The following is a 110,026-nucleotide window of genomic DNA, read 5'->3' on the forward strand; positions in this document are numbered from 1 at the left end:
GACGCAGCGACCAACGTAGCGGCCGCCAGCGGCCTTAGCCTGGGAGGTGCGCTGGGTCCGGCTTCGATCGGCGGCAATCTGTCCGTCAAAGGGTTCGGCAGTCTCGACAACGTCAGTTCGGACAATTCCGGAAACCCGGTTTCGGGTGCCGCCACCATTCGAGGGTCACTGACTATCGAAGCGAAGGGCAATCTGAACGTACATGCCTTGACCTCGGGCACGACGGCCCTTGCGATCGAGAAGAGCTTCTCATTGAGCCCTACCTCGGCCTTCGGCGTCTGGCTGCGCGCACCGAGTGCCACGCCTTTGATCACCGTCGGTGATGATGTTGCTCTCAACGGCAGTGTGCACGTCTACAATGATGGTGGCATGTCCACGGGAACGTATCGACTTCTCGGCTACGACGCGGGTGCGACCGTTTCCGGCTCCGGTTTGACCTTGGGCGATACGCCGTCCGTGGCGTGGAGTTACGCGCTGGATCAGGGTTCCGGCTACCTCGACCTTATCGTTTCCAGCGGGGCGAGCTTCTGGAACGGGACGACATCCGCGCCGGGCGGGACCGTCGCCGGGGGCGACGGGATTTGGGTTGCAGGTGGGACGAACTGGACGAGCTCGGACGGTTCGGCGCAGCTGACCGCTTCGGTTTCGGCGCCGGCTGTCTTCTCCGGGCATGCCGGGGAGGTCACGGTCGACACATCGGCCGGTGCCGTCGGCGCAACCGGCCTGTCTTTCCAGACGAGCGGTTACAGCCTGGTCGGCGGGGTTCTGACCCTGGCCAATGGCACCGCTACGCCGCGTGTGGAGGTGGGCGGTACCGCAACGAGCGCCACTATAGCCACGACCTTGGCCGGTACGCATGGTTTGGAAAAGATCGGCACGGGCACTTTGATCCTGACAGGGGAGAACACCTACACGGGCGGCACGACTGTCTCGGCCGGTACGTTGCAGATCGGTGATGGTGGGACGACGGGTTCGGTGACGGGCGACATTGTCAACAACGCCACGCTCGTCTTCGCGCGGTCGGACGCTTACGATTTCCCCGGCACGATCAGCGGCACGGGGGCAGTTGTTCTAAAGGGCGGCACGGTCAATTTTACGGGGGCGTCGGGCTATAGCGGCGAGATTGCCGTGCAGGACAGCGTGCTGACGCTGTCGCGGGGTTCGACCTCAACGGCGAAGTTCGCCGTCGGCAATGGGGGCACGATCGCCGGCACGGGTACCATTGGCGGTCTGATCGTGCGCTCCGGCGGCCGGGCTTCCCCCGGCTACTCGCCGGGCACGATCAGCGTGAACGGCGATGTGACCTTCGATGCAGGCTCCATCTATGTGGCCGAGCTGCGCGGCGCAGACCACGATCTGATCGCGGCCACGGGCACGGCCACCATTCATGGCGGGACGGTGCAAGCCGTGGGCCTGTTGACGAGTCCCGTGGTGAACCAGCCCTACCGCATCCTGTCGGCCGATGGCGGCGTGACGGGGCAGTTCACAACCGTGACCAGCAACTATGCCTTCGTGACACCGTCACTCAGCTACGATGCGAACGCAGTTTATCTTACCCTGCTGCAGGATGTGGCCGGTGAAAACCTGCCATCTGGTGCGGTGTTCAGCAAGGTCGGCATCACGCCCAACCAGATCGCCACTTCGGGTGCGCTGGAGCAGCTCGGCGTGAGCAACCCGATCGTGTCGGCGCTCACGCTGCAGTCGGCAGACACGGCGCGCGCAGCCTATGACGCGCTGTCGGGAGAGGTGCATGCCTCTGCCCGCACCATGCTCCTGGAAGACAGTCACTTCGTGCGAGATGCGACGGGCCAGCGCCTACGGGCGGACGCGCTCGACCTGCAGGCATCGGGCTGGGTGCAGACCTATGGGTCGACATCGAGCCGCGGGGGCGACGGCAATGCGGCTGGTTTCGACCGGGATATTGGCGGTCTCCTGGTGGGGAGCGACGGCTTCGTGGCCGATGCCTACCGGCTAGGTGTGGTCGGCAGCTACGGGCATTCGTCGCTGAAGCTCGATGCGGGCCGCGGTACGACAAGCGTGGATACGTTCGGGTTCGGCGTTTATGGCGGCCGCGAATGGGGCGCGCTGGGTGTCAGCGCGGGTGTGAACGTGGCCTGGCATGCTCTGTCGAGCGAGCGCAGCGTCGCCTTCCCGGGCTACACCGACAGCCTCACCGCCGATCACGATGCGCGCACGGTGCAAGCCTATGGGGAGGTCGGCTACGAGATCAGCCTCGGGCAGGCGACCGTCGAGCCCTTCGCTGGCCTCGCGCAAGTCTGGCTGCACACGTCCGGCTTCCAGGAGCAGGGACAGGCGGCAGCACTGACGGTGAACGGCGTTGATACGGATGTCAGCTTCAGCACAATTGGCGTGCGGGCGCGCACCCAGTTCACGCTGGGTGGCATGGCTTTCCAGGCAAACGGCATGGCTGGCTGGCGGCATGCCTTGAACGACGTGACGCCGACGAGCCTTGGGTCTTTCGCCGGCGGCCAGGCCTTTGGGGTGCAAGGTTTGCCCGTTGCGCAGGATGTGGGGATCGTGGAGGCCGGTGTCAGCGCAAAACTGAACCGGCGGACCACGCTCGGCCTCAGCTATACGGGGCAGTTCGGCTCCGGCGTATCGGACCACGGCGTGCGGGCGAACCTCTCCATCGCCTTCGACTAAGGCAGGGACTGCAATTCCAGCGACAAGTTTATGCAAGGCGGCCGGAGCGGGAACGTTCCGGCCGTTTTATGTTTGCCGGATGTGTCATTCCATACGGCTGGAGCACATGCCGTTAGGCATCTAATCATCGGGTGCGGCGGCATGCCTTTCCCCGGCAATTTATGCAGCTATGTTTAGCTGGCAACTTTCGTTCCCTTCAGGCCGGACAAGGCGGAGCCATTTACACTTGAAACCGCTTGCATCCGCCGATCTGCCTCCCAGCGACGCCACCATGCTGCATGCGCTGGATCTGGTCATACGCGGAAGTACGCCGGAAGAACTCGATCCTGCCCTTTCCGTCCTGGTGGAATTCGGTCTTCTCGACCGGTTCATTCTTCCTGACGCCTTCGGGGGCGGCTTCCGCTACGTGGCTGCCTGGGTAGATGTCCTGAAGCTGCTATCGGGCCTGGGCGGCGTCGATTTGAGTGTCGCACGGATCCTGGAGGGGCATTTGAATGCCCTGCAGCTTGTCGCCACCTATGGCCAACCGGACCAGCAGGCCATGGTGCTGCGCCATGCAGGCCGCGGTGATCTCCTGGGCGTCTGGGGCGCCGATGCGACCGAACCCGTCCGCATGCACGCTGACGGCCCCGGCAGTTGGCGCCTGACCGGCGCCAAGCGCTATGCGACAGCCGTCGGAACGGTGCAGCGTGCCGTCGTGCCCGTCACGGATGACAATGGTCAGATCCAGCTTCTCCTCCTCCCGGTTGCGGACGACCGGCGCGTCGATCTGGCATCATGGAACCACCGTGGAATGCGCCGATCGGCGTCCGGGACATTCCGGTTCGATGGCATGAGGATCGGGCCATCTGCCATTCTCGGAGCGCTCGACGATTACCGCCGGGAACCGCTCTTCGTCGGTGGCATATGGCGCTGCGCAGCCGCGCAGCTCGGCGCGATCGAGGCGGTCGTGGCAGGCATATGCAGGGAGCTGAGTGATACGGGGCGTGATGCCCATCCGTTGCAGATGGCCCGGATCGGGTCTGCCATCCTGGCAGCGCGGACGGCGCGCCTCTGGGTGGAGGATGCGGCCGCAAGGGTCGAGGCTTGCTCGCCGGATGCGCCCCGCGCCCATATCGAGCATGTGGTCGCACTGGCGGCCTATGCGCGTCTGGCGACGGAGAAGGCTGCGATGGAGGTTATCGATCTCGCCGAACGGGGTCTTGGCCTGGCATCCTTTGCCGCCGGTCACGCCGTCGAAGCGCTGACGCGCGACCTTGCCGTCTATATCCGCCAGGCCAATCCCGACGCCGTGCTTCTGCAGCATGGCCGGGTCCTGGCGCGCCGGCTCTCGGACGGCGTGACGGACGACAGCGTCTGACAGGCAGGCCCAAAGCGACACGTGTTCCGCAACGTTGTCTTGGCGAGCCCGGATGTCGATGATCGTGCCGTCCGGTCCGGGCCGTAGACCGCCCGCGGTTTGTGTAGAACACCCCCTCGATCCTTCTTCCGCCTGGAAGCCCATCTCCGTCTGGTGATCTCGAATGATGCGATCGATATCATCGCTCGCCCTTCGAATGCGGCTTGGCCTAGGGAGCGTTCGCAGCCTGCTGCAAGGTTCTGGACAGGCACGCGACCGTGCCCCAACGATCGGCTGCACTGCCCAATCCCAAACCATGCTGCTTTCAGCATGGACGGTTCTGGATGCGCAGAACACCCATCTCGAACCTTCGAGCGCTATGAACGCCTGTCTGCGTCCGGCGATCGAAAAGCTCCGGTGGCCCTTCTCCCTGTGTGGTCAGTTACGCGGTCCATGCGCTGATGCGCCAGCGAAACGTCTCTGTCCGTTGCGCCGCCAAGGTTGGGTCAACGTTCTCTGGCGTTGAACAATGCGGCGCCTGGAACGGCGCATGGCTTAAGCGAAACGCGTCGTCCACACGAAGCTTCGGTCAAACGCACCATTCGGCGTCAGCACGGAGCTCAAAAATTGCCCGTGTTTCCATCTCATGACGCGGGCAGGGCGTTCGACCCAGGTCCCCTTACGCGAGCGAGCCTGCGCTGTTCCGCGGGCCTATGGGGCTATCATCAATCGAGCCGGGTCAGAACGGCCGTATACGGCTCTTCCGGATTGTCGTCAGGAATGCAATCCATATGGATCGCATCCCCCTCGATGGCGCCTTCGAACAGGACGGTGTGGGGAACGCCGGTCGGTCCAAAACCGATCTCGTAGACGAGCGAAGCCTTGCCGAACAGCCGATCGTCAATGACTTCGAAACTGCCGGAAAAGAGCTGCCCTTCACTGGTGGCGAAGATGCGTCCATTGATCAGAACCGCAGATCCCTGGGCGTCTCGACGCTCCCTTGGGCCCGTCGTATACAGGAAGAGACCTTCACGCATTGCCGTTACCCTTCACATGGTCCGGCAAAAGCAATTAGAGGGCAGTGTCGGCAATTAAATAGAATTCGAAGCCTCCGACAATGTGCCGCATGCCAGCCAGCTGCTTGCGATGCAGGTTCTCGAAGACTTTGATGGATCGGACGTCGCAGGGCATCCCATGCCACTTATGGCCGGAACGGCGGAGCTGGACCGTACCCTTTTGAAGATGCCCGAGTGCCAATGACTCGCTTGCCGATAGTCTGTTCATAGAGCCGCCCAAACCTTTTCGTGGTGGTGCGCAGCCCCTTGTATACGATTATGTGGTAAAACTACGTTCTCCCTGCCGAAGTCATCCTTAGCCTGCGCAGGACCCGCGTGACGGAGCTGCTAAGCGACCTCCGGTGACAGGACGCGAACTGCCTTTTCCAGAAGCCGTGCCGCTTCTTCCCTAGCTGCAGCCTCGACGCGGGACCTACTCCCCTCGCAGGAAGAGATGGGCAACTGGACACTCATCGAAGCATAGCGCTTCTGCACGTCGAAACCCCGCAGATTGATGCTTGCCTCGTTGTTCATGACATCGATACGGACGTCTCTGACGACGAGTGTCACGCCATTCTTCTACTGCCGGAGCTATTCAACAAGGTACGTCTGACGGCCCAATTCCAGACCGCCAGTATCCAATGCTGACGTGATAGGTAGTGCGGCAAGTAACTAAAAGCTGTTTCGGTAGACGCCTTCGCAATTCCGGGTGCTTTTGCTACAGCGCAGGGCGTATCCCCGCGTGGCCGAGCGTGACCTATGCGTCGGCACCAGTGAGGATAGAGCGGAAGGGACCCCTAAAGCTCGCCGCCACTCTGGTCTGCCACCGCCTTCCACACAGTCGAGCGCAGCAGCGACACTGCGATGGCGTGTTCCATGGAAGCTGGAGGGGGAGGGTTTCCTGGTACGACGCCCGGAACAACTGTGTCCAATCGCATAAGGCCGCGAGCGTCTTCGAACAGATTGACGTAGCGAACCTCATGGCGCTAAACACCGCCTCACAAGGCTTTTGCTGCACGCGCAATTCGCTGCGGCAGGCGCATGGAAGCCTTGGAAGGGTGGCCGAGTGGTTTAAGGCAGCGGTCTTGAAATTCGGTTGCGGGCGTGTCGCTCTATACCTTCGGATGACCGCATAGCCCGATTTGCAGGGCCTTACACGCCAGTGCGTCCAGCTCTGTATGATGCTGTATCGTGCGCTGCTACCGAGTTGGGTAGCAAAATGGTAGCACGATGTTCTCTCCACGTTCTCCTTGGTCCGAGCGTCTGCGTTCGTCTCGACAGCTGGACGCATACGGACATGTTGATTGACGAACCAATCTCTACGCTGGCATTCTTGTCTCAAACGGGAGCGCCAAACTATGCCCAATATCCTTCGCAAACCATTGATTAAGCCGCTTCGTGAGATCCAGATTGGCGAGCTGTTTAAAATGCCGTTGCGTAACAGCTGGGCCCTATGCCTTTTGCTGGACGAAGCGGGCCCACGCCGACTTTTAGGGATCATATCTAGCCCGGAGGCCGGTCATCCCTTTTTCTTACGAGCTGAAAACGATATGATCGCCTGCGTCTCTTATGGCTCGGAGTGGGTGATCGATCCTGAAGCCGGGGAAGAGAGCTTCGTTCACCCGCACTTCTTCGAGGATGAGATCGGTACTATCCGGATAAGTGCCGACGACGCTTGGATGCGATTTGATCCGCCCCTTGGGGTCAATGATTTTGATATGGGGAACTTCAGCCTTCTTGGGCATGGAGAGTTTGATAGAAACACACAGGCAGTACCTTATCGCCAATGGTCGATCTGGCAGTCTGACGAAGAACGGAACTCTCGGCACGGTCAGCCGCTCGTACGGATAGTAGGTCGTAGCGCCAGACCGGACGTCCAACCCTAGCAAGGGTCAATCGCGTCAAGTTGAGGCGATTGAATGCAGCTAGGAACGGTCGAAGGCCAATTGTCTACAGGCATGTCAGCGGCTCGCTAGTCTGGGACGCGCCCCGAAGCCTTGTCGGAGGGCATTGTTCGTTTCAGTGCCGCGCGTGGAGAGCTTCTGAGCGACGGCCTTATCAAGAATGACCGACATGCTTCCGTCCGGCTGACGCTCCGTACGAGCATCCGCCTGCACACCAGTATTGTTCACGACGTTCAGGTTGATCTCCGGCGCGCCACCTGTTCGGACGACTGTAAGGCTAGGAGCCGACAGCGATGGCATAGCAACCGCACCACCGCCAGCGTAGCCTCTCCTGCCAAGCCGCATGCCTTCAACAGCGGCTACCCCGCCCGCCCTGGCAACATCGTCCTGCGACCAGACCACCTCTCCTTTGTGCACGATGCCGGCAGGCTGCCGAACGCCACCGGGACCTGTGTAGCCACCTGAAGAAAACAAGCCGCCGACACCTTTTGAGATGGCCGATGAAGCTAGGGGTGATCGACCGCCACCACCAAGGCCGCCGAACAGGCTTTGAAGCAGGCCATCGAAGGCCATATCCAGAAGCTTGTCGGCAATCCGGCCAAGAACATTCTCGAAGGCCTCGGCAGCCGACTTGCCTGCCAGAAGGTCCTGAGCAAAGCCCTTGAACGCGCCCTCCGCGAGGTCTGACAATATTGCCTGCGTTTCAGCTAGGCGCTGGCTGGCGACTTCCGCATCAGCCATGCCCTGCGCGAGGAGGGAAAGTTGCTCTCGCTGCTCGTCAGACAGCTCTATCCCGGCTTGCTGAGCCTGATTGAGCAAATCCTGCTCGTAGCGCTGCGCAGCGGCCTGCTCTGCGGTCAAGGTGCGTTGCTGCGCCTCTGTCTGAAGCTGGACGATGTATTCCGCGCCTGTGGCGAGGATCTGCCGATACGACTGATCTTGCTCTAGCGCAGCCTGCGTCACTTCACGACGACGCTCCAACTCGGCAGTAAGGCCTTCGGTCAATCCTTCACGCTCTGCGCCGGGGATTGAGCGGAAGCCTAGCACCCGATCGCGGTCGTAAGTCTGCGTGTTGACCCCGTTGGACTGGTTCCCGCCGAGAACTCGAACGTTGCCCTTTTCATCATAGCCTTCGAAGAAGCCGACATGACCCTGCGCAGCGTTGTTGCCCCTGGACAGAACCACAATATCGCCCCGGCGGGGGTCATTCGTGGCCTCGCCGTAGTTCATGAACGATCGCGCCGCGAGCGATCCCGTGCCGGGCAGGCCATTGGCCGCGAGGGCGGCGTTTACAAATGCCGCGCACCAGGCGGTCATGCGTGGATCGATGTTGACGTTTGCCTGCTTGAAGAAGCTGGAAAGAATGTTGGCATCTCGCCCTTCCGTGGCGCCAGTAAACCCACGAGCGGTCAGATACGGGGCAGAGGCCAAGCGCTCGCGCTTCTTCTTACCGGCCTCGCCTTCGACCTCGTAATCGTCGACCGACACCGCGTCGGCCGGAACTACGATCTTGCCGAGACGGACCTCGGCCTGTGGGATACCGCCGGGGCGAACCCTGCCGCCGCGATCCGATAAGCTGCCACCAAACCTGGCATTCATCGTGTCGGACGTGTCTTGTTCCTGCCGCTCGCGGCGCATCTGGGCGCTTTCGATATGAAGTATCGAATTCGGGGTCGTCAGCCAGTCCGGCAGCTTGCGGATGAGGCTGTCCACGACGCCGCCACTATCGTTGATCTCGGAGATCCGCAGAGCCCAGTCCTTCGCCGAGATGGATGCGTTATTGAAGGCGGTGACGATCCCCTCCAGGGCGCCCGTGATGCCTTCGAGCGTCTTGACCGCCTGGGCGACATCGATGCCGTTCAGGGTGTCGACTACCATGTCGACGACGGCTGACATAGCCCGCCCGGCTTCGGTGCTTTCGTTGAACCGGGTGGCGAGGTCGGTGAAGGCGTTATTGAGACGCGTCATCGATTGGCCGATCGTCGACGAACTGCCCTCAAGCTGCTTCGCCATGACCGGGGCGCCGACGTTGACCGCGTCAAAGAACGCTCGCGAGGACAGACGGCCATCGAGCATCAGCTTGCGCAACTGGGCGACCGATCCACCCGCTTCCTTAATGCCGATTGCGGCAGCCTGTGCGATGGTCGGCGCGCCTTCCAGTATTGAGTTGAACTCTTCCGCCCGCACCACACCGCCGCCAAGTGCCTGCGAAAGCTGGAGCAACGCGCCGCTGGCTTCCTCGGCGCTCGTGCCGCCGACGCGCAGGAGCGTTGCAACGCTGTCCGTGAAGGTCATGAGCTGGCCGGACGAAACGCCCAACTCCTTTTGCGAGCGGGCAACACGGCTATAGAGGGTGACGAGGGTTTCGAGCGGTGCGGCGTTGCGCTGCGCGGCGGCGTACAACTGCCCGTACACTTGCGTGAGCGCCTTGCCCTCCAGGCCGACAACCTTCAGGGCATTCTCAACCCGCGTCGCGCTGTCGATGAACTGGCCCGCAGTCCGGATTGTGAACGCGCCGGCAAGGCCGGCGGCAGCACCGCGCGCCATGTTCACAAAACGCTGGTTGACGTTGCGGGCCATGGTCCCCGCACGCTTTTCAATTGCACCGAGTTCTCGATCGGCCGTGTTGCGGCCTTTGCGCATCTCGCGTTCAAGCTGGTTAATGCGGGCTTCAACGTTGATGAGCAGACGTTCGGCTTCAACGGCCATTGTGTTCGTCCTCCTTCGAACTACAGACCGGTACGGCCGCTTTCAGGCATGCAACTGTAAACTCGCGCAAATCCTCGACGCGGCCCATGGCCACCGCCGCGGCTACTAATTCCCTGATGCAGAGCCGTGGATCGCAATCGTAAGTTCGCATAGCCGTTACTGTTCTTTCGACGATCCGGTAGGGAACGTCAGGCTTGTACAGGCGCTCAACCATGAGCGCAGAAATGTCTATCGCGTTGCTCATTCGGCTGCCTCGCATTGAAAAATGGACTTCCCGCCACTTCGTATGGCGCTGAAAAAGCACGACTTCGAGCAGAACGCGCTCTTGCTTTTGCGGTCTTTGCGAGGTCGGGGGACGAAGAGACCGCCGCAGTAGCCGCAGGCCTGCTCGTTCTTCCGCGCATGTTCAGCCCTCCGCCAGTCGTACCCGCATCGCGGTGTGCAAAACTCGACACGGGGCAGTCCCTGGAATGGCGTCTGACAGTGCTTGCATGGACGCACCTCCATCCGTGCCTTGTAGCGTGCAGCCTGCGCTCGGATTTTCTCCGGGTTGGCTCGCGACCACGCCTTGACGAGCGCGTTCATTTTGTCGCGGTTGTCGCGCTGCCATTCACGTTTGCGCGTGATGCTCGCGCATTCCTCGCAGCAATGAGTACCGCGGTGGAACTCTTCGAGGATGCCGCCGCATCCGGCGCAATGGCGATGACGCCACGATGTCGGATCAGGCTCGCGGTATTCCGGCTGCCCTTGGAGCCACGAAGGCCTTTTGGCACCAATTTTCCCCAGTGCGATACGAACTACTTCAAGGGCGTTGGCATCAGCGTCAGCCCATGTGAAGCCCCGGGAGATCAGCAATACCCGTACCGCATACCGGCATGTGCCCTCGAACTGGAACATGGTCGGCTGACCGATGCGAAGGATTGGAATGATCGTCTCGACCATTGCCGCGGTCTTCCTCTCGCCAAGTGCGCGCTTTTGCTCGGCAGCTCGGCGAATGGCCTTCGCTTGCTCTTTCTCCTCCAGCTTGATTTGGAAGTTACGGAGGTACCTCATGGTTTCGGGAGTCAACTGAAGCATCAGAACACCAGCAGCCCTTCTGGGCGCGCATCAGCATCAGCGTAAACGCTTCTGCCACTGTCACCCTCTGTGGCGCGAGCTACTGCCATCGCGGCAGCAACTGCGCCGTCAATCCGATCCTTGCTCTTGCCCTTGTGGAAGCTCTTGTTGCCGGCCTTGTCGATCTCGACCGCGACGTTGTCGAAGCACCACCGCAGGACCGGGTTGCCGTCATGCCGGAAGCGCCGACCAATAATGACGCGCTCCAGCTCAGCAATTGCCGGCGCCATAGTCCGCCACCCCTGGCGCATCTCGACGACCGGATAGCCATCCTCAGCGAGCGGTACGCTGATCTGTCGGGCATAGGCTGGATCGAAGGCTATTTCCCGAACCTCGAACCGGACGCACAATTCGCGGATGAATTGCTCGACAGCGCGATAGTCGATGACGTTGCCGGGCGTTGGAATGATGCGCCCCTCTTCTGCCCAGCGGGGATATGGAACACCATCACGATCGGCGCGGGCACGAAGGTTTTCCTCCGGCACAAAGAACCAGGCCATGACGCGGTGGCTGTCGTCGCCATCTGGAAAGCTCGCCACGATAGCAGTGAGATCCGTGGTCAATGAGGCGTCGACTGCGATCCAACACGGCTCATTCTCAAGATCGGCTTCGTCGATCGCCTCCGCGCCCTCGTCGTAGATCGCCATCTCGACGAATGGATCGGCAGAGTGATCGAGCCAGACATTCAAGTGCAGCTGGCGGAAAGCTTCGCGATCTGCAGGCTTGTTCTCAGCCTCACGGGCAAGTTGGCGGAGGCCTTCGATATCCGGGAAGCCGTTCGCAAGTCCGGGATTAACGCGGTGCCACACTTCCTCGTCGCGCCAATTGGCGTCAGCAGGCGTCTCGAATAGGATCGGCAGTGTCGCGGGGTCGTCGATCTCCCCGCGCGCTACCTTGCGGGCATAGTCGATCGTGTCGAATGCGATGTTCTCCTGGCCGCGTCCTGCCGTGGTAATGACGACAAGGAGCGAGCCCGGCACTTTCACGAGGCCAGTTCGGATGACATCCCACAGCTCGCGTTTCTTCCAGGCGTGCAACTCGTCAACCAGTGCGAAGGTCGGGGTGCGCCCGTGCTGTGTTCCAGCATCCGCCGATAGGGCTTCAAGCACCGCTCCCGACTTCGGATGCGAGAGCCGGTTTTTGTAGCTCTGGAAGCCCATCTTCGAGGCAATGCGTTTATCGGCCCGGACGATGCCGACCGCTTCCTCGTAAGCAATGCGAGCCTGCTTACGATCAGCGGCGGCAATGTTCGCCTGACCACCATTCAGACGCTCTGGACCGATAGTGTGGAGGAGACCAAGTGCCGCCCCCAGCGAGGTCTTCCGGTTTCCACGGGGCAAAAGGATGATGACGTTGCGTACGATCCGCCGACCGTTCGAATGGCATGGCCCGTAGATGCGCCTGACAATCCGCTCCTGCCATTCCGGCAGCTCGAATGCTCGCCCAGCCAGGCGGCTTTTTGGGTGACGCAAAATACGAAGAAAATCGACGGCACGCTGGCCATAACCGAAGGGGTCGTCGATCTCTGAGCCGTCAAAGATCCAGGTCGGCAAGCTCATCGTCTTCTCCCTCCTCTCGCATAGAGGGACGGGAGCGGCTGACTGGCGTCAGGCCCAGTTCAGATGCAAGCTGGCGGGCAGTCTGCATGGCCGCGTTCTGCATGCGGAACAGCGCTGGCGTGATTTCCTCGGCTTGGATAAGCCGCTCGATCTCACGAACACGACCGGTGCAGATGCAATAGTTCTCGACGCTTCCGAGATCAGCCGTCGTCAGGATGCGGCGCTTAACGAGAGCCGGCATGACCCGCTTCCATTCTTTTTTGGCGTCTGCAGTCAGGTGAGAAGGCGCTGCTGGCGTCCGATCAATGGCCGTATTGTCGATGACGAGACGGGGTTTGGTGCCTCTCATTTGCTGGCACCTCCAGATGAAAAACTGAATTCTTCCCGATCTCGCGCAATTGGGGGAGGGCGGTCCTGCGGCGACTGACGAAAGTCCGCGACCACCCCCGGTCCTGTGGGGCGTCGTCCGAAGCCACCTTCTTCACGGACTGCTTTTCGACTGTTGCAGCCTCGCGCCATCGGCTGCCAGTTTGATCGCGACCAAAAGAGCGACTGATCGCCTTTGTGAGCCTTCACGTGATCGACCACGTCAGCCGCTCGTCCACATCCGCAAGCGCATTGCCTGTTCTCTGGACGGGCGAGGAAAGCCTTGCTCTCTCGTTCCCACTTGCTGTTGTAACCACGGGCACGTGCGGAGGGCCTGCGAGCATCGGCTTCGGCAGCATTGCGGGATGCACAGGCTGGGCAGCCTCGACCGCGGTACGGTGGATGACCAGCGGGGCAGAGCTTGGGAGCGGACCAAGGCATAGTCAGACCCTCGCCGCTGTATGGAGTTCGATACCTTCGCGCCGGCCCAACTCTCGCACATCGTGGATGTTGTGCTCCCGGCCTTCGTACATCACGCGGTCGTCGGTCTTCACCTCAAGCCAGCGAATGCGAAACACGACGCGGCGCTCGTTCTGGACTGCGGACTGCGCGAAGAACTCCCGGCCACTCTCCTGCTTGACGTTCGCCCATACGGTTGCGACGGGAGCCCATCCACGGATCTCGTTTCCATATCCGTCGTCTCCGGTGATCTGCTCCCGCTCTATGACGATCTGCCTGTCGAGGTCTCCGGCGCGCATGGTCAGAAGCTCCACTTACGGTAGGGAGCGATCAGGTCCTCGTAGGCCTGCGGGGTTTCTGATAGCGAGATAGCCGAGGCGGTGACGCTCTCCCGGTGTTCATAGAGATGCGCGACGTGCATGGTGATGGCGGTGCGGATTGGCTCGGGCACATCGTCGGGGGCTTCGCCGAAGCCAGCCACAAATGTGACGACGCGTTCGCCAGCATGGTTTAGATACCAGGAGCCGGTCGACGCGGGCCGGATGACGGTGCCATCCAAGTCGCGGAGGCGATGCACCGTGTAATCCGCTGGGATCAAGCCGGTTATGGATGATACGGCGGAAACCGGGGCCAAGGGGATTTCGATTTCCCTCGACACACGATCCGTTGTGTAGGCCCATGTCTGCGTCAGGAGGCATCGACCGATCTTACCGTAGGGGCCATCGAGGCGCTGGGTGGCCGTCTTCATGAGACGTTCGATCAGTTCGTCTTCGGCAAACCCTGTCACGCGCAGGTGGGCCTTCACCTCGTCGAGGTCGACAGGCAGGCCACGGGGTGCGGTGACAAGGGAAAGCGACATTATGCGTGTCCTTCGCTACGGCAGGTAGCCGGCGCCCGGAGGCGCCAGCGCTTTGTCAGGCTTCGTCGATGGGCTCGGCAGCGTGATCGAAGCGGTGGACATCGCCATCACGGGTGCGGACGAAAGTTGCGCCACCTTCTTCCGTCACGGTCACACCACCCTTGGTTCTCCGCAGCTCCGTCACGAATGCGTCGACGGACTGGTCCGTGGTCTTCGCAGGTTTGCGGGCCATCAGGCGACACCGCGCAGGACTGCGATGGCTTCCGGCATGACCGCTGCTCCACCGACCCGGCGGCGGGCGCGGATCTTGACGATGCCATTGTCTGCCCCCGTGTAGTCGTCACGCATGGTCTGGATGCCGATGCGATCGACGATCTGGTAGCCAGTCTGGAAGTCACCGAAGGCAACCGGGAAGCTGCCGGTGGCGAGGTCCGGCATATCGACCATCTCGACGACGGGCCGACCAAGGAGGGAAGCCGGTGCTCCCTCGGTAAGACCGGGCTGCCAGATGAACGCGCCGTTCGTGTCCTTCAGCCCGCGGATGCTGGCGAGGGTCTTGCGGTTCAGCACCCAGGAGGCGCGCCGCGCATACTCGGTCGGCAGTGCGTAGAAGAGCGCCATTAGGGCATCTACGAAATTCGAGCCGTCAGCTTCGACATCCACCGCCTGATATTCGGCAGCATCTGCAAGGAAGCCCAGCGGCTTGCCGTTCCCATCGCCATTGACGAAGGCTGCGGCCTCCATCTTGGCAAACTCGCGGGCGATGTGGTTTCGCAGGAAGGCCTCTAGGTCGACGAAGCTGTCTTCGAGGAGCTGCTGCGAGACCGGGACGATCACCGCCTGCTCGTGAACCTTGATCGTCTGCTGATCGAAGGTCGGCTCCGAGACCGGGCGCGGGCCGGTCTCCGTCACCCAGCCCGGCTGAACGTTAGACGCCAGCTTCGGGATCACCACCTCGGTCGTGCCGATCGACATGATGTTGGCGATCGTGCGCATCGGCGACTGTTCGCTGATGCCCTGAAGGATGCGGGTCGAAAATTCCGGGGCGACGACATAGCCGCCCGCCGGATTGGAGCCCATGTTCAGCGCCTTCTTCTCGACCTCGTCGAGGGCGTGGATGCCGGAGCGGAGGAAGCTTGCCAGGGCCTTCTTCTCGATCTCCTCGTCCTGCTTGACGGGACCGTCGCCAGCAGGGCGATTGGCCTTCGTCTCGAGCTTCCTCAGCCGCTCATCGAGCTTGGCGGTGTCGGACTTTGTCTCGACTTCCTTCAGCCGCTCATCGACGGTCTTCTGCAGATCTTCGAGGCTTTTCGTGACGATCTCGACGGGATCTCCATCGTCGCCCTTGAACTCAACAGGAGGCATGTGGCGGGTCATGTGCGTAGTCCTTTCATCGCCTGGGAGGCGCGGTTGATGGCCTCGGCGATGCCTTGGGCCGCGTCGAAGGATTTGGAGTGGGTGATCCGTGCATCCGGGTGCGAAGGCTCACGGACGATCGAGACCTCGACGAGCTCGATTGCGGAAAGGATGCGGTTGCGTCCGCTACGGGTGGAGCCACGGTCGCGAAAGCCGATGGACAGGCCATTGAGGCGGCCGGTCAGGATCTGCGAACGCACGCCGCGTGCCTGCATGGACTTGAGGTCCAATCGGCCCTTCACGTGCAGCCCATCGTCACGCTCTTCGATCGAGGTCCATAGGCCGATCAAGGCGTCGGTGTCGTGGTTGCGAAGCATCGGAAGCTCTGTCACCGGCAGGCGAAGCGCACCTTTGCGGATGATGTCACCGGCCCGGTCCGGGGTGGCATACGGCCAGGCGATGCCCTCGATCGTCCCATCCTCGTCGACGGCAAGCTGCTTGGTCTGGATATCAAGGCGATCCATCAGGCGTTTCCCTCGACGGGTGGTGTGCCGGCGCCGTTCGGATTGATGTGCGGGTTATCGTATGTGTCGCCGCCGAACCGAGGCGGCAGGCCAAGCCAGTCGCGACCCTCGTTCGGGTTCAGGACACGCGAGGCGATCAGTCCGTTGATGGCAGTGGCGCGGGCGGTCAGGTCGACGGCGGTGAAGTCGTCGCGGTCGAAGCGGATGCGGTGGCTTCCACGTTCCTCCGCGGTGAAAAGCGCCCGGCGCATAGCCCCCTCCAAGGGGCGAAGCCAGAACTCCAGTCCCGCAAGCCATTCCTTCTGCGCCGACTCCATGTTCGCCCAAGTCTGGCGCTCGAAATCGTAGAGCGCGCTGGGCGGCACTCGGAAGTGGCGGCCGATCTCCAGAATGGCAAACTGCCACGTAGCAATGGTTTCACTGTCCACGCTATTGAAGGCCAGAGGGGTCCAGTCGCCATTCTCTTCGAGAACTGCCGTTCGACCGGAGTTACCGGCACCACCATGAGCGGCTTCCCAGCTCGCCTTGATGCGTGGCGCTGTATCGGCTCCGAGCTTGCCAGGAAACTTCAGGATGCCGGAAGGACGGGCACCGCGGGCGAACAGACTGCCGACATGGCGTTCCAGCTTGGCGGCTACGCCGATAGCGCCTGATGCGAGGGACAGGGGGCAACGTGTGAAGGGGCCGCGAAGGTGGATCACCTCGCCAAGGGACACTTCCCGGTTGCCGATTTTGTAGGTTGGCTCCTGCCGGCCATCGCTCGAATAGTCGACCGTGAATGACCCTTGCGCGTAGTGGACGATCTCGACCGGAGAGCCGTCACGCTTGTTCACCCAGGCAAGCCCACCCTCGTTCTGTGTCAGCGCGGAAGTAACGAGGTCGCGGATCAGGGAGTAGGTGTCGCTCCAGTCGTTCGGAGCATCGGCCAGGAGCTGCGCAACAGGATGATCGTCTGCCGACACCCAGCCGTCGCTTCCACGTCGCTCGACCATCAGGCCCAGGGAGGCGATCGAGCCGGAGATGAGGGATATTGCGGAAGCGACGGCGGGAACTTCGAGGGCTTGTCGGCCGGTCACGGCATAATCCGTAACGGCACCGCCACCAAACAACTCGAAAAGCCAATCCGCCGGCACGGAAGTGCCAGAGGGGGCTTTCGTTTCTACTGGTTCAGGGTGATAGAAGAGTGGCCAGCGCATGACAACCAATATGGAGTCATCATTCCCGCGCGTATCGTGGTTTAACCAAGGATTTCATGGGTTTAAGGGGTGATTGGCGCAGATGCAATATAGTGACGTAGTCTTCGAGTTAGTGAAGCTGCTCTTGCAGGCCGGTTTTGCCTTATTCGTCGCGTGGCGCGCGGTGCAGTGGGCCCTTGAAAGATACAAAGCTGAGAAGCACTGGGAACGACAATTGAGCGCCTATTCGGACATCGTATCTGCGCTTGGCACCTTGATGAACGTTCTGGCTGAGTGGGAAGATCAGGAAATGACCGGGCGAGGGCCAAGAGGTACCACAGACAGTGACCTTAGGAATTCGTACTGGTCTGCGCGCCGAAAGCTGGAGGAGGTACAGTCAGTCGCCATGCTGGTGCTGCCTAACGAGATGGCCTCGAAGATGAAGGAACTTGTCCAAGCTCTTGCTCGTGTAGACGACGGCAATCATCCTACGGCCTTCGATATGAGGGATGCGGAGTATCGGTTGATTGAAGCAGCCCGTTCCGACTTTGTGGCTCACGGTCGGGTAGATCTTGGCATGGATCGTCACCTTCGCCCCCGTAAGAATTCCAATAGGTCCGCCTCGAAGGCATAGTATCGACCGCCCATCTCCTTCACAGGCGTTCCTGGCTGCTTAGCCAAAGTGTCCCGGACGAAGTCAGGCCCGACGCCGATCCGTTTTGCTATACCGCCCAAGGTCCAGATAATCCGATCCTGTTTCCGGTTGGTTTCAACGGTGCTCATGTGCCTGTCCTTTCTCGCAGAACATGTCTTCCCCGCCAGCATGGAGGCGGGAATGATGCCGCCGACATAGCCATCGGACGGTGAGCGGCTTGGAATAGTCGTCATGGTGCGCATCGACGATCCGGCTGCCGCATACCTCGCATGGACCCTTGACCAGCTTGCCCTGCGTCAGAGCCTTCTGGACTGCGACGTGGGACAGATAGCGGTCGGGGTTCGCCCGCCGCCAGTTGGCCTGCCTCGTGTCGGTCTTGAGCTTCAGTTCCGTCATGCTGCCCCTCCAGTCCCAGCCATGGAGATCCGGGTGACTTCCGCCTGCACGCAACAGGCAAAAGCGTTAACCTCAACTTCGATACGGTTTTCCGGCACGCCGGCCTTTTCCATCTGCCGCCATAGGCCTTCGACAGCCCGCTTCCAGTAATGGGCGGCTTCCCGATCCGTCCGACTGTTGACGATGCGATCCGCCGTGCGCCGTATATGGCCGACCCGCATTCGAGCCGGGAACGGGATGACGATGACGGTTGGCTGGAATAGATCAGGCTGCATCAGAAACATCCTCCCGACCGCCCACCCCAGATGGTAAATTACTTATGCACCGATTATCGGGACAATTGAGGCTCGATTTCGGGTCAAAACCGTCCCGATTTTCATGACACCTGTCCCGATTTTCGGTGCACCCTGTCCCGATTTCCGTGACGGTCTGTCCCGATTTTCGGTGCGGGGTTTTTTTCTTGGTCGGGGGTGGCGTCCAGCCACGATAGTCTCGCGTCGGCTGCTCGCCCATGTATCCCAGCTCGGTCAAACGCCAGAACGTCGCCATGGCGTTTCCATCAATTCCGAGATGGGCGGCTTGGGTGATGCGCAGGAAGCCATGTTCCTGCAACTCCCGAAACCATACCTCGGTAGATGATCTGGACGCGCCCATATCAGCCGCGGCGCGGCGGACGCCGAGATAGATGCGACCGTTGTTCCTACCGTTGTAGTAGCTCTTGACCACGATGTAGAGGCACCTCGCCCCGTAGGACAGCGCCTTCCATGCCGGCTCCTGCATCGTCGGTTTCAGCACCGAAACGAAGGGCTGATTAGGGGCCGCGTCCCAGGCTTCCTTGACTGCCTTGCTTTTCCTGCTCATCGGGCCTTTGCCCCTCTATTCTGTTGCCCCTCCAGTAGGATGAGCTTGGGCGCAATGTTCCTGCGGCGATATTCTGCCAGCCGGCCCTCTAACTCGTCCGGATCGATCCCTTGAAACTGTTCCTCACGGCGATGATTGACCTTCACATCAATACGCCACTCGTCGGGGCGTAGGTCGCCAGTGCGGACCCAGTAGTATTCGACGGTGGTGATGACCGGGGCGAGGCGGACGCGCCGCCCCTCCTTTGCGTTGGCGATCCTGGCGGCGTTGTCGGCACCGATCAGGCGCCTAGCAATGCGCTGGTCATCCTCGCTCAAAACCGAGTGGCCAATTCGGCGACTTGATACGGCGAACAGCTTGGCCCGCATGCGGCGTTCCAGCTCGGACAGGTCTTCATCGTCGAGATTGGTCAATGGGACCTCCCGCGGATGAGCTGCGCCTCGCGGATTGCCACAACGGCATCCACGGCGCTGAGTTTGAACTTCTGCCGGATGGCGGGCACCACGGGGTGCGGCGCCTCCTTCTGCGCGGCAAGCCAAAGGGCTGCCTTCTGAACCTGTGTGTTGCTGAGCTTGTCCGTCATTCGGCGATCTCCGGGGTGATCCACTCGATAGCGACCATGCAGAGCCCCACGATCAGCAGGAGCGGTGCGACCAGAACGGCACGGATGAACAAGGGGACGGGAGGGACGCGGGTCATGCGCGGCCTCCCTTGTCGTAGAAGGCTTCCTCGTAGGACTTCGCGATGCGGTCCATGATCGAATGGAGCTTGCCGGTCAGAAGGCAGACAGCGTTGTGCCGGTCTTTGTCCAGCGTATCCTGACAGAGGTAGTCGTTGATGATTAGGGCGAGGCACTGCCCGTCATAGATATCCTGCTCGCGCTCCTGGAAGCTTCTCATGGCCGGCCTCCCATACGGGTCGCGACCGACAAGCCGAAGCTGAAGGGTTCGGAGAACGCGGGCGCAAAGTTTGCGCTTGCGTTACCTTTCTTCGATCGAGCTTTAGACCGGGCTTCTGCCGCAACGTTTTCACAGACTGCCTGCTGATGCCCTCGGTCATCCTTGGACTGAAAGTGCTGGTAGACCGCCAGCTGCTCGTGCACCTCGTGCAAGGCTTCTTCATCGCCTATGCCATCTTCGGCAGGGTCCAGTTCCCGGTCGGTGTCGAAGGTCTGGCCCATGCGCTGGCCTTCATTCGTCCAGCCAATTTCCGGCTCGTCGTCGGAGCTGTCGCCCTCGCGCTCATCGTAGCCATCGTTCTCGATGTCAGCGCCGTCTTCCAGGTCACAATCGCCGTCGAGGTCGTCCAGCAGCTGGATAAGCGCCTCGATATGGGCCTCGACCTCGGCACGGCGGCGCCGGCCAGCCGCGGTTTCCCGACGCTTGCGCCCAGGTTTCCGTTTCGTTCCTGTTGCAACTTTATCCACAGTAGTGCTATTTACGGGCATGTTCATACCTCGACTTTGACTGGGTTGGGTTTGAAATCGGGTCCGGAGAGGTTGCCGCCTCTACCGGGCCTTTCTTTTTCCGGAAGACGTTCACAGGATCGTCCTCCTGTCTTGCTGACGGCGGATGATTGATCCTGCCTGCCGCTGATCTTTCCTGAGCCTTCGTCGAAACCGCCAAACCCAGATCCGATAGCGGATGTGGGTCAGCCAGATCATGCGGCGATACCGAAGGCAGTTCTCAGGCCAAGCTGCTGTGCGACTTGAGAGACTGGAACGACCATGCGCCGCCCGATTTTGATCGTCGGGATATCGCCGCGACGTGCTGCCTCGTAGGCACCGTTTCGTTCCAGACCGTAAAAAACTTTCCCTGCGTCCGGCACCGAAATGGTCGCCCGCTCCAACGCTTCCTGTATGGTCATCTTCTGTCCCTTTGTGTTAGTAACGTGCTGACGTTACCACCTTTTGGGACGATAGCAAACGTTTCGTGCTAACTTTATCACGAAACCTGGGGGCGATCTGATGGCGCGACCGAAGCTGAGCGATGGGGATACCCAACGGCTACAACTGAAGATTGGTGACGACGAGCTGCGGGAGATTGAGGACTGGCGTTTTGCTAATCGCATTCAATCGCGCAGCGAGGCAGTTCGGCGCCTCTGCAAGATCGGCTTGCTCGTCGATGAGGTGATCGATGTGGCGGTGGATGCGTCGGAGAAATTGACGGACGCTACATACGACAACTACCGGTATGCTGCCGATTGGGAGGAGTGGCTGCAGGATAATGGTGACGACGACGGCGCGATTGATGCCTCGGTCACCAACCTCGCTTCATATGCGGAGACCATAAGCGATCTGTCCAAGATCGTCCGCAACATGATTGTCGGCATCCACAACGGGATTGCGCCCCTAGCTGACGCTAAGGACCTGAACGAAGCAACAGCGCGGTCGAAAAAGAACCTCGAAGATGTCGCCGCTACTCTTGAGAATATTTACAAAAGAATGGATGAGCGTGAGGACAATTACCTGTTCTCACTAGTGTTCCAGCGGATGAGTGTGGGGCAGCGAGCCGCTTATCAAAAGCTCAGCGAACCTGAACAGGATGCTTTCTGGGCAACTGAGAAGCAGAAGTTGCGCGACGAAATGGGCGGAGAAAATCAGAAATGAAAGGCTCCATCCGCGAACGCTCTCCGGGTCATTGGGCAATCATCCTCGACGTGCCAGATCCAGAAAATGGTAGGCGCAGACGCAAATGGCATAGCTTCCGAGGAACAAAGCGCGAGGCGCAGTCGGAATGTGCGCGGCTTATCACGCAGCTGAAGCACGGCGGCTACACGGAGCCGACGAAGACCACGCTTGCCCAATTTCTCGACCGGTGGATCGAGCATGAGGCGTCCAGCGTGTCGCCCAAAACGCTGGAGCGCTACGCCGAGATCGCCCGCAAGAACATCGTGCCGCTGATCGGATCGACCACCCTGGCCAAGCTCAAGACAGGCGAAATCGACGCCGCGTGGACCAAAGCCCTCGCAACGGGTCGCAGGGACGGGAAGGGGGGATTGGCGCCGCGCACCGTTCACCATATGCGGCGAGTGCTGATCAAAGCTCTCAACCAGGCGGTCGTGTGGGAGATGATCGCAAAGAACCCGGCCGCCTTGTCCAAGCCGCCGAAGGTCGAGCGGAAGGCGATGAGCGCGTACGGCGCGGCAACGACAGCGCAGCTCTTGGACGCGGTCCGGGGGACGCGCATCTACGTGCCAGTGTTGCTGGCGGTCATGTGCGGGCTGCGGCGGGGCGAGATCGTGGCGATGCGCTGGGCGAACGTCGACCTGGAGGGCCGGCGGCTTGCCGTGGTCGAAACTGCGGAGCAGACAAAGGGAGAAGTCAGGCGGAAGGAAACCAAGTCGGGGCGTGGCCGCGTGATCGATCTGTCCGCTTCAACCGTCGAGGAACTGCGCAAGCACCGCGTCGCACAGGCGGAGGAACAGCTGCAGCTCGGCATTCGTCCGGACGACAATTCGTTCGTGGTGGCGCAGATCGACGGGAAGCCGCTCCAACCGAACTCGCTGACCCATGAATGGACGCGGATTTTGGCAAAGACCGCCTTGCCCCGTATCCGCTTCCATGACCTGCGCCATAGCCACGCCACGCAGATGCTGGCCGCCGGCATCCATCCCAAGGTCGCGCAGGAGAGGTTGGGCCACAGCACGATTGCGATCACCCTGGACATCTACAGCCACGTCATGCCGGGCATGGGAGCAGACGCTGCAGAGCAGGTTGACGCTGCGATCCGCAAAGCGGTAAAGACCGCCTCGTAAGGCGTTCGGTAGCAATTCGGTAGCAACAGCCCAAAATAGATTGGCTTGGAAGCCGAAAAAGCTAACGATTACAAGCGCTGGAAGGGTGGCCGAGTGGTTTAAGGCAGCGGTCTTGAAAACCGCCGTGCGGGAGACCGTACCGTGGGTTCGAATCCCACCCCTTCCGCCAAACACAGCCGGTTGCCCTTCATACTGCGATCTCCCAGCCAAAACGGCAGTCCGCCGGCGGAGGTAAAAGCCGCCGATGTTACGCTGCGACCCGATACACTGTGGACGCCACAACGAGCTTTCAACCCTGGAATTTTCGGTCGGCTAGCGATGGCGCCTGTTCATCGATGGCGCGGGCGTCTGACGCGCCCCTTCTGTGGACTGATCTTTGCAGGCGCCGGGTCACCCGCCTGCTCTACAGCCTCCTACCGACCGGCTTTCACCAGCGCACTGAACCAGTCCGACGCATTCTTGTTGCCGCCGAGTGTGTCCTTATCTCCATACAGGCCGGCGAGGAATGTTGCCCGGTGGCTGGCATTGGCGATCGGCACGGGAATGGCCAGTTCGCCGCCGGCCGAGAGGGCTCGGGCCACCATTTCGGGATGGATCGCCTCATCGGCGAGGCCGAAGTGGAAGTGGATGGGGCTATCGTAGTTCCAGTAGGATGCGACGCCGCCCGCAAGGTGCCGGATGAAGGCGCTGTTTCGTTCGTCGGTGAAGCGCTCCATGAACCCGTCGACGAGCAGATCCGAATTGGTCGGGATCGGCGTGCCGGGCGCAAATTGCAGCGAGTAGTCGGTCCAGTATTTTCGTGCGAGCGATCTGTACTGCGGTCGCACCGCCGCTTCGATCAGCCCGTCGAGCCCGTATTGGAGTTCGAAGCTGCCGAGGAGGATGATGATGCAGAACGCAATCCACGACGGCGGGGGCGGATAGCTGGTCGTGCCTTCGGGAAGCGCGAAGGTGTCACGGCCGGTCCAGAAGCGAAACGACTGAATCGGATCGTTGAACGGGCTGGCGACGGCACTGGCCTCGATGGCCACGCCACGGCTGCGAAGGGACTGGTGCAGCCACAGCGTGTTGATCGCCCCTTGGGACCATCCATGGAGAAAGAGTTTGCCGGGGGCGACGCCTACTTGCGAAAGGGCCGCCAGCCCGGCATTGAGCACGTCCGTGCATGTCTGCGTGGTGACGCCCTTGACGATGTAGGCCTCGCCCCGCCCGTTGCGCAGTGGCCCCTTGCCGACATAGTCGGCTGCGATCACGGCAAACCCACGCGCAGCAAAACGCTGAACGTTGAAGAGGGTTTCGAGCGAGTCCGCTGCGTCGGAAAGCTCATAGGTCTTGTCGGCCATCAGGGTCAGGTTGGAAGGAACCTGATCGAAGGACAGGATCGTGCCATGCTGCCATGAAACGACCGGCAGCGGGCCGACGCTGTCTACGGGAAGGGCAAGCAGCCCGGTTACCTCCAGCACTTCGCCGGTTTCTGGCACCGTCGTGGTCGTCACGATCCGATAGAGTTGCACGTCGCGCTGTGCACCCTGCGTAGCCGGATCGAAGTCGGGAAGAACCGGCCCTGCATTAAAAAGCGGGAAGGCTTTTGCGACCGCGTCATCGAGCCGCTTCGCAGACACTTGCGTACCCGCTTCGAGGCGAAACGGCGGAGTGTTCGGGGCGGAGATGGGCACCGTTGTGGTGTCAGCCTTGGCTGCGCCGGCGGTGATGAGCCCTGCCGACAGTGCCCCCACGCCAAGGAGCAGGCTGCGCCGCGACGGCCCGGCAGACGCCGGGCAAAGCTCATCCGACGGCACGACGCCGGGATGCATGTTCTCACCGTTCATCGCGTAGCACCCAGAATGAAGACCATCGGACAAGTGTTTCCAAGAAGGCGTGACGAGCCCCAAGTCCCCGCCATCATCGAAGGGGGCTCGAGGAGGTAATGTTGACCTCGATCCGTCTGCTTTGCCAACGCCAAATCGCGGGATAATCAACGGAGCATCTGGTCGCCCCGGCTTAAACGCAAAAAGCCGGTTCACAGCCGATCAAGCCGGCATCAGGCCGACAATTCCCGCCGGACGATCTCGGCCCCGGTGCTGAGGGCCCGGAGCTTGGCGTTGGCGATTGGCCGGGGCAGGGGCGCCATGCCGCAGTTGGTGCAGGGGTGCAGCTTGTCGGCATCCACGAACTGCAGGGCCTTTCGCAGCGTTGCAGCAACGTCCTCCGGCGTTTCGACGACATGGGAGGCGACGTCGATGGCGCCGACCATCACCTTCTTGCCGCGGATCAGCTCGATCAGATCCATCGGAACGTGAGAGTTGTGACATTCCAGCGAGATCAAGTCGATGCGCGATTTTTGCAGCCTGGGGAATGTCTTCTCATAGTGCCGCCATTCCGATCCGAGCGTGCTCTTCCAATCCGTATTGGCCTTGATGCCGTAGCCGTAGCAGATATGGACGGCCGTCTCGCAGGAGAGGCCTTGCGCGGCCCGCTCCAGGGCAGCGACGCCCCAATCGTTGACCTCGTCGAAGAAGACGTTGAAGGCCGGTTCGTCGAACTGGATGATGTCGACGCCGGCCGCCTCGAGTTCCTTAGCCTCTTCGTTCAGGAGTTCGGCAAACCGCCAGGCCAGTGCCTCGCGGCTTTTGTAATGGGCATCGAAGAGGGTATCGATCATCGTCATCGGGCCGGGCAGGGCCCACTTGATCGGCTGTTCGGTATGCTGGCGCAGGAACCTGGCATCCTCTACGAAGACCGGCCCCGGCCGCGATACGTCGCCGACCACGGTTGGCACCCGCGCATCGTATCGATTGCGGATTCGCACGGTTTGCTTCCTTTGCAGATCGACGCCGTCGAGATGCTCGATAAAGGTCGTCACGAAATGCTGGCGGGTCTGTTCGCCGTCGCTCACAATGTCGATCCCGGCACGCTCCTGATCGGCAAGGGACAAGCGGAGGGCATCCTGTTTGCCTTGGACCAGTTCCGCGCCGCCCAGTTTCCAAGGGGACCAGAGTGTTTCCGGCTCGGCCAGCCAGGATGGCTTCGGCAGGCTGCCCGCCGTCGATGTGGGAAGACGTTTGATCATTGGGTGTATCCTTGGATTTTAAGGCAATCAGGCGGCGCGGCTGTCGGACCATTCTTTGAGCGCGGCTCTGTAGGGTTCCAGGATATGGTCCTCAGCGAACCTGCCTTGTTCCACGGCCAACCGGCTGCGTTCCTCCCGGTCGTAGACGATGCGTGTCAGCGAGTAGTCCTCATGGCTGAGGCTCGGCCGATACACGGAGCCGGCGGCAGAATTGGCATTGTAGATTTCCGGCCGGTAGATGCGCTGAAACGTCTCCATCGTGCTGATCGTGCCCAGGAGTTCGAGATTGGAATAGTCGGCGAGGAGATCGTCGCGCACGTAAAAGGCAAGCGGCGCGGCGCTGCCAGCTGGCATGAAAAAGCGAGCCTGCAATCCCATCTTTGCGAAATATCGATCGGTCGGTGACGGGTCGTCCTGCAGGTACTCCACGCCCATGATCGGATGATGGTTTGCCGTCCGCCGGTATGTCCGGCTCGTGGATGCGCTGATGCAGATGACGGGCGGCTTCCGGAATCGGGACCGGTATGCCGTTGAGGAAACGAAGGATTTGAACAACCTTCCGTGCAGGTCCCCGAAATCGCCCGGGAAACTGAAGGAGGGCTTGTCCCGGTTGTGCTCGGGCAGGACGATCGAGAAATCGTAGTCACGCAGGTAGGACGAGAAATTATTGCCGACAATGCCATCCAGGCTCCTGCCCGATACCTGGTCGATGATCCGCGTCTCAAGCATTTCCAGGAAGGGAAGCGCCTCCGCGCAATGCCGTCCGGGAACCTCGATTCCGACGGAGATGACATCCAGTTGGATCGAGTAGCGATCGCTGCCGGGATTGTCCCACGCGGCCATAGCGTTGAAGCGGCTGTTGATCATGCGCAGCGTGTTTCGCAGATTCGCCTGGCGCTCCGCGCCTCTGGCAAGGTTTGCGAAATTGGTGGTGATCCGTGTCCGCTCGGATGGGGTGTAGTCCTCGTCGAAGGGAAAGCTGGTGATGGTGAATGCAACTGTCTGAGACATGCGTATAGCCCCTTTGCGTTGGGGGCATGGGTCTGCGGACGCATAGCAAGACGGGCCACGCCACGGGCGGCCTTCCGCTACGGCACACCGGGACACCCCGCCCGTGGTCGTTACTTCGCGAAAGGCAGGTCTCCTGGCTTGCGGGTCTAAGCCTCTCATCCGTCTTCCCAGGACAACCCCAGTGACATGTTGGATGGGGGCTCACCGCTGACAGTTGCGGGGGCAGCGCCGGACTCTCCGCAAGATGCGGACCACCGGCTTCCCTCTTAGCTCCGGCGCGTCGCAGGCAACGGCTGAAGAACCTTAAGCCCTGCCAGCTTGCTGTACCGGCGCCAGAGTGTCAAGGATACATAAGGATATCTTTATGCGTTGATGCGTCAGGCTCGGGTCGGTGGGCCTAGGAACTCCACCGACCAGAGCGTGCCGAAGGCGTTGAGCGTTTCGACATCGGGACGGCCCTGCGCCATCAGCGCGCCAAGCCCGGTGAAGAAGGCGGCCGCGTCCAGGGCGGGCTGTATGATGATGAACTGCCGCGCAGGTGTATTACCGATGTTCAGGAAGCAGTGTGCCGCACCGCCCGGGATCAGCACCACGTCGCCGGCGGTCGCCTCGAAACGCCGGCCGTCGACTTCATAGAGATAGGTGCCCTCGATGACACGGAAGATCTCGGTCTCCGGGTGGCGATGCAGCGGTGGGCCGAAGCCCGGTGCGTTCACCGTTTCGATGACGGACAGGGCACCCTTCGTAGCGTCCGGGCTGATCCGCACATAAAGCTCAAGCCCGATCGCCGGGATCGTGATCGCGCTTGGCGGCGTGGCATCGGAGATGATCTGTGCCATCGCGGCCCGGTCCTGCCTTGTGCCCATTGGTTTTGGCGGCCCCATCCTACACCGCCCGGGGGTTGATCGGAAAGGTGATGATCGCCAGGACGGGCCGACCCTATCCTTTTCTTTGGAAGCATTGGGCTTATCTGCCGTGACACCGCCGGTGGGATGAGTCGGGTTTGCAGTGAGGAGGGACCGATGCGCTGGCCCAACGCAGACGACGTCATGGCGGCCCGCATACGCGCCCTCGACTGGTCGCGCACGCCGCTCGGGCCGATCGAATCCTGGCCGCCCAGCCTGCGCCATGCCGTCGACACGACCTTGATGGGGCAGGTCGCTTCGATCCTGCTCTGGGGGCCGGAACTCACGCAGATCTATAATGACGAATGGCGCCGCCTTATGGGCGGGAAGGATCGGCACGCATTGGGGCAGGCTTCGTTCGAGTGCTTCCCGGAGACGGAAACCGCAATGCGGCCGATCTATGCGCGTGTGCGCCGGGGCGAGGTCGTCGTCCTGCGCGATATCGCACTGCCGGTCACCCGCAGCGGCACGCAGGCGACCGAAGCCTGGTGGAACGTCCATCTTATTCCGGTGCGGGATGAGGAAGCCCGCGTCTCCGGTATCTTCTGTACGGTCATCGAAACGACGCAGGCCGTTCTTGCGGAGCGCGAACGCGAAGCGGCGGCGGTCAGCCTGCGCGACAACCAGAAGCGCCAGGCCTTCCTGCTCAAGCTGAGCGACGCGCTGCGACCGTTGAGCGATGCGCAGCATATCCGGCTGGCGGCGGCGACGGTCCTGGGGGAAGAAGTCGGGGCCTGCCGCGTCGCCTTTGCCGAACACGAGCCGGACCAGCGCAGCTACACCGTAACCCGCAATTATGTAAGGGGCGCTCCGGAACTCACCGGGCGTTTCGAGTATGACGGCTTCGGTGCGAGCCTCCTTCAAAGACTGAAGCGCGGAGAGGTCATCGTTCAGCCCGACATCGCCCGTGATCCGGCCCTGAGCCCCGACGAGCGGCAGGCGCTGCTTGCCGCGGGGATCGGGGCGTCCATGAACGTGCCGCTGGTCAAGGACGGGCGCCTCGTTGCCTTTCTGGGCGTCAATCATGCGCAGGCGCACGCCTTCACGCCGCTTGAAATCCAGCTCTGTGAGGATGTTGCCGAGCGCAGTTGGGCGGCGATCGAGCGCGCGCGCAGCGAAGAGGCCTTGCGCGAAAGCGAGAAGTGGCTGCGCACGGCGCTCGACGTCGGCAAGCTCGGCCTGTGGGACTGGAATATCGAAACCGGCAGGCTGCACTGGTCCGACGAGCATTTCCGATTGGAAGGCTACGACGTCGACGAGATTTCGCCCAGCTACGACGCCTGGGCCGCCCGGATCCACCCGCAGGACCGCGCCGCGACGGAAGCGGCGCTGCAGGAGGCCATGCGGGAGCGGCGCGAGTATGTCCGCGAGTTCCGCGTGGTGCACGGCGATGGATCGGTCCACTGGCTCTATGGGCGCGGCCGCTTCTTCTACGGGGCGGATGGCACGCCGCTGCGCATGATCGGCGCCATGATCGAAACGACGGAGCGGCGCAAATGGGAGGATCGCCAGAAGATGCTCGTCGCCGAACTGCAGCACCGTACGCATAATCTCCTGGGCGTCATTCGGGCCATGTCCGACAAGACCCTGCGCTCCAGCACCGATCTGAACCATTTTCGCCTACGCTTCTTCGACCGCCTGAACGCCTTGGCCCGCGTTCAGGCGCTCCTGTCGCGGCTCGATGGAAACGACCGGGTCACCTTCGATGAGCTCCTGAGCGCAGAAATGGACGCCATGAACGGCAGCGCGGATCAGGTTCTTTTGGAGGGGCCGCCCGGCGTGCGCCTGCGCACGTCGAGCGTACAGGTTCTGGCCATGGCCCTGCACGAACTTGCGACCAATGCGTTGAAGTACGGGGCTCTGAGCCAGCCGGCCGGCCGGCTGAGCATCCGATGGTCGCTTGGCCGGGATGATGAGGACACCAAGCCGTGGCTGTTCATCGATTGGCGGGAAACCGGTGTCCGCATGCCGGCCGGTATGGCCGAGGGCAAGGGGCAAGGGCGGGAACTGATCGAACGTGCCTTGCCCTACCAGCTCGGCGCGCGCACGGACTTTGATCTGACCCCGGACGGGGTCCACTGCACGATTGCGATGCCCGTTTCGGCCCGACATGCGGAGCCGGGGTGACGGGTTGGTGGCGGTTCAGTTCTTTGGCTTGCCGGCCGGCTGCGGCGCACTGAGGATTTCCACGAAGGGCATTTCACCGGGCATGCCCACGAGCCGCACGCGCCCTTCCTCATGCAGGCGGGCGAGCAGCGGCATATCCTCGTCGGAAACGGCGTCGAGCCGCATGGCAACCTCGTGTCGCGACCAGTTGCGGGAGGCGAGAATATCCATAAGGCGCACGGTGTCGGTTTCCAGACCTGTCATCGTCTTCTTGGCGTATGGCGAACGCCGCGCATTAGACCATGCAGGATGCGGTGTACCTATCCTGCCCAAGCGATAGGTCGTCGCAGCTTCCTTGCGCACTAAGGCGTGCACCCGGATCGGAAGGGGTATGGCAAAACCACCGAATCTACCCCTTATGGCGGCCAGGCTTGCCGTGACTTAAGGTTCGGTTATGTCCAGTCGCGTTTCCCATCCTTGGAAAGCGGAGAGCTGACGATGAGCAGATGGTCGTGGATACTGACGCGTCTGCGTCGCCAGATCTGGTTCCGGGCCGTCCTGATCAGCCTGTGCGGTGTGCTCCTAGCCACCTTGTCGGGCGTTGCCGGACGCTTCGTCCCCAACGTCGTCGATCATGACCTCGGTCAGGACGCCGTTGGAACCATCCTGCAGATCCTCGCCTCCAGCATGCTGGCCGTGACCACCTTCTCGCTGACGGCGATGGTGACGGCCTATGGATCGGCCACGCAGCTTGCCACTCCGCGCGCCACTCAGTTGCTCCGCGAGGATCCGGCGTCGCAGAATGCGCTGTCCACCTTTCTCGGCGCCTTCGTCTTTTCCATCGTCGGCATCATCGGCTTGCAGACGGGGCTCTATGGCGCGGAAGGCCGTGTGGTGCTCTTTGCCGGAACCCTGCTTCTCGTCGCCATCGTCGTCGTGACGCTTCTGCGCTGGATCGTGCACATTACCGCCTTCGGTCGCATGTCGGATGTCATCGACCGCGTGGAAGACGCAGCCTGCCGCGCCATGGCCGATTTTGCCCGGGACCGGTGGCGCGGTGCGCTGCCGGCCGTTCCAGTTCCGGATGGGGCGCAGCCGGTGCTCGGGCACGACGTCGCCTATATCCACCATATCGACATGCCGGCCCTGGCCAAGCTTGCCGAACGCGACGGGCTGATCGTCCATCTGGCCGTGGCGCCGGGATCTCTCGTGCATCCGGCGCGCCCGCTCATGCATGTCGAAGGGGCGGTGTCGGATGAAACGCGCGACGCGCTGATCGGAACCATGACGCTCGGGCGGCATCGCACCTTCGATCACGATCCGCGACTCGGCCTGATCGCGCTTTCGGAAATCGCAAGCCGCGCGCTTGCCCCCGCCACCAACGATCCCGGTACCGCCATCGAGGTGCTGAATGCGCTGCTGCGCGTGTTCCTGCAGCTTGCGGAGCAGCGTGACGGCACGCGGACCGTACCGTCTGTGGACCGTCTGCGGCGCATCCATATGCCGTGCCCGGACATGGAGGAGCTGGTCGGCGATGCATTCGATCCGATCCTGCGCGAAGGGACGAGCGAGGCGGAGGTGTCCATCCGTTTGACGAAGACACTGAAGGCTATTGCCGATGCCATTCCGCAGGCACGGCCAAGCGCCCGCCGACAGGCCGAGCGGCTCGCGGATGCGGTGGCACGCAATGGTCAGGATGCGCTGGTGCGGGATCGCTTCGCTGTCTTGCATGCCAGCCTTTGGCCGGCGGAAGCGGCGCGATAGCCGCGCCTATCGCTCACCCTGGTGCAGGAACGTACGGTCGAACTGGCCGATACGGCACAGGGCCGTGACGTCTGGAACGTGGATGTGCCGATCCGTCGTCTCCAGTAGTCCTTGGGCGCGCAGCGCCTTCGCGGCCCGGTTCACGCTGACGACGGTCAGCCCCAGCACTTCGCCGGTTACCTCCTGCGACATCTGGAACGGAAAACCCTTGGGCCCGACCAGGCCGACGGCCTTGTGGCGGAAGTACAGTTCGCACAGGAAGTGGGCGAGCCGCGCGACCGGCTCCAACTGCCCATTGCGGAAGATGGCGGCGCGGTACAGGGACGCATCGACGAGCGTTTCGCGCCAGAAGGCCGTGACGAGCGACGAGGTGTGTTCGCAGGCCCGTCGCAGGGCATTGTGGCTGACGAAGCCGACCCGGCAGCGTCCGATCGTCTCCAGGCTGTGGTCCATCCGGCGCAGGTTCAGGCTCTGCAGATCCGGCAGATCCCCGGGAATATGCACGGCCAAGATCTGCCGCTCGCCCGCTTCCGTATAGCGCCCGCGCACCACAAAACCGCTGACGACGATGCAGGATGCGGTCGGCGTGTCGCCGACGCCGACGAACTGATGGCGCGGGCCGAAATCCTCGTAGCGCCAGGGAAGGGCGGCCAGGGTATCCTCTTCCGCGGCGCTGATTGCAGCGAGGGATTGCAACTTACGAGACAGCAATTCGGGTATTTGGCTATCTAACAAGCTCACGCGGGACGCCCCTCACAGGTTTGTGCCAATGTGGGGTACGAATTCAGGCACGTCCAGACACCCAATTGATGGTCAGGTCGCATGCTGAGCTTCCAGCCCGTAAACGTCGATACCGGAATGGAAGACGAGAACGGCCTGCTCATCTTCCGCGATGGCAAGTTGATCGCCGTCGCCGTTCGTCTGGAATCCAACAGCCATGCCGAGATGTGCGGCCGCTGGAACATCGAGGCCGTCTTCGATGGAACCCGCCCGCCGCGCCACACCTTCGACACGCTGGACGAACTCGCCGGCTGGCTGGGACATGGCGTGATCGCATGGCATTCCGGGCAAAGGCCGCAAGGGGCCCCCCAAGCGAATCCGGCATGAACCGGACTCTGGAAGAATTACAAGCAAACCATATTCTCGAATGTTGCTCGCGGCCTAATTGCTAGTCCGTCTGAGCGAGGGCGTCCATGATCGTAGCGCTGATGCATCTGGGCAGGGATCATGCGGCGCCGCTCGTCATCGCCGCGCTCATCGTTTGCGTGGTCACGGCCTGGCTTCTTCTGGCGCTGATGGATCACGGCTCGACGGCTGCCGGTGGATGGCGGCACCGTTGGCTTGTTCTGGCAGCGTTGGTTGGCGGGATCGGTGTCTGGGCCACGCATTTCGTGGCCACGCTCGGCTTCCGCCCGGATTTCGCCTTCGGCTTCGATCCGCAGCTTACGGCCCTTTCGGCCGGCGTGGGCATCGTGGCCATCGGGGCGCCGGCCGCGGCCTCGGTGCTCACCCGCCGGCGCGGCCTCAAACTCCTTGCAGGTTTTGCCGCCGGCTGCGGCATCATGCTGATGCATGTCATGGGCGTATCCGCCCTGACGAACTGCCTCGTCACGCAGGATGCATCCGCGTTGCTGGCCATGACCATTCTTGGCGCCGTGCCGTTTGCGGCAGCGCTTGGCCTGGTCGGCGAGCGCCAGCGCGCAGCCGCCGTGGCGCTCATCGTTCTGGCGGTTTGCGTCGTTCATTTCGGCGCTGTCGCAAGCAGCCACTTCGAGTTCCGCCATACCCTCCTCGTCGGCGTCGGGCAGGAAACGCTCGGGCTTATGACCGGGCTGGCCGTGTCAGGCCTGCTCCTGGCTGGGGCGGCAACCTTACGCAACTCGGCCAAGCTGGAAGAGCAGCGCCATCAGAAGGGCCTCATCACGACTGCGCTGACCAATATGTCAAACGGCTTGATCCTGATCGGCCCCGATGGGCGCATCGCTCTGTTCAATGACCGCCTGTTGCAGATTTTCGGGATCACGGCGGATGCCATCGTCATCGGCATGCGCTGGCAGCGCTTCCTGGCCAATCTCGGACCGCATCTGGGCTGGAGCGAACAACGCCTGAAACGGGTGATCGCCAACCATGCCGAATGGTTCTCGCGCACGCAGACGACCTATCTGGAACACAATCTGAATGATGGTCGCGTGATGAGCGTCGCCTGCCGTCCGATCGCCACGGGTGGCGCTGTCCTGACCTATGACGACGTGACCGCCGAGCGGCAGGCGCAGAAGGAAGTGGAACGCCTGGCCTTCCAGGATCCGCTGACCGGACTGCCCAACCGGCGATCTTTCCACCACGCACTCGACACGATCTATTCCGACGGCGCGCAGGCAACCCTCCTTCTGATCGATCTGGACAGGTTCAAGTCCGTCAATGACACGCTTGGGCATGGTGCCGGCGATCGTATCCTGCAACAGGTGGCGGGCCGCCTGCGCGCGGTGTGCCAACGGGGCGAACTCGTGGCGCGCCTTGCGGGCGACGAGTTTGCCGTCATCATCGGCGGGCAGCCGCCTGCCTGGGCCGACGATCTGGCCGAGACGATCATCTCGACGCTGGGGCGGACTTTCTCCATCTCCAACCATTCGATTTCGATCGGATGTACGATCGGCGTCGCGTCCACGCAGGATGCCGGGGACGGAGCCTCTCTCGTCCAGAATTGCGACATCTCCCTGTACCGGGCGAAGGCGCAGGGTCGTGGCCGCGCCCAACGCTACGAGCATGGTATGCGCGAGGCGGCGGTCTTGCGCGGGCAGCTCGAATCCGAGCTGCGATCCGCCATCGGCAGCGATGCCTTGAGCTTGGTCTATCAGCCGCTCTATCGGCTGTCGGACGGCGCCCTCTTCGGCTTCGAAGCGCTGATCCGCTGGCACCATCCTGTACGCGGACCGATATCGCCTTCAGAATTTATTCCTATTGCCGAAAAGTCCGGCCTGATCCGCGATGTGGGCTTGTGGGTCCTTCGCACGGCCTGTTCCGAGGCATCCCGCTGGCCACCGGGAATTCACGTCTCGGTCAATGTCTCGCCGGTCCAGTTCCGGCAGCAGGGGTTTCCACAAGCCGTCAAGGCGGTCTTGCGCATGGCCGGCCTGGACCCGGCGCGGCTGGAGGTGGAACTGACCGAGACCGCGCTCGTCGAGGATATCGAAGCGATACGCTGCGGGCTCGAGGATCTGCGCCAGGACGGCATTCGCGTGGCCATGGACGATTTCGGCACGGGCTACTCGTCGCTCGCCCATCTGCGCAGCTTCAGCCTCGACAGGATTAAGATCGACCGTACCTTCGTGCAGGCCGCGCCGCAGGACAAAGGGGCTGCAGTCGTTTTGTCCGCGGTGGTGCAAATGGCCGTGGGACTGAACGTGCCGACGATCGGCGAGGGGGTCGAGACGTTGGAGCAGCTCGCCCTTCTGGCCACCTCCGGTTGCCATGGCGTCCAGGGCAATCTGTTGGGAAGGCCCGTTACCGCAGCACAGGCGGAAACGCTCACCCTTGCTCCGTACGGAGCGCTTGCTTTGATCGAGGCGGCGCTGCGTCCCGATGGCCGAGTGGGTGCGGAACCCTGACACGATGTGCCCGATGTTTCGCTGCGCGATGACGACAAAATATACATCAAGCAACATTCAAACATCTATAGTTTATTGTGCCTCTCCGATGCCATCGTTTTGACGCCAAATTATTGCGCGGATCACGGTTCTGACACGGGTTTGTCATTAGCGGCTTGCGGTCGCCATTAATTTGTTGGTAATAATTTCCGAAGAGGGATGGCCGCGTACTTTCTGGCCAGTGTCTGCAGGCGTCATATCTGAGGGGAAAACCGATGAAAACGACTGCCCATACGTTGCGCCCCCGCGCAGCGTCGGTCGCGTCGATCGCGTGCATACTGGCATTGCTGACAGGGTGCCAATCCGGGTCATCCACCCATGCGGAACTTGCGCCCGAGCCTGATGCTCCCGCCTTCACCTCCGCCGAATTCGGCGTCGCCGCCAGCCCGCGGGTGACCAAGCTGAAAGAGGTGCGCAAAGGCGGCGGTCGCGAGCATGTCGGCAAGCCCTACAAAGTGCGCGGCACGTGGTACTACCCCAAGGAAGATGCGGATTACGTCAAATCCGGAACCGCATCCTGGTACGGCGCCAACTTTCACGGCCGCCTGACCGCCAATGGCGAAGTCTACGACATGTACCATCTGTCGGCCGCGCATCCGACCTTCCCGCTGCCATCCTATGCGCGGGTCACCAATCAGAAGAATGGCCATTCGGTGCTGGTCCGCGTGAACGATCGCGGCCCCTTCTCGCACAATCGCATCGTCGATGTATCGTCGCGGGCCGCAGATCTCCTCGATTTCAAGAATGACGGCACGGCGTCGGTCAAGGTCGAATATGTCGGCCGCGCCCCGGTGGACGGCGACGACACTGCCATGCTGATGGCTTCCTACCGCCCTGGCGCCTCCGCGCCCGGCCAGGACGGGCTCGCCTCCGGCGTGATGGTCGCCTCGGCCGAGCGCCCCTCCGACGACATGCTCGTGGCGGCAGCCTTCGCATCTTCCGGCACGGTCGCGCCGGGCAGCGCCTCCGTTCCGGGCGTCCGCTCGATGGACGCCATCGCGGCCGCAACCTCGGCACGCGCGAACCGGCCCGCCCAAGGCCTCGCCATGCCGGTTGCGCCCGGCAGCGTTCTTCCGGCATTCGCTCCCGCGCCAACGCCGCGCTCCGGCGTCCTGTCCTATGCAAAGGCCGATGTGCGCAGCAACGCGTTCGGCGCGCTCGCGGCACTGGCCGCGGGTGGTGACGTCATCGAACTCGGCGTGCTGGACGATGCCGTCCTGTCCCGCGTCCAATCCGTGGCAGCTGCTCACGGGCAGGTTACGCGGGAAGACGTTCCGGCCGAGTTCGGCGGCGGCGTCTCGCTCACCCTCAAGCTCACGCCCGGCCAGGATGCCGATGCAACGCTTCAGGCGCTCTGGGCCAGCGGGGCCGAGGACGCCTTCGTCGTCAAGGAATAGTTCTGCGGCGGCCACACCCCGTTAAGGATAGCGAAAAGCTGTCCGAGAAGTGACGACTGTGCAATGGCGCAACCGGGGCACTTTGCTAGACTGGTGTTGAGGACCAGCAGTAGAGGCTTTCGATCATGTCCCACCTGCGTCGGAACGCAACTGCCGGCATCAGCGCGGCACTGTTTGGCGCTGGAATCCTCATGGCCTGGCAGCCCGCCGCGGCGCAGGACGAGGCACCGGCTTTCTTCGATCAGACACAGGCGCGCAATGCACTGATCGTCGATGGGGAAACCGGGGCGATCCTTTTGGAAAAGGCGGCGAATGTGCCGTTCGGTCCGGCATCCCTTGCCAAGATGATGACAATGGAGATCGTCTTCGACGCGTTGACGCGCGGCGAGATCGAGATGTCCGACACCTTCCCGGTCAGTGAGCATGCCTGGCGCACCGGCGGCGCACCGTCGCGGACGTCCACCATGTTCGCCGCCGTCAAGTCGTCGGTTCCGGTGGACGCGCTGCTGCAGGGTGCGATCGTCCAGGCCGCCAACGACGCCTGCATCATCCTGGCCGAAGGCCTTGCGGGATCGGAAGCGGCCTTCGCCGACCGGATGAACCGTCGCGCCGCGGAGATTGGCCTGACCGACAGCCATTTCGTCAATCCGACCGGCCTTCCGGCCGACGGCCAGCATGTGACCGCGCGGGACCTTGTCAAACTGGCCCGCCATATCGAGACGACCTATCCCGAGCTGTACCGGATCTATGCGCAGCCGGAATTTGAGTGGAACAAGATTCTGCAGCGCAACCGCAATCCTCTCCTGCGCCTCGATGTCGGGGCAACGGGCATGGCCACCGGCTTTACAGAGGCTTCCGGTTACGCGCTGGTCGGCGTAACGGACCGGGCAGGGCGCAAGACCTTCCTGGCGCTGGGCGGCCTTGCCAGCGACGCGGAACGCGCCCGCGAAGCCGAGAAGCTCCTGCGCTGGTCCAACGATACGTTCGAGCGCCAGGAACTCTTCGCCGGTGGCGAGACGGTCGGCGACGCCTGGGTCTATGGTGGCATCAAGCCGCGCGTCGGCCTGGTCACCGGGGAGCCCGTCGTGGCCTATGTCCCGAACGCTTCGCCCGATCTGGTGCAGGCGGTGATCGTCTACGACGCCCCCTTGCGCGCGCCGATCGAGAAGGGGCAAAAGGTGGGCCGTATCGAAATGCGCATCCAGAATCAGGCGAGCATCACGCGCGAACTGTTCGCCGCCGAGGACGTTCCACAGGGCACCTTCTCCAGCCGTGCGCTGGATGCGGCGCAGGAACTGGCCTTCGGCTGGATCCGTGCCCTGTAGGAAAGACGTGGCTTGACCGGACTTTTCGTGACATTCGAGGGCGGCGAAGGGAGCGGCAAGTCCACGCAGATCGCCCGCCTGGCCGACAGTCTGAAGGCCGACGGCCGCCAGGTCGTCGTCACGCGGGAGCCGGGCGGGACGACCGGGGCCGACATCCTGCGTGAGGTGGTCCTGGCCGGCGGCGCCAAGCGCTTCGGCAACGATGCTGAAGCTGCGCTCTTCGCGGCGGCGCGCGCCGATCATATGGAATGCGTCATCCTTCCGGCGCTTGCCGCCGGCCATGATGTCCTGTGCGACCGGTTTGTCGACTCCACCCGCGTATACCAGGGCAGGCCGGACAATGCGGCCTATCTGGCGGCGCTGGAGCGGGCCGCCCTGGCGGGGCGGATGCCGGACCTGACCTTTATTCTGGACGTGCCGGCCGAAGTCGGCCTGAAGCGCGCGGCCGGGCGCCGTGGCACAGGCGGTGCCGACCGGTTCGAGGCGGAAGAGGCGAGCCTCCACGAGGCCCGTCGCCTGGCCTTCCTGACCATCGCCGCGCAGGAACCGGAGCGGTGCATCATCGTGGATGCGACCGGCCCGGTGGACGAGATCGCGCAGGCGATCCTCGACCATGTGCGGGTGCGGGCCGCGGCAGAGGCATGACGCCGTCCGACACGCCGACGATCCCGCAGCACGACGATCTGGACGGCGTCGCCCCGCCGGCGGCGCGCCAGGGCTTCGTCGGCCATGGCGCGGCGTGGCAGGAACTCACAGAAGCCTATGCCGGCGGGCGCATGCACCATGCCTGGCTTCTGCAGGGAGAGGCCGGGATCGGCAAGGCGACGGTCGCCTTCGCCATGGCGCGGCATATACTGGGCGCCGGGCAGGATGGGCAGGCCGTGGCGCGGCAGATCGCTGGTGGCGGCCATCCCGGGCTCCTGCATCTGGCGCGGCCCCCCGTCGAGCGCGGGACCGGGTTCCGGACCCAGATCACCGTGGACGAGATCCGGCGGCTCACGCATTTCTTCCAGACGACGGCGGGCCTCGGCTGGCGGATCGCCATCATCGATCCGGCGGACGATATGAACCGGAGTGCCGCCAACGCACTCCTGAAGATGCTGGAGGAGCCACCTGCGCGCTCGCTCTTCCTGATCACCAATCACCGGCCGGGCCGGATCCTGCCGACCATCCGCTCGCGGTGCCGGGTGCTGCGCTTTGCTGAGCTGACGCCGGACGAGATCGCCCGGCAGCTGGCTGAGGACGTGCCCGACAGCACGCAGGACGCACGGCAGGCGGCAGCGGCCAGTGCCGGCGGCAGCCTGCGCACCGCCCTGCAGCACCTCATGTCCGGCGGGCTCGAGGTGAGCGAGACGACGCGCAGGCTGGTCGCCATGCCGGCGCCCGACTGGACGGCCATCATGGCGCTGGGCGATGCCGTGACGCTCAAGGGGCGCGAAGCGGCCTACACGCTGATGGCGCAGGCCGCATTCCGCGCAGTGGCGGACGAGGCGCAGGCACTCGCGATGGCGGGGGATCTGGTGCGTGCCGAGCGGCTCGCCGCCTTCTGGCAGGCGGAGGACGCCCGGTGGCGGGAGGCGGAGGCCTTCAATCTCGACCGCAAGCAGGTTCTCCTGACTTTTTTCAACGGCCTGGCCGAGGCTAGAGCGGACAGTGCCGCTTTTCATTGAGCCACGGGGCAGGATGCATTATCTCGCAGGTCTGACGAGACGACGCTGCATGGAAAACAACCGACATGACCGAACGCTATTATCTGACGACCGCAATTTCCTATCCGAACGGGCGTCCGCATATCGGTCACGCATATGAGCTGATCGCCACGGATGCGATCGCACGATTCCAGCGGCTCGACGGGCGCGAGGTCCTGTTCCTGACGGGAACCGACGAGCACGGCATCAAGATGCTGCAGACGGCCCGCAAGCTCGGCATCGAGCCGATCGAACTGGCCAACCGCAATGCCGAGGAGTTCCGCGCCATGGGGCGCGCGGTGAACGCGTCCAACGACGATTTCATCCGCACCACAGAGCCGCGCCACAAGGCGGCCTCGCAGGCCATCTGGCAGCGCATGGTCGATGCGGGCGATATCTACAAGGATTCCTACTCAGGCTGGTACTCCGTCCGCGACGAGGCCTATTACGCCGAAGACGAGACGCGCCTGGCCGAGGACGGGACCCGTCTCGGCCCCCAGGGGTCCCCGGTCGAATGGGTGGAGGAGGAAAGCTATTTCTTCCGCCTGTCGGCTTTCCAGGATCGGCTCCTGGCGCTTTATGAAGAGAACCCCGACTTCATCGGCCCGGCCGAGCGGCGCAACGAAGTGGTGTCTTTCGTGCGGTCCGGCCTGCGGGATCTGTCCATCTCCCGCACCACCTTCGACTGGGGCATACCCGTGCCGGGTGACGACAGGCACGTCATGTATGTCTGGGTGGATGCACTCACCAACTACCTGACGGCGACCGGCTTTCCGGAAGCGGGGGAGCGCAGCGCCTTCTGGCCGGCCGATCTGCACGTGGTCGGCAAGGATATCGTGCGCTTCCATACCGTCTACTGGCCTGCCTTCCTGATGTCGGCCGGCCTGCCGCTGCCGCGCCGCGTCTTCGTGCACGGCTTTCTCTTCAACCGCGGAGAGAAGATGTCCAAATCCGTCGGCAACGTGATCGATCCGAACGCGCTTGTCGACACTTATGGGCTGGACCAGTTCCGGTACTTCCTTCTGCGGGAAGTCCCGTTCGGACAGGATGGCAACTATTCGCACGAAGCCATTGTAAATCGTACAAATTCCGAGCTGGCAAATGACCTCGGAAACCTGGCGCAGCGCTCCCTGTCCATGATCGCCAAGCACCTGGACGGCCTGGTGCCGACGCCCGGCGCCTTCAGCGCGGAAGACACGGCAATCCTGGATGCCGCCGCGCGTTTAAGGTCTCGCGCCCGAACCCTGATGGCCAAGCAGGAACTCCATACGGTGCTGGGCGAGATCGTCGCCGTCGTGTCGGAGGCCAACCGCTACTTCGCGGCGCAGGAGCCATGGGCACTGCGCAAGTCCGATCCCGCCCGGATGGCGACGGTCCTCTATGTCACGGCCGAGGTTCTGCGCCGCGTGACGATCCTTCTGCAGCCCTTCATGCCAGGATCGACCGGGCGTCTTCTGGACCTGCTCGGCGTGGCGGATGACGAGCGCAGCTTCGACCAGCTCGATGGCAACCGCATGCTCACCCCCGGGCGGCTCATGCCGGCGCCGCAGGGGGTCTTCCCGCGCTATGTGGAGGCCGAGGGGCCTGCCCAGGCATGAGCGACGTCTTCATCGTCGACAGTCACTGCCACCTGGACTTCCCGGATTTTGCCGGGGAGCATGCGGCCTTGCTGGACCGTGCCGACGCGGCCGGTGTGAAGCTGATGGTGACGATCTCCACCCGCGTCTCGCGCCTGGAGGGCCTTCTGGCACTGACGCGTGCGCATGAGCGCATCTATGCGACGGTCGGCACGCATCCGAACAGCGCCGCCGAGGAGCCGGATGTTCCGGTGGAGACGCTGGTGCGCCTGAGCGCCGATCCCAAGATCGTCGGCATCGGGGAGGCGGGGCTCGACTTCCATTACGATTCCGCCCCGCCGGACGTTCAGGAAGCGGTCTTCCGCCGCCATATCGCGGCGGCGCGCCAGACCGGCCTGCCGCTCGTCGTCCATGCACGGGATGCGGATGCGGAGATGGAGCGCATCCTGACCGAGGAATCGGCAACAGGCGCCTTTCCCTTCCTGCTGCATTGCTTTTCGTCGGGCCGCCGCCTGGCGGATGTGGGCGTGGAGCTTGGCGGCTACGTGTCCTTTTCCGGCATCCTGACCTTCAACCGCTCGGAGGAAATCCGCGCAATCGCCGCCGCGCTTCCCGCCGAGCGCATCCTGGTCGAGACCGACGCTCCCTATCTTGCGCCGCCGCCCTGGCGCGGCAAGCGCAACGAACCCGCCTATACGCGCAAGACGGTCGAGGTCCTGGCGCAGACGCGGGGCGTGTCCCTGGATGAGATCGCCACACTGACATCCGACAATTTCTTCCGGCTCTTTTCCAAGACGCCGGATCCGCGCGGCGCGGCGCGAACGTGACCGACCGTCTGGTCTTTACCATTCTGGGTTGCGGCTCTTCGCCCGGCGTCCCGCGGGTCAACGGGGATTGGGGCGCTTGCGATCCAACCGAGCCCCGCAACCTGCGCCGGCGCTCAGCCGCGCTAGTGGAGCGGCACGGCCCCAACGGCGTCACGCAGGTCGCCATCGACTGCGGACCGGATTTCCGTAGCCAGATGCTCAGCGCAGGTGTCGCGGATTTGGCGGCCGTCGTCGTGACACACCCGCATGCGGACCATATTCACGGCCTGGACGATGTGCGCGGCTACGCACAGACCAAGCGCCGGCTGATCCCAGTTCTGGCCGATGCGGCTACCTATGAGCGCCTGTTCGAAGCTTTCGGCTATTGTTTCCGCACACCGGCCGGCAGCAGCTACCCGCCCATCGTGCGCCATGTGCCGATCGAGGCCGGCGTTCCCTTCAGCGTCGACGGTCCGGGTGGGCCGATCCACTTCCGCCCGTACCGGCAAATCCATGGCAACATTCATTCGCTCGGCTTTCGCATCGGCGATCTTGCCTATTGCAGCGATGTCTCGGATTTCCCCGATGAGGCAATCGCCGAAATCATGGGCGCGCGCTGGCTGGTGATCGACGCGCTGCAACGCCATTTCCACCCGAGCCATTTCTCCCTCGATCAGGCGTTGGCCTGGATCGAGCGCCTGGGTGTACCCAATGCCATCCTGACGCATATGCACACGCCGCTCGACTATGCGACCCTGCGGGCGGAACTCCCGGCCCATATCCAGCCGGCATTTGACGGGCTGACAATCGAGTTGAACCAGGACTGACAAGCCACTGTTCAGAAAGCTCTTTTTGCGAGGTTAAGGGGAATGAAGGGCAAGATCGGGTTGGTCACGCTCGGCGTCGCGGATGTTGCTGCTTCGGGGCGTTTCTACGACGCGCTCGGCTTTCGCCGCCATGAACAGGACAGTGACGCCATCATCTTCTATGCGCTCGAGGGGACGTGGCTCGCGATCTTCTCACGCGCAGCGCTGGCGCAGGATGCCGGCATCGAGGACGGTGGGGCGGCAAGTTTTTCCGGCATCACCCTGGCGCATAATGTGCCGGAACCGGGCGGGGTCGATGCGGCGCTGGACGAAGCCGTTCGCGCCGGCGCACGCATCGTCAAGCCGGCGGCCGATACGTTCTGGGGCGGCCGCTCCGGTTACTTCGCCGATCCCGACGGCCATCTGTGGGAAATTGCCTGGAACCCCTTTCAGGACCTGACCTGACGCCTGACCAAAACGCGCGATCACGGTTTTTCTACAGCCGCAAAGCTCCGATTGTGTACGGCAGCCGCAGATCGGCTGGCCGGAGGACTTTACACCAGGGGTGGTCCGGGCTTTCCTTCCGCATCCGGGCGCGAGGCAATGGCAGCCATTGCGGATCGCGCCCGACATCATGGGAGGACATGCATGACACGATTTCCGCGGACCCGCGCCCCGCACGCGGCCTTGGAAGGCTCCGTCGGCAGCCGTCGAACCGTCCTGAAGGCCGCTGCTGCGGCCCTCGGCGTGCTGGCCCTGGCGGTGCCCGGCGCTGCCTTCGCACAGGATTATCCGAACAAGCCGATCACCATGGTCGTGCCATTTGCCGCAGGCGGATCGACCGACCTCGTCGCCCGGACGGTCGCGCAGGCCATGAGCCAGGAGCTGGGCCAGCAGGTGCTGGTGGAGAACAAGGGTGGCGCCGGCGGGAACCTTGGGGCGAGCTACGTGGCCCAGGCCGCGCCGGACGGCTACACCATCCTGATGGGAACGATCGCCACGCACGCGCTCTCCGCATCGCTCTATGCGGACCCGCCTTTCGACCCGGTGGAAGACTTCACGCCGATTGCCTGGCTGGTCACGGTCCCGAACGTGCTGACGGTGAACAAGGATTACCCCGCGGCCAACGTTCAGGAGCTGATTGCGCGGCTGAAGGAAAAGCCGGGTGAGGAGGTCTATTCCTCGTCCGGCAACGGAACGCCGCTGCATCTTTCCGGCGAGCTGTTCAAGACCATGACGGGCACCGACATGGTGCATGTGCCCTATCAGGGCTCGGGCCCGGCGCTGGTGGACGTGATTTCCGGCGCGGTGCCGATCAACTTCGACAATCTGCCGTCTTCGACCGAGCATATAAGGCAGGGCACGCTGCGCGCCCTGGCCGTGACGACGAAGACCCGTGCGCCGAACTTCCCGGATATTCCGACCATGGAGGAAGCGGGCGTGCCGGGCTACGAAACCAACACGTGGAACGCGCTGTTCGCGCCGGCCGACACGCCGCCCGAGATCATCGCCAGACTGAACGCGGCGGCGAATGCGGCCATCACCGATGAGACCGTCGCCAAGCGCCTGGCCGAGGTCGGTGCGGCGACGGTCGGCGGTACGCCGGAGGAACTGGCCGAGCACGTCAAGAGCGAGGTGGCCCGCTGGAAGCCGGTCATCGAACAATCCGGCGCGCGGATCGAGTAGCCACGGGCGAGGCGCGAGAGCGGGCGGCGCAGGCCGCCCGCAGGTCGCTCATTCGAAGATGACGCCCTTCTTCAGGATGAAGTTGGCATAGGGCCGGTCTTCCGTCGTGCGGACGATGGCATAGGCATTGGCGGCAGCCTCGTAGAAGCCGAAGCGCTCGATGGCCTCCATGCCGACATCGCGGCCTTCTTCTTCGCGCGCCATGGCCAGGAAGGCCGTGTGGACCTCCAGGTCGTGCTGCGGTTCGCCAACCGGGGCCATGCGGCGGATCGGCATGTCGACGAAGCTGTCGAGCGGCATGAGCTTGAGGATCTGGCGCCCGGCTTCCACCGTATCCGTATTGGTCAGGTGGATGCAGCGGCCGGTGACCGTGCGTGCCGCCACCGACTCCGCCGGGAAATTGCGATCCGCGATGACGAGTTCGTCTCCATGCCCCATTTCGGCGAGCGTCAGCAGAAGCTCGGGGGACAGGAGCGGCGGAATGTTCTTAAGCATCGGGACCTCCACAAATCTCTCACCGCCTGTGCGGCAATGCTCCTTAGCGGGTTTGCGCAAGCTTTTGAACAGGGCCGATTATCGCCCGTCCGCCCGAAGGCGGGACAGGTAATCGGCCTGGCGGCGGGCCGCCATCCGCGCCGCCGCTACGGCCTCATCCGGCGCTACCTCCACGAAGCGGACCGGCCGGTTGGGCGATAGCTGCGCCAGACGCATGAGATCCGGCCCGATCACCGTGGCGATGCGCGGATAGCCGCCCGTCGTCTGGTGATCGGCCGACAGGACGGTCGGCACGCCATCCCCCGCAACCTGCACCGATCCGGCCAGGATGGGGGCCGAGGGCAAGGCAAGGTCGGTCGCCAGCGCCAGGGACGGGCCGGCCAGGCGCATGCCCATGCGATCGAATGTGGCCGTCGTGCGGAAGGCCGAGCCGAAGAAGGTGGCGAGCGCATCGGCCGTAAAACACCCATCCTGCGGCCCGCGAACGGCGCGCACGCGCGCCAGCGGCCGCGCATCGACGGGGCAGGGCACGGTCGAGACAGGCAGCGGATCATCCCGCCCCGCTTGTTCCACGCGCAGCTCCATGCCCGGCAGCAGCCGGCCGCCGCCCAGGCCCGACGGTGCGTGCGTGGCGGTGCTGCCGAGCCACGAGGTGCACGCTGTATCGCCTCCGAGCGCAAGATAGGTCCAGTTGCCCCACCACGGGTTGCCAAGAACGGTCAACCGTTCGCCCGCCTTCAACGTGCCTCGGCACCAGGAGGGCATGTGCCCGCCCAAAAGCTCGACCGTGAACCCGCCGCCGGCCACCGCAAAGGCGAGGGTTCCGTCGAGGCAGAGGATGCGCAGACCGCCGCGGCTGATTTCGAGCGTCGTAGCCATATCGCCATTGCCAGCGGCCGCGTTGGCGATGGCCGCCGCCTGCCGGTCCACGGGCCCCGAGCGTGGAACGCCGAAGCGGGCGAGGCCGGGCCGGCCACCATCCTGGAGGCTGGTGAACGGGCCGGCCGCCTCGATGAGAAGCGTCGCGGTGCTCATGCGCCACCCTCGTTCGCCTGGAGCAGGCGATCATACTGCGCCCTGTCGATCCGCTCGAACAGGACGTCGTCCCCGACATCGAACAGGAAGGGCCGTTCGGCCTGCGGGCGCAGTATGGGTGTGGGCGAGCGGCCGAGAATCCACCAGCCCGTCGGCATGGTGAGGGTCGTCACCAGGCATTGCGTGCCGGCGATGATGACGCTCCCGGCCGGCACGTCGCGCACGGGGCGCTCCTTGCGGGGCAGGGAGATGGCCTCATCCACGCCGGCCAGATACGCATAGCCCGGGGCAAAGCCGTACATGGACACGGTGTAGCGCTGACCAAGATGCGCGGCGACGACGGCCTCCGGCGTCAGGCCGGTTCGCTCCGCCACGGCCGCAAGGTCCGCGTCGAAGGGCGGATCGTAGCAGATGTGAACCTTTCGCTGCGTGCCGGGCCGGGGCCTGAAGGTCAGATCGGCCATCAGGCCGCGCAGCGCAGCCATTGCTCCGGCATGGTCGGTGATCAGAGGATCGAAGGCCACGAGAATGCTCGTATAGGCCGGCACGGCCTCGGCAAAACCGGGAAAGGGATGGGCGGCCAGCGCGGCATCCAGCCCGCGGACCTGCCGCCAGGCGCTGTCGTCGATACGTTCGCCAAAGGTCACCAGCACGGCCCGCTCGGCCACCGGGGTCATGCGCGGAAACGCGGTCATGCGCCGTCGCCGACCGGCAGGAAGGCACGCAGGACGATGCCGGCCGCTTCGAGCCGGCCCCGGATGCTGCGCGCCATGGCGACCGCGGACGGATTGTCGCCATGGACGCAGACAGACGAAGCAGCCAGTCGCACGGGCGGTCCGTCCAGGGTTGGCATGAGGCCATCGTCCAGAAACTGCAAAAGCCGCGCAGCCGCGCCGTCCGGATCGTGCAGAAGCGCGCCGGGGCGGCTGCGCGGGACGAGGCGGCCGGAAGAAAGGTAGGCTCGGTCCGCGAACACCTCGCCATGCGTCTCCAGCCCGGCATCACGCCCGGCAACTTCTAGCTCGGTGCCGGCAATGGCAAGCAGAGCGAGATCGGGCGATATGGCGCGCGTCGCCCGGGCAATGGCGCGGGCGACCTGTGCCTCGTCCGCTGCAAGGTTTGCCAAAGCGCCATGCGCCTTGACGTACCGCACCCGTATGCCGACCAGAGCCGCCACGCCGCACAGCGCCCCGATCTGCGCGGCGACCATGCGCTCGATGGCGCTTGGCTCCATGGGGATGACCCGGCGCCCGAAACCGGAGAGGTCCGCGTAACCGGGATGCGCGCCGACGACGACGCCATTGTCGCGGGCGAGCGCCAGCGTGCGGGCCATGACATCGGGATCCCCCGCATGGCCCCCGCAGGCGATGTTGGCGCTCGTGACGAGCTGCAGCATGGCGCCGTCGTCGCCCGCCCGCCAGTCGCCAAAGGCCTCGCCCAGATCGGAGTTCAGATCGATCGTCCGTGCCATCGCCCACTCCACGCAAACCGATAGGTGGTTTGATGAACGTCTTTGTTGGTAGAGGTCAACACCGGGGGCCTGTCGGATTGCCCTGTATGAGGCACCTGTGGTTTTATATGCTGCGGTGCGTTGTGGGGCCGCGGAGCTTCAAGGTTACACCAGTCCGCATGTCCTTCGACCAGACGACACTCCTGACCGCCGCAAGCCTGTCCAGCGCTGCCCTGGCCATCGGGCTCCTGGCGTTCTGGCTGCAGTTCCGGCGCGATCGCTACCTTCTCGTGTGGTCCTGCGCCCTCCTGACGATCATCGCAGGCATCGTCATCTTCAACGCGCCCGAATATCGGCTGACGCCGCAATACGTCGCGCAGGTTCTGTTCATCCTCGGCTTCGCCCTCATCGACGCAGGCGGCGCCATGTTCTGCACGGGGCGCTACCGGCTGGGCCAGACCGGCACCGTCGCCCTGTCCGGCTTCCTTGCCGCTACGCTGCTGTTCGGCGCCGGGCTTTCGGGCTACGGAACGCTGACGTCCAATCTGGTGATCGGCACGCTCCTCTTCATGACGGCCAGCCGCTATTGGCGGCGACGGTCGGAGTCCCCGCTTGCCATGCTGGCCGTCTGCACGCTTTTGGCCATGGTTGCCGTTTCCTTCTGGGCCTGCGCCTTTGTGCTGGCCGTGGAGGGCCATGCGGTCCTGACGGCCCGCCCGGCGAACTGGGCGGAGGAGTTCAACGCCATCGCCGCCGTCGTGGGCTTGACGGGAGTTGGCGCCATCGTGTTTTCTCAGGTTCAAAACCGGACCGTGCAGCGCCACCGCCAGGAGGCGATGACCGATGCGCTGACGAAGCTTCCCAACCGCCGCGCCCTGATGCAGCGTTTCCCGCAGGAGCGCATCCGCGCGGGAACGGCGCTGGTCCTGTTCGATATCGACCATTTCAAGCGCATCAACGACCGCTATGGCCATGCGGCCGGGGATGCCGTCCTGACCCGCTTTGCGGAAATCCTGATCGACGCGGCCGGGCAGGAGGCCTTTCCCGTTCGGCTGGGGGGCGAGGAGTTCGGCGCCGTCATGGATAGTGTCCGGGCGCCCGATGCCTATGCCTTTGCCGAGGGCGTGCGCCGGCGCTTCGCCGAAGCGGTCATGCGCGCCGACGGAGCACCCTTCCACGTGACGGTCAGCGCCGGCTTTGCCATCGCCTCCGATGTGGACCTGAACTTCGGCAGTCTCTTCAAGCGGGCGGATCGTGCGCTGTACGATGCCAAGGATGGCGGACGGAACCAGGTGCTCGGTGCTTCGCCGGAGCTGATCCGCCCACTGACTGCATAGCTGCCATGCAGTTTTTGGGGTAGCTCGATTCGCGGGCATACCCTATCTTCACTGTCAGCGGGCATCCTCCTCCCAGCCCGCAAACCTCAAAGCCCGCCGGTCCTCCCCCGTGCGGGCTTTTTTCTGTGCGCCGTTTGCCGAAACCGTGATTGTGTCGCGGGAACCGAAAGTGCGCTGCGCGCTTATTCTGGCAGGGAGGAATACACCATGCCGGACATGACCCAACCCCGCTTTTCCCCAACGCCGGACAATTCGGCGCAGCCGAACGACATGCCCCACGAATACTGGGCGAGCCTCATGTACGATCAGTCCATGACAGGCGATCGCGCCACGCTGCCTTTGGGCAATACGTGGCGGTTCCGCAGCCGCCCGGGACTGACGGTCCGCCGGATCGTCACGCCCTGATGGCCGCTTGATGCGTTGCCGGTTCGGCTGTCCGAACCGGCGCATCATGCTATCCTGCGGACTATGAGCCGCACGACACGCTGGATTCAACGCTTCCTGTTCCTGACCTTCGCTGCCGCAGCCCTGTGGTTCGTGGTGACGCAGGTCTTCGACCGTATGGACCAGCGTCTGCCGGTCTTTCTGGCGCTGATCGGCACTTATGCCGTCGCTGCTTATCTGGTGCTTCCGATCACCATTCATGCGGCCTTGGCGATCACCCGGCGCAACCGCATTCCCCGCGTCACCCGAGCGGGTGACGGCTTGCCGGCCGATCCGGTGAATATCGTGCTGGCCGGAAGCCAGGAGGCACTGACCGCGGCGTTTCTGCGCGCCGGCTGGACGAAGGCCGACAGGCTGTCCTGGCGGTCCGGCTGGCACATGGTCACGGCCTTCATCGGCAACAAGCCTTATGAGGCGGCACCCTTCAGCGCGCTCTACCTGTTCGGCCGCCATCAGGATATCGGCTTTCAGCAGGATATCGGGGCGAGCCCGCGCAAGCGCCATCATGTACGGTTCTGGGCGGCGGATGCCGACCCGGACGCTGCGGATCGATCCGTTCTCTACTGGTTCACGCGGCAGGCGATCGATCCCGTGCGCGCGCATGTCTGGGTGGGCGCGGGGACGAAGGATCTCGGCTTCGGCCTGCAATCCCTGACATTCCAGATCTCGCACCGTGTCGACCGCGATGCCGACGCTGAGCGCGATCATATCCTCGCCAGCCTCGAAGCCGTGGGCGCCGTGACCGCGCCGGTTCTGGTGGATGCCGGTGCCGTACCGCACTCGCATTTCGTCACCGACGGGCGGATCGTCCACGCGCGCCTGACCTGATCAGGGCGCGGCTGCCATCAAGACGAAAACCAGGAAGATGACGAGGTGCACCCCGCCCTGCAGGATCGTGGTGCGCCCCGTCGCCAGGGTGATCGTCCCGATGAAGAGCGTCAGGACGATCTGCACGATGTGGTCGCTCTCCAAACCCAGCGTGATCGGCCGCTCCAGAAGGATCGACAGGATCGCGACGGTCGGAATGCTGAGCCCGATGCTCGCAAGCGCCGAGCCCAGGCCAAGGTTCAGGCTGGTCTGGATGCGGTTCGCACGCGCGGCGCGGACCGCTGTCGTGCCCTCCGGCATCAGCACCACCGCGGCGATCAGGACGCCGATCAGCTCCGAGTTCAGCCCCGCCGACGTCACGGCATCGCTGACGACGGGCGTCAGGTCCTCGGCCAGAAGAATGACCATGGTCAGCGCCGCGAACAGGATGGCGCCGCTCAACAGGCTCGCCCGCCCGCTCGGCCGCACGACATCCGGACAGGCGGTGACATCAGTGAAGTAGTTCCGGTGCCGCACCGTCTGCACGAAGAGGAAGAGCACGTAGAGGATGAGCGAAACGGCCGAGACGAAGCCGAGCTGGAAGTTGGAATAATATGGGCCGGGGACTGCCAGCGTGTAGTTGGGCAGGATGAGCGTCAGCGTGGCGAGCGTGCCGAGCACGCAGAGGGCGGCCGCTGCACCCGTGGCATGGAACTCCTGTTCGCGATGCAGGATACCGCCTGTCAGGAGGCACAGGCCGACCACACCGTTCAGAACGATCATCAGGGTGGCGAAGACCGTGTCGCGGGCGATTTCGCCGCTGTCATCCGTGCCCGACATCATAATGGAGACGATCAGCGCCACTTCGATGATCGTAACCGCTCCTGCCAGGACGATCGATCCGAATGGCTCGCCGATCCGATGGGAGATGACCTCGGCATGTTCGACGGCCGCAAAGACGGTGCCGATCAGGAAGATCGCCGCCGGCAGGACGAAGGCGACGCTGGATGCCGGTACGAGGTGAAATGCATGCGCGGTGGCCATGCACATGGCCCCCACGATGGACATGGTGGACCAGTGCCGCTTGAGCTGCGACGCGGCGGAAGATTTCGACATGAGCCGGCCCGAATGGATGAAGCGTTGCGCGAAACCCGTCAGTCGAGCGCAATCTCGACGATATCGCGCACCCAGTCCTGCGGCGTCACGCCTGCCTCTGCGGCTTTGGCGGTGATCGTGTCCATGGTCTGCGGCGCGAAGGGGACGTCGAGTATGATGGTTTCCGCACTGTCCACGCCATAGACGACGCGGGTGATCCGGGCCGCGAAGCTGCGGACGGCCTGCGTCTTCTGCGCATCGTCAAGGCTCGCCTCTGCGGCGACGACCGGGCAATAGGCCGAAACGAGATTGTCCACCACGACGGCGGAGGGAACGCCCTGCAGGCTCAGGCTCTCCACCGCCGTGACGAGCGCGCCCGCATCGCCGAAGGATTGCGGCGACGGCAGCGTCTTTTCGATGGCAGCCGAACGGGCATCGTCGAGCGGAGCGGCGGGGCAGGAGAATGCCGCCTGCGCTGCGGCCGGCCCGGCCAGCAGCGTCAGCGCCAGGATGGTGCCGGTCATGACGGGAAAGGCGTGAGGAAGGCGTGCCATGCTTGAGATTTCCCCTATGGAGCGAAGGTCAGCGGATGCGCTGTGCGTTGCGTGCGCCAATGGCGGCGAAGAACAGGCTGACGCCGCTGAACAGGAGCGACACGCCCAGATACATCCCGATCGCCCATACGGCCGTTCCGGGCAGCCCGATGACCAGAATGGCCGCCAGGAGAAGGTTGATGACCGCCGACAGGATCAGGCCGCCCTTGCCACCTTCCCGCAGGTGGCCGGCAAGCTGGAACTGGAACACGGCCGTCAGAACGAAGTAGACCCCCATCATCCAGGTCAGCGTCACCGCGCCGGCGAAGGGATCGTAGACGATCACCGCGCCCAGGAGCACGGCGAGCACGGACAAGGCGAAGCTGGACCAGAAGCCGGAATGGCCGAAGGCCTGGAAGGACGCCGCCCCACCGATGACCCCGCCGATGATGAGGAGCCAGCCGAAGAAGAGGGTGGAAGCCAGCGTCGCGGCGAGCGGAGCGGCAATGGCGCAGATACCGAGGATCGTTAGAACGGCCCCCTGGAAGGCATAGGCCTTCCAATGATTCGCGAGGCGGGATCGCAACTGTTCGTTGATTGCGCCCGGGGCGATTCCGCGGCCCTTGCCGGACTCTGTGCTCATGGCGCCCCTCCTGGCGTGTCCATCATCGTTCGCGGCCAGAGTGTCACCAAACGGCCTTGGGCCATAGCTGTAAAACAACGGTTTGAAAGAATTATTTCCTGCCTTGTTGGAAGGTCAGAAAGGCTCGGCTACTACTGGATCGCGCCATTGCCGAGGATGAGGGCCGATGATGAAGCCGCGCCTGTCGGGCCGTTACCAGGAGCACATCCAAAACCATGGGTTGGGCTCTTGTCCGTGCCACGGTCCGATGGCGCTCCGGGTCTTCCGCGTCATGGAGGAAGGGCTTTCGCGGCGCGGGCTCCTGAAAGCATCGCTCGGTGCGGCCGCGCTGGTGATGGGCGGCGCACCCGGCCGGGCGGCCGCGCAGGACCGGCCACGCCTGCGGCTTTCGGGGGCGCGCATCTTCGACGGGCGAGCCGCCGGGCTGATCGAAGGGCGCGACATCCTGATCGAAGGCGGGCGCATCGCCGGGCTGATTGCGCAGGACGAGATCGTATCCGATGCACAGCGGATCGACTGCTCGGGCAAGGTCATCATGCCCGGCATGATCGATGCGCATTGGCACTGTTTCCTGGCCGCCTTGCCCAATGCCGTCGCCATGACAGCCGATGCCGGCTATCTGCACCTCCTGGCCGCGCAGGAGGCCGGCGCCACGCTGGCGCGCGGTTTTACCACGGTGCGCGATGTCGGCGGGCCGTCCTTCGCGCTGAAGCGCGCCGTGGACGAGGGCATGCTGCCGGGGCCGCGCATCTATCCGTCCGGGGCGATGATTTCGCAGACCTCGGGCCATGGCGATTTTCGCCTGCGCTTCGACGGGCCGCAGACGGCCATGTCGCCACTCAGCCCGGCCGAGGATGTCGGCATCTCCATCATTTCCGATGGTGTGCCGGACATTCTGCGCCGCACGCGCGAGCAGCTCCTGCAGGGCGCAAGCCAGATCAAGATCATGGTCGGCGGGGGCGTCTCGTCACGCTTCGACCCGCTGGATTCCATCCAGTTCACGCCGGACGAGATCGCGGCTGCCGTCCAGGCCGCGGCCGATTGGGGCACCTATGTCTGCGCCCATGTCTATACGGCGCCGGGCATTCTGCGCGCCCTGTCGGCGGGTGTGCGCAGCATCGAGCACGGGCAGCTCGCCGATGCGGAGGCCGCACGGCGCATGGCCGATGCCGGCGCCTGGTGGAGTTTGCAGCCCTTCCTGGCCGATGAGGATGCCAACCCGCAGGCCGGAGCGCTGGCGCAGGCGCAGCAGCGCGAGATCGCGGAGGGAACGGTGCGCGCCTTCGAACTGGCGCAGCGCTTCGCCGTCAAGACGGCCGTCGGGACGGATATCCTGTTCAGCCCCGCCAAGGTCGCCACGCAGGGCCGCCAGATCGCCAAGATCGCGCGCTTCATGTCCCCCGTGGATGTGCTGCGCCTGGTGACATCCGCCAACGGCGAACTCGTGGCCATGTCCGGCGCCCGCAATCCCTATCCGGCTCCGCTCGGCGTGATCGAGGCCGGAGCCCTGGCCGACATGATCGCGCTCGAGGGCAACCCGATCGACGATATCGCCCTGATCGGACAGCCCGACAGGATGGCGCTGATCGTCAAGGACGGTGTCGTCTGCAAGAACACCATCGACGCCTGAGCATGACCCTGCCGGATGCGCCGACCGATCCCTCTGCGACCCAAGGCGTGACACCTGTCACGCGGCGCAGGGCCGATATCGGGCAGCCGGGCAGCCGGCGCGCGGAAGCTGCCTATGTGGCACTGGCGGCGCTTGTCGGGCTTCTGGCCGGGGCGGTCGGGTCGGCCTTCCACCGCGTTATCGACATGCTCGCTGCATGGCCTGATATGCTGCGCAGGGTGATGGACGGGCCGGCCTTTCCGGTCGCCTACAGCCTCATGACCATGCTGGTGACGGTCGGCGTCGTCGCGCTGGTGCGCCGCATCGCGCCGGAAGCCGCCGGCAGCGGTGTGCAGGAGATCGAGGGCGCCATGGAGGGCTTGCGGACGGTCCGCGGCGCGCGTGTCCTGCCGGTCAAGTTTCTGGGCGGCGCGGCCGCCATCGGTTCCGGCCTGGTGCTGGGCCGGGAAGGGCCCACCATCCATATCGGCGCCGCGCTGGCGGCACTCCTGTCCCGTTCCCCCCGCCTGCATGAAACGGAACGGCGGGGTCTCCTGGCAGCCGGGGCGGCCGCCGGGCTGGCCTGTGCCTTCAATGCCCCCATCGCGGCGATCCTCTTCGTCATCGAAGAAACGCACCGCCAGTTCCCTTATACCTACCGGACCTACATGGGCGTGATTGCGGCGGCCTTCTGCGCCACCGTCGTGACCGAGGTCATCGGCGGCACTGCGCCGGACCTGACCGTGATCGTGCCCACGGCGCCGCTCGCCACGCTGCCCCTGTTCCTGCTGATGGGATGTATTCTCGGCGCAGTCGGCGTTCTCCTGAATGCTGCCATCCTGTCGGCCGTCCGTTTTGCGGCGGCCGCGCAGGCGAGGGTGCCTTACGCCTATCCGGCCTGTGTTGGGCTGGCGGTGGGGGTGCTTCTGGCCAGCGTTCCGCAGGCCGTCACGGGGGGCGAGGGCCTGATCGTCGACATTCTGCATCGCCAGCCCGCCATCGGCGTGCTCCTGGCATTGGCGCTGGCCCGCTTCTGCACGACGGTGGCGAGCTATTCGACCGGTGTCCCGGGCGGCATCTTCGCACCCATCCTCGCGCTCGCCGTCTGCATCGGCCTTGCCTTCGGCGCGGCGGTGTCCTTTTTCTGGCCCCAGCCGGACGCGCTGCCTGCTGCCTTCGCCATCGCGGCCATGGGGGGCCTCTTCACGGCATCCGTGCGTGCGCCGGTCGTCGGCGTCGTCCTGACGCTCGAGCTGACAGGGTCCTACGCGCTCGCTCTGCCGCTGATCGCCACCTGCCTTGCCGCCAATCTTGCAGCACGTGCGCTTGGCGGGCGCCCGATCTACGAGGAGCTTCTGGACCGGACGCTCGCCATGGCCGGCATCGTCCCGCGCAAACCAGCAGCGGACCGGGATACCGGCCTCGCCTGACCGCGAAGCCCTCTTTCCACACCCTGCGATTGTTGCGTACCGCGCAACCATTCGCCAGAAAATTGCATTTATCGCAAGGCTGATAGTATGGCAACGTTACCATCCTGACTGCAGACCGGGAGGATGAATGCATGTTGGATTGTAACCTGTCGAAACGCGCGCTTCTGACGGGCGCCTGCCTTGGCGCCGCATCGGTGGGGCTGGCCTCGATCATGGGTGGTCGGGCCTTCGCGCAAGCGGCGCCCGGCAAGGGCGCATCGCGCATGGCAGTTGCCGATAGCGGACGTTTCGACGCCGATGGGCTCATCACCATGGAGCGGGGCCTCTATGCGCTGCCCACGACCTCACTTCTGATCTATGACGGGGATCGGCTGGCCTACCAATACGGCAATGGCAGCGATGTGAGTTACCTCGCATCGGCGCGCAAGAGCATCCTGTCGATGCTCTACGGCAAATATGTCGAGGACGGCACAATCGACCTCGATGCGACGCTGGCGCAGCTGGACATCCAGGACAATGAGACCTTGAGCGATGCGGAGCGCGAGGCGACCGTTCGCGACCTCCTGTCGTCGAGCTCCGGCGTATACCACCCTGCGGGAAGTCCGGGCGGGAACGACAATAATCCGCCGCGCGGCAGCCAGCGGCATGGCGCCTATTTTCAGTACAATAACTGGGACTTCAACGTGCTCGGCGCCATCTTCGAGCAGCGCACGGGCAAGACGATCTTCCAGGCCCTGCAGGAGGATCTGGCCGAACCGCTCGGCTTCGAGGATTTCGATCCGCAACGGCAGAAGATGCTCGGCTATGGCGACCGTTCCCGCTTCCTCGCCTATCACATGTTCCTGTCCGGCCGCGACATGGGCAAGCTCGGCCAGCTTATGCTGCAGAATGGGCGCTGGCAGGGCCGGCAGATCGTGCCGTCACAATGGGTCGAAGAAAGCACGCGCCCACGCTTCACCGCGCAGGAAACGCGCGACAATAGCGGCTATGCCTATCTGTGGTGGGTTCCGGAACGCGAGGGTGCGGCCTGGGAAGGCGCTTACTACGCCAATGGCAATCTGGGCCAGTACATCCTCTGCCTGCCGGCCATCGATACGGTGATCGTCCATCGCCGCGCCGTCACCGACCAATATGCCATGGCCCGCAATTTCGGAGAGACGGATTACCTTCCGGAGGGTGTGAAGGTCCCGGCCTTCCTCGACATCGCCGATGCCGTCATTGCTAGCGCGCGTTGAGGATCGATCCCATGACCAACCGTATCTTCGCAATGGTCGCGGGAGGCCTCCTGGCCTCCGTATGCACGCCGGCCCTGTCCGCTTCGCTCGATGAGGCAGCTTGCACGGCGCTCTCCGGCACCATCATCCCCGCAGGCGCCATCTCGCTTGCAAGCGGGGATGGACGGGTGGACGGCGCGCAATGGTCGCAAGGGCCGTCTAGCGGCAGTTTTTGCCGGGTCTCCGGCACCATCGCGCCGGTCGATCCGGACGCGCCGCCCATCGGCTGGCAGGTCAACCTCCCATCCACCTGGAATGGTCGGCTCCTGCAATATGGCGGGGGCGGCTACAATGGCATCCTGCCGGACACGACGGGGCCATCCATCCATGGGCCGCTGGATGGACCGGTGCCGCTGGAGCAGGGCTATGTAACCTTCGGCTCCGACAGTGGCCACACCGCCCGCAACACCAACGATGCCTCTTTCGCGGCCAATGACGAGGCCCTGGCCAACTACGCCTATATGCACATCAAGAAGACGCTCGATGTCGCGACCGCGCTGGTGCACCGCGCCTATGATGCGCGGCCGAAAGCCGTCTATTTCACCGGCGGATCGACCGGCGGGCGGGAGGGGCTGACGGCGGCGCTGCGCTGGCCCGATGCCTATGACGGCATCGTCTCCTACTATCCGACGGCCAGCTTCGTCGGGCTGCGACTCTGGGGCGCGGCCTTGAACCGGGCCATCTACGACGAAGGGTCGGCGGGCTGGATCGCGCCGGATCTCGTCAAGGCGATCGCCGCCCATGCACGGGAAGCCTGCGACGGGCTGGACGGAGCGAAGGATGGGCTTGTCGCCAATGTGGAGGCATGCCGGGACCGCGCCCCGCAGGTGATCGAGCACTTCGCCTGCAAGGATGGCGCGGCGGCCGGCACCTGCCTGACGCCGGTGCAGATCGAGCGGACGATCAAGGTCTATCACGACGGGTACAGCCTGCCGTACGATTTGGCCAACGGCTTCGACCGCTACCACGGCTACAACATACTGGAAGGCGTGGAGATGAACCTGGGGACGCAGGCCGCTTATGCGGAACCGGTCGTATCCGGGCCGAACGCCCATCATGCAGCCCGGGCCTATGAATTCTTCCAGCATTTCATCGGCCGCGACGGCAAGCTCGACTATCGCAGCTTCGACATTGCCGATCCCGGACCTTACCGCGAACGGCTCCTGGAAATATCGGCCATGGCCGATGCCAACGATCCTGACCTGTCGGCCTTTGCCGCCAAGGGCGGCAAGATCATCCTGGTCCAGGGGTCGGAGGATCCGAGCGTTTCACCGCTCGGCACGGCAGCCTATTACGAGGCCGTGCGGGAGATGATGGGAGCCGACGCGACGGCGAGTTTCATGCGCTTCTACATGCTGCCGGGGCTTGCCCACGCCAAGGGCAACTTCGCTCCGGCCTGGGACAGCCTGTCGGCGCTGGACAACTGGGTCGTCAACGGCGTGGCGCCCACCGGCTATGTGGCCACCGACACGACGCCAAGCCAGACCCGCGGGCGCACGCTGCCCGTCTGCGACTACCCGCAATGGCCGCGCTATGACGGCAGCGGCGACATGCGCGATGCATCAAGCTTCTCCTGCACCACGGGCGAGTGATTGCGACGGCCAGGCAGGGGGCACTACCCTGCCTGGCCGTTCACCCAAAGCGTTCGCGCCAGCCAAGACCTGCGGCGGTATCTCCTGCCGGAACATATTCCAGGCCGATCGATCCCGCATAGCCGCCTGCGTCCAAAGCGCGGAACAAGGATTGAAAATCGAAACGGCCGGACCCCGGTTCGTGGCGCCCCGGATGGTCCGCAATATGCACATGCGAGATCAGGCCATGGTGTTTCCGGACGAAGGCGATCGGGTCGACGCCTGCATTGGTGGCGTGGAAAGCATCGAAGAGAAGCGAAAGGTTCGGCGCGCCGACAGCGTCGAGCGCTCGAAGAGCAATGTCCGGGTGATCGACAAGATAGCCGGAAATGGTCGCCGCCCCGATCGGCTCGATCAGGACGGGAATGCCCGCATCCGCCCCCGCGGCGGAGGCGAAACGTAGGTTCGAGACGTAGGTCGACCAGACTGTGTCGAACGCGACGCCCGCAGGCGTCAGCCCGGACATGACATGGACGTAGCGGCTGCCGACAGCCTTGGCATAGGCGAGCCCCGTCGCGACACCCTCGCGGAACTCCGCCTCGCGGCCCGGAAGGCAGGCGATGCCTTTCTCTCCACGGGCGGGATCGCCCGCCGGAAGGGCCATCTGCACGAAGTTCAAGCCGTGCTCGCGGCACAGCCCAGCGATCCGTTCGGCCGCGATACTATAGGGGCCGGGATGCTCGACATCCCGGAAACCGCATGCGGCCGCAGCGGCAAAGCGGTCCTCCAACGCGTGTTCGGTAAACATGTATCCAAGATGGGCACTGTAGCGTCGCACCGGGCGCGTTCCCTGCTGTTGGGCCGTTGTGGAAAGGGGGGTGGTCAGAGCGTCCATTGCGGCGGCGCCTTGCATCCCGTTTCGGCGGCAAGTTTCAGAAGGTCGAGGATGGTGTCGGCGGGAAGCGTCAGGCCATCGCGTCGGTTGGCGGCTTCGTTGCGGGCCTCCAACTCACCGGGATAGACGATTTCCTCCACCCCGCGGGCCAGGGCTACGCCCTTCAGCTCGGCGATGTAATCGTCCATCCGCTGCTCGAATTCGGCCAAAGGCTGGAAGGCTTCGATGTTCAGCGCAAGCATGAGGTGGCCTGTCCCGCCGCGACGCTCTGCCTGGTACGGGCCGGTCACGGCCTTGCCGAAGCTCGATCCGGTCAGAACGCCCGACAGCATGTCCATGGCCGCCGCAATGGCGTATCCCTTGTGACCGGCCATCGGCATGGTGATGCCGCCAAGGGCGGCGACGGCATCCGTCGTCGGCGCGCCGTCTGCATCGATGGCCCAACCCTCCGGGATGGGCAGGCCCTTCTGGCGCGCCAGGTAGATCTTGCCGCGGGCCACTGCCGTATTGGCGATATCGAGCACGAAGGGCGGGTTCGTTCCGGCAGGTGCTGCCCAGGACCACGGATTGGTGCCAACGGCCTTTTCCCGGCCGCCCCATGGGGCCATGGCCGGGCTGGCATTCGTCGACAGGAAGCCGATGCATCCCCGGGCGGCGGCCATCAGGGTAAAATACATGGCCGTGCCGAAGTGGTTGGAGTTGCGCACGGCCACCGCCCCGATCCCATGTGCCTTGGCACGCGCGATCGCCTCTTCTGCCGCGCGGGCGGCCAGGACCTGGCCCATGCCGTCGTGCCCATCGATCACCGCCACAGCGCCGCCATCGACGACGAGTTCGGGCTGCGCCTGCGCTGCGACCACGCCCGAGCGAATTCGGGCGACATACCAGGGCAGGCGCATCACCCCATGGGACTGGTGCCCCCAAAGGTCCGCCTGGACTAGCGTGTCGGCCGCCAGTTCCGCGTCCCTGCGCGGCAGGCCGACCGCTTCATAGACGGCGCCCGAAAAGGCCAGAAGGTCCTCTGCGGCAACCCGCGCCGGGGCGATCGGTTCTCTCAAAGCCAACTCGGCCTCCCTTTCTGGTGCCGCTTTCGTACGGACGAACGACATCGGGTTCATGGTCTCATGCATGCGGCCGGGCCTCCTGCGCTGTGTGCGAGCGCCGCCGCAACAGGACGGGCACCGCCACCAGAAGGACCGCCAGCACCAGGAGCGACAGAGCAATCGGCTGCGTGACGAAGACGCTCATGTCGCCCTGGCTGATGGTCAGCGCCCGACGGAACTGCTGCTCGGCGAGCGGGCCGAGGATGAGGCCGACGATGCAGGGGGCGATCGGCACGTCCACCACCCGCATGCCGAACCCGACCAGGCCGACGACCAGGAGGATCACCACATCGACGATGTTGTTGTTGAGCGTGTAGGCGCCCATGCAGGCGACGAGGAGGATGCCGCCATAGAGCCAGGGGCGCGGGACCTTCAACAGCTTCACCCAGACCGGCGCCATCGGCAGGTTGAGCACGAGCAACATGAGGTTGCCGATATAGAGGCTGGCGATCAGGCCCCAGACAAGCTGCGGATTGTTGTCGAACAGGAGCGGCCCCGGCTGCAGGCCGTATTGCTGGAAGGCGGCCAGCAGAATGGCTGCGGTTGCCGAAGTCGGCAGGCCGAGGGCGAGGAGTGGCGCCAGAACCCCGGCTGCCGACGCATTGTTGGCGGCTTCCGGCCCGGCAACGGCTTCGATGGCGCCATGCCCGAACTCTTCCGGGTGCTTGGAAAGCCGCTTTTCGGTCAGGTAGGACAGGAAGGTCGGGATTTCCGAGCCGCCGGCAGGCAGGGCGCCGATCGGGAAGCCGATCGCCGTGCCGCGAAGCCACGGCTTCCAGGAGCGGCGCCAGTCCTCCCGGCTCATCCAGCGCGAGCCCTCCATCTTGAAAAGCTCTTCGGACTCGAAGCGATGCCGGGCGGCGGTGTACATGGTTTCGCCCACGGCAAAGAGCCCGACTGCCACGACGACGACGTCGATACCGTCGAGAAGCTCGGGGATGCCGAGCGTCATGCGGGTCTGCCCGGTCTGGAGGTCGATGCCCACCAGGCCGACCGCAAGGCCGAGAAGCAGGCTGGCCAGTCCGCGTGGAAGCGACGAGCCGAGCAGCGCGGTGACTGTCGTCAGCGCCAGGATCATCAACGCGAAATACTCCGCCGGGCCGAACAGAAGCGCCAGCCGGACCATGAGCGGAGCGACGAAGGTGAGCGCCAGCGTAGCGATCGTCCCGGCGATGAAGGAGCCGATGGCGGCCGTCGCCAGCGCCTGGGCGCCGCGGCCCTTGCGGGCCATGGCGTGTCCGTCCAGCGCCGTTACGATGGAGGCGGATTCGCCGGGCGTGTTCAGAAGGATCGACGTCGTCGAGCCGCCATACATGGCGCCGTAGTAGATCCCGGCAAACATGATGAAGGCGCTGGTCGGATCGAGATTATAGGTCACCGGCAGGAGGAGGGCGACGGTCAGGGCAGGGCCGATGCCCGGCAGGACGCCGATCGCCGTACCGAGCGTCACGCCGACGGCGGACCAGAACAGGTTGATCGGGGTCAGGGCGACAAGGAAGCCGTCCCCAAGGGCTGCAAGCGTGTTCATGATGTCACCTGGCTTTGAAGGGGGCGGCCGTGGACGAGGGAAGCGGCATCACAGCTCGTCTTCCACCGGATCGACGATGTTTTCGATGAGGGAGCCGAGCGGCAGGTCGAGGCTCAGGCCGTAGTCGAAGACAAGGTAGGTCAGGCCCGTCAGCCCAAGTCCGATCAGGATGTTGAGGGCGGTGCGCCGGCTGCCGAAGGCGCGCGCGCCGGCGACGAACAGCATCGTCCCCGTGACGATCCAGCCGAGCGTTTCCAGAAGGAAGATCATGGCAAGGAAGCCGAGCGCGATAATGGCGACGGGCGCAAAGTCGAGTTCGACACGCTGCTCTTCCGACGGGTGCCTGGCATAGGCCTCGTAGAGGAGCCAGGCGCCGACGGCGACGAGGCCGGCGGCGATGATGAAGGGGAAGAGCTTCGGCCCGCCCCCTCCGCCCGCAAAGCTCACGGGCATCCGGATGGTCTCGACCGTCACGAAGACGCCGAGGACGAGGACGGCCATGCCGAGAAGGAACTCGCCGATCCTGAACGCGCGGTCTGATGTCATCGCCGAGCTCCTCCCGTCTGTCGGCTTACTGGACGATGCCGGCTTCGCGCAGAGCGCCGCCGATCCGCTCCTGTTCCTCAGCCAGGAAGGCCTGGAACGCGTCGGCCGGGAGGTAGGTGTCCAGCCATCCGCGCCGCTTGAGCGCTTCCTGCCAGGCCGGCGTTTTGACCATCGCGTCGATTGCGGCCTTCAGGGCCTCCTTGTCCTTTGCGGGGGTTCGTGGATGCACCATCACGCCGCGCCAGTTGACGATGGCCAGATCAACACCGGCCTCCTTCAGCGTCGGAACGTCGACGCCCTCCATCCGCGTGTCGCCGGAAACGGCAAGGGCTCGCAGCTGGCCTGCCTCGACCTGCGAGCGGAACTCCTCGTAGCCGCTGACGCCCACCGTGGCGTGGCCGCCGAGCGTGGAGGCCAGGACCTCGCCACCGCCTGCATGCACCACGTAATTCACCTTGGTCGGGTCGACGCCGACGGTCTTGGCGATGAGCCCGACCATGACGTGATCGACGCCGCCGATGGAGCCGCCGGCCCAGGACACCGCGCCGGGGTTCTCCTTCAGCTTTGCCACGAGGTCGGCCATCGTCTTGATGTCCGAGTTTGCGGGAACGACGATGGCCTCGGCCTCACCCATGAGGCGGGCGACGGGCTCAACCTGGTCGAGCGTAACCTGCGACTTGGTCGTCAGGACGCCGCCGACCAGGGCAAAACCGATGATGAGGGCGTTCGGATGGCGCGGCCGCGCCGTCACGTATTGCGCAAGGCCCACCGTTCCGCCGCCACCGGGCGCGTTCTCGACCTCCACGCTGGTGGCGAGCTTGTCCTCCTGAAGGGCGGCCTGCATCGTGCGGGCAAGCTGGTCGTAGCCGCTGCCGGGGCTGCTGGGCGCCATGATGCGCAGGCCATCGATGGGCTTCAGGTCCTGCGCGAAAGCCGGTGCACCCGGCACAAGAGCCAGTGCGGCTGCGGCGGCCGCCAGCACGGCAAAGCGGCGTCGGTTGATCGTGGTCATGGTTCTTCCTCCCGTTTCGTCTGTCGGAACCCGCCGCGCGCGGTCGGGGTATGCGTGGCTGCGTCGGGCGAGGGGCGCGTGCGGGGCCGTCTGGGCGCGTATTCGCCGCCTCGCTCGGGGTTGGATGCCCGTGTCTTGCTGCCGGCGCCTCCCGCGCCGGCAGCCCTGCGCTCAGCGGCCGTGTTCTGCGTCGATGGTGCGTGTGTCGCCCGTCGCCACGATGGTGCGCGTCGCGTCGACATTGGCGTAGATCCAGAGGATCTTCATCGGCTCGGTATCGGACGCGTTGATGAAGCGGTGGGGCAGGTTGGCCGGAATGAAGGTCGTATCCTGCGCCTTCAGCCTGTGTTGCGCGCCGTCGATCTCGGCAATCGCATCGCCTTCGAGAAGCATCACGCTTTCCTCGCAATTGTGGCTGTGCACGGGGATCGCGGCGCCCGGCTCGAAGACGGTGATGCCGTTGATGAAGCTGGTCGTGCCCGAGGCGCGGTTGACGAGCGGAATGGTCCGCGCGCCACCGCCGCGCTCATGCGCCTTGATCTCGTCTGGTCGGAAGATGTGGGGCTGCTGGCTCATGAGGTCGTGTCCTTGCGGGGCTTGGTATCCGATGCCGGAGCGGCCTTCACGGGGCCGATCCAAAGCGTCTTGATGTTGGTGAATTCGCGGATGCCATGGGCACCGAGTTCCCGGCCGTAGCCCGAGCGCTTGATGCCGCCGAAGGGCAGGCGCGCATCCGACGCGACCATGCCGTTGATGAAGACGGCGCCCGCGTCGATCCGCCTGGCGTAGTGGCTGGCCTTCTCCACATCGCGCGTCCAGAGCGCGGCCCCGAGGCCGAACTCCGTGCGGTTCGCAAGGGCGATGGCATCTTCGGCGTCCTTCGCCCGCACGATCGCCGCGACGGGTCCGAAGGTCTCCTCGCAGAAGGCGACGAGGTCGGGCGTCACATTATCGATGACGGTCGGCTCATACCAGAAACCCGGCCCCTCGACCGGCTTGCCGCCCGTCTTGCAGGTGCCACCGGCTGCCAGCGTCCGCTCGACCTGGTCGTGCAGACCATCGCGCAGATTGGCGCGGGCCATGGGGCCGATATGGGTGTCGCGTTCGGTCGGATCGCCCACTTTCAGGGCCCGGACCCCGTCGACGAAGAGCGCGACGAAGCGGTCGGCAACGCTGTCCTCGACGATGAAGCGCTTGGCGTTCACGCAGGACTGGCCGACATTGATGTAGCGCGCCTTGACGGCAACCTTGGCGGCCTCCTCGATATCGGCGTCGGCAAGAACGATGAAGGGATCCGAGCCTCCCAGTTCGAGGACCTGCTTCTTCAACGCCTTACCGGCTTGCGCCGCGACGATGGCGCCGACCTCCGTGGAGCCGGTCAGGGTCACGGCGGCGATGCGCTCATCGGCGATGATCCCGGCGATCTTGTCGGTGCCGATCAGAAGGGTCGAGAACAGCCCGGCCGGGCAGCCGGCTTCCTCCATCGCGTCCTGGATCGCCAGGGCGCATTGCGGCACGTTGTTGGCGTGCTTCAGGACCGCACCGTTGCCGGCCGCGAAGGCCGGCGCGGCAAAGCGGAAGAACTGCCAGAACGGGTAGTTCCAGGGCATGATCGCCAGGACGACGCCGATCGGGTCGTAGACGATCGCACTGTGCGTGGCGTTGGAGGCGACGATTTCGTCCGCCAGGAAGCGCGGCGCCGCCTCCACGTAGAACTCGCAGGTCACGGCGCATTTCTCGATCTCGGCCTCTGCCTCGACGATGGGCTTGCCCATTTCCGCCGTGATCAGCGCGGCATATTTCGCCTTGTTGGTGCGCAGAACCCTGGCAAGCTCCGTCAGAAGGCCGACCCGCTCGCCGATGGGCCTGAAGCGCCAGATGGCCTGCGCTTCGCTGGCTGCGGCAAGCGCCGTGTCGATCTCTGCGTCACTCTGAAACCCGTAGCGTGCCAGCTCCTGGCCGGTCGCCGGATTGATGGATGTGATCATCTGTCGTGTCCTCGAAACATGCGTCAGGCGGTGCGGCGCTGAGGCGCGCGCGCGGCCAGGATGGCGCAGAGCCGGTCGGTGAAAGCGCGGGTGCCGAGCGTCCCGCCGACATCCGCCGTGCGCTGCGTGCGGTCGGCGAGGGCGTCCTCGACGCTGTCCTCGATCAGCGTAGCTGTCTGCAGGACACGCTCGTCGCCCACCCGCCGGCCATGCCAGGCAAGGAGCATGGCGGCCGAAAGGATCAGCGAAACGGGGTTCGCCTTGTCCTCATTCTGGATATCGGGGGCGGAGCCGTGCTGCGCCTGTGCGACGGCGATGGTGTCGCCTTCGTTCAGCGATCCGCCGAGGCCCAGGCTCCCCGACAGTTCGGATGCCTCGTCCGACAGGATGTCGCCGAACATATTGGTCGTCACGATCACGTCGAAGCTTTCCGGACGGCGGATCAGCAACGCCGCCGCCGCATCGACGATCAGCTCTTCCAGTTCGACGCCGGGATATTCGGCAGCGACCTTGCGGACTTCGCGCAGGAACAACCCGTCCGAGAGTTTGACGACGTTCGCCTTATGGACCGCAGTCACCTTGCGCCTGCGCTTTGCCGCGATCTCGAAAGCGGCGCGGGCGACACGCTGCGACGCCTTCGCCGTGATCTTGCGAATGGAGAAGGCAGAGTCCGCGTCCGGCATGAATTCGCCCGAACCGGCAAACATGTTGCGGTCGGAGTAGAAACCCTCGGTATTCTCGCGCACGATCACCAGATCCATCGGCGTGCGCAGAATGGACAGATCGGGGCGCGAGCGGCACGGGCGGATATTGGCGTAGAGCTCGAACTTGGTGCGCAGCTCGCCGGACGGGTTGATGCCGCCCTTGTCACGCGCCGGATAGTCGTAATGGGAGACGGGGCCGAGGATCACGCCATCGACCTGCGGTATCCGCTCCATCACGGATTGCGGCAGCGTCGTGCCTTGTTCGGCAAGGCTCTTCAACCCGATATCATGGCTCTCATACGTGATCTTCGCGCCTGTGACAGCGCAGGCCGCCTCAAGGACACGCAAACTCGCCTGGGTAATTTCCGGACCGATCCCGTCACCGGGAAGAACGATGATATGCATGCGGCGATGCTCCCGAAAAAGCGCGGTGGACGCAGCGATGCTGGGCATGACCGCCTCCCGATGGTCGTGGACGTCGCTGCTCCTCCCAGAGCATCGACGCCAAATTGATTGTCACATGATAATTTTTGTGACATGTCATTGAAAGCTACTTATGACAATATCGGACGGTGCGCAAGCCCTGTGGCGGAGCAACCTTCAAATCGGAAAGCGTGGTATAGAAGCGGCCACCTCAGGACGCAGGCGCAAACGGGACGACCAGAATGACGAACGAGCTTCGCTCGGAGCTTCGCAAGCACATCCTGACAAGCCTCCGTGTCGAGCGGATGGATGTCGGACAGCACGTACCGGAAAAGACCTTCGCAGCCTTCGGTACGAGCCGCGGCCCGATCCGCGCCGCCCTGGCCGAACTCGCGCGCGATGGCATTCTGGAATACCGATCCAACCGCGGCTACTTCATCGCCGATCTCGACGGCGTCACGACGCAGGATGCGCCGGGCGAGGAAGAGCGCGTCTACCGTGCGATTGCCGCAGACAGGCTCGCAGGCGATATCGGGGAGACTGTCACCGCCAACGAGGTGATGCGCCGCTACGAGGTGACCAGATCGGTCGTTCTGCGGGTCTTCGGCCGCATCGAGCGCGAAGGCTGGGCCGAGCGCCGCGCCGGGCGTGGCTGGACCTTCACCGCCATGGTCGACACGGTGGATGCATACCGCGAAATCTATGAAGTGCGCCGGGCGATCGAGCCCGCCGGCATCCTGGCCGATGCCTACCGGGCGGACAAGCCGACGCTCGTGACATGCCGGGAGCGGCAGGATTTCATTCTCGATCGTGGCCTGACGACGCTCGACCAGGGAGAGCTGTTCGCGATCCAGACAGATTTCCACGTGAAGGTCATGGAGATGTCCGGCAACCGCTTCTTCGTGCAGACGCTTCTGCGCCTGAACAGCCTGCGCCGCCTGGCAACATACCGCCAGGAGCGAGACAGGGACCGCGTCGAGATGCAGTGCCGCCAGCACGTCGCCATTCTCGATGCGCTGCTGGACGACGATCGCAGGACCGCCGCCGAACTCATGCGCGCGCATCTCGGCGGCAGCGATCGGGAAAGCCTCGCGCTCGACATTTTCGACGGACGCCGTCCGGGGAACAGCCGGTAGGCCGAAATATCCAGGCTCGGGCCACCACATTAGTTTTGGTTCCATAATCCATCTTATGCCATTTATGGGCGGCGCTGTACGGATGGCGGCAGACGCCGTTCCCCTCGGCGGAAAACCGGCATCCTTGACAAGACCGGTGCCCTGTCCTTCGATCCCCTTCCAACGCGGATGCAACCGGGAGTGAAGAATGAGGATCGAGCGCAGAACCATTCTTCTGATTGCCGGCCTGTCCGTCGCCATGAGCGGCCCGCCTTTCGCCTTTGCGGCTTCGCCGGCGCCGGTGGAAGGCAATGACGGGATGGTCGTTACGGCCCAGCATCTGGCATCCCGGATCGGGGTCGATGTGCTGCGTGATGGTGGCAACGCGGTGGATGCGGCTGTCGCGGTCGGTTATGCCCTGGCTGTCGTCTATCCGACGGCAGGCAATCTCGGCGGCGGTGGTTTCATGACCATCCGGCTGGCGGATGGAACCAGCACCTTTCTGGATTTTCGCGAACGCGCGCCCAAGGCCGCCACGCGGGACATGTATCTCGACGCGGCCGGTGAGCCCGTGCCGGGCGCCAGCACGGACACTTATCTTGCAATTGGCGTTCCGGGCTCGGTCGCCGGCTTCGAGATGGCGCGCGAGAAGTATGGCACGCTTGGCCGGGATCGGCTGATTGCACCCGCCATCGCCCTGGCCCGCGACGGTTTCGTGCTGGAGCCCGGCGATATCGCCTCGTTCACCGACGGCAACGACATGCTGGCAAAGGACCCGGCTGCGTCGCGCATCTTCCTGAAGGACGGCGAACCCTTGAGCCTTGGCGCGCGCCTCGTGCAGTCCGATCTTGCAGGATCGCTGCAGGCCATATCCGATCGGGGCGCCGACGCCTTCTACCAGGGTGAGATTGCCGATCTGATCGTCAAGGCGAGCGAGGCGAATGGCGGCATTCTCGCCAAGTCGGATTTTGAAGATTACGCGGTGCGGGAACTGGAGCCGGTCGCCTGCAACTATCGTGGCTACGACATCGTCTCATCGCCGCCGCCATCATCCGGCGGGCTGGTGATCTGCGAGATCCTCAACGTGCTCGAAGGCTACCCGATCTCCTATCTCGGCTATGGCTCGGCCGAGACCACGCGGCTGATGGTCGAGGCGATGCGCCATGCCTTCGTGGATCGCAACACGGCCCTTGGCGATCCGGATTTCGTGGAAAACCCCGTCGAAAAGCTGACAAGCAAGGCCTATGCCGAAGAGATCCGGGCGCGGATCGATCCGTACCGTGCCGGCGTCAGCGAAGAGCTGACCCCGGCCAGCGCTGCGGAATCACGCGAGACGACGCATTATTCGATCATCGACAAGGACGGCAACGCCGTCGCCGTGACCTATACGCTGAACGGCTCCTTCGGCACCGGCAAGGTCGCCGAGGGCACGGGCATTCTGCTGAACAACGAGATGGACGACTTCACGTCCAAGCCCGGCGTGCCGAACCTCTACGGCCTGGTGCAGGGCGAAGCCAATGCCATCGAACCCGGCAAATCGCCCCTCTCTTCCATGAGCCCCACCATCGTATCGCGCGATGGCAAGCCCTTCATGGTCATCGGCAGCCCCGGCGGTTCGCGCATCATCACCATCACCCTGTCGGCGATCATGAACGTGATCGACCATGGCATGGATATCAGCGAGGCCATCGACGCGCCGCGTATCCACCATCAGTGGCTTCCGGATCGCGTCTACATGGAGCCTTACGCCCTGTCCCCCGATACGCTGCGCATCCTGGCCGGCATGGGCTACACGGTCGGCATCGATCCGGACTGGACCATCTGGGGCGAGGCTGCGGGGATCCTGGTCGGCGGGCGCGATCTGCGGGAGATCGAGGCCGGCACCGGAACGGCCCGCTATTACGGCGCCATAGACAGCCGCGCAACGGCAGGCGCTGCTATCGGGTACTGAGCCTTCACCCGGCCTTGGCGCCTCGATGAACTGCCACGGCACCAATCCTGATGCAAAAGGACACGAGAATGTCAGTCGAAGAGCGTCTTTCGGCCCTGGGAATCACCCTGCCCTCCGCGCCCGTCCCGGTCGCCAATTACGTTCCCTATGTGCAGGAGGGCAAGCTGCTCTTCCTGTCCGGTCAGGGGCCGCGCCGGGAGGATGGGACCTATCCTGAAGGGATCGTCGGGCAGGATGTGGATATTCCGACGGCGCAAGGCCATGCGCGGCTGACGGGGATCAATCTTCTCGGCGCGCTGCAGGATGCCATCGGCGGGGACTGGTCCCGCGTGCGCCGGATCGTGAAAGTGCTGGCCATGGTCCGGGCAACCCCGGATTTCGATGGGCACCCCGTCGTGATCAACGGTTTCTCGGACCTCATGGTCGAGGTTCTGGGGGATCGCGGGCGGCATGCGCGCTCCGCCGTGGGGATGGGATCCCTGCCCAACCGCATGACGGTCGAGATCGAGATGATCGTCGCCATCGACTGAGCGAAAGCCCGCTTTAAAAAGCCCAACCGAAGCTGAACGAGGCGGTTCAGGCTGCGTCGTGGATGGGTCCGTTACAAACGTGACATCGCAAATCCAACACGGAAGACATGTCATGAATGAACACGAAACTGAGACCCACCGGGTATCGCCCGCATCCGAACCCGTCCAGGCGCAGCACCGGCTGAAGGGCCGGCGCGGAACCGCGCTGATGGGCGCCGCCGCGCTCGGGCTGCTGATGCTCGGCGCCGTCGGCGGGGCCACGGCCTGGAGCATGACCCGGGCGGATGCAGCAACGTTCGATGCCGACCTTCAGCCGACGGCCATCGCGCAATTGGCCGATGGAATGTCGCCGGTCGGCGTTCAGGGGCAGGTTGCGGAAATCTTCGGCAACAAGTTCATCGTCACCGATGGCGCCGCCCGCGCCTTGGTCGAAACGGGGCGCAAGGGAGAGGACGGCGATCTCGTCAAGACGGGCGAGAGCGTGACGGTGCAAGGCCGCTTCGAGCACGGCTTCCTGCATGCCGTTGCCATCCGGCATGCCGATGACAGCGTCGTGTTGCTGGCGCCGCCGCCCCCGCCGCGCCCCGACCATGGGCCCGGCGCGCGCCATGAGCGCCCGGAGCCTGCGCCGGCGGCGCCTGCCCCCGCGGCGCCCGCACCCGCCGCGCCGGCCCCTGCCGCCAACTGACGGTGAATGCTGGGGTGCCGGCCCATGGCCGGTGCCCCCGTACCCCTTGCAAAGGCTGTGCTTGCCCTTGGCCCGGCACCGTCTCATATCGTCACGGTGCCGCTGCAACGCGAAGGACCGCATCCCTTGAAAGTGCTTCTGGTGGAAGACGATGCCTCGATCGCGGGCAAGCTGGCGGAGCTGTTCCGGCGCGAGAACTTCGTCGTCGACGTGGCCGACAATGGGCGGGACGGCCAGCATCTGGGCGAGACGGAGACCTATGACGTCGCCGTCCTGGACCTCGGGCTGCCACTCGTGCCGGGGATCGAAGTTCTGCGGCAATGGCGCAAGGCCGGCCGGTCCCTGCCGGTCCTGATCCTGACCGCGCGGGATGGCTGGTCCGAGAAGGTCGAAGGCTTCAAGGCCGGCGCCGACGATTACGTCATGAAGCCCTTTCGCGGCGAGGAAGTCGTCATGCGCCTGCGCGCGCTCGTGCGCCGCGCAAATGGCCTTGCCGATAGTCGCATCGCCTGCGGACCGCTGCTTTACGACGCGCAGCTTGGCGGCTTCGAACTGGATGGCCTGCCCTTGCGCCTGACGGGTCTGGAGTGGCGCGTTCTGTCCTGCCTGATCCTGCGCAAAGGGCATGTCGTGCCGCGCATGGACCTGCTGGAGCGCGTCTATGACGGCGATGCGGATGTCGATTCCAATTCGCTCGAAGTCATCGTCGCCCGCCTGCGCCGCAAGATCGGCGCGGAGATGATCGAGACCGTGCGCGGGCATGGCTACCGCCTCGTACCGGCTGAGGGTTGAGCCATGCGGATGCCCTCATCCCTGGCCGGCCGGCTGTCGGTCATGTCGGCGGTGTCGATCGGCTGTGCCGTCTTGGTGGCGGCGCTGATCGTTCTTGCCACGCTGCAACGCTTCACGACCGGCCAGATCGACCAGCGCCTCGAGGCGCAGGCCTTCGCCATCGCCGCGGTGTTGCGCTCCGATTTGTCCGAGCCCGGCAGGCTCGGCGGCTTCATCGCCCCGCCGTTCGATCGGCCGCGTTCCGGCTGGACATGGCGCGTCGACGGGCCATCCGGCCCGATCGCCAGCTCCACCGATCAGCGCCCGCGCGGCCTGGACGATCCGCGCCCGCTGGACGGGCCGTCACCACCACGGCCGCCGCGCGACGAGGCTGAGCCGCGGAACGGGCCGCCCCCGTCCGACCGCGCGCTGCACACACGCCAGTTCGCCGTCACCGTCGATGGCCGTAACCTCACCATAACCGTGACGGCACCCGCACGCGCCATCACCGATCCTCTGTGGGATGTGGCGTCGGTGCTTCTGCCGGTTCTGCTGGGCCTCGGGCTCGTTCTCGTTCTGGCGACGTTCGGGGTGGTCCGCCTTGGCCTCAAGCCGCTTGGGCAGCTCACTCTTGCTTTGTCCGATGTGCGCGCCGGCCGCGCGTCGAGCGTCCCGCAGGATCAGCCGAAGGAACTGACACCCCTCGCCCAGGAATTGAACCGCCTTCTTAACGAAAACGCCCAAAACCTTGTACGCGCAAGACAACATGTCGCCAATCTTGCCCATGGTTTGAAGACGCCACTTGCGGATCTTGCTCTGACGCTGCGCGGTGCGCCGGCAGGTTCGGGCACAGATGCGCTCGCACTGGTCGAGCGGATGGACAGGCGCATCCGCCATCATCTGGCGCGGGCCCGCGCCGCTGCCCTGGACGGGCCGGCCGCCGTCGCCACGCCGGTCGCACCGCATGTGGAGGGCGTTCTCGATGTGCTTGGCCGCATCCATGCCGATCGGGGCTTGTCCTTTTCGCGGGATGTTCCGGCCAGCATGCTCGTCGCCGTCGAGGCGCAGGATCTCGACGAGATGCTCGGCAACCTCCTCGACAATGCGTGCCGCTACGCGACAGGGCGGGTCAGCATCTGCGCAGGGCGGGAGGGCGCGGACATCCTCATCCGTGTCGAGGATGATGGCCCCGGCCTGGCGCCCGGGGAAATACCACAGGCGCTCGCCCCCGGCGGGCGGCTGGACGAAATGACGCCGGGCCACGGCTTCGGCCTGCCCATCACCCGCGAACTCGCAGAACTCTATGGCGGTGGCCTGACCATCGAAGCGGCGGGCCTCAGCGGTCTTGCGGTCAGCTTGCGTCTTCCCGGCCAGGCATCCTGACGGGCTGGATGACCCGCACGGGAGTGCGCCGAGGCTCAGCCCGGTGCGTGCGTGCCGCTTAAGGGTTGGACGATGGGCGAGCCGCGCGCATCGCGCAGGATTTCCACATCGACACCATAGACCGAGCCGATCAGCGCAGGATCGGCTAGCTCCTGTGGCGGGCCCGATGCACGCAGCGTGCCGCCGCTGACGATCAGGAGATTGTCGGCATATTGGCAGGCAAGGTTCAGATCGTGCAGGACGACCACGGTGACGAGGTTCTTGGTCCGCGTCTCCCGGCGCACCACGTTCAGAAGCGCGATCTGGTGGCGCAGGTCCAGGGCGCTGACGGGCTCGTCCAGGAGCATGGCGGCGGGTGCGCGCATGAGAACCTGCGCGAACATGGCCATCTGGCGCTGGCCGCCGCTGATGGACCCGATGTCCCGGCCTGCCAGATGCGCGATTCCCGCATCCGCAAGGCATGTCATGGCCGCTTCCAGCGTGGCGTCGTCGATGTGGAATTGCAGGCGCTGCAAGCGGCCGAGGACGACCACTTCGAGGACCGACATGGACAGGTCGGCGCCGCAATCCTGCGGCATATAGGCCATGGCATCCCGCCATGCGTTGCGCCCGGCGGCGGCACCCTTGCCGGGCAGGATGGCGGACGACCCGAAGTCGATGCGCCCGCTGTCCAGCGCCAGCTCGCCGAAGAGTGCGCGCAGGAGCGTCGTCTTTCCGGCGCCGTTCGGGCCGATGACCGCATGAATTTGGCCGGGCTCGAGCGCTGCCGTGACCCCGGTCAGGACGGGGCTGCCCCCGCGCGACAGGCCGACATTGTCCAGCGTGATCATCGGTCCGTTCCCCGCGGGGCGAAGATGAGCCACAGAAGGAACGGCACGCCGACGATGGCGGTGACGATGCCAACGGGAAAGAGTGCCCCCGGTACGATGGATTTGGACAGGACCGACGCCGCCGACAGGATCAGCGCGCCGCACATCATCGACATGGGTAGAAGGAAACGTTGATCTTCGCCAACATTCATCCGCGCGATATGGGGGGCGACAAGCCCGACGAAGCCGATCACGCCGACAAAGCTCGTGGCCGTCGCCGTCATGACGGCGACGAGTAGAAGCACCTTCATGCGCAGCCTGCGCACATCGACGCCAAGGCTCGACGCCCGGCTTTCGCCCATCCGGAGCGCAGCGAGCTTCCAGGAATCGCGCATGAGGATGAAACCGCACAGCGCCGTCACGCCCGTGGTCAGCCAGAAGGTCGGCCAGGTGGCCTTGGTCAGGCTGCCGAACAGCCAGAAGAGGATCTGCTGCGACAGTTCGGGCGAGGACAGGAACTGCACGAGCGACAGGAGCGATTGGAACAGGAACAGAAGCGCGATGCCGCCCAAAATGATCGTATCGCCGCGCATGCGGCGCATCGAGGCCAGGGCAAACAGGAACAGCGCCGACAGCATGGCGAAGACGAAGGCGCCGATCGGCACGGCGAACATGGCATCGAGCCCGAAGCCGCCGACCGCCAGCACGAGCGCCGCCCCGAAGCCGGCCGCCGCCGCCATGCCCAGCGTATAGGGGCTGGCCATGGGATTGTTCAGGATCGTCTGCATCTGCGCCCCGCCCGCGCCGAGGGCCGCACCGACGCTGAGCGCCATCAGCGCCATGGGAAGGCGCAGTTGCCAGACGATGGTGTCCGTCATCTCCGCTCGGGTTCCGAGCCGGGTCAGTGATCGGACGACCTCTCCCGGCGGCAGGAGCGACGGGCCGGTGGCGATATCGAGAACGAGGCAGCAAACCGTGATGAGGCCGAACACAAGCAGCGCGCGCCACCGCCGCCCTTCCCGGCGGCGGTGCTCGGCGATCGCGTCGCGATGCAGCGAAGGCGGCGTCGGGCCGTTGCTCTTCGCCGACCCGGTTTGAGTCTGGCGGCTCAATCCTTTACGCCGATGGCGAAGGTGCCGTCGGGCGTGACGGGAAGGTAGCGGGCGTAATAGGCCATGTAGTTGGCCACGGGATCGACGTCCTCGAATGCCGTGGGGTAGAGCTGCTTGGCAATGAACTGCACCATGGCAAAATCCGACAGGGTGCGCGAGGCGCCTTGATAGACACCGTAGAGGCGGCCGTCGCGGATGGCCGGCAGCTCGGACCAGCCCGGACGGGTTTCGAAAGCCTCCAGCTTGGCGCGGGCGTCTTCTGCCGAAACGCCCTGCCCCATTGGCAGCGCGGCGGGATTGGCGTTGTTCTCGCGGCCGGAAATGAAGATCGCATCGGGGCGGGCGGCCAGGACCTGTTCGGGATTGATCGGCCCCCACCATTCGACGAAAGGCGCGGCGATGTTGTCGCCTCCGGCGGCCGTCGCCATGGCGCCCCACATGTTCTTGCCATAGGTGAAAGAATATTCCGCCGGACCCTTGTTGCCGAACTCCATATAGACTTTCGGCTTGGGCTGTCCGCTGCGGGCGATGCGCTCCGCAACGTCCTTTAAACTGTCCTCGTAAAAGTCGGCTATTTCGTCAGCGCGGGCTTCCTGGCCAGTCACCGCCCCCAGAATGCGGGTCGAGGCCGTGTGCCGCTCGACCGTCTGGGCATTGTAATCCACGACGACGATGGGAACGCCCGCATCGACGATACGCTCCGCATCGAGCCCCAGCGCTTTGTACTGCCAGTCGGCCAGGACAACGAGATCCGGCTGCAGCGACAGGACCTTCTCGACCGAGAAGGTCTGGGCGTCGATCTCTCCGACATCGGCGATGTCGCCGAGCGAAGGACGGTGGGCCAGATGCATCGCCCAGTTGGCCGGCACCTTGCCCACCCAGGCTTCCCGCGACAGGCCGACGACATGATCGTAGGCTTCCTCGCCGCCGACGGCCATGTAGTCCTCGAAGTAGAAGCCGAGCACGACGCGCTGGGCCGGCAGGTCCACCGTCACCTCACGTCCGATGACATCGGTCAGGATGCGTTGCTCGGCCGCTGCCTGCGAAGAGAGCCCAATCCAAAGACAGGGGGCGACGAGCGCTGCGAGGGCAGCGCGATGGAGGGTGCCGAGCACGGGTAACTCCTGCGTGATCCAAGGTTTCGCAGCCGGCTAGCAAAGTGGTGCGCGGGAGGCAATATATTTATCTTATAACGGTTCCAAGGTGTTATCTCCGCATCGGGGTGCATGGTTGCGCTACGCGGTTGGCGCAATCTGCCGGGCCGTATTGATGGCCGCATCGTCCTGCCACTCGCCCAGAAGCATATCCAGGAAGTGGCCGGCAGCGGGGGAAAGCCGGCTCTGTCTCCGCCGCACGACACCGATCGAGCGCGAAACCTCCGGTTCCACCAAAGGGCGCGTGGTCAGGTAGGCATGCTCGTCCTGCGGGGTGGCGAGGCTCGGCAGGACGGAGACGCCGAGTCCGGCCTCGACCAGGCCGAGTGAGGTGGACAGATGCGTCACCTCATAGAACCATTGCAGGCGCAGGTTCGAGCGGGCCAGCGCGGCATCGAGCAGGGTACGGTTGCCGCTCGTGCGTCCCACCGTAATCAGCCGATGCCCTTCGAGCTCGGACCAGCGGATGGGACCCGTCGTCGCGGCCAGCGGATGGTCCTTGCGGCAGGCCAGCACGAAAGGGTCGTCCATGAGCGGGGTGAACTGCAGGTCCGGATCGGAAGATGCCGACAGGGTGATGCCGAACTCGACCTCCCCGCGCGCCACGCTGGCCAATCCGTCATTGGCGCTGAGGTCCAGGATGCGGAACCGGATCTGCGGGAACTGTGCGTTAAATCGCTTGATGACGCGGGGCAGGAAGTAGAAGGCCGCCGTCGGCAGGCAGGCGATCGTCACGACGGCCGATTGCCGCTCCCCCAGCTCGCGGACCGAGAAGAGCGATTGGTCGAACTCGTCCAGCATGCGCCGCACCAGCGGCACGAGTTCACGCCCGACGGCGGTGGGCGCCACGCGGCGGGTGGTTCGCTCCAGAAGCGCGGCGCCGACGGCCGCCTCCAGCTTCTGGATGCGCCGGGTCAGCGCCGGTTGCGACAGGTTCAGCGCGTCGGCTGCCTTGTGGAAGCCTTCCAGCTCCACCACCGCCAGGAATGCGCGAAGGTCCAGAACTTCACAATTGATGCTCATAGTGAAACAGTCCGCCAAATCTTTGCATTTCACGCCCGGATCAATTCGGCGTAAGTGCATCAATACAAGTTATTGGTGCATTGAGCGCAAGAGCCATGGCCACTTCGACTGCCCATATTGCGACCCGCATTCCCGCCGTCCTGATGCGCGGTGGCACGTCCCGGGGTCCGTTCATCCTGGAGCGCGACCTGCCGGCGGATGCCTTGCTGCGTGACAAGGCGCTTCTGGAGATCATGGGTTCGCCCGATCCGCTGCAGATCAACGGCATCGGCGGCGGCGATCCCTTGACCAGCAAGGTCGCCATCATCGCGCCGTCGGAGCGCCCCGGCATCGATGTGGAATATCTCTTCGCGCAGGTCAGCGTGACGCAGCCCGTCGTCGATACCAACCCCAATTGCGGCAACATGCTTTCGGCGGTTGGGCCCTTTGCCATCGAAGCAGGGCTGGTGCGGCCGGGCGACGTGGAGACGACGGTCCGCATCTACAACCGCAACACCGGTACGAGCGTGGATGCCGTCGTGCAGACGCCGGGCGGCACGGTGACTTATGATGGCGGCGCGGAGATCGACGGCGTTCCGGGCTCGGCGGCGCCGATCAAGCTGACCTTCCTCGATGCGACCGGATCCAAGACCGGACAGCTCTTCCCCACCGGCGAGCGGCGCGAGATCATCGACGATATCGTGGTCAGCCTGGTCGACTATGCCATGCCCATGATGCTCGTTGCCGCGGCGGATCTGGGTCTTGCAGGCGATGAACGCCCGGAGGAGCTGGATTTGCAGCGGGATCTGTTCCAGCGCCTCGAGGCGATGCGCCGGGAAGCCGGCCGTCGCATGGGGCTGGGCGATGTATCCAACATGGTCGTCCCCAAGATCGGCCTTTTGTCCGGGCCGCGGCGCGCCGATGGCACGATCACGTCGCGCTACCTGGTGCCGCATCGCACGCACCGCGCCCACGCCGTCACGGGCGCCCTCTGCGTTGCGGTGGCCGCCCGCTCCATCGGAACCGTGGCCCACGATGTCGCCCGGCCAGACGATGGTTCGGGCACGATCCTGATCGAGCATCCGAGCGGCAAGATTTCCATAGACCTCGTCATGGGAGAGGACGGCACGGTCCGCCGCGCCAGTCTGATCCGAACCGCCCGTCGCATCTTCGAGGGCAATGTCATCCTGTCGAGCGACGCGCAAACCGGCGCCGCCTGACACTTCATCCAAAATCATTTTCTGGGAGGAAACCACATGATCACCCGCCGCATTCTCTGCGCCCTGGCGCTCCTGACGACAAGCTTCATCTCTGCGCCCGCTGCCTTTGCCCAGTCGGACGATTATCCGAGCCGCCCGGTCAAGCTGATCGTTCCCTATGCCGCCGGCGGCGGTACCGATGCCATTGCGCGCCTGGTCGCCAATGGCGTGGGTCAGAAGCTCGGCCAATCCATGGTCGTGGAAAATAACGGCTCGGCCGGCGGCAACGTCGCCTCGCAGCAGGCCGCCAATTCCGATGCCGATGGCTACACGGTGCTGATGGCCAACCAGGGACCGATGGTGGTGAACCCGCATCTGTTCAAGAACATGAAGCTGGATCCGCTGACCGCATTCGACCCCGTCACGCTGATCGCCAAGTCGCCTCTCGTGGTCGTCGTGTCGAAGAATTCGCCCTATAAGAGCTTTGCAGACCTCGTCGCCTTCGGCAAGGAAAACCCGGGCGAGCTGATGTACGGCTCGGCCGGGAACGGTTCGGCAAGCCACCTGGCCACCGAGCTCTTCCTGGCACAGGCCGGGATCGAGGCCGTGCACGTGCCCTACAAGGGCGCCGGCCCCGCGCTGAACGACATGCTCGGCGGCCGCGGCGACTTCATGGTCACCACCCTGCCCTCGGTCCTCGGCCTGATGGACAGTGGCGACATGGTGCCTCTGGCCGTAACGACCGAAAGCCGTGTTGCCTCGCTGCCGGACGTGCCGACCATCGCCGAGAGCGGTCTTCCCGATTACGTATCGGCAGCCTGGTACGGCTTTGCGGTGCCGAAGGGCACGCCGGCCCCGATCATCGACAAGATCCGCACCGCGACCGTCGAGGCCCTTGCCGAGCCGGCCGTCAAGGAGCGGCTCGAGGCGGAAGGCGCGGAAATCGTCGGCGATACGCCGCAGGAATTCGCCGACATGATGAAGTCGGAATCGCAGCGCTGGGCCACCTTCCTGGCGCAGAGCGGAATTGCCATCGACTGACCGATCGGGCCCGCTCCGCACTCCGGGGCGGGCCCGTCGATGCTTGAGGCCTTACGCGCCGATCACCTGCGCGCACGAGCCTGCCGCCGCGCCGACCGGGAGGGGTCGCGGCCACTGACCAGCACATCCGGGAGAGAGATCGATGACGACCGCAAGGGGTCCTATCACGCCGCATGCGCGGCCCAAAGCGGGCACGGACCCGCGCAACATCGCCGCCGGGCTGGTGCTCATAGCCCTCGCCGCCCTTGCCGTCTGGCTGACATCGGACCTGTCGCGCGGGACGCTGCGCTCCGTGGGGCCGGCCATGCTGCCGCAGGCTGTCGCTGTCCTGATCGGCCTGTGCGGCGTGGCGCTGGCGATCAGCGGCCTGCGGCGCGGGTCGGACTCCGAGCCCGTCCTTTGGTCGCTCCGCGGACCGCTCTTCGTGATGGCCGGCATCGCACTCTTTGCCTTCACGATCCGGCCCATGCATTTCGAACGCTTCACCACGCTGGAACTCGGCCTCGTCGTTTCGGGCCCGCTCGCCATCATCGTGGGCGGCTATGCCTCTCCGCATGCGCGGTTCCGTGATCTCGCCATCCTGGCGCTCAGCCTGACGCCCTTCTGCATGCTCCTGTTCGGCGACATGCTGAACCTGCCCATCCCCATCCTGCCGCGGCCCGTCGCGGAAGTTCTCTTTGCCGGCTGGTCCTACAAGACGGCCCTGCGCGTCACGTCGGCGGTGCTGCTGGCCGCTGCCGCGATCCTCTTTCTAGCGACGCGCGGCAGGACGCCGCCCGCCATGGATGTCGCACAGCATGACGGGACGATCTGAGCCATGATGGACCTGCTCACCAATCTTGGCCTCGGCTTTGCCGTTGCGCTCACGCTGAAGAATATCGGCCTGTGCCTGATCGGCTGCATGGTCGGCACGCTCGTCGGCATTCTGCCCGGCGTCGGCCCCATCGCCACCATATCCATGCTTCTGCCCATCACCTTCGGGCTCGATCCCGTCGGCGCCCTCATCATGCTGGCCGGCATCTATTACGGCGCCCAGTATGGCGGCTCCACCACGGCGATCCTCGTCAACATACCGGGCGAGGCCACGGCGGTCGTCACCACGCTGGATGGCCACCAGATGGCCAAGCAGGGCCGTGCGGGCATTGCGCTCGGCATTGCGGCGATCGGCTCCTTCATCGCCGGCACCGTCGCCACCCTGACCATCGCCGCACTTGCCAAGCCGCTGACGGGCCTGGCGCTCGTCTTCGGGCCGGCGGAGTATTTCTCGCTGATGGTCATGGGGCTTGTCTTCGCGGTCGTGCTGGCACATGGCTCCATCGTCAAGGCGATCGCGATGATCCTGACGGGCATCCTCCTGTCGACCGTCGGCATCGATATCGAAACGGGCGAGTCCCGCATGACGCTCGGCTTCGACTTCCTTTATGACGGGATCGACTTCGCAGTGCTGGCGATGGGCGTGTTCGGCATTGCCGAGATCCTGCGCAATCTCGACAATGTGGAAACGCGCGACATCGTCCGCCAGACCATCGGCCGTCTCCTGCCGGGGCTGGCGGAAATGCGCCAGTCCGCCGCGCCTATCGCACGCGGTACGCTGATCGGCTCCATCCTGGGGATTCTTCCGGGCAACGGCGCAGTGCTCGCCCCCTTTGCGGCCTATTCGCTCGAAAAGAAGCTTGCAAAGGAGCCGGGGCGGTTCGGCAAGGGCGCCATCGAGGGCGTCGCCGGGCCGGAAAGCGCCAACAATGCCGGGGCGCAAACCTCCTTCATTCCGCTCCTGACGCTGGGCATTCCGCCCAACGCCGTCATGGCGCTGATGGTCGGGGCCATGACGATCCATGGCATCGTGCCCGGACCTCTGGTGATGACGAACTCGCCCGATCTGTTCTGGGGCATGATCGCCTCCATGTGGATCGGCAACCTCATGCTGCTCATCATCAACCTGCCGATGATCGGGGTCTGGGTCCGGCTCCTGAAGGTACCGTACCAGCTGATGTTCCCGGCCATCCTGATGTTCTGCTGCATCGGCATCTTCTCGATCAATGCCGAACCGGTCCAGGTGCTGATGATCGCCGTCTTCGGCTTTGTCGGATACCTCATCAGCAAGCTCGGCTTCGAGCCCGCTCCGCTGCTGCTCGGCTTCGTGCTCGGCCGGCTGATGGAAGAAAACTTCCGCCGCGCGCTGTTGATGTCCCGGGGCGATATGATGACCTTCGTCGAAAGCCCGATCTCCGCCACGCTCCTTGTGATTGCGGTCCTGCTTCTGGTCGTTTCGCTTTTGCCGAACTTGCGCCGCAGCCGGGACGAGGTATTCACGGAATAGGTTTCAGGCCGCCTGTTGCTTGAAACCCTATGACACCCAGCATCCGCCCCCACCCGCCCTGCACGGCGCGTGGGGGCGAATGCATTCATGTTCGTCACCTTGAAGGAGTATGCCCATGGCGCCCGTCTCTTCCACGGCCTCTGCCCCATCGGGCGAAGCGACCATCCGCACCATCGCCATGCCGGCCGATACGAACCCGGCCGGAGACATCTTCGGGGGTTGGCTCCTGGCGCAGATGGATTTTGCGGCCGGGGCCGCCGCAGCACGGCGGGCACGGGGCCGCTGCGCCACGATCGCCATCGAGGCGATGCGTTTCCTCAAGCCCGTCTATGTCGGTGACGAAGTCAGCCTCTATGCGACCGTCCTGCATGTCGGACGCACCTCCATGCGGATCAATGTGGAAGCCTGGCGCCGCAGCCGTGAAGGGGAAGAAATCGAACAGGTCACGGAAGGCGTCTTCACCTTCGTCGCCATCGATGCCGACCGTCGGCCGCGTCCGATCGACCACACTCCCCCGGTGTCGTGACGCGCGCCTCTGGACGCTACCACCAACGGTTCTAAGATGGTTAATGATGGGCGAAGCATGATGCTGGCCGCACCATCGTGGAGCTCTAACGGAAAGCATGACTGGCCCGCAAACGTCGGCCATAGAGGCTGTCGATCATCGCCTGCTCGCCATGGTGGCGACGCTGTGCGTTCTCTGCCTTCTGACCGGAACGGTGATCGGTTGGATCGGGTCGCGAAGGTCTCGGCACCGACCGGCGGAGGCAGCCTGCCGGGACGTGGAGGACAAGCTCGCACGCGTCCAGGCTCACCACCAGGCGTTCGTGGAGTTGAGCGCTCAGGTCCTGTGGGTGGCCGACAAGGACGCGGCCGTGACAGAGGTCAACTCCACATGGGAGCAGCTTGTCGGCCTTCCGTCAGAGTTGGCCAAAGGCGATGGCTGGCTGCGCGTCCTTCACCCGGACGACGTCGGACCCATGCAGCGGCTGTGGAAGGAAGCGGCGGCCGAGGGCGCACCGGTCGACTTTCGCCACCGGATCCGGGCCGCCGATGGAAACTATGTCTGGGTTCGCGGGCGCGCCAGATTGCGGCGCGACGCGGCCGGTCATCCGATCGCCTGGTATGGCAGCCTGGAGAACATACACGACCAGGTCATGGCGGAGGTTGCGCTTCGGGAAAGCGAGGAACGCTATCGCCTGGCGAGCCGTGCGACGAGCGATATCATCTGGGACTGGTCGGTGGCCGAGGGCCTCAAGCGTTGGGCCGGCGCGTATCGGGAGATCCTCGGATATACGGACCTCGACCGCGGAACGGATTACGACTGGTGGCAGTCACGTATCGCACCGGACGATCTGCCGCGTGTTCTGGAAAGCCAGGCGCGTGCGCTGGGTGGAACCGATCGACGATGGAGCGAGGAATACCGCTTCCGGACGCAGTCAGGCGAGTATATCCACGTCCGGTCCCGCAGCCTCATCATCCGCGATGCCTGCGGCAAGCCGGTCCGCATCGTCGGCTCCATGGCCGACATCACGGAACGCAAGAAGGCGGAAGCGGAACTGGAGCGCGCCGCATTCCACGATCCCTTGACGCGCCTGCCCAACCGGGCGCTTTATCTTCGGCGGCTGCGAGAAGCCATTGCCCGGGCGGAGCGCAGCGGCGGCGCCGTTGCCCTGATCGTCCTGGACGTCAACTCCTTCAAGGAAATCAACGATACGCTGGGCCACCGCGGTGGCGACGAGGTGCTGATACGCCTGTCGGAACGGCTGCAGGCACACCTGCTCCCGTCCTGCACGGTGGCGCGGCTCGGCGGCGACGAGTTCGCCGTCATCCTGCCGAACCTTGCCGATGCGCAGGCCTTTCACCCGCTGGTCGATATTCTGGCGGCGCAATTGGCCGACACGATCACCGTCGACAGCCTGATCGTCCCGATCAGCGTGTCGGCGGGTATCGCGGTATGGCCGCGCGACGCGACCGATCCCGATACGCTCCTGACCGCCGCCGATCTTGCGCTCTATGACGCCAAGACAGATGCCCCGGGAACATTCCGCGAATACACGCCGGTCCTGCGCACTGCCCTGGAACGGCGCATGGGCATGCTGGCAGCCGCACGCCGTGGTTTGGCCGAACGGCGCATCCTGGCCTACTACCAGCCGAAAGTGGAGCTCGAGACCGGGCGCATCATGGGCTGGGAAGCGCTCCTGCGCATGGTGGGAGAGGATGGGAGCATCCGGAGCCCGGCCGACATCGAGGCGGCATTCTGCGATGCGGAGATCACCGTCAGCCTGACCGATGCGATGCTGGCGCAGGTTTTCGCCGACATGGCGCATTGGCGGGATGCGGGGCTGGATGTCGGCCGGGTCGCCATCAACCTGTCCGCCGGAGATTTCCGCAAGCAGACCCTGGCCAACCGCATTCGACGCTGCGCCGCCCGGTACGGCCAATCCCTGAGCGCGTTGGACCTTGAGGTGACCGAAGGTGTGCTGATCGGCCAACTCGGGCCGGATGTCTCGCGCATGCTCGAAGAGCTGCGCGCGGAGGGTGTGCTCGTGGCCCTGGACGATTTCGGGACCGGCTACGCATCTCTGACGCACCTTCAGCGGTTCCCGGTCGACGTCATCAAGATCGACAAGACCTTTATCGACCGGATCGGCGGTCCCGACCCGAAGGCAAGCGCCGTGACCGACGCGATCCTCGACATGGCGCAGCGGCTGCAGATGCAAACCGTGGCCGAAGGGATCGAAACCGTCGAACAGGCCGTCTACTTACGTGAGCGCGGCTGCACGATCGGCCAGGGCTATCTGTTCAGCCGTCCCATGCCGGCCACGCAGGTGCCGATCTTCCTGAGCAATCACCGGCCGGAGAATGCGCGGTTCGGCGGCTGACGGCAGCGCCGAACCGCGACTTCCTTCAGACGGTGACGGAGCCCTCTTCTTCGCCATCCCAATAGCGGATCCGGCCGGCATGGACCTTGATCATGACCATCCCGGGAGTGTCCGTGCCGTCCGGGAACCAGCGCTCCAGATCGCTATACCAGTGTTCCTCAAAGGCGGCCTTGTCGCGGATGATTTCCGCCGTGCCTTCGGCCGACAGGAAGATGCCCGGCCCGCCCAGAAGGCCGCCGGCGCCAGCGAAGGTCAGCGTCACGTCCGGATTGGCCTCGATCTGCGGGATCTTGGCCGAGTCCTCATAGGCGAAGAACCAGGAGTCGCCATCATACTCCACATCGCCATTGTTGCTCATCGGACGGCTCGTCAGGGCGGCTTCGCGCCCCTGTGTGACCAGCATGCAGAAATCGATATCCGCCATCTTCTTGGAAAGATCGCTCAACGTCATCGTCGCCATGGAAAGCTCCTCGCCTGTGTTGCAGAACGAACGTGGCAGCGCGTCTGACGTTCCTGCACCGGCATGGGCGACAGATGGAAGCACCGGCATTCCATAGCGGAATGGCGGTGCGAGAAGGTGTCGTTTGTTCTGCAGCCGGCCAGTGGGCAGAGTCCGGCCTATTCGCATCGCACCGAAGGAAACTCCGTGGCCGCCCTCGCGCACTTCGTTTCGCCAGACGATATCCGCACGCGCTTTTCCCGCGCCATGTCCGACATGTACCGGACGGAGGTGCCCCAATACGGTACCCTCATGGCGCTGGTCGAAGAGGTGAACGCCGCGTGCCTCAAAGCGGACCCGGAGCTTCGGGCGCGCCTGGAGCGCGCCGGGGAGCTCGACCGGCTGTCAGATGAGCGTCACGGCGCCATTCGCCTGGGAACCGCACAGGAACTGCGGAAGATGGGGCGCATGTTTGCCGTGATGGGTATGGTCCCGGTCGGCTATTACGATCTGGCCGTAGCCGGAATTCCCGTCCACTCGACGGCCTTCCGCCCGGTGGACGACGCGGCCCTGGCGCACAACCCCTTCCGGGTCTTCACCTCGCTCCTGCGCACCGACCTGATCGAGGATGAGGGCCTGCGCGCGACTGCCGAGCAAATCCTGTCCAAACGCGCCATCTTCACGCCGGAAGCGCTGCGCCTGATCGCCCTGGCCGAGGATCAGGGCGGGCTGGCTGAAGGCGACGCCGAGCGCTTCGTCGCAGAAGCGCTGGAAACCTTCCGCTGGCATGCGCAGGCAACGGTGGATCATGAAACCTACGAGCGGATGGCCAGTGCCCACCGCCTGATCGCCGATATCGTCTGCTTCAAGGGCCCGCATATCAACCACCTCACCCCGCGCACGCTGGATATCGAAGCGGTGCAGCGGGCAATGCCGCAACGGGGGATCAGCCCGAAGGCCGTGATCGAAGGCCCGCCGCAGCGCGCCTGCGCGATCCTCCTGCGGCAAACGAGCTTCAAGGCGCTGGAGGAAGAGATCCTGTTTCCCGCAGCACAGGGCCATGTGCCCGGCCGTCACACGGCGCGGTTCGGGGAGATCGAGCAGCGCGGCGTTGCCCTGACGCCCGCCGGCCGCGCGCTCTACGACACGCTTCTCGCCCAAGTGCGCGCATCGGCCGCGGTCGGCGCGTCGGGCCAGGGCGCGCAAACCTACGAGGCGACGCTGACGCAGGTCTTCGAAGCACTGCCGGACACATGGGACGGCTTGCGCACCGGCTGCCTTGCCTATTTTCGCTACGCGCCGACCGCCGCGGGCCTTGCTGCCGTGCGCAGCGCCGGCACGAGCGCATCGCAGAGCCTGGACGCGCTCGTGGCCTGTGGCTTCGTCACCGCCGACCCCATCGTCTATGAGGATTTCCTGCCGGTCTCGGCCGCAGGCATCTTCCAGTCCAATCTTGGCACCGACGCGCAATCCAATGCAGGCGCCCGGGGCAACAGGACCCTGTTCGAAGAGGCGCTCGGGCGATCCGTCATCGACGAGACGCACCTGTACGAAACGGCACAGGCCCGCTCGATCGAGGCGACCCTGGCGGCCCTGCGGCCCTTGTCGGCGGTCGCCTAAAGGAGCGCCAGCACCCGCGCCGGCCCGCCGGTTCCGCCCTTGTGTTTCGGCGCGCCGACGACGATCGTCGCGCCGGTGACCGGCAGTTCTTCCAGATTGGCGAGCCCCTCTATGCCGTAGCGCCCGCCGGGCAGCCACGAATTGTGAACCGCAAAATCCTGCGAATTGCCCGGATCCAGCGACAGCGTATCCACGCCGATGGCGGCGACATCCATTTGCGCCAGAAGGTCGGTGGCCGAGGTGGCGAAACCGGGAAAGGCGAACTGGCCCTGCGGATCGTTGCGGAAGGCGGGCTCCCCGACCTTGGCCGCCCAGCCCGAGCGCAGGGCCACACAGGCACCGGCCGGAATATCGCCGTTCGCCGAGATGAAGGCTTCGATATCGGCCGCCTCGACCGTGGCGTTCGGGTCGGACCGCGCCTTGTCGGTGATGTCGACGATGACGAGCGGACAGACGAGATCCTGCGGCGCAAGCGCGTCCACGCTCAAACCATCGCTTGAGAAATGCAGCGGTGCGTCGATATGGGTGCCCGTATGTTCGAAGATCGTCAGCTTGTAGAGCTGGTATCCGCTCTCATCGAACTTCACGGCCTGTTCGTAGACAATGCCGGGTACACCGTCGAAGGTCGGAAAAGCGCCGTCATAGGCATGGGTGAGATCGACCACCTTGCCCGATGCGGCGACGGGCTGCGCCATGGCCCGGCGGGGCGAAACCGCCAGCGAAGTTGCGGTACCAAGGCCGAGCGCCGCGCCACCCAGAAGCATGCGCCGGGACAACATGTTCTCCCGCACGCCGTCAATCACACATTGATTGCACATGGCCTGGCTTTCCCCTGCATCGGTTGTGGACAGCCGACTATGCCTGAACCGGCGCGACGCACAATACACTCTGCCCAAGGGTCCGAGCCGCGCTACTTCCCCTGCCGCAAGCAGGAGAGACGCACATGACCCTATCCATCGTGGCCAAATGCCCGCGCAGCCGCCAATTCGGCGTCGCTGCCGCGACGGAAATGCCGGCCGTCGGCAAGTTCCTGTCCTATGCCTTCCCGGCTTTCGGCGCCTGCGCGACGCAGGCGCTGGTCAACCCCTATCTCGGCATCGATGGTTGCAAGCTCCTGTCGCTCAGCGTGTCAGCCGAAGGAACGGTGAAGACCGTTCTGGAAGACGATCCGCAGCGCGAGCAACGCCAGTTCGCGGCCGTCGACAAGGAGGGCCGGTCCTACGCCTTCACGGGATCACAGTGCCTGCCCTTTGCCGGGCATCGGACCGGGCCCAATGCCAGCGTCCAGGGAAACCGCCTTGCCGGGCCGCAAGTGCTCGATGCCATGCTGGCGGCATTCGAGACGGATGTCGGCGATGATCTCGTCAACCGCCTCATCGCCGCGCTGGCCGCGGGGATATACGCCGGCGGCGACCAGGCCGGAGAGCGGTCGGCCAATGTCTATATCGTGGCAGAGGAGGAATATCCGCTCTGGGACATTCGAGTGGACGATCATCCGGATGTCGTGGCAGAACTGCGGCGTCTGCGCGATGTGTTCCGCGAGGAACTCTATCCTCATGTGCTGGACATGCCCTCGCGGACCCGCCGCTTGCCCATATAGAGCCGCGCATCCGCCAGTGCGATGGCCGCATCCGCACCGCCCGGCCCCAGTGGCGCACTGCCGATCGTGACGCCGATCCGCGCCTGGCGGTTGCCTTTCAGGGAAACCGGCCGGCGGGCGGCGCTTTTCAGCTCGGCAATGATGCGCTCGACCTCGCCTTCCGCAGGATCGGGCAAAATCACCATGAACTCATCACCGCCGACCCGGCCGATATGGCCCCGCCTGTCGACCACGGCCGAAAAGCGCCTGGCCACCGTGCGCAGCACATGATCGCCCTCGACATGACCGAACGTATCGTTGACGCCCTTGAACCCATCGAGGTCCAGATACAGGACGAAAGGCGTCGCCTCCGTCTCACCGCCCGCCGCGATGGCATCGATCCGCGACAGGATGGCCGGCCTGTTCGCGATGCCCGTCAGATCGTCATTATGGGCAAGGTAATGGTTGTTGTTGCGCGTCGTCACCTGCGTGGCAAGCGTCCGGTGCGCGGTGCCGACCAGATGCAGCGTCCCGATCAGCCAGATCGGGCCCATAAGGAGCATAATGCTCATGCTGGGCGTGGCCGACATGGCGCAGCCCACCAGAAACGGTACGGCGACCACCATGATCTGCGTCCGTGCAAGGCGGGGGATGCCGGCATTGTTATAGGCGGCGGTGAAGGCAAACCCCGTCACCGTCAGGGCTGCGACGGTGCTCAGCACGATGTCGGATGACAGGACGCACAGGGTGGATACGAGCCCTCCGACGGCCGCCCATCCGATGCCCGTCGCCACCACGCCAGCGGCGCTGTCCATGCCGCGTTCCGCGCGGCGCATGGCCAGCATACGAAGGGTCGAGACCAGCGACACGAGGATGAGCAAGGGGATCGTCGGACCGACGCCGCGATAGGCCATGACGGCCACCTGGAGCGACAGGCAGACGAAGCCGAAGGCGACAACCGGCACGCCGGACGCAGTGGAGGACAGAAGGTCTTCCGTGATCCCGTCATGGGCGGCATCATCAGCCTTCAGAAACCAGGACAGGATGCGACGACAGACGCTCATGACACCTGCCCTTCCCCAGTAACTCACGCTTGCGCAAAGCCCCGCTCCGGCGGGCGCCACACAATCGGAACGCTCCACCGTCAACGGTTTATAAGCAGCAGTGACGAAAACGCCAGCCTTTGCCGTCGCAACCATAAGACGGCCTGTCGGGGCTTGACGCTTTCGTGATGAAAGGCGCATGAAGCCGTACCGCCGATTACGGCTCCAAACGGTTCTGTCCGATGCTGCGCACTGTCCTGTCCCGCCTTCCCATCGACCGGCAAATGCTGCTGCTGCTCGCCGCCGTCGCCATCGCTGCCATCCTGCCCGTCAGGGGCCAGGCCGCTGCCCTGTTCGAATGGGTCGTCTACGCGGCGATCGCGCTGCTCTTCTTCCTGTATGGCGCCCGGCTGTCGCCGTCGGCAGTGTGGCAGGGGCTCCTGCACTGGCGGTTGCAGGGGCTCGTCTTCCTGTTCACATTCGCCTTCTTTCCTCTGCTCGGCCTGCTGGCCAGCCATCTTCTGGGGCCGGTCCTGCCGCCGCAACTCGTGGCCGGGGTCCTTTTCCTGACCCTCCTGCCCTCGACGGTCCAATCGTCCATCGCCTTCACGTCGATCGCGGGCGGCAATGTCCCCGCCGCGCTGACCAGCGCATCCCTGTCCAACCTCGTCGGCGTTCTGATCACGCCGATCCTCGTCATGTTGCTCATGCAGTCGGGCGGCGGTAGCGTCTTCGCATTCGACCAGATCGAAAAGATCGCCCTGCAGATCCTGGCGCCTTTCCTGGCCGGACAGATCGCGCGTCCGCTGATCGGCGCGTTTCTGGCGCGCCACAAGCGCATCACCGGTTTCGTGGATCGCGGCTCGATTCTCCTGGTCGTCTATGCCGCATTCAGCGAGGGGATGAATGCCGGCGTCTGGTCGCAGATCGGCCTCGGGGACCTTGCCATCGTCGTTCTTGCCAGCATCGTCATGCTGACGATCGTCCTCCTGGCCACCACGTGGACCAGCCGCGCCTGTGGTTTCGCGCATGCCGACGAAATCGCCATTACCTTCTGCGGCTCGAAGAAAAGCCTCGCCTCCGGCATCCCCATCGCCGGCATCCTCGCACCCGGGCCGGGCCTCGCCATGCTGGTGCTGCCCCTGATGCTGTTCCACCAGATCCAGCTTCTGGCCTGCGCATGGCTGGCACAGCGCTATGCGCGGCAGACAAGCGTTCTGGCAGAGGCCGGCGCCGTGGCGCCCGTTCCGCCCGCACAGCCTGCCGGCAATCCGTGAGGCAAGGTTACCGGACGGTCCGCACGATGGCGTCCGCCACCTGGTCGGGCGCCTCCATCGGCAGCATATGCGCACAGTTCGGGACGATCTCGAGCCGCGCCTTGGGGTAGATGCACATATTCGTCGCACGTTGGCCGTCGGCCCCGAGATCGCCGTCTTCCGCACCGGCCAGGATGAGCGCCGGCAGATCCAGCGTGCCGACAAAGCCCGACCAGTCCTCCCGGCTCCCGACCTCCAGCCAGGCGCGGAAGGCTTCGGGCGCGCAGCGCTGAAGATCGTCCAGGGCGCGCTGGCGGACGGTCGCCTCCAGTGGCTCTGCCGTATTGGATTGCAGGAACTCGGCCGCGGCCGCGGCATCGAGCGGTCCCGTGCGAACTGAAGCCAGCATCTCCTGCCGCCGCGCCTCGTCCATCGGTTCCGGCATGGGGGGCGAGCCCGCCAGAAGGACTACGGCGCTCGGGCCGGACAATCCCTCGATTCTGCCCTGGCTGGCCTCTGCGGCCAGGATGGTCGCGATTTTGCCGCCCATGCTGTGCCCAACGATGGCCCATTGCGCAGGCGCAATGGCGGCGACCGCATCGCGCACGCCGCGGACCATCTCCTCGACGCTTGCCGCGCCTTCGCCTGCGCGCTCTCCGAAGCCCGGCAGGTCCGGTATCATGAGGTCGTACCGTCCCCTCAGGCGCTCTGCCACGCCGTCGAAGGAATGCCGGCTCATGCCGAGCGCATGGAGGCAGACGAGAAGAGGCAGCGATCCGCCCCGGCCATGAGAAACGTCGTCGAGCATGCGAGAGAGTTCCCGTCTCTGGAGGATCGTGCGGATCATACCATATGGCGCGCGATCATTCTTCGGACAGCCGGCCCGTTGCGCTGCTCGTGCGGTGGCCTATTCTTGCCCGCCTGTTCGTCCATCAGCGTTGAGTTCACGATCATGAAGCAGTGGCTATCCCTCGTCGTCTTTCTGGTTATTTCCCTTGGGGGCGGCCTCCTGATCGGAACGACGAACCAGCCCGGCGCCTGGTATGAAGGGCTGGAGAAGCCCTGGTTCAACCCGCCCAACGCGGTCTTCGGCCCGGCCTGGACGCTCCTTTACATTCTGATTGCGGTTGCGGGTTGGCTCGTCTGGCGGCGGCGGGACATGCGCAGCCTCAAAGTCTGGGGGCTGCAAATGGCGCTGAATTTCGCCTGGACCCCGATCTTCTTCGGCGCGCAGATGTTGGGCGTGGCGCTCGTCGTCGTGGTCGCTATGGTGGCTGCGGCCATCGCCTTCGCCGTTCTGGCGCGGCGCACGGATGGGCGGGCAAGCCTTTTGTTCATGCCCTATATTGCCTGGCTTCTCTATGCCACCAGCCTCAACGCCGCCCTGTGGCAGCTCAACGGCTGATCGGCCTTGTGCCCGCGCCGCGCCAGGCTTGACGCTCGTTACACGGCTGGCTAACACCCACCTCGACGGTTCCCGGAGAGAGCGTTCGACGGGATTAATAGGGAACACGGTGCGGACGACCCATTCGGGGCCAAGACCGTGGCTGCCCCCGCAACTGTAAGCGGAAAGCCGTTCATCCATGCCGGTACGTTTCGTGCCGCAGCCACTGCTCCTACGGGAACGGGAAGGCGGATGAGCGACATTCGATCCGCGAGCCAGGAGACCTGCCGTCGATCGTTGACGCACATCCGCGAGCGGGGATGCTCGGGAAAGGACCTGACCCATGCATATTGCAAAGGCCGTGCTCGGCCTTGTCGGCACAGTTGCGCTGTCCATGACGGTGGCACAGGCCGCGACCACCTATCCACTGACCATCCAAAATTGTGGCCGCAGCCTGACCTTCGAGGCTCCCCCCGCCAGCGTCGTGTCGATCGGACAGAGCTCGACGGAGATCTTGTACCTCCTTGGCCTCGCCGACAAAGTGGCGGCGACGGCCCTCTGGTTCGGCCCCGTCCTGCCTGCCTTTGCCGATGCCGACGCGGCCATCGAGCGTCTGTCCGACAACGATCCGAGCTTCGAAAGCGTGGTCGCGAAACGGCCGGCACTGGTGACGACGCAGTTCGAATGGCAGATCGGCCCGCAGGGCGTGGTCGGCACGACGGCCCAGTTCGAGGAACTGGGAATTCCGGTCTACACCGCACCGTCGGACTGCACGGGCAAGGACAATAGCGGCGGTGGCGATGGCGTCCGGACCGAGCCTTTCACCATGGACCAGATCCATCAGGAAATCCGCGACCTGGCCGCCATCTTCGACGTGACGGACCGGGGCGACGCACTGGTGCTCCAACTGAAGGAACGCGAAGCCAAGGCGCGGTCGCGCGTCGCGCAAGTGGGCAGCGATATGTCCGCCGTCTTCTGGTTTTCGTCCACCGAACTTCGTGCAGATCCCTTCGTGGCTGGAAGCAACGGCGCACCGGGCACGATCATGGAGGCGCTCGGGCTGCGCAATGTGATCGTCAGCGACGAGGAATGGCCGCTCGTGGGATGGGAGACGATCGCACGAAGCGATCCGACCTTCATCGTCGCCGCGCAGATGGACCGCCGCCGCTACCCGGCCGACGATGCCGGTGTGAAGAAAGAGTTCCTCACAAAGGACCCGGTGACCAAGCTCATGCCGGCGGTGCGTGACGGTCGGATCCTGACGCTGGACGCCCAGACGATGAACCCGACCATCCGCACCATCGATGGGATCGAGGCCCTGGCGGATGCCATTGCCGCGTCGCGGCCGGCAGAGTGATCGCCCGCACGTCCCTGCCATGGCGCGCCGCAAGGCTGGGCCTGGCAGGCCTTCTCCTTCTGGCCGTTCTGTGCCTGGCGGCCGGCATCGGCGAAACGTCGATCCCGCCGTTCACCGTGGCGAAGGTCCTGGCGAACAACATCCTCGGCGCGCGGCTCGATGTCGACGCGCTGGATGCCGGAATCGTCTGGAACTACCGGCTGGCCCGGGCGCTCGTCGCCATAGCCTGCGGCGCGAGCCTTGGCGTCTGCGGCGTGGTGTTGCAATCGCTCCTGCGCAATCCGCTGGCGGACCCTTACATTCTGGGCATATCCGCCGGGGCGTCGAGCGGTGCCGTTGCCGTGGCGATACTGGGCCTCGGCACCGGGGCGCTGACCCTGTCGGCCGGCGCCTTCGCCGGGGCGCTCATGGCCTTTGTCGTCATCGCGCTCGTGGCGGCACGGGCCGGTGGCGGTCCAACCGGCATCATCCTGGCGGGGATCGCCGGATCGCAGCTTTTCAACGCCCTGACCTCCTTCATCATCACGCGGTCGGCATCGGCCGAGCAGGCGCGCGGCATCATGTTCTGGCTTCTCGGCAACCTGTCGGGCGTGCGCTGGGACGATGCCATGCTGGCGCTGCCCGTGGCGGTCATCGGCCTTGGCGTGACGCTCGCCTATGCGCGCGCGCTCGACGCCTTTGCCTTCGGCAGCGTTTCGGCGGCATCGCTCGGCATTCCGGTCCGGCGTACCTATGTGGCGCTGATCCTGGCGACGACTTTCATGACGGCGACCATGGTCAGCCTTGTCGGGGCCATCGGCTTCGTCGGCCTGGTGATCCCGCATGTCGCGCGCCGTCTCGTGGGCGTCGGCCACAACGCATCCCTGCCCGCCGCCGCGCTGATGGGGGCGATCTTCCTGGTGGCGGCCGATATCGTTTCACGCATCATCGTGCCCGGTCAGGTCCTGCCGATCGGTGTGGTGACGGCCCTGATCGGAGCGCCGGCTTTTGCGCTGATCCTGACGCGCCGGAGCGCAGTGGCATGATGCTGGAAGCGCATGAGCTGACCCGGCTTGCCGGCCGGCGCACCCTGCTCGACGGCGTCTCGCTCGATGTTCGCGCGGGCGAGTTCCTGGCCGTCGTCGGACCCAATGGGTCCGGCAAGAGCAGCCTTCTGTCCATTCTGTCCGGGCTCAGAACGCCCGATCGCGGCCATGTGTGCCTTGAGGGGGCACCGCTCGCAAGCCTGTCCAGGCGACAGGCCGCACAGCGCATCGCCCTGGTGCAGCAGCAGGCGGAAACCGAGCAGCACATGACGGCCTGGGACGCCGTCGCCCTGGGGCGTACGCCCCATCTTTCGCTCCTGCGCCCCTTCGGCCCCACGGATGCCAAGGCGGTCGATGCGGCGCTGGACGTGGTCGACATGGGCGCGATGCGGGCGCGCCAGTGGCAGACCCTGTCCGGCGGCGAGCGCCAGCGGCTGCATGTTGCCCGAGCCCTGGCGCAGGAGCCGGACATCATCATCCTGGACGAGCCGACCAACCATCTGGATATCCAGCACCAGCTGGAGCTCCTGGCCCTGATGCGGCGGCTGCCCAAGACCATCGTCGCCGCCCTGCACGATCTGAACCACGCCATGACCTTCGCCGACAGGGTCGCCGTGCTGCAGCAAGGCCGGCTGGAGGGTCTGGGCGCGCCTGCCGATGTGCTGACGGCACGGCGCATCGCCAAGGTGTTCAAGGTGGAGGCGCGGCTGATCCCCGATGGCGCGGCACGCCCGCTCATCGCCTTCGGCGTTTCTGCCCCGGCCGCGGGCTAAGCGGTTAAGCCGATGGGCGTGACGGGCTCGAACGGATAGCCGCTGATCCGCATCTCTTCCGCGCCCGCTTCCTCGGTGCGTCTGAGGACGCCGTGTATTTCCTGCGTCGCGCCGGCCACGGCCTCCCGCAGGTTCGAACCGCCACTCAGCCGCGCCACCATCAGCGCGGTGAAAAGATCGCCCGTGCCGCAGGGGCGTATCGGCAGGCGGGCGACGGGCGTGCGGTGCAGGGCGCCGTCCTGCCACAGGATCGTCTCGACCATGCCGGCGGGCGTATCGTCCAGCGCGCAGCCCGTCACCACGACCGCCCTCGTCCCGCGAGCGTGCAACGCCGCCATCGCCCGGGCAAGCTCCCGCTCCGTCCGGCACTCGTGGCCGGCCAGAAGCTCCACCTCGTATCGGTTGGGCGTGATCACATCTGCCATGGGGGTCAGGCGGTCTCGGAAGAGGTCGATGAGGCCAGGCTGGACGAACATGCCGAGATCGTCGTCTCCCATGACAGGGTCGCAGACGAAGCGCAAATGCGGGTGCGCCGCGCGCGCACGGGTCAGGAACCGCGCGACCACCTCGCCGATCTGCGTCGAGCCGAGATAGCCCGTCAGGATGGTGTTTGCCTCTGCCACCACGCCTCGCTCTTCCAGCCCGACGAGAAGCCCCTCCACCAGCTCCGCATCGAGCACGCGGCCATGGAAACTGTCATAGTGCGGGTGGTTGGACAGGAGCGTCGTCGGGACGGCGGCGACCTCCAGGCCCTTGGCCTGCATGGGGAAGACGGCGGCGCTGTTTCCCACATGCCCGTAGGCGACCTGGCTCTGGATCGAAATGACGTGCGTCACCATAAGACTCCATGACGTGCCGGAGGCTCACCGGCCCGTTCATCCCCTAGCTCCAAACGTCGCGCGTTGAAAGCATTAGAGACGGCACGGCACCATCTGGCGTCCGTCATGCGTTTGCGCTAAAGAGCACCCACGCCATCATCCCGCCTGCGCGGGAATCGGCGCTGTGCGGGCGTGGTGGAATTGGTAGACGCGCCGGACTCAAAATCCGGTTCCGCAAGGAGTGTCGGTTCGACCCCGACCGCCCGCACCACCTTCTGACCTAGGTTCAGCCGTTCTTGAACATCGCCAACAAGACGACCCGCGTTCACGCTGGGGTGACGGTGCGTGCCGTGCCACTATCCAGCTCCGAAGCCAGGGGTACACCAATTCCGCTACAGGCCCTAGAACGGCGTTTGCTTCGTGGCTCGCAATCTTGCAGCTCGCCGTCCAACCCCCTGCGCCCTACAGTCATCCGGCGCATTGCGGCACAGGAGAGCGAGCATGAACACGAAGCGGACCGATTTGATCCAGGAGCTCGATGACAAGCTGACGCCCGGCTCCGAGCGGCCGAAAACGGGTGAGGAAAAGGAAAAGGAAGCGCGGGCGCGGGGTGTTCAAGACGCGCCTGCGGAGCCCGCGGCACCGCAATCCCCTGCCCCGGGTCGGCCGAAACGAAGCTGAAGGGACGCCGCGCCAGGATTGGCGAGGCGCCCTTCCGTGCCTTAGCCGGCTGCGCGTGCGGGGACCTTGCGCTTGGGCCCGGGTAGAAGCCCTTCCCGCTGTGCCTGCTTGCGCTTGAGCTTGATGGCGCGGCGGATGGCGTCGGCCTTTGCACGGACACGCCGTTCCGACGGCTTTTCATAGGCGCGGCGCGCCTTCATCTCGCGGAAGATTCCCTCCCGCTGCATCTTTTTCTTCAGAGCGCGAAGCGCCTGGTCGACATTGTTGTCGCGAACGATGACCTGCAAAATATCTCCTGAAACGGCGCTGGGCCGGTATTCGTGCGTTGCACCGGGCGCAGGCGATACATCACGCATCGGCTGTATCAGTAGCTCTGCCCGGCAGGACGGTGACGCGGATCAATTGCCGATGGCTGATCGGCAGGCCGTCGTCACGCAATCTATATAGGCTCTTCGCCAGGACAGGGCAATTCCATGCGGATTTCTGTCCACAAACTACGTCCTGTCGGCTGAGGGCCGGATCGCGACACGGATCAACTTGGCCATGCTCCCGGCCGGGCTGGTTTGGCCGGTCTTCCGGCGCCTCCGACCCGTCGCCTCACGCCCTTGTCCGCAGCGATTCCACGGGCACTTATGCCTCCAGAATGCTGACCGGCGTGAAGAGGTGCTGCCCTTGTTCGAACTCGTAACGCGTGCGGCCTTCGGGCTCGCCAGCCTTGTCCTGATGGCCCTGGCGGGCGGCATGATCGTCTATGCCGGGGTCGATGTCTGGCAGAGCTACCATATGCCGGACAAGGATGTCGGCGCGGCGCTTCTGGAGGCGGTGGGCTACACGGTCATCGCCATCGCCGTCTTCGATGTCGGCAAGTACATCCTGGAGGAAGAAGCCATTCGCGGGCGCGAGATGCGCCAGGCGGGCGAGGCGCGGCGCAGCCTGACCAAGTTCATCTCCACCATCGTCATCGCCGTTCTTCTGGAAGCGGTGGTGACCGTCTTCCAGGCCGGGAAGGAGGAGTTCAGCCAGATGCTCTACCCGACGCTCCTGCTTCTGGTAGGCGTTCTCCTGTTCGTCGGCCTCGGCGCCTATCAGCGCCTCAGCGTCAGTGCCGAACGTGCCGCGAACGATCCGCCCGAAAAGGACGAGGAGACGGAGCGGAAAGAACAGGGAAAGCTGCCGTCCTGAAGCGGCCCGTCTTGCCAAGGAGAGCCTGCAGGAGGAAACTTCAGGTTGTATTGGCGCCACGCAGTGTGCATGCCGAAAGGGTTGCGGGATGCAGTCTGTCACATCGTCTCTCGCACTCGATGGTCCGGAGAGCTACGGCGCCATCGCGCCGGATAGCTGGCTCGATCGCACCGTGCTCGACGCCGCCTTCTCGGCCGCCCGGATGGGGGTCTGGGAATGCAGCCTGCCGGACGAAACCCTGCGCTGGACCGCCGGGGTCTACGATCTCTTCGACCTGCCGCGCTGGACCATTCCTGACCGTGCCTATACGCTCAGCCTCTACAGTCCGGCCTCCCGGGCGGAGCTGACGGCGCTGCGGGCGCATGCCATCGCCGAGGGGACAGGCTTCGAGATGGACGCGGAAATCGTCACGCCCCTCAACAACCGCCGTTGGATCCGGATCACCGCGACGGTGGAATGCAGTGGCGGCATGCCGGTGCGCATTTTCGGCATCAAGCGGGACATTACCCGCGAGCGCTCGCTCTTCGACCGCGTGCGCTACCTGTCCGAGCATGACCCGCTCACCGGGCTCGCCAACCGCGCGGTCTTCCAATCGGCTTTGGCGGAGGCCGCGCACCGGCAGGACGATATCGCGCTCATCTTGGTGGATCTGGACGGGTTCAAGCTCGTCAACGACCAGAATGGCCATGCTGCCGGCGACGCGGTTCTGCGGCATGTCGGCCGCATCATCGCCGAGGCCTGCCTCGCCCCCGATGTGGCCGCCCGGATTGGCGGCGACGAATTCGCGCTTGTGGTCCGCGCCGGCGCACAATCGCCCGTCGGGACGGCGGAGCAGATCATTGCGGCCCTTCAGGGTCCGGTCCAGCCGGGCCTGAGCGTGGGCGCGTCGGTCGGCATCGCACTCCTGCGCGATCATGGAGACATGGAAGCCGTCTTTCATGCGGCCGATACCGCACTCTATGCCGCCAAGGCGGCGGGCCGCGGCCGGTGGCGGCTTGCCCCGCGCCCTGCCTCATGAACGTGGGGCGCGCGCGGCCGATGAAACCTGGCTGTGCAGCCAGGCCGCGAACTCCCCGACGAGCGGATCGCTGCGGGCGGCAACGGGGGTGACGAGGTAGTAGGCCCCCGGCCCGCTCCACGGCGCATGCGGCAGGGCACGCAGTTCCCCCCGCCGCAATTCGGATTCGATCAGGAATGTGGGTACGAGCGCGACGCCGAGCCCCGCCACGGCGGCCTGGCAGGTCATGGCGAACTGATCGAACATCGGGCCGCGATGGGGGTGCGGGTGGTGGCTTGCGACCATCTCGAACCAGAGTGACCAGAGGTGCGGGCGCGTCGCCTGCTGGATCAGGACCGCACGCGACAGATCGTCGGCGCCGGATATGTGATGCCGCTCCAGATAGGGGCCACTCGCCACGGCAAGGATCTCTTCGCGGCACAGGAAGTCCACTTCGGCATTCGGCCAGGCCGGGGCCCCGTAGTGAATGGCCATGTCGGCCGAGCGCTCGGACAGATCGAACGGCTCGGATGCCGTGAAGATATCCACCGTCACGCCCGGATGCTGGCCGATGAAATCCGGCAGGCGTGGGATCAACCAGCGGGATGCGAAGGTCGGCAGCACCGCGAGGCGCAAGGTGCGTTCGCTTCCGCCCGACGAGGCGATCGCATGGGTGGCCTTCTCGCAATCGTCGAGGATGCGGCGCACCGCCTGCACGAAGCGTTCGCCGTGCCCCGTCAGGACCACCCCGCCGGGCATGCGCACGAAGAGCTCTACGCCAAGCGTATCCTCCAGCTGGCGCACCTGCTTGCTGACGGCACTCTGGGTCAGGCTCAGTTCCCGCCCGGCGGTCGTGAAGCTGCCATGCCGTGCCGTGGCCTCGAAAGCCCGCATTTCCTGAAGCGAGGGCATGAGACTGCGCGGCATGCTCATCTGGGTTCCGAAGCCTTTGCGTCCTAAAGATCGCGAGGTGTCCTAACCCACGCCATTCCGAAATGGAATGCCGTTGCCGTCTTGTTCATCCTCGCCCGGGTCATACATGCACGCCCTTGCAATGGCGGGGTCACATGGCAGGACAGACACGGTTCGACAGTCTCGGAGAGCTTCTCGACGCGCTGGAGGCGCAGGCCAGGGACGAGGACGGCCTGGGCATAAGCTCACTTACGCAGCTGGCTGGGCAGAATGCCTTCGGGCCGGCCATCCTTCTGCCGGGGCTGATCGCGCTGTCCCCATTGTCGGGCATACCGACCATACCCAGCCTGATCGGCGCCATCGTCACGCTCGTGGCGGGGCAGCTCTTGCTGGGCCGCTCCTCCATATGGCTTCCCAAGCGGCTCGAAAGCGCGCGGCTCGATCGCGGCAAGTTCGACCGCGCCATGCGGTTCGTGCGGCCTGTTTCGCGCTGGATCGATACGGTATCGGGGCCACGCTTTGCCTTTGCCACCCGGGAATGGGCCATGCGCGGGGCGGCCCTCATCTGCGTCATCGTGGCGGCGACCATGCCGCCGCTGGAGATCCTGCCGTTCCTGGCGACGCTGGCAGGTCTGGTACTGACGATCTTCGGCCTGGCCATCACCCTTCGAGACGGCCTTCTGATGCTCATCGGGCTTGGCGTCTTCCTGAGCGGCGTTGGCGCGGGGTTATGGCTCTGGCAGGGTTAGTGCCTACGGGGCTTCTACGTCGATCCTGCGCGCAGGCACGCCGGCCATGACGGCATGCGGCGGGACGTGCCGGGTCACCACCGCATTGGCGCCGATCACGGCGCCCTCCCCGACCCAGACCCGGCCGATGATCACCGCGCCGGTCCCGATATCCACCCCGTCGGCGATGACCGGGCGGTCGAAGGGCCGGTCGGTGCGGGCGATGCCGAACGTCGTGTTCTGGCGGATCGTCACGTCGTTGCCGATGCTCTGGGCGATCAGGATCATGCCGCCGAAATGCTCGAGCCGCACCCGGCGCCCCACACGCACCGTATAGGGCAGCATCACGCCGGCCATCCATTCCGACAGCTTGTTGCCGATCTTGTAGGTCAGAGTGAGCGGCATGCGCGCCGGGCGGAAGCGGATGTCGCGGATACGATTGCCGAAACGGTGCCAGAAGAGAACCCAGAAGCCTTGCGAGAAAGCATCGCTCCCATGGGTCCGAAAATCTTCGGCCACAAGATTGTGGAAGGCGATGTCGCGCGGATTGCAGTTCAGGTAGCCGTCGTTTTCCGCAAACAGGTCCGGGTCGGCGTCCGATGGCAGGGCCTCTGCGGTGAGAGGCGGAGTCAAGGTTTGGTTGATCATCGGTTGCTCATCGCTTCGTCAGGCGAGCGTAACTAGTGCAACGCGGCGAAAATGCGGTACCGCCCTTTGGACGAACCGGATCGAAATTCCTGACAAAGCGTTAACGACGCCAGATGCGGCTGGACGAAAGAGCCAGCCGCAAAGCCTTCAGGAGATCGGAAATGAACAAGACCCTCGCAGCCGCGCTCGTTGTCCCCGCCCTTTTTGTCGCACCGCACGCAGCGGGTGCCGCGGATGTGACGCGTTATGACGCCGTGGAGATTGCGCCGGCACCGGCCGAACGCGATGGCGTGCGCATCGGCTATCTGACTTGCGATGTGGGCGGCGGGATCGGCTATGTGCTGGGATCGGCCAAATCGCTCGATTGCGTCTTCCAGTCGACGACGGGTGCCCGCTCGTCGGAAGTTTATACGGGTGTCGTGCGCAAGATGGGTGTCGATATCGGCTTTACGACACGCGGCCAGCTCGTCTGGGCTGTCTTTGCGCCAACAGCGGGTTATCACCCCGGTTCGCTGGGCGGTGTCTACCAGGGCGCCACCGTGGAAGCGACGATCGGGGCCGGTGCCGGCGCCAACATCCTCGTTGGCGGAACGGCCGGCTCAATTTCTCTCCAGACCGTCAGCGTGACGGGCCAGCTTGGCCTGAACGCCGCCGCCACGGGGACCTCCGTCACGCTGACCCCGGTCGCATCGTAAATCCGCAACGGGGCGCGGAAAAAGGTTTGCGGCTAAACGACTATCGTCGGAACAAAGTCCGCGCCCATGCGTATCCTTGGCACAATCCAATGGCATTGCAGCAGGTATAAAGATGCAGAAAGACGCATTTCGTGAACCCGTTACCGTTCTCGTCGGCATCGGCATTCCCGTCGATGTGGCAAGCGTCCGCGACGCTTTCGAACTGATGCTCGATTGGCCCTATCGCCGCCGGCGCATCGGTCATAATGCCTGCATGAACACCTGCCGCAAGGTTCTGAACGGCCGCGGAACCGTGACCGAAGCGCGCGAAGCCTTTATTGCCTTTGCCGACGAAGCGGGAATCCTCGTTCCGCGGATCGACGAAGCGATGATGGCTCAAAGCCTGTCCCAGCCGCGTATCACGGCCTGAAACACCCCCATGAGCAGCCGGCGCCGCGGGCCGTGCCCTGTGGCGCCGTCGGCATTTGAATGCTACCCATGGTTGCTGCGGCAATCCACGGACCCGCGCAATCACCTGCGGTATGTTGGGGGCGCACATGTTCCGACCGGTTCTGATGCTGGGGCTTGCGGCATTGCCTCTCGCGCCGATCGGGCCGGCGGACGCGAAGGACGAGGCTTACGGGACGCTCAAACTCTTTGGCGACTGGATCGTCGGCTGCAACAATTTGCTCAGTTGCACAGCAATCGGCATGGTACCGGAAGCGGCCGCGCAGATCGCCTATATAAAGGTGCAGCGGGGCGCTTCGGCGTCAGCCACCCCTGCTATCTCCGTGGTAATATTCTCGGACGATGCGCGTCAGAAAGCGCGGGTCGGCTTGACCATTTCCGGCGGCCACACGACCCTTCCGTTGGATGAAATGACGCTGAATGGCGCCGACAACTATTTGAGAGGCGATGTCGGCCCGGATGTTTCAGAAGGCTTTCTTGTGGCGCTCCTGTCAGGTCAGGATCTTGACCTGCAGATCGATGGAGAGAGCGAACCCGTTCCGGTTTCGCTCCGCGGCATGAGCGCCGCCCTGCGCTACATGGATGCCGAACAGTCGCGCGCCGGTGGGGTAACGGCACTCGTCGCCAAGGGTAGCAAGCCGTCATCTGCCGTGCCGACCCCGCCACAGATTGCGCCGCTGGTTGGGCAGATGCTAACCGATGTCGGCGCAGTGGCGGCTACACCGAAGGGCCTGCCGGCCAGAGGCGACGGGTGCCCCGACGAGGCACAGGCGCAGGAGTACAAGGCCGGCGACGGTCAGATCGTCTTCGGCATATGCCGTTTCCTGGCGGCCTACAATGCCGGCACGGAGTTCTGGACCGTGGACGGCGGCGTCCCACGGCAATTCCACTTCCCGGTCACGGGCGGCGATGTCTACGATGTCGATGGGCTCATCAATGCAGGGCTGGACGATAACGGCCTGACCATGACCGAGTTCGCCCAAGGGCGCGGGCTCGGCGATTGCGGGCGGACCAGCAGTTGGGCTTTCACCGGCACGTCGTTCCAACGGGTCGCCTTGACCGAAATGAGCGAATGCCGCGGGGTGTCGATCGACGATTGGCCAAACCTCTACAGCCGCGATGTGATCGCGGCTGCTGCCGGTACCCGCTGACACGCCGTAACCCGCGACTTGCTGAAATGCCAAGGTAGACTTATCAGTTCGTCGGCACGCCGGCGATGCTGCCGGTGGCCCCATGAGACAATGCGAAGTTGCGTTCTGTCGTGGGTTGCTCAACACGGCGGATGACTGTCCATGCAAAACTATACCTATCCAACAGCCTTCTGGAGGGCCATTCTGGTATGCGCGCTGATCAGCCTGGTGGTTGCGGCCGTTGCTTATGGCGCATTCGGCCTGGAACTCGGCTCGGCTGAGGAAGGCCCACTGGAAACGCTTCAGGAATGGATGCTGGTCGGTGCCTGTGTCTTCCTGCTGGCCGCTGCGCGTGAGCAGGCCGAGGGGGCTCCCAGACTTGCGTCCATTGCAGGTGCCGTCCTTGCAGCCGTCTTCCTGTTACGCGAGTTGGAGCCCGTGGGCGATGGTACCTTGGCGCACTACGTGCGGTCGGAAAGCTTCCGCCTGCACGAGGCCCTCGCCATCCTGGCGATTGCACTGTTCATGATCCGTCCGCTGGTTCGGTATGCGGGCGAATGCCTGAGTTGGCTGATCCAAGGATCGGCATGGCCACTGTTTGCGGCCGGTGCTGTGCTTCTCATCAGCGACGCAATCGATGGGCATCACAGCGTCATGGGCGTTGCATGGCTGCCCAGGATGATCGAAGAGACGATGGAAACATTCGCCTACGCGATCATCCTTGCAGTAGCGATACGCTGGTACCGGATAGCCTGTGGCCTGTTCCCGCAGCCCTAAGACCGCACAGCGAACTTTAGTTGTTCGGCCCGTCAATCCGGCTCGGCGTTACCGGGTCAGAGGTCGGGAACGTATCCTCCAGCGACTTGTCCAATTTCTCGTCATCGGTCAGCGGGCGTTTCTGATCACCCGGCGTACCATGATCCTCGCCGATCGGTTGCATCGGCGCATCGACCGAAACCGAAGACGCCCCATCATCCGAATGGCTTTTCGGCAAAGTGGCATCCCGATCGTCCGCAGAAGAATGGTTGAGATTCGTCATCTTGGGTCCTCTCTCGTTGCTCACGAGGTAAAGGACCGCGCCGAGGACGATGTTCCCTTCTGCGGCGATCGGACACGCAAATGAGAGCGTGCAGGTGATACCAATTCGCCGGCCGCTTACTCTCCTGCCGCGTAATCGATACCGGCCTGCGTTTCCGCAATGGCCTGCTCGACGAGTTCGATGGCGCGTTCGCGATGGCCGCCCTTGTTCGGCTCTGCCGCACGGAGCGAGGCCAGTGCCGAGCGCAGTTCCGCCATGGCCGCATCCATTTCCGGCTGGTCCGCGAAGGCCTTCGGAACGAAGTGACCGGCAGATGCCAGGCCAAGGCCAAAAACCAGGGCCAGGGTGACTTTACGGAACGACATGCCAGAACCCTTCGATACGGTTGCTATCACCGTATCGAGCCGCAAAGCAGGGCACGCGTCAATTGCTTTTTCATCGAAAGTGGTATCAGCCGTTGAAGGAGACGATGAACTCCCGCACGCCCGATGCAATGAATTGCACGGCAACGCAGGTCAGCAGAAAACCCATGACCTTGGTGACGGCTTGAATCCCATGTTCGCCAAGAACCTTGCTGATCCAGTTGGCGCTCGCGAGCGCGGCATAGGCGACCATGACGGTGATCGCGACGCCCATCAGCACCACGACATAGCCTAGAACCACATGCTCTTCCGGGATCTGCGAGCCGTAACTCATCACCACGGCGATGGAGCCCGGCCCGGCGAGACTCGGCATGGCCAGTGGCGAGAAAGAATAGTCGATCTCGGCCCGCTTGATCTCGGACGGCGTGGCATCAATGGAGCTGGCCTCGTCCTCGCCCGAAAAGAGCATGCGGAAGGCAAGCACCAGGATGATCAATCCGCCGGCGATCCGGATCCCCGGAAGGGAGATCCCGAACAGGGAAATGATGCTGCTTCCCAGCATCAGGAACGTCGCAAGGATCGCAAAGGCGAAGACCGCCGCCCGCATGGCCTGGCGCCGCCTGTGTTGCGGCGATGTGTGGTTGGTGAGCGAAAGGAACAGGGGGATCGTGCTGAGCGGATTCATGATCGGAAGCAAACCGACGGTGACCAGCAGGACATGGCGCATCGCCTCGACGACAATCTCCATCGATTCCCTCTACCCTCTCCCTTGCATCCCCTCTCCTGCCTACATGCCCGCGCGCCATCCCGAAAGACTGGGGTGACGCGGGAGCGCTCTGAAACCACAGATACCCACCCGCGGCAGGCCTGCGCTGCCCATGCGCGTCGGTCGGGAGGGATCGCCCTGCCAAAAGCCAATTACTGGCAGACGCCCCCTTGAATTATGGGGCTCGCATGATACTAGGAGCGCCGTGGAGAGGTGGCCGAGTGGTCGAAGGCGCTCCCCTGCTAAGGGAGTATACCGGAGACGGTATCGTGGGTTCGAATCCCATCCTCTCCGCCACAACGAACTCTCCCAAACCTTTCGCCAAGTACCTGACTGCGCACGGATGTGGAACGCAGCTTGTACCTCTGTCCGCGACCGGGCGGTTGGCGCTTCCAGCTTCGGGTTCCTGCTTCCCGTATCGAATCCTTGAGTTGGATGCCGATCGGCGTCCGCTTTGGTTTCCAGGCGGCAGCGCAAGTACAGCGTCGGGCTTACGCTCGCGGCCCACTGCACGGGCTTAATGGACGCTGCCAGGTGCCTCGCGGATTGTGCCATTCGTACTGCAACTGAAACGGCGCACCTCATACATCGAACGTCGGCCGAGCATCCACCATCGCCATCTCAAACGCCGACATGGCGGTCGGTAACCGCCACATGAGTTTCAGGCCTATGGCTTGGATGGGTTGCGGTCCCCGGCATGGAAACTCACCGAGCCTTCACCCCCAGCCCGCGTCGGAATGCGGCTTCCACCATGTCGACGAGTTGCGCGTGGATCGCTCGGCGCGAGCGGCCCGTGCCGTCTGAACAGATCGGTTCTTCGATGTCCTGTTCCTCGGCGGCCTGCGCCGCACCGGGCTTGCAGGCCCCGAACATGCTGAAATGGCTCGCGTCCTCGATCACGGCGTAGCCGACCTTCGGAATAGAGCCGGCGATGGTCGACGCCTGGGCCGTCGCCGGTATCTCCGCAGCGTGCCCAAGGTTCACGAGGTAGACGGGAATAGCTACCGTCGGCAACGACGCCTTGTCGAAAATATCCGCCGGCGCCGGATCGATCGCCATGGCGAAACCGATGCGCCTGTCGCGGTAGTCACGGCCGGCCGCCCGCATGTCCATGGCGTGCAGATCGATACCGCTTTGGTGCACCCAGCCGCAGAGCGAGGGATTATGCGCCGGCTCGTCGCAATAGCTTGCCAGGAGCCGCGGCTCGAAGCGTGCACCGGCTATGGCCAGCGCCGTACTGCCGCCCATGGACAGGCCAAGGACGCCCACCTGGTTCGGCGCCAAATGTTGGGCGAAAGGCTCAATGCGCTCCATCGCGTCCAGCGTGTGGGAGATGTCGGACGGGCGAAGCCAGAGCTTCATAGTTTCCGCAGCCGAACGCTTCGGGCCGCCATTGCCCGGATGGGTCGGGGCCGCAACGATGAACCCACGCTGCGCCAGAGGAGCGGCGATCCAGCTCATGGCCTCGGCCTGTCCGGCCAGCCCCGCCCCATGGGACAGGAGGACGAGTGGGAAGTGTCCTTCGGCGATGGGCGCATTGCGCTGGGCAGGCGTGCCCTCGAAGAACGGCGTGTCCCCAAGCATGACCGGGCTTCCCCCGGAATCCGCCGGATACCAGACGACGACATCGAGGGCGCGGCCGCGCTCCGGTGATGGGATCTCCATCCTGCGCACCCCGACCTCGACCGGTTCGGCGGCGGCCACTTGCGAATGCAACGCAAGGAGCACCATTGTTCCCAGCACTGCCCGGAGCTTATCCCGAACCTTCATCAGCGTTTCCTTCCGCCTCGATGCCATCATTGGACCGACCCTGCCGTCGCGCCGATACGGATCGGGATGGGGTCGGCATGGGAGGATGGCGGATCGAGGCGACGGGCTCGTCCTCGAACGCGCTTGGGGATATCCAATATCGCGATCAAGGACCGGCGAAGGTCCGATTTTGTAACCTCTCCACGGTCGCCCCCCGGAATTGACGAAGGTGGCCCTGTCGGGCAATCCGGCGGCGCGTTTCCCGGGTCTATCTTTCCCGCACCTGTTGCCTGAGCAGCGCCTCCAGCCAGTCCGCGAAGACTTGAAGCCGGCGCGAGAGATGCTGCCTGTGCGGATAGAGCAAGGACATGAGCATGGGCGCGGCGCGATGGTGTGGGAGGATCTCGATCAGTTCACCGGCATCGAGGTGGTGTCGCACGTCGTAGGCCGGGATCTGGATCAGGCCAAGGCCGGCAAGACAGCATGCGATATAGGCTTCTGCGCCGTTGACGGTGACGCGCGCCTGCATCGGCAGGGTGCGCAGGGAGCCGTCCTGGAGCCATTCCCATTCCTCGACGCGGCCGCTGGACGGTGAAGCGTAGTTGACGGCCCAGTGATGGCTGAGGTCGCCCGGCGCTTGCGGCGTTCCGTGGCGCTGGAGATAGGCGGGGCTTGCAACGTTGATCAGATCGAGGCTGCCGATCGTCCGGGCGATGAGCCCGGAGTCGCTCAACGGTCCGACACGCAGCACGCAATCCAGACCGTCTTCCACCAGGTTCACCGAACGATCGGTCATGCAGAGGTCGACATTGAGCTGCGGATAAAGGTTCAGGAATTGCGGAAGCGCCGGCGCGACGATGCGGCGACCGATCCGCCCGGGAACATCCACACGTACCGTGCCCGAGGGCTGGGCCGCCGTCTGCCGGAACAGATTTTCGGCGTCCTCGACATCCGCGATCAGCCTTTGGCACCGCGCGTAGAAAGCCTCACCGTCCTGGGTCGGCGATACTTTGCGGGTCGTGCGATGAAGAAGCCGGGCGCCGACGCGCGATTCCAATTCCTGGACCGCCGCTGAAACGGACGAGCGCGGAACGCCGAGCGTGTCGGCCGCCCGCGTGAAGCTCGCACACTCAACGACGCGGCTGAAAATGCGGAACAGGTCGATGCGGTCCACGATGCGCGAAGCTTCCCGATTGTTCGCCGATTCTGACAGCTGATATCAGAAATTGCGACTTTATGGCTCGGTTATGGACGATATCCTGTCCAGACGAAAGTGGCCTTTTCATATGACCGCTCGCTGACCCAAGGAAGCATTCCATGACCGACCACAGCATTCGCGGCAAAACCGTCATCATAGCCGGCGGCGCCAAGAACCTGGGCGGGTTGATCGCCCGTGATCTTGCCGCGCATGGCGCGAAGGCGATCGCCATCCACTACAACAGCGCGGCCACGAAGGCGGATGCCGACGCAACTGTGGCTGCGGTCAAGGCAGCCGGCGCAGAGGCTGTTGCCATCCAGGCCGACCTGACGACGGCAGGCGCCATGAAGACGCTCTTTGACGATGCGACCGTCGCGATCGGCAGGCCGGATGTTGCGATCAATACCGTTGGCAAGGTCCTGAAAAAGCCGATCCTGGAGATCTCCGAAGCCGAGTATGACGAGATGAGCGCGGTGAACGCTAAAAGCGCATTCTTTTTCATACAAGGAGCCGGCAAGCATTTGAACGACAATGGTAAGCTCGTCACCCTCGTGACCTCGCTCCTGGGGGCCTTCACGCCCTTCTACGCAAGCTATGCCGGCACCAAGGCGCCGGTCGAACATTTCACGCGGGCGGCCGCGAAGGAGTTCGGCGAACGGGGCATCTCGGTCACGGCGGTCGGTCCAGGCCCGATGGACACGCCATTCTTCTACGGCCAGGAAAGCGTGGACGCGCAGGCCTATCACAAGAGCGCAGCGGCGCTGTCGGCCTTCTCTAGAACCGGACTGACCGATATCGAGGATATTGTCCCTTATATCCGCTTCCTCGTCTCCGATGGCTGGTGGATGACCGGGCAGACCATCTTGGTCAACGGTGGCTATACCACGAAGTGAGGTATTTCAGGCGGTGGCCCCGGGGCCGCTGCCGTCCCGTCTTGCGAGCAGTGAAGGAAATGTCATGCACATGGCAATGGTGATCGGCGGCGGGATCGTGCTCTTGGGATTGTTCCTGCTCTTCGGCAGGCTCTGGGGCGGCACGGGCCCGGACCTTTCGCTTGCGGCCAAGCTTTTCGTGCCCGTGTGGCTTGTCATCGCGCTCGTCAACATGTGGGTGGGCGTGACCGAGGCGGGCTATCCCCTGCGCGACGAACTGCCGATCTCCATCATCGTCCTTCTCGTGCCGGCCGCGCTTGCCGGCCTGGTCATCTGGCGGCTTGCAAAATGAGTTTCCACGTAAGCGAACACATCCACCATCCTCTGCTGCGTAAGCGCGACGGGCACCATGCGCGCGTCACCTTCGAGGAACTGTTCTTCGATCTCGTCTATGTGTTTGCGGTCACGCAGCTCAGCCACGAATTGCTGCACGACCTGACGGCGGCGGGTGTCGTCCAAGTTGTCATCCTGTGGTTCGCCGTGTGGCTCGGCTGGCAATATACCTGCTGGTTCACCAACTGGTTCAATCCCGAAACGCCGCCCGTCCGCGGCATTCTCTTCGTTTCCATGGCGCTGGCACTCGTCATGGCCGCTGCGATCGGCGGCGCCTTCGAGGAGCGCGGTCTGATCTTCGCCGGTGCCTATGCCGCGATGCAGGTCGGGCGGACGGCCTTCATCCTCTTTTCCCTCGGCCGTGATCACCCGCTATGCGCCAATTACCGGCGCATGCTCGGCTGGCTGGTCATCGCCGCCTGCTTCTGGATATCAGGGGGCTTGGCAGAGGGTTGGTGGCGCGCGGGGCTCTGGGCCGCCGCGGTGCTATGCGAATATGTCTCGCCGATGTTC

114 protein-coding genes, 3 tRNA genes and 2 riboswitches (2 of these 119 cut by a window edge) are annotated in these 110,026 nt (G+C 64.5%); of the genes, 59 read left to right on the forward strand and 58 right to left on the reverse strand.

Annotated elements, in window-relative coordinates; all coding sequences use genetic code 11:
* On the forward strand, positions 1-2,664 hold the 3' portion of the coding sequence (locus tag AUL30_RS00270; protein WP_157069785.1) for an autotransporter outer membrane beta-barrel domain-containing protein. 591 nt of this gene lie to the left of the window's left edge; only the last 2,664 of its 3,255 coding nucleotides appear in the window; its start codon lies beyond the left edge, outside the window; the stop codon is at positions 2,662-2,664.
* A gap of 226 nt (positions 2,665-2,890) precedes the next feature.
* Positions 2,891-4,024, forward strand: coding sequence for an acyl-CoA dehydrogenase family protein (locus AUL30_RS00275; RefSeq protein ID WP_062225643.1), 1,134 nt, complete (start codon positions 2,891-2,893; stop codon positions 4,022-4,024).
* 704 nt (positions 4,025-4,728) lie between these two features.
* On the opposite strand, the gene AUL30_RS00280 is transcribed toward AUL30_RS00275, so the two are convergent.
* Complete coding sequence (locus AUL30_RS00280) at positions 4,729-5,040, reverse strand: hypothetical protein (protein ID WP_062225644.1); 312 nt, start codon at positions 5,038-5,040, stop codon at positions 4,729-4,731.
* Between the two features lie 366 nt (positions 5,041-5,406).
* The gene (locus tag AUL30_RS00290) at positions 5,407-5,628 is read right to left on the reverse strand and encodes a hypothetical protein (RefSeq protein ID WP_062225647.1); all 222 of its coding nucleotides are present in this window, start codon (positions 5,626-5,628) and stop codon (positions 5,407-5,409) included.
* 788 nt (positions 5,629-6,416) lie between these two features.
* On the opposite strand from AUL30_RS00290, the gene AUL30_RS19600 reads away from it, so the two are divergent.
* Positions 6,417-6,944, forward strand: a complete 528-nt coding sequence (locus tag AUL30_RS19600) for a hypothetical protein (protein ID WP_157069787.1) — start codon at positions 6,417-6,419, stop codon at positions 6,942-6,944.
* A 75-nt stretch (positions 6,945-7,019) separates the two neighbouring features.
* Here AUL30_RS19600 and AUL30_RS00300 read toward each other — a convergent pair whose 3' ends face one another.
* The 10 genes from AUL30_RS00300 to AUL30_RS00345 all read right to left on the reverse strand — a co-directional run bounded on the left by AUL30_RS00300 (position 7,020) and on the right by AUL30_RS00345 (position 17,106).
* Positions 7,020-9,671 carry a TIGR02594 family protein gene (locus AUL30_RS00300; protein ID WP_062225650.1) on the reverse strand — a complete coding sequence of 884 codons (2,652 nt, stop codon included), beginning with the start codon at positions 9,669-9,671 and terminating at the stop codon, positions 7,020-7,022.
* Positions 9,672-9,911: 240 nt separating this feature from the next.
* Entirely contained in the window at positions 9,912-10,748 is an 837-nt protein-coding gene (locus AUL30_RS00310) for a hypothetical protein (protein ID WP_062225652.1), read from the reverse strand.
* On the reverse strand, positions 10,748-12,346 hold the full coding sequence (locus tag AUL30_RS00315; protein ID WP_062225654.1) for a terminase large subunit: 1,599 nt from the start codon (positions 12,344-12,346) through the stop codon (positions 10,748-10,750). The genes AUL30_RS00310 and AUL30_RS00315 overlap by 1 nt, the downstream gene beginning before the upstream one ends.
* Positions 12,321-12,695 (reverse strand): phage terminase small subunit P27 family, encoded by a 375-nt coding sequence (locus tag AUL30_RS00320; RefSeq protein ID WP_062225658.1) that lies wholly within the window; start codon positions 12,693-12,695, stop codon positions 12,321-12,323. The genes AUL30_RS00315 and AUL30_RS00320 overlap by 26 nt, the downstream gene beginning before the upstream one ends.
* Before the next feature lie 460 nt (positions 12,696-13,155).
* Positions 13,156-13,470, reverse strand: a complete 315-nt coding sequence (locus AUL30_RS00325) for a phage head closure protein (protein ID WP_062225661.1) — start codon at positions 13,468-13,470, stop codon at positions 13,156-13,158.
* A 2-nt stretch (positions 13,471-13,472) separates the two neighbouring features.
* Positions 13,473-14,030 (reverse strand): head-tail connector protein, encoded by a 558-nt coding sequence (locus AUL30_RS00330; protein ID WP_062225670.1) that lies wholly within the window; start codon positions 14,028-14,030, stop codon positions 13,473-13,475.
* A gap of 55 nt (positions 14,031-14,085) precedes the next feature.
* Positions 14,086-14,262: a hypothetical protein gene (locus AUL30_RS19605; RefSeq protein ID WP_157069788.1), complete on the reverse strand. Its 177-nt coding sequence runs from the start codon at positions 14,260-14,262 to the stop codon at positions 14,086-14,088.
* The gene (locus AUL30_RS00335; RefSeq protein WP_062225676.1) at positions 14,262-15,407 is read right to left on the reverse strand and encodes a phage major capsid protein; all 1,146 of its coding nucleotides are present in this window, start codon (positions 15,405-15,407) and stop codon (positions 14,262-14,264) included. Before AUL30_RS00335 ends, AUL30_RS19605 begins: the two co-directional genes overlap by 1 nt.
* Entirely contained in the window at positions 15,404-15,910 is a 507-nt protein-coding gene (locus tag AUL30_RS00340; protein ID WP_062225680.1) for an HK97 family phage prohead protease, read from the reverse strand. Before AUL30_RS00340 ends, AUL30_RS00335 begins: the two co-directional genes overlap by 4 nt.
* Positions 15,910-17,106 carry a phage portal protein gene (locus AUL30_RS00345; protein ID WP_083507569.1) on the reverse strand — a complete coding sequence of 399 codons (1,197 nt, stop codon included), beginning with the start codon at positions 17,104-17,106 and terminating at the stop codon, positions 15,910-15,912. Before AUL30_RS00345 ends, AUL30_RS00340 begins: the two co-directional genes overlap by 1 nt.
* 82 nt (positions 17,107-17,188) lie before the next feature.
* Between AUL30_RS00345 and AUL30_RS00350 the strand changes: the two genes are divergently transcribed.
* A complete protein-coding gene (locus tag AUL30_RS00350) occupies positions 17,189-17,719 on the forward strand; it encodes a hypothetical protein (RefSeq protein ID WP_062225684.1) in 531 nt (176 codons plus the stop codon).
* A 135-nt stretch (positions 17,720-17,854) separates the two neighbouring features.
* On the opposite strand, the gene AUL30_RS00355 is transcribed toward AUL30_RS00350, so the two are convergent.
* From AUL30_RS00355 to AUL30_RS19610, 8 genes are all read right to left on the reverse strand, one after another.
* Entirely contained in the window at positions 17,855-18,136 is a 282-nt protein-coding gene (locus tag AUL30_RS00355; RefSeq protein WP_062225686.1) for a hypothetical protein, read from the reverse strand.
* Entirely contained in the window at positions 18,133-18,411 is a 279-nt protein-coding gene (locus AUL30_RS00360) for a DUF6074 family protein (protein ID WP_062225688.1), read from the reverse strand. The genes AUL30_RS00355 and AUL30_RS00360 overlap by 4 nt, the downstream gene beginning before the upstream one ends.
* Complete coding sequence (locus AUL30_RS00365) at positions 18,401-18,997, reverse strand: helix-turn-helix domain-containing protein (protein WP_062225690.1); 597 nt, start codon at positions 18,995-18,997, stop codon at positions 18,401-18,403. Before AUL30_RS00365 ends, AUL30_RS00360 begins: the two co-directional genes overlap by 11 nt.
* On the reverse strand, positions 18,994-19,410 hold the full coding sequence (locus AUL30_RS00370) for a hypothetical protein (protein WP_062225692.1): 417 nt from the start codon (positions 19,408-19,410) through the stop codon (positions 18,994-18,996). Before AUL30_RS00370 ends, AUL30_RS00365 begins: the two co-directional genes overlap by 4 nt.
* Entirely contained in the window at positions 19,407-19,580 is a 174-nt protein-coding gene (locus AUL30_RS19895; RefSeq protein WP_192842982.1) for a hypothetical protein, read from the reverse strand. Before AUL30_RS19895 ends, AUL30_RS00370 begins: the two co-directional genes overlap by 4 nt.
* A gap of 112 nt (positions 19,581-19,692) precedes the next feature.
* Positions 19,693-19,896, reverse strand: coding sequence for a hypothetical protein (locus AUL30_RS00375; protein WP_062225694.1), 204 nt, complete (start codon positions 19,894-19,896; stop codon positions 19,693-19,695).
* Positions 19,893-20,450 (reverse strand): hypothetical protein, encoded by a 558-nt coding sequence (locus AUL30_RS00380; RefSeq protein ID WP_062225696.1) that lies wholly within the window; start codon positions 20,448-20,450, stop codon positions 19,893-19,895. Before AUL30_RS00380 ends, AUL30_RS00375 begins: the two co-directional genes overlap by 4 nt.
* A 206-nt stretch (positions 20,451-20,656) precedes the next feature.
* A complete protein-coding gene (locus AUL30_RS19610; protein ID WP_157069791.1) occupies positions 20,657-20,863 on the reverse strand; it encodes a DNA-binding protein in 207 nt (68 codons plus the stop codon).
* 100 nt (positions 20,864-20,963) lie between these two features.
* Here AUL30_RS19610 and AUL30_RS00385 point away from each other — a divergent pair, with 100 nt between their 5' ends.
* The 3 genes from AUL30_RS00385 to AUL30_RS00395 all read left to right on the forward strand — a co-directional run bounded on the left by AUL30_RS00385 (position 20,964) and on the right by AUL30_RS00395 (position 22,922).
* Complete coding sequence (locus AUL30_RS00385; protein WP_062225698.1) at positions 20,964-21,605, forward strand: hypothetical protein; 642 nt, start codon at positions 20,964-20,966, stop codon at positions 21,603-21,605.
* Positions 21,602-22,753 carry a tyrosine-type recombinase/integrase gene (locus tag AUL30_RS00390; protein WP_062225700.1) on the forward strand — a complete coding sequence of 384 codons (1,152 nt, stop codon included), beginning with the start codon at positions 21,602-21,604 and terminating at the stop codon, positions 22,751-22,753. Before AUL30_RS00385 ends, AUL30_RS00390 begins: the two co-directional genes overlap by 4 nt.
* A 79-nt stretch (positions 22,754-22,832) precedes the next feature.
* Positions 22,833-22,922: transfer RNA gene (locus tag AUL30_RS00395), tRNA-Ser, on the forward strand.
* A 244-nt stretch (positions 22,923-23,166) separates the two neighbouring features.
* Here the strand turns inward: AUL30_RS00395 and AUL30_RS00400 are convergent.
* From AUL30_RS00400 to AUL30_RS00415, 4 genes are all read right to left on the reverse strand, one after another.
* Positions 23,167-24,582, reverse strand: coding sequence for an alpha/beta hydrolase family protein (locus AUL30_RS00400; protein ID WP_202814466.1), 1,416 nt, complete (start codon positions 24,580-24,582; stop codon positions 23,167-23,169).
* A gap of 212 nt (positions 24,583-24,794) precedes the next feature.
* Positions 24,795-25,823, reverse strand: coding sequence for a methionine synthase (locus AUL30_RS00405; protein ID WP_062225702.1), 1,029 nt, complete (start codon positions 25,821-25,823; stop codon positions 24,795-24,797).
* A gap of 27 nt (positions 25,824-25,850) precedes the next feature.
* Complete coding sequence (locus AUL30_RS00410) at positions 25,851-26,834, reverse strand: putative oxygenase MesX (protein ID WP_062225704.1); 984 nt, start codon at positions 26,832-26,834, stop codon at positions 25,851-25,853.
* A 106-nt stretch (positions 26,835-26,940) separates the two neighbouring features.
* A riboswitch (cobalamin riboswitch) is annotated at positions 26,941-27,155 on the reverse strand.
* 56 nt (positions 27,156-27,211) lie between these two features.
* A complete protein-coding gene (locus AUL30_RS00415) occupies positions 27,212-27,673 on the reverse strand; it encodes a cupin domain-containing protein (protein WP_062226468.1) in 462 nt (153 codons plus the stop codon).
* Positions 27,674-27,856: 183 nt separating this feature from the next.
* On the opposite strand from AUL30_RS00415, the gene AUL30_RS00420 reads away from it, so the two are divergent.
* Complete coding sequence (locus AUL30_RS00420; protein ID WP_062225706.1) at positions 27,857-29,866, forward strand: PAS domain-containing sensor histidine kinase; 2,010 nt, start codon at positions 27,857-27,859, stop codon at positions 29,864-29,866.
* 15 nt (positions 29,867-29,881) lie between these two features.
* Here the strand turns inward: AUL30_RS00420 and AUL30_RS00425 are convergent, their stop codons facing one another.
* Positions 29,882-30,109, reverse strand: a complete 228-nt coding sequence (locus AUL30_RS00425) for a hypothetical protein (RefSeq protein WP_157069793.1) — start codon at positions 30,107-30,109, stop codon at positions 29,882-29,884.
* 234 nt (positions 30,110-30,343) lie between these two features.
* On the opposite strand from AUL30_RS00425, the gene AUL30_RS00430 reads away from it, so the two are divergent.
* Positions 30,344-31,609 carry a DUF2254 domain-containing protein gene (locus AUL30_RS00430; RefSeq protein ID WP_083507571.1) on the forward strand — a complete coding sequence of 422 codons (1,266 nt, stop codon included), beginning with the start codon at positions 30,344-30,346 and terminating at the stop codon, positions 31,607-31,609.
* A 6-nt stretch (positions 31,610-31,615) separates the two neighbouring features.
* Here the strand turns inward: AUL30_RS00430 and AUL30_RS00435 are convergent, their stop codons facing one another.
* The gene (locus AUL30_RS00435) at positions 31,616-32,305 is read right to left on the reverse strand and encodes a Crp/Fnr family transcriptional regulator (RefSeq protein WP_083507572.1); all 690 of its coding nucleotides are present in this window, start codon (positions 32,303-32,305) and stop codon (positions 31,616-31,618) included.
* A gap of 126 nt (positions 32,306-32,431) precedes the next feature.
* On the opposite strand from AUL30_RS00435, the gene AUL30_RS00440 reads away from it, so the two are divergent.
* The 11 genes from AUL30_RS00440 (at position 32,432) to AUL30_RS00490 (ending at position 44,538) form a co-directional block, all read left to right on the forward strand.
* On the forward strand, positions 32,432-32,716 hold the full coding sequence (locus AUL30_RS00440) for a hypothetical protein (RefSeq protein ID WP_062225713.1): 285 nt from the start codon (positions 32,432-32,434) through the stop codon (positions 32,714-32,716).
* 86 nt (positions 32,717-32,802) lie between these two features.
* Positions 32,803-35,214 (forward strand): EAL domain-containing protein, encoded by a 2,412-nt coding sequence (locus AUL30_RS00445; protein ID WP_083507573.1) that lies wholly within the window; start codon positions 32,803-32,805, stop codon positions 35,212-35,214.
* 254 nt (positions 35,215-35,468) lie between these two features.
* Positions 35,469-36,650, forward strand: coding sequence for a septal ring lytic transglycosylase RlpA family protein (locus AUL30_RS20190; protein ID WP_083507574.1), 1,182 nt, complete (start codon positions 35,469-35,471; stop codon positions 36,648-36,650).
* 191 nt (positions 36,651-36,841) lie between these two features.
* Positions 36,842-37,975 carry a D-alanyl-D-alanine carboxypeptidase family protein gene (locus AUL30_RS00455; protein WP_192842983.1) on the forward strand — a complete coding sequence of 378 codons (1,134 nt, stop codon included), beginning with the start codon at positions 36,842-36,844 and terminating at the stop codon, positions 37,973-37,975.
* 12 nt (positions 37,976-37,987) lie between these two features.
* Positions 37,988-38,620: a dTMP kinase gene (gene tmk / locus AUL30_RS00460; protein ID WP_062225719.1), complete on the forward strand. Its 633-nt coding sequence runs from the start codon at positions 37,988-37,990 to the stop codon at positions 38,618-38,620.
* Entirely contained in the window at positions 38,617-39,645 is a 1,029-nt protein-coding gene (locus AUL30_RS00465) for a DNA polymerase III subunit delta' (protein ID WP_062225720.1), read from the forward strand. The genes tmk and AUL30_RS00465 overlap by 4 nt, the downstream gene beginning before the upstream one ends.
* 65 nt (positions 39,646-39,710) lie before the next feature.
* On the forward strand, positions 39,711-41,261 hold the full coding sequence (gene metG, locus AUL30_RS00470) for a methionine--tRNA ligase (RefSeq protein ID WP_062225722.1): 1,551 nt from the start codon (positions 39,711-39,713) through the stop codon (positions 41,259-41,261).
* Positions 41,258-42,067, forward strand: coding sequence for a TatD family hydrolase (locus AUL30_RS00475; RefSeq protein ID WP_062225724.1), 810 nt, complete (start codon positions 41,258-41,260; stop codon positions 42,065-42,067). The genes metG and AUL30_RS00475 overlap by 4 nt, the downstream gene beginning before the upstream one ends.
* On the forward strand, positions 42,064-42,873 hold the full coding sequence (locus AUL30_RS00480) for an MBL fold metallo-hydrolase (RefSeq protein WP_062225725.1): 810 nt from the start codon (positions 42,064-42,066) through the stop codon (positions 42,871-42,873). Before AUL30_RS00475 ends, AUL30_RS00480 begins: the two co-directional genes overlap by 4 nt.
* Before the next feature lie 42 nt (positions 42,874-42,915).
* Positions 42,916-43,317 (forward strand): VOC family protein, encoded by a 402-nt coding sequence (locus AUL30_RS00485; RefSeq protein WP_062225727.1) that lies wholly within the window; start codon positions 42,916-42,918, stop codon positions 43,315-43,317.
* Positions 43,318-43,500: 183 nt separating this feature from the next.
* On the forward strand, positions 43,501-44,538 hold the full coding sequence (locus AUL30_RS00490) for a Bug family tripartite tricarboxylate transporter substrate binding protein (protein WP_083507575.1): 1,038 nt from the start codon (positions 43,501-43,503) through the stop codon (positions 44,536-44,538).
* Positions 44,539-44,586: 48 nt separating this feature from the next.
* Here AUL30_RS00490 and AUL30_RS00495 read toward each other — a convergent pair whose 3' ends face one another.
* The 4 genes from AUL30_RS00495 to AUL30_RS00510 all read right to left on the reverse strand — a co-directional run bounded on the left by AUL30_RS00495 (position 44,587) and on the right by AUL30_RS00510 (position 47,539).
* On the reverse strand, positions 44,587-45,033 hold the full coding sequence (locus AUL30_RS00495; protein WP_062225730.1) for an RbsD/FucU family protein: 447 nt from the start codon (positions 45,031-45,033) through the stop codon (positions 44,587-44,589).
* A gap of 78 nt (positions 45,034-45,111) precedes the next feature.
* Positions 45,112-46,068 carry a 5-oxoprolinase subunit C family protein gene (locus AUL30_RS00500; protein ID WP_062225731.1) on the reverse strand — a complete coding sequence of 319 codons (957 nt, stop codon included), beginning with the start codon at positions 46,066-46,068 and terminating at the stop codon, positions 45,112-45,114.
* Positions 46,065-46,763 (reverse strand): 5-oxoprolinase subunit B family protein, encoded by a 699-nt coding sequence (locus AUL30_RS00505; RefSeq protein WP_062225733.1) that lies wholly within the window; start codon positions 46,761-46,763, stop codon positions 46,065-46,067. The genes AUL30_RS00500 and AUL30_RS00505 overlap by 4 nt, the downstream gene beginning before the upstream one ends.
* On the reverse strand, positions 46,760-47,539 hold the full coding sequence (locus AUL30_RS00510) for a LamB/YcsF family protein (RefSeq protein WP_062225736.1): 780 nt from the start codon (positions 47,537-47,539) through the stop codon (positions 46,760-46,762). The genes AUL30_RS00505 and AUL30_RS00510 overlap by 4 nt, the downstream gene beginning before the upstream one ends.
* 158 nt (positions 47,540-47,697) lie before the next feature.
* Between AUL30_RS00510 and AUL30_RS00515 the strand changes: the two genes are divergently transcribed.
* The 3 genes from AUL30_RS00515 to AUL30_RS00525 all read left to right on the forward strand — a co-directional run bounded on the left by AUL30_RS00515 (position 47,698) and on the right by AUL30_RS00525 (position 50,127).
* Entirely contained in the window at positions 47,698-48,855 is a 1,158-nt protein-coding gene (locus AUL30_RS00515; RefSeq protein WP_062225739.1) for a GGDEF domain-containing protein, read from the forward strand.
* Positions 48,856-49,062: 207 nt separating this feature from the next.
* Positions 49,063-49,260 (forward strand): hypothetical protein, encoded by a 198-nt coding sequence (locus AUL30_RS00520; protein WP_062225741.1) that lies wholly within the window; start codon positions 49,063-49,065, stop codon positions 49,258-49,260.
* A 63-nt stretch (positions 49,261-49,323) separates the two neighbouring features.
* On the forward strand, positions 49,324-50,127 hold the full coding sequence (locus AUL30_RS00525) for an LssY C-terminal domain-containing protein (RefSeq protein ID WP_062225743.1): 804 nt from the start codon (positions 49,324-49,326) through the stop codon (positions 50,125-50,127).
* Here the strand turns inward: AUL30_RS00525 and AUL30_RS00530 are convergent, their stop codons facing one another.
* From AUL30_RS00530 to AUL30_RS00540, 3 genes are read right to left on the reverse strand one after another with little or no spacing between them, the layout of a single operon-like run.
* Positions 50,128-51,222 (reverse strand): calcium:proton antiporter, encoded by a 1,095-nt coding sequence (locus AUL30_RS00530; RefSeq protein ID WP_083507577.1) that lies wholly within the window; start codon positions 51,220-51,222, stop codon positions 50,128-50,130.
* Between the two features lie 38 nt (positions 51,223-51,260).
* Positions 51,261-51,755, reverse strand: coding sequence for a hypothetical protein (locus AUL30_RS00535; RefSeq protein ID WP_062225745.1), 495 nt, complete (start codon positions 51,753-51,755; stop codon positions 51,261-51,263).
* A gap of 28 nt (positions 51,756-51,783) precedes the next feature.
* Entirely contained in the window at positions 51,784-52,377 is a 594-nt protein-coding gene (locus tag AUL30_RS00540; RefSeq protein WP_062225748.1) for an HdeD family acid-resistance protein, read from the reverse strand.
* A gap of 166 nt (positions 52,378-52,543) precedes the next feature.
* Between AUL30_RS00540 and AUL30_RS00545 the strand changes: the two genes are divergently transcribed.
* The 4 genes from AUL30_RS00545 (at position 52,544) to AUL30_RS00560 (ending at position 58,282) form a co-directional block, all read left to right on the forward strand.
* Complete coding sequence (locus AUL30_RS00545; RefSeq protein ID WP_244490663.1) at positions 52,544-54,007, forward strand: metal-dependent hydrolase family protein; 1,464 nt, start codon at positions 52,544-52,546, stop codon at positions 54,005-54,007.
* A gap of 2 nt (positions 54,008-54,009) precedes the next feature.
* On the forward strand, positions 54,010-55,416 hold the full coding sequence (gene clcA, locus AUL30_RS00550; RefSeq protein WP_083507578.1) for a H(+)/Cl(-) exchange transporter ClcA: 1,407 nt from the start codon (positions 54,010-54,012) through the stop codon (positions 55,414-55,416).
* A gap of 131 nt (positions 55,417-55,547) precedes the next feature.
* Positions 55,548-56,651: a serine hydrolase domain-containing protein gene (locus AUL30_RS00555; RefSeq protein WP_062225750.1), complete on the forward strand. Its 1,104-nt coding sequence runs from the start codon at positions 55,548-55,550 to the stop codon at positions 56,649-56,651.
* 11 nt (positions 56,652-56,662) lie between these two features.
* Positions 56,663-58,282 carry a tannase/feruloyl esterase family alpha/beta hydrolase gene (locus tag AUL30_RS00560; protein ID WP_062225753.1) on the forward strand — a complete coding sequence of 540 codons (1,620 nt, stop codon included), beginning with the start codon at positions 56,663-56,665 and terminating at the stop codon, positions 58,280-58,282.
* 40 nt (positions 58,283-58,322) lie between these two features.
* On the opposite strand, the gene AUL30_RS00565 is transcribed toward AUL30_RS00560, so the two are convergent.
* From AUL30_RS00565 to AUL30_RS00600, 8 genes are all read right to left on the reverse strand, one after another.
* Positions 58,323-59,099 carry a hydroxypyruvate isomerase family protein gene (locus AUL30_RS00565; RefSeq protein ID WP_062226473.1) on the reverse strand — a complete coding sequence of 259 codons (777 nt, stop codon included), beginning with the start codon at positions 59,097-59,099 and terminating at the stop codon, positions 58,323-58,325.
* A gap of 44 nt (positions 59,100-59,143) precedes the next feature.
* Positions 59,144-60,220: an Ldh family oxidoreductase gene (locus AUL30_RS00570; protein WP_244490664.1), complete on the reverse strand. Its 1,077-nt coding sequence runs from the start codon at positions 60,218-60,220 to the stop codon at positions 59,144-59,146.
* 58 nt (positions 60,221-60,278) lie between these two features.
* The gene (locus tag AUL30_RS00575; protein ID WP_062225755.1) at positions 60,279-61,787 is read right to left on the reverse strand and encodes a tripartite tricarboxylate transporter permease; all 1,509 of its coding nucleotides are present in this window, start codon (positions 61,785-61,787) and stop codon (positions 60,279-60,281) included.
* A gap of 48 nt (positions 61,788-61,835) precedes the next feature.
* Positions 61,836-62,333, reverse strand: a complete 498-nt coding sequence (locus AUL30_RS00580; RefSeq protein WP_062225757.1) for a tripartite tricarboxylate transporter TctB family protein — start codon at positions 62,331-62,333, stop codon at positions 61,836-61,838.
* 25 nt (positions 62,334-62,358) lie between these two features.
* On the reverse strand, positions 62,359-63,345 hold the full coding sequence (locus tag AUL30_RS00585; RefSeq protein WP_062225760.1) for a Bug family tripartite tricarboxylate transporter substrate binding protein: 987 nt from the start codon (positions 63,343-63,345) through the stop codon (positions 62,359-62,361).
* 171 nt (positions 63,346-63,516) lie between these two features.
* Entirely contained in the window at positions 63,517-63,921 is a 405-nt protein-coding gene (locus AUL30_RS00590) for a cupin domain-containing protein (protein WP_062225762.1), read from the reverse strand.
* Complete coding sequence (locus AUL30_RS00595) at positions 63,918-65,333, reverse strand: NAD-dependent succinate-semialdehyde dehydrogenase (protein WP_062225764.1); 1,416 nt, start codon at positions 65,331-65,333, stop codon at positions 63,918-63,920. The genes AUL30_RS00590 and AUL30_RS00595 overlap by 4 nt, the downstream gene beginning before the upstream one ends.
* Positions 65,334-65,356: 23 nt before the next feature.
* Entirely contained in the window at positions 65,357-66,442 is a 1,086-nt protein-coding gene (locus tag AUL30_RS00600; RefSeq protein WP_062226475.1) for an isocitrate/isopropylmalate dehydrogenase family protein, read from the reverse strand.
* Between the two features lie 260 nt (positions 66,443-66,702).
* Between AUL30_RS00600 and AUL30_RS00605 the strand changes: the two genes are divergently transcribed.
* From AUL30_RS00605 to AUL30_RS00630, 6 genes are all read left to right on the forward strand, one after another.
* Positions 66,703-67,596: a GntR family transcriptional regulator gene (locus AUL30_RS00605; RefSeq protein ID WP_062225766.1), complete on the forward strand. Its 894-nt coding sequence runs from the start codon at positions 66,703-66,705 to the stop codon at positions 67,594-67,596.
* Between the two features lie 238 nt (positions 67,597-67,834).
* The gene (ggt, locus tag AUL30_RS00610) at positions 67,835-69,526 is read left to right on the forward strand and encodes a gamma-glutamyltransferase (protein ID WP_407638256.1); all 1,692 of its coding nucleotides are present in this window, start codon (positions 67,835-67,837) and stop codon (positions 69,524-69,526) included.
* A gap of 68 nt (positions 69,527-69,594) precedes the next feature.
* Positions 69,595-70,056, forward strand: coding sequence for a RidA family protein (locus tag AUL30_RS00615; RefSeq protein ID WP_083507579.1), 462 nt, complete (start codon positions 69,595-69,597; stop codon positions 70,054-70,056).
* Between the two features lie 112 nt (positions 70,057-70,168).
* A complete protein-coding gene (locus AUL30_RS00620) occupies positions 70,169-70,744 on the forward strand; it encodes a hypothetical protein (protein ID WP_062225773.1) in 576 nt (191 codons plus the stop codon).
* Between the two features lie 126 nt (positions 70,745-70,870).
* Positions 70,871-71,536: a response regulator gene (locus AUL30_RS00625; protein WP_062226476.1), complete on the forward strand. Its 666-nt coding sequence runs from the start codon at positions 70,871-70,873 to the stop codon at positions 71,534-71,536.
* A gap of 3 nt (positions 71,537-71,539) precedes the next feature.
* A complete protein-coding gene (locus AUL30_RS00630; protein ID WP_083507580.1) occupies positions 71,540-72,898 on the forward strand; it encodes a sensor histidine kinase in 1,359 nt (452 codons plus the stop codon).
* 35 nt (positions 72,899-72,933) lie between these two features.
* Here AUL30_RS00630 and AUL30_RS00635 read toward each other — a convergent pair whose 3' ends face one another.
* The 4 genes from AUL30_RS00635 to AUL30_RS00650 all read right to left on the reverse strand — a co-directional run bounded on the left by AUL30_RS00635 (position 72,934) and on the right by AUL30_RS00650 (position 76,996).
* The gene (locus AUL30_RS00635) at positions 72,934-73,728 is read right to left on the reverse strand and encodes an ABC transporter ATP-binding protein (RefSeq protein ID WP_062225776.1); all 795 of its coding nucleotides are present in this window, start codon (positions 73,726-73,728) and stop codon (positions 72,934-72,936) included.
* Positions 73,725-74,762, reverse strand: a complete 1,038-nt coding sequence (locus AUL30_RS00640) for a FecCD family ABC transporter permease (protein ID WP_407638257.1) — start codon at positions 74,760-74,762, stop codon at positions 73,725-73,727. Before AUL30_RS00640 ends, AUL30_RS00635 begins: the two co-directional genes overlap by 4 nt.
* A gap of 53 nt (positions 74,763-74,815) precedes the next feature.
* Positions 74,816-75,934 carry an ABC transporter substrate-binding protein gene (locus AUL30_RS00645; RefSeq protein ID WP_062225780.1) on the reverse strand — a complete coding sequence of 373 codons (1,119 nt, stop codon included), beginning with the start codon at positions 75,932-75,934 and terminating at the stop codon, positions 74,816-74,818.
* 120 nt (positions 75,935-76,054) lie between these two features.
* Positions 76,055-76,996 (reverse strand): LysR family transcriptional regulator, encoded by a 942-nt coding sequence (locus AUL30_RS00650; protein WP_062225781.1) that lies wholly within the window; start codon positions 76,994-76,996, stop codon positions 76,055-76,057.
* A gap of 95 nt (positions 76,997-77,091) precedes the next feature.
* On the opposite strand from AUL30_RS00650, the gene AUL30_RS00655 reads away from it, so the two are divergent.
* The 6 genes from AUL30_RS00655 to AUL30_RS00680 all read left to right on the forward strand — a co-directional run bounded on the left by AUL30_RS00655 (position 77,092) and on the right by AUL30_RS00680 (position 84,420).
* The gene (locus tag AUL30_RS00655; RefSeq protein ID WP_062225783.1) at positions 77,092-78,195 is read left to right on the forward strand and encodes a 4-oxalomesaconate tautomerase; all 1,104 of its coding nucleotides are present in this window, start codon (positions 77,092-77,094) and stop codon (positions 78,193-78,195) included.
* A gap of 36 nt (positions 78,196-78,231) precedes the next feature.
* Positions 78,232-79,215: a Bug family tripartite tricarboxylate transporter substrate binding protein gene (locus AUL30_RS00660; RefSeq protein WP_062225785.1), complete on the forward strand. Its 984-nt coding sequence runs from the start codon at positions 78,232-78,234 to the stop codon at positions 79,213-79,215.
* A gap of 142 nt (positions 79,216-79,357) precedes the next feature.
* Positions 79,358-80,029, forward strand: a complete 672-nt coding sequence (locus AUL30_RS00665) for a tripartite tricarboxylate transporter TctB family protein (RefSeq protein ID WP_062225787.1) — start codon at positions 79,358-79,360, stop codon at positions 80,027-80,029.
* A 3-nt stretch (positions 80,030-80,032) separates the two neighbouring features.
* On the forward strand, positions 80,033-81,535 hold the full coding sequence (locus tag AUL30_RS00670) for a tripartite tricarboxylate transporter permease (protein ID WP_062225789.1): 1,503 nt from the start codon (positions 80,033-80,035) through the stop codon (positions 81,533-81,535).
* A 115-nt stretch (positions 81,536-81,650) separates the two neighbouring features.
* On the forward strand, positions 81,651-82,061 hold the full coding sequence (locus AUL30_RS00675; RefSeq protein WP_062225790.1) for an acyl-CoA thioesterase: 411 nt from the start codon (positions 81,651-81,653) through the stop codon (positions 82,059-82,061).
* Between the two features lie 97 nt (positions 82,062-82,158).
* A complete protein-coding gene (locus AUL30_RS00680; protein WP_062225791.1) occupies positions 82,159-84,420 on the forward strand; it encodes a putative bifunctional diguanylate cyclase/phosphodiesterase in 2,262 nt (753 codons plus the stop codon).
* Between the two features lie 25 nt (positions 84,421-84,445).
* Here AUL30_RS00680 and AUL30_RS00685 read toward each other — a convergent pair whose 3' ends face one another.
* A complete protein-coding gene (locus tag AUL30_RS00685; RefSeq protein ID WP_062225792.1) occupies positions 84,446-84,880 on the reverse strand; it encodes a pyridoxamine 5'-phosphate oxidase family protein in 435 nt (144 codons plus the stop codon).
* Positions 84,881-85,066: 186 nt separating this feature from the next.
* Between AUL30_RS00685 and hglS the strand changes: the two genes are divergently transcribed.
* Positions 85,067-86,479, forward strand: a complete 1,413-nt coding sequence (hglS, locus tag AUL30_RS00690; protein WP_062226477.1) for a 2-oxoadipate dioxygenase/decarboxylase HglS — start codon at positions 85,067-85,069, stop codon at positions 86,477-86,479.
* Here hglS and AUL30_RS00695 read toward each other — a convergent pair.
* Positions 86,476-87,297: a cyclase family protein gene (locus AUL30_RS00695; protein WP_062225793.1), complete on the reverse strand. Its 822-nt coding sequence runs from the start codon at positions 87,295-87,297 to the stop codon at positions 86,476-86,478. The two genes, hglS and AUL30_RS00695, sit on opposite strands and share 4 nt — an antisense overlap.
* Positions 87,298-87,422: 125 nt before the next feature.
* Here AUL30_RS00695 and AUL30_RS00700 point away from each other — a divergent pair, with 125 nt between their 5' ends.
* The gene (locus tag AUL30_RS00700) at positions 87,423-88,079 is read left to right on the forward strand and encodes a DUF1028 domain-containing protein (RefSeq protein ID WP_062225794.1); all 657 of its coding nucleotides are present in this window, start codon (positions 87,423-87,425) and stop codon (positions 88,077-88,079) included.
* On the opposite strand, the gene AUL30_RS00705 is transcribed toward AUL30_RS00700, so the two are convergent.
* Positions 88,034-89,122 carry a GGDEF domain-containing protein gene (locus AUL30_RS00705; protein ID WP_062225795.1) on the reverse strand — a complete coding sequence of 363 codons (1,089 nt, stop codon included), beginning with the start codon at positions 89,120-89,122 and terminating at the stop codon, positions 88,034-88,036. The two genes, AUL30_RS00700 and AUL30_RS00705, sit on opposite strands and share 46 nt — an antisense overlap.
* A 236-nt stretch (positions 89,123-89,358) precedes the next feature.
* Here AUL30_RS00705 and AUL30_RS00710 point away from each other — a divergent pair, with 236 nt between their 5' ends.
* Positions 89,359-90,378: a bile acid:sodium symporter family protein gene (locus AUL30_RS00710; protein ID WP_407638258.1), complete on the forward strand. Its 1,020-nt coding sequence runs from the start codon at positions 89,359-89,361 to the stop codon at positions 90,376-90,378.
* 7 nt (positions 90,379-90,385) lie between these two features.
* Here AUL30_RS00710 and AUL30_RS00715 read toward each other — a convergent pair whose 3' ends face one another.
* The gene (locus tag AUL30_RS00715; RefSeq protein WP_062225798.1) at positions 90,386-91,165 is read right to left on the reverse strand and encodes an alpha/beta fold hydrolase; all 780 of its coding nucleotides are present in this window, start codon (positions 91,163-91,165) and stop codon (positions 90,386-90,388) included.
* Positions 91,166-91,309: 144 nt separating this feature from the next.
* Between AUL30_RS00715 and AUL30_RS00720 the strand changes: the two genes are divergently transcribed.
* The 4 genes from AUL30_RS00720 (at position 91,310) to AUL30_RS00735 (ending at position 94,896) form a co-directional block, all read left to right on the forward strand.
* On the forward strand, positions 91,310-91,762 hold the full coding sequence (locus tag AUL30_RS00720) for a TspO/MBR family protein (RefSeq protein ID WP_062225800.1): 453 nt from the start codon (positions 91,310-91,312) through the stop codon (positions 91,760-91,762).
* Between the two features lie 49 nt (positions 91,763-91,811).
* Positions 91,812-92,047: riboswitch (cobalamin riboswitch) on the forward strand.
* 88 nt (positions 92,048-92,135) lie between these two features.
* Positions 92,136-93,098: an ABC transporter substrate-binding protein gene (locus tag AUL30_RS00725; protein ID WP_244490696.1), complete on the forward strand. Its 963-nt coding sequence runs from the start codon at positions 92,136-92,138 to the stop codon at positions 93,096-93,098.
* Positions 93,095-94,123, forward strand: a complete 1,029-nt coding sequence (locus AUL30_RS00730; protein WP_202814467.1) for a FecCD family ABC transporter permease — start codon at positions 93,095-93,097, stop codon at positions 94,121-94,123. The genes AUL30_RS00725 and AUL30_RS00730 overlap by 4 nt, the downstream gene beginning before the upstream one ends.
* On the forward strand, positions 94,120-94,896 hold the full coding sequence (locus AUL30_RS00735) for an ABC transporter ATP-binding protein (RefSeq protein WP_062225804.1): 777 nt from the start codon (positions 94,120-94,122) through the stop codon (positions 94,894-94,896). The genes AUL30_RS00730 and AUL30_RS00735 overlap by 4 nt, the downstream gene beginning before the upstream one ends.
* Here the strand turns inward: AUL30_RS00735 and pdxY are convergent.
* A complete protein-coding gene (gene pdxY / locus AUL30_RS00740; protein ID WP_062225806.1) occupies positions 94,893-95,735 on the reverse strand; it encodes a pyridoxal kinase in 843 nt (280 codons plus the stop codon). The two genes, AUL30_RS00735 and pdxY, sit on opposite strands and share 4 nt — an antisense overlap.
* A 165-nt stretch (positions 95,736-95,900) precedes the next feature.
* Here pdxY and AUL30_RS00745 point away from each other — a divergent pair.
* Together AUL30_RS00745 and AUL30_RS19615 are read left to right on the forward strand one after the other, a co-directional pair.
* A tRNA-Leu gene (locus tag AUL30_RS00745) sits at positions 95,901-95,985 on the forward strand.
* A 230-nt stretch (positions 95,986-96,215) separates the two neighbouring features.
* The gene (locus AUL30_RS19615; RefSeq protein WP_157069795.1) at positions 96,216-96,395 is read left to right on the forward strand and encodes a hypothetical protein; all 180 of its coding nucleotides are present in this window, start codon (positions 96,216-96,218) and stop codon (positions 96,393-96,395) included.
* A 41-nt stretch (positions 96,396-96,436) separates the two neighbouring features.
* Here AUL30_RS19615 and rpsU read toward each other — a convergent pair whose 3' ends face one another.
* Positions 96,437-96,682 carry a 30S ribosomal protein S21 gene (gene rpsU / locus AUL30_RS00750; protein ID WP_062225808.1) on the reverse strand — a complete coding sequence of 82 codons (246 nt, stop codon included), beginning with the start codon at positions 96,680-96,682 and terminating at the stop codon, positions 96,437-96,439.
* A 385-nt stretch (positions 96,683-97,067) separates the two neighbouring features.
* Here rpsU and AUL30_RS00755 point away from each other — a divergent pair, with 385 nt between their 5' ends.
* Together AUL30_RS00755 and AUL30_RS00760 are read left to right on the forward strand one after the other, a co-directional pair.
* Entirely contained in the window at positions 97,068-97,577 is a 510-nt protein-coding gene (locus AUL30_RS00755; protein WP_407638250.1) for a GNAT family acetyltransferase, read from the forward strand.
* Between the two features lie 88 nt (positions 97,578-97,665).
* The gene (locus AUL30_RS00760; RefSeq protein WP_062225810.1) at positions 97,666-98,595 is read left to right on the forward strand and encodes a sensor domain-containing diguanylate cyclase; all 930 of its coding nucleotides are present in this window, start codon (positions 97,666-97,668) and stop codon (positions 98,593-98,595) included.
* On the opposite strand, the gene AUL30_RS00765 is transcribed toward AUL30_RS00760, so the two are convergent.
* Positions 98,590-99,507 carry a LysR family transcriptional regulator gene (locus AUL30_RS00765; protein WP_062225812.1) on the reverse strand — a complete coding sequence of 306 codons (918 nt, stop codon included), beginning with the start codon at positions 99,505-99,507 and terminating at the stop codon, positions 98,590-98,592. The two genes, AUL30_RS00760 and AUL30_RS00765, sit on opposite strands and share 6 nt — an antisense overlap.
* A 134-nt stretch (positions 99,508-99,641) precedes the next feature.
* Here AUL30_RS00765 and AUL30_RS00770 point away from each other — a divergent pair, with 134 nt between their 5' ends.
* Complete coding sequence (locus AUL30_RS00770; RefSeq protein WP_062225814.1) at positions 99,642-100,235, forward strand: exopolysaccharide biosynthesis protein; 594 nt, start codon at positions 99,642-99,644, stop codon at positions 100,233-100,235.
* A 3-nt stretch (positions 100,236-100,238) separates the two neighbouring features.
* On the opposite strand, the gene AUL30_RS20035 is transcribed toward AUL30_RS00770, so the two are convergent.
* The gene (locus AUL30_RS20035) at positions 100,239-100,862 is read right to left on the reverse strand and encodes a serine O-acetyltransferase (protein WP_083507585.1); all 624 of its coding nucleotides are present in this window, start codon (positions 100,860-100,862) and stop codon (positions 100,239-100,241) included.
* 161 nt (positions 100,863-101,023) lie between these two features.
* Between AUL30_RS20035 and AUL30_RS00780 the strand changes: the two genes are divergently transcribed.
* The 4 genes from AUL30_RS00780 to AUL30_RS00795 all read left to right on the forward strand — a co-directional run bounded on the left by AUL30_RS00780 (position 101,024) and on the right by AUL30_RS00795 (position 103,911).
* The gene (locus AUL30_RS00780) at positions 101,024-101,557 is read left to right on the forward strand and encodes a DUF992 domain-containing protein (protein WP_062225816.1); all 534 of its coding nucleotides are present in this window, start codon (positions 101,024-101,026) and stop codon (positions 101,555-101,557) included.
* Positions 101,558-101,669: 112 nt separating this feature from the next.
* Positions 101,670-101,966: a DUF982 domain-containing protein gene (locus AUL30_RS00785; RefSeq protein WP_062225818.1), complete on the forward strand. Its 297-nt coding sequence runs from the start codon at positions 101,670-101,672 to the stop codon at positions 101,964-101,966.
* Between the two features lie 145 nt (positions 101,967-102,111).
* A complete protein-coding gene (locus tag AUL30_RS00790) occupies positions 102,112-103,155 on the forward strand; it encodes a DUF1176 domain-containing protein (protein WP_192842984.1) in 1,044 nt (347 codons plus the stop codon).
* Between the two features lie 141 nt (positions 103,156-103,296).
* Positions 103,297-103,911, forward strand: a complete 615-nt coding sequence (locus tag AUL30_RS00795) for a hypothetical protein (RefSeq protein ID WP_062225822.1) — start codon at positions 103,297-103,299, stop codon at positions 103,909-103,911.
* 16 nt (positions 103,912-103,927) lie between these two features.
* Here AUL30_RS00795 and AUL30_RS00800 read toward each other — a convergent pair whose 3' ends face one another.
* From AUL30_RS00800 to AUL30_RS00810, 3 genes are all read right to left on the reverse strand, one after another.
* Positions 103,928-104,173, reverse strand: coding sequence for a hypothetical protein (locus AUL30_RS00800; protein ID WP_062225824.1), 246 nt, complete (start codon positions 104,171-104,173; stop codon positions 103,928-103,930).
* A 116-nt stretch (positions 104,174-104,289) separates the two neighbouring features.
* The gene (locus AUL30_RS00805) at positions 104,290-104,538 is read right to left on the reverse strand and encodes a hypothetical protein (protein WP_062225826.1); all 249 of its coding nucleotides are present in this window, start codon (positions 104,536-104,538) and stop codon (positions 104,290-104,292) included.
* Positions 104,539-104,623: 85 nt separating this feature from the next.
* Positions 104,624-105,283, reverse strand: coding sequence for a MarC family NAAT transporter (locus AUL30_RS00810; protein ID WP_062225828.1), 660 nt, complete (start codon positions 105,281-105,283; stop codon positions 104,624-104,626).
* Positions 105,284-105,508: 225 nt separating this feature from the next.
* Here AUL30_RS00810 and AUL30_RS00815 point away from each other — a divergent pair.
* Positions 105,509-105,598 (forward strand) — tRNA-Ser (locus AUL30_RS00815).
* A 408-nt stretch (positions 105,599-106,006) separates the two neighbouring features.
* Here the strand turns inward: AUL30_RS00815 and AUL30_RS00820 are convergent.
* Both AUL30_RS00820 and AUL30_RS00825 read right to left on the reverse strand, forming a co-directional pair.
* A complete protein-coding gene (locus AUL30_RS00820) occupies positions 106,007-107,071 on the reverse strand; it encodes an alpha/beta hydrolase family protein (protein WP_062225830.1) in 1,065 nt (354 codons plus the stop codon).
* Positions 107,072-107,318: 247 nt separating this feature from the next.
* The gene (locus AUL30_RS00825; RefSeq protein ID WP_062225831.1) at positions 107,319-108,224 is read right to left on the reverse strand and encodes a LysR family transcriptional regulator; all 906 of its coding nucleotides are present in this window, start codon (positions 108,222-108,224) and stop codon (positions 107,319-107,321) included.
* 143 nt (positions 108,225-108,367) lie between these two features.
* Here AUL30_RS00825 and AUL30_RS00830 point away from each other — a divergent pair, with 143 nt between their 5' ends.
* The 3 genes from AUL30_RS00830 to AUL30_RS00840 all read left to right on the forward strand — a co-directional run.
* Positions 108,368-109,141 carry an SDR family oxidoreductase gene (locus tag AUL30_RS00830; RefSeq protein WP_062225833.1) on the forward strand — a complete coding sequence of 258 codons (774 nt, stop codon included), beginning with the start codon at positions 108,368-108,370 and terminating at the stop codon, positions 109,139-109,141.
* Between the two features lie 64 nt (positions 109,142-109,205).
* Complete coding sequence (locus AUL30_RS00835; protein WP_062225835.1) at positions 109,206-109,472, forward strand: hypothetical protein; 267 nt, start codon at positions 109,206-109,208, stop codon at positions 109,470-109,472.
* A protein-coding gene (locus tag AUL30_RS00840; protein ID WP_062225838.1) for a low temperature requirement protein A crosses the window boundary here: on the forward strand, positions 109,469-110,026 show its start. The gene runs 630 nt beyond the window's last position; 558 of the gene's 1,188 nt are visible here — the first part of the coding sequence; it begins with the start codon at positions 109,469-109,471; its stop codon lies beyond the right edge, outside the window. The genes AUL30_RS00835 and AUL30_RS00840 overlap by 4 nt, the downstream gene beginning before the upstream one ends.

The sequence above is a fragment of the Aureimonas frigidaquae genome (assembly GCF_001463905.1).
In the GTDB taxonomy this organism is placed as follows: Bacteria; Pseudomonadota; Alphaproteobacteria; order Rhizobiales; family Rhizobiaceae; genus Aureimonas; species Aureimonas frigidaquae.

What these genes read in the sequence shown, in the direction of transcription:
- AUL30_RS00280 (WP_062225644.1), bottom strand. Translation starts at nt 5,040, where the DNA reads ATGCGTGAAGGTCTCTTCCTGTATACGACGGGCCCAAGGGAGCGTCGA.
- AUL30_RS19600 (WP_157069787.1), top strand. Translation starts at nt 6,417, where the DNA reads ATGCCCAATATCCTTCGCAAACCATTGATTAAGCCGCTTCGTGAGATC.
- AUL30_RS00300 (WP_062225650.1), bottom strand. Translation starts at nt 9,671, where the DNA reads ATGGCCGTTGAAGCCGAACGTCTGCTCATCAACGTTGAAGCCCGCATT.
- AUL30_RS00310 (WP_062225652.1), bottom strand. Translation starts at nt 10,748, where the DNA reads ATGCTTCAGTTGACTCCCGAAACCATGAGGTACCTCCGTAACTTCCAA.
- AUL30_RS00315 (WP_062225654.1), bottom strand. Translation starts at nt 12,346, where the DNA reads ATGAGCTTGCCGACCTGGATCTTTGACGGCTCAGAGATCGACGACCCC.
- AUL30_RS00320 (WP_062225658.1), bottom strand. Translation starts at nt 12,695, where the DNA reads ATGAGAGGCACCAAACCCCGTCTCGTCATCGACAATACGGCCATTGAT.
- AUL30_RS00325 (WP_062225661.1), bottom strand. Translation starts at nt 13,470, where the DNA reads ATGCGCGCCGGAGACCTCGACAGGCAGATCGTCATAGAGCGGGAGCAG.
- AUL30_RS00330 (WP_062225670.1), bottom strand. Translation starts at nt 14,030, where the DNA reads ATGTCGCTTTCCCTTGTCACCGCACCCCGTGGCCTGCCTGTCGACCTC.
- AUL30_RS19605 (WP_157069788.1), bottom strand. Translation starts at nt 14,262, where the DNA reads ATGGCCCGCAAACCTGCGAAGACCACGGACCAGTCCGTCGACGCATTC.
- AUL30_RS00335 (WP_062225676.1), bottom strand. Translation starts at nt 15,407, where the DNA reads ATGACCCGCCACATGCCTCCTGTTGAGTTCAAGGGCGACGATGGAGAT.
- AUL30_RS00340 (WP_062225680.1), bottom strand. Translation starts at nt 15,910, where the DNA reads ATGGATCGCCTTGATATCCAGACCAAGCAGCTTGCCGTCGACGAGGAT.
- AUL30_RS00345 (WP_083507569.1), bottom strand. Translation starts at nt 17,106, where the DNA reads ATGCGCTGGCCACTCTTCTATCACCCTGAACCAGTAGAAACGAAAGCC.
- AUL30_RS00350 (WP_062225684.1), top strand. Translation starts at nt 17,189, where the DNA reads ATGCAATATAGTGACGTAGTCTTCGAGTTAGTGAAGCTGCTCTTGCAG.
- AUL30_RS00355 (WP_062225686.1), bottom strand. Translation starts at nt 18,136, where the DNA reads ATGACGGAACTGAAGCTCAAGACCGACACGAGGCAGGCCAACTGGCGG.
- AUL30_RS00360 (WP_062225688.1), bottom strand. Translation starts at nt 18,411, where the DNA reads ATGCAGCCTGATCTATTCCAGCCAACCGTCATCGTCATCCCGTTCCCG.
- AUL30_RS00365 (WP_062225690.1), bottom strand. Translation starts at nt 18,997, where the DNA reads ATGAGCAGGAAAAGCAAGGCAGTCAAGGAAGCCTGGGACGCGGCCCCT.
- AUL30_RS19895 (WP_192842982.1), bottom strand. Translation starts at nt 19,580, where the DNA reads ATGACGGACAAGCTCAGCAACACACAGGTTCAGAAGGCAGCCCTTTGG.
- AUL30_RS00375 (WP_062225694.1), bottom strand. Translation starts at nt 19,896, where the DNA reads ATGAGAAGCTTCCAGGAGCGCGAGCAGGATATCTATGACGGGCAGTGC.
- AUL30_RS00380 (WP_062225696.1), bottom strand. Translation starts at nt 20,450, where the DNA reads ATGAACATGCCCGTAAATAGCACTACTGTGGATAAAGTTGCAACAGGA.
- AUL30_RS19610 (WP_157069791.1), bottom strand. Translation starts at nt 20,863, where the DNA reads ATGACCATACAGGAAGCGTTGGAGCGGGCGACCATTTCGGTGCCGGAC.
- AUL30_RS00385 (WP_062225698.1), top strand. Translation starts at nt 20,964, where the DNA reads ATGGCGCGACCGAAGCTGAGCGATGGGGATACCCAACGGCTACAACTG.
- AUL30_RS00390 (WP_062225700.1), top strand. Translation starts at nt 21,602, where the DNA reads ATGAAAGGCTCCATCCGCGAACGCTCTCCGGGTCATTGGGCAATCATC.
- AUL30_RS00400 (WP_202814466.1), bottom strand. Translation starts at nt 24,582, where the DNA reads ATGAACGGTGAGAACATGCATCCCGGCGTCGTGCCGTCGGATGAGCTT.
- AUL30_RS00405 (WP_062225702.1), bottom strand. Translation starts at nt 25,823, where the DNA reads ATGATCAAACGTCTTCCCACATCGACGGCGGGCAGCCTGCCGAAGCCA.
- AUL30_RS00410 (WP_062225704.1), bottom strand. Translation starts at nt 26,834, where the DNA reads ATGTCTCAGACAGTTGCATTCACCATCACCAGCTTTCCCTTCGACGAG.
- AUL30_RS00415 (WP_062226468.1), bottom strand. Translation starts at nt 27,673, where the DNA reads ATGGCACAGATCATCTCCGATGCCACGCCGCCAAGCGCGATCACGATC.
- AUL30_RS00420 (WP_062225706.1), top strand. Translation starts at nt 27,857, where the DNA reads ATGCGCTGGCCCAACGCAGACGACGTCATGGCGGCCCGCATACGCGCC.
- AUL30_RS00425 (WP_157069793.1), bottom strand. Translation starts at nt 30,109, where the DNA reads ATGACAGGTCTGGAAACCGACACCGTGCGCCTTATGGATATTCTCGCC.
- AUL30_RS00430 (WP_083507571.1), top strand. Translation starts at nt 30,344, where the DNA reads ATGAGCAGATGGTCGTGGATACTGACGCGTCTGCGTCGCCAGATCTGG.
- AUL30_RS00440 (WP_062225713.1), top strand. Translation starts at nt 32,432, where the DNA reads ATGCTGAGCTTCCAGCCCGTAAACGTCGATACCGGAATGGAAGACGAG.
- AUL30_RS00445 (WP_083507573.1), top strand. Translation starts at nt 32,803, where the DNA reads ATGATCGTAGCGCTGATGCATCTGGGCAGGGATCATGCGGCGCCGCTC.
- AUL30_RS20190 (WP_083507574.1), top strand. Translation starts at nt 35,469, where the DNA reads ATGAAAACGACTGCCCATACGTTGCGCCCCCGCGCAGCGTCGGTCGCG.
- AUL30_RS00455 (WP_192842983.1), top strand. Translation starts at nt 36,842, where the DNA reads ATGGCCTGGCAGCCCGCCGCGGCGCAGGACGAGGCACCGGCTTTCTTC.
- AUL30_RS00465 (WP_062225720.1), top strand. Translation starts at nt 38,617, where the DNA reads ATGACGCCGTCCGACACGCCGACGATCCCGCAGCACGACGATCTGGAC.
- metG (WP_062225722.1), top strand. Translation starts at nt 39,711, where the DNA reads ATGACCGAACGCTATTATCTGACGACCGCAATTTCCTATCCGAACGGG.
- AUL30_RS00475 (WP_062225724.1), top strand. Translation starts at nt 41,258, where the DNA reads ATGAGCGACGTCTTCATCGTCGACAGTCACTGCCACCTGGACTTCCCG.
- AUL30_RS00485 (WP_062225727.1), top strand. Translation starts at nt 42,916, where the DNA reads ATGAAGGGCAAGATCGGGTTGGTCACGCTCGGCGTCGCGGATGTTGCT.
- AUL30_RS00490 (WP_083507575.1), top strand. Translation starts at nt 43,501, where the DNA reads ATGACACGATTTCCGCGGACCCGCGCCCCGCACGCGGCCTTGGAAGGC.
- AUL30_RS00495 (WP_062225730.1), bottom strand. Translation starts at nt 45,033, where the DNA reads ATGCTTAAGAACATTCCGCCGCTCCTGTCCCCCGAGCTTCTGCTGACG.
- AUL30_RS00500 (WP_062225731.1), bottom strand. Translation starts at nt 46,068, where the DNA reads ATGAGCACCGCGACGCTTCTCATCGAGGCGGCCGGCCCGTTCACCAGC.
- AUL30_RS00505 (WP_062225733.1), bottom strand. Translation starts at nt 46,763, where the DNA reads ATGACCGCGTTTCCGCGCATGACCCCGGTGGCCGAGCGGGCCGTGCTG.
- AUL30_RS00510 (WP_062225736.1), bottom strand. Translation starts at nt 47,539, where the DNA reads ATGGCACGGACGATCGATCTGAACTCCGATCTGGGCGAGGCCTTTGGC.
- AUL30_RS00515 (WP_062225739.1), top strand. Translation starts at nt 47,698, where the DNA reads ATGTCCTTCGACCAGACGACACTCCTGACCGCCGCAAGCCTGTCCAGC.
- AUL30_RS00520 (WP_062225741.1), top strand. Translation starts at nt 49,063, where the DNA reads ATGCCGGACATGACCCAACCCCGCTTTTCCCCAACGCCGGACAATTCG.
- AUL30_RS00525 (WP_062225743.1), top strand. Translation starts at nt 49,324, where the DNA reads ATGAGCCGCACGACACGCTGGATTCAACGCTTCCTGTTCCTGACCTTC.
- AUL30_RS00530 (WP_083507577.1), bottom strand. Translation starts at nt 51,222, where the DNA reads ATGTCGAAATCTTCCGCCGCGTCGCAGCTCAAGCGGCACTGGTCCACC.
- AUL30_RS00535 (WP_062225745.1), bottom strand. Translation starts at nt 51,755, where the DNA reads ATGGCACGCCTTCCTCACGCCTTTCCCGTCATGACCGGCACCATCCTG.
- AUL30_RS00540 (WP_062225748.1), bottom strand. Translation starts at nt 52,377, where the DNA reads ATGAGCACAGAGTCCGGCAAGGGCCGCGGAATCGCCCCGGGCGCAATC.
- AUL30_RS00545 (WP_244490663.1), top strand. Translation starts at nt 52,544, where the DNA reads ATGATGAAGCCGCGCCTGTCGGGCCGTTACCAGGAGCACATCCAAAAC.
- clcA (WP_083507578.1), top strand. Translation starts at nt 54,010, where the DNA reads ATGACCCTGCCGGATGCGCCGACCGATCCCTCTGCGACCCAAGGCGTG.
- AUL30_RS00555 (WP_062225750.1), top strand. Translation starts at nt 55,548, where the DNA reads ATGTTGGATTGTAACCTGTCGAAACGCGCGCTTCTGACGGGCGCCTGC.
- AUL30_RS00560 (WP_062225753.1), top strand. Translation starts at nt 56,663, where the DNA reads ATGACCAACCGTATCTTCGCAATGGTCGCGGGAGGCCTCCTGGCCTCC.
- AUL30_RS00575 (WP_062225755.1), bottom strand. Translation starts at nt 61,787, where the DNA reads ATGAACACGCTTGCAGCCCTTGGGGACGGCTTCCTTGTCGCCCTGACC.
- AUL30_RS00580 (WP_062225757.1), bottom strand. Translation starts at nt 62,333, where the DNA reads ATGACATCAGACCGCGCGTTCAGGATCGGCGAGTTCCTTCTCGGCATG.
- AUL30_RS00585 (WP_062225760.1), bottom strand. Translation starts at nt 63,345, where the DNA reads ATGACCACGATCAACCGACGCCGCTTTGCCGTGCTGGCGGCCGCCGCA.
- AUL30_RS00590 (WP_062225762.1), bottom strand. Translation starts at nt 63,921, where the DNA reads ATGAGCCAGCAGCCCCACATCTTCCGACCAGACGAGATCAAGGCGCAT.
- AUL30_RS00595 (WP_062225764.1), bottom strand. Translation starts at nt 65,333, where the DNA reads ATGATCACATCCATCAATCCGGCGACCGGCCAGGAGCTGGCACGCTAC.
- AUL30_RS00600 (WP_062226475.1), bottom strand. Translation starts at nt 66,442, where the DNA reads ATGCATATCATCGTTCTTCCCGGTGACGGGATCGGTCCGGAAATTACC.
- AUL30_RS00605 (WP_062225766.1), top strand. Translation starts at nt 66,703, where the DNA reads ATGACGAACGAGCTTCGCTCGGAGCTTCGCAAGCACATCCTGACAAGC.
- ggt (WP_407638256.1), top strand. Translation starts at nt 67,835, where the DNA reads ATGAGCGGCCCGCCTTTCGCCTTTGCGGCTTCGCCGGCGCCGGTGGAA.
- AUL30_RS00615 (WP_083507579.1), top strand. Translation starts at nt 69,595, where the DNA reads ATGTCAGTCGAAGAGCGTCTTTCGGCCCTGGGAATCACCCTGCCCTCC.
- AUL30_RS00620 (WP_062225773.1), top strand. Translation starts at nt 70,169, where the DNA reads ATGAATGAACACGAAACTGAGACCCACCGGGTATCGCCCGCATCCGAA.
- AUL30_RS00630 (WP_083507580.1), top strand. Translation starts at nt 71,540, where the DNA reads ATGCGGATGCCCTCATCCCTGGCCGGCCGGCTGTCGGTCATGTCGGCG.
- AUL30_RS00635 (WP_062225776.1), bottom strand. Translation starts at nt 73,728, where the DNA reads ATGATCACGCTGGACAATGTCGGCCTGTCGCGCGGGGGCAGCCCCGTC.
- AUL30_RS00650 (WP_062225781.1), bottom strand. Translation starts at nt 76,996, where the DNA reads ATGAGCATCAATTGTGAAGTTCTGGACCTTCGCGCATTCCTGGCGGTG.
- AUL30_RS00655 (WP_062225783.1), top strand. Translation starts at nt 77,092, where the DNA reads ATGGCCACTTCGACTGCCCATATTGCGACCCGCATTCCCGCCGTCCTG.
- AUL30_RS00660 (WP_062225785.1), top strand. Translation starts at nt 78,232, where the DNA reads ATGATCACCCGCCGCATTCTCTGCGCCCTGGCGCTCCTGACGACAAGC.
- AUL30_RS00665 (WP_062225787.1), top strand. Translation starts at nt 79,358, where the DNA reads ATGACGACCGCAAGGGGTCCTATCACGCCGCATGCGCGGCCCAAAGCG.
- AUL30_RS00670 (WP_062225789.1), top strand. Translation starts at nt 80,033, where the DNA reads ATGATGGACCTGCTCACCAATCTTGGCCTCGGCTTTGCCGTTGCGCTC.
- AUL30_RS00675 (WP_062225790.1), top strand. Translation starts at nt 81,651, where the DNA reads ATGGCGCCCGTCTCTTCCACGGCCTCTGCCCCATCGGGCGAAGCGACC.
- AUL30_RS00680 (WP_062225791.1), top strand. Translation starts at nt 82,159, where the DNA reads ATGACTGGCCCGCAAACGTCGGCCATAGAGGCTGTCGATCATCGCCTG.
- AUL30_RS00685 (WP_062225792.1), bottom strand. Translation starts at nt 84,880, where the DNA reads ATGGCGACGATGACGTTGAGCGATCTTTCCAAGAAGATGGCGGATATC.
- AUL30_RS00695 (WP_062225793.1), bottom strand. Translation starts at nt 87,297, where the DNA reads ATGTGCAATCAATGTGTGATTGACGGCGTGCGGGAGAACATGTTGTCC.
- AUL30_RS00700 (WP_062225794.1), top strand. Translation starts at nt 87,423, where the DNA reads ATGACCCTATCCATCGTGGCCAAATGCCCGCGCAGCCGCCAATTCGGC.
- AUL30_RS00705 (WP_062225795.1), bottom strand. Translation starts at nt 89,122, where the DNA reads ATGAGCGTCTGTCGTCGCATCCTGTCCTGGTTTCTGAAGGCTGATGAT.
- AUL30_RS00715 (WP_062225798.1), bottom strand. Translation starts at nt 91,165, where the DNA reads ATGCTCGACGACGTTTCTCATGGCCGGGGCGGATCGCTGCCTCTTCTC.
- AUL30_RS00720 (WP_062225800.1), top strand. Translation starts at nt 91,310, where the DNA reads ATGAAGCAGTGGCTATCCCTCGTCGTCTTTCTGGTTATTTCCCTTGGG.
- AUL30_RS00725 (WP_244490696.1), top strand. Translation starts at nt 92,136, where the DNA reads ATGACGGTGGCACAGGCCGCGACCACCTATCCACTGACCATCCAAAAT.
- AUL30_RS00735 (WP_062225804.1), top strand. Translation starts at nt 94,120, where the DNA reads ATGATGCTGGAAGCGCATGAGCTGACCCGGCTTGCCGGCCGGCGCACC.
- pdxY (WP_062225806.1), bottom strand. Translation starts at nt 95,735, where the DNA reads ATGGTGACGCACGTCATTTCGATCCAGAGCCAGGTCGCCTACGGGCAT.
- AUL30_RS19615 (WP_157069795.1), top strand. Translation starts at nt 96,216, where the DNA reads ATGAACACGAAGCGGACCGATTTGATCCAGGAGCTCGATGACAAGCTG.
- AUL30_RS00760 (WP_062225810.1), top strand. Translation starts at nt 97,666, where the DNA reads ATGCAGTCTGTCACATCGTCTCTCGCACTCGATGGTCCGGAGAGCTAC.
- AUL30_RS00765 (WP_062225812.1), bottom strand. Translation starts at nt 99,507, where the DNA reads ATGAGCATGCCGCGCAGTCTCATGCCCTCGCTTCAGGAAATGCGGGCT.
- AUL30_RS00770 (WP_062225814.1), top strand. Translation starts at nt 99,642, where the DNA reads ATGGCAGGACAGACACGGTTCGACAGTCTCGGAGAGCTTCTCGACGCG.
- AUL30_RS20035 (WP_083507585.1), bottom strand. Translation starts at nt 100,862, where the DNA reads ATGATCAACCAAACCTTGACTCCGCCTCTCACCGCAGAGGCCCTGCCA.
- AUL30_RS00780 (WP_062225816.1), top strand. Translation starts at nt 101,024, where the DNA reads ATGAACAAGACCCTCGCAGCCGCGCTCGTTGTCCCCGCCCTTTTTGTC.
- AUL30_RS00785 (WP_062225818.1), top strand. Translation starts at nt 101,670, where the DNA reads ATGCAGAAAGACGCATTTCGTGAACCCGTTACCGTTCTCGTCGGCATC.
- AUL30_RS00790 (WP_192842984.1), top strand. Translation starts at nt 102,112, where the DNA reads ATGCTGGGGCTTGCGGCATTGCCTCTCGCGCCGATCGGGCCGGCGGAC.
- AUL30_RS00795 (WP_062225822.1), top strand. Translation starts at nt 103,297, where the DNA reads ATGCAAAACTATACCTATCCAACAGCCTTCTGGAGGGCCATTCTGGTA.
- AUL30_RS00800 (WP_062225824.1), bottom strand. Translation starts at nt 104,173, where the DNA reads ATGACGAATCTCAACCATTCTTCTGCGGACGATCGGGATGCCACTTTG.
- AUL30_RS00805 (WP_062225826.1), bottom strand. Translation starts at nt 104,538, where the DNA reads ATGTCGTTCCGTAAAGTCACCCTGGCCCTGGTTTTTGGCCTTGGCCTG.
- AUL30_RS00810 (WP_062225828.1), bottom strand. Translation starts at nt 105,283, where the DNA reads ATGGAGATTGTCGTCGAGGCGATGCGCCATGTCCTGCTGGTCACCGTC.
- AUL30_RS00820 (WP_062225830.1), bottom strand. Translation starts at nt 107,071, where the DNA reads ATGAAGGTTCGGGATAAGCTCCGGGCAGTGCTGGGAACAATGGTGCTC.
- AUL30_RS00830 (WP_062225833.1), top strand. Translation starts at nt 108,368, where the DNA reads ATGACCGACCACAGCATTCGCGGCAAAACCGTCATCATAGCCGGCGGC.
- AUL30_RS00835 (WP_062225835.1), top strand. Translation starts at nt 109,206, where the DNA reads ATGCACATGGCAATGGTGATCGGCGGCGGGATCGTGCTCTTGGGATTG.